This window comes from Micromonospora sp. MW-13, from assembly GCF_003434305.1.
In the GTDB taxonomy this organism is placed as follows: Bacteria; Actinomycetota; Actinomycetes; order Mycobacteriales; family Micromonosporaceae; genus Micromonospora.
Map to the genome: position 1 here is coordinate 1 of NZ_QKKX01000022.1, position 83,222 is coordinate 83,222.

At 72.6% G+C, this 83,222-nt stretch carries 77 protein-coding genes and 1 pseudogene; 49 read left to right on the forward strand and 29 right to left on the reverse strand.

Annotation, left to right across the window (positions count from 1 at the left end):
* Window positions 1-93: 93 nt before the first annotated feature.
* The 4 genes from C5N14_RS13275 to C5N14_RS13290 form a co-directional block, all read right to left on the reverse strand.
* Complete coding sequence (locus C5N14_RS13275; protein ID WP_117668399.1) at window positions 94-858, reverse strand: VOC family protein; 765 nt, start codon at window positions 856-858, stop codon at window positions 94-96.
* 135 nt (window positions 859-993) lie between these two features.
* Window positions 994-1,731, reverse strand: coding sequence for an ABC transporter permease (locus C5N14_RS13280; RefSeq protein WP_117668400.1), 738 nt, complete (start codon window positions 1,729-1,731; stop codon window positions 994-996).
* 16 nt (window positions 1,732-1,747) lie between these two features.
* On the reverse strand, window positions 1,748-2,689 hold the full coding sequence (locus C5N14_RS13285; protein WP_117668401.1) for an ABC transporter ATP-binding protein: 942 nt from the start codon (window positions 2,687-2,689) through the stop codon (window positions 1,748-1,750).
* 133 nt (window positions 2,690-2,822) lie between these two features.
* Entirely contained in the window at window positions 2,823-4,835 is a 2,013-nt protein-coding gene (locus tag C5N14_RS13290) for an AAA family ATPase (RefSeq protein WP_117668402.1), read from the reverse strand.
* Window positions 4,836-5,200: 365 nt separating this feature from the next.
* Here C5N14_RS13290 and C5N14_RS13295 point away from each other — a divergent pair, with 365 nt between their 5' ends.
* The 3 genes from C5N14_RS13295 to C5N14_RS13305 are packed head-to-tail and all read left to right on the forward strand — an operon-like array spanning window position 5,201 to window position 8,047.
* On the forward strand, window positions 5,201-5,782 hold the full coding sequence (locus C5N14_RS13295) for a helix-turn-helix transcriptional regulator (RefSeq protein ID WP_117668460.1): 582 nt from the start codon (window positions 5,201-5,203) through the stop codon (window positions 5,780-5,782).
* A gap of 60 nt (window positions 5,783-5,842) precedes the next feature.
* Entirely contained in the window at window positions 5,843-7,162 is a 1,320-nt protein-coding gene (locus tag C5N14_RS13300; RefSeq protein WP_117668403.1) for an MFS transporter, read from the forward strand.
* Between the two features lie 33 nt (window positions 7,163-7,195).
* Window positions 7,196-8,047: a menaquinone biosynthetic enzyme MqnA/MqnD family protein gene (locus C5N14_RS13305; protein ID WP_117668404.1), complete on the forward strand. Its 852-nt coding sequence runs from the start codon at window positions 7,196-7,198 to the stop codon at window positions 8,045-8,047.
* Between the two features lie 90 nt (window positions 8,048-8,137).
* Here C5N14_RS13305 and C5N14_RS13310 read toward each other — a convergent pair whose 3' ends face one another.
* Entirely contained in the window at window positions 8,138-9,094 is a 957-nt protein-coding gene (locus C5N14_RS13310; protein ID WP_117668405.1) for a hypothetical protein, read from the reverse strand.
* Complete coding sequence (locus C5N14_RS13315; RefSeq protein WP_117668406.1) at window positions 9,094-10,044, reverse strand: hypothetical protein; 951 nt, start codon at window positions 10,042-10,044, stop codon at window positions 9,094-9,096. Before C5N14_RS13315 ends, C5N14_RS13310 begins: the two co-directional genes overlap by 1 nt.
* 372 nt (window positions 10,045-10,416) lie before the next feature.
* Between C5N14_RS13315 and paaA the strand changes: the two genes are divergently transcribed.
* From paaA to C5N14_RS34170, 8 genes are all read left to right on the forward strand, one after another.
* Window positions 10,417-11,505 (forward strand): 1,2-phenylacetyl-CoA epoxidase subunit PaaA, encoded by a 1,089-nt coding sequence (gene paaA / locus C5N14_RS13320; protein ID WP_117668407.1) that lies wholly within the window; start codon window positions 10,417-10,419, stop codon window positions 11,503-11,505.
* On the forward strand, window positions 11,502-11,825 hold the full coding sequence (gene paaB, locus C5N14_RS13325; RefSeq protein WP_117668408.1) for a 1,2-phenylacetyl-CoA epoxidase subunit PaaB: 324 nt from the start codon (window positions 11,502-11,504) through the stop codon (window positions 11,823-11,825). Before paaA ends, paaB begins: the two co-directional genes overlap by 4 nt.
* Window positions 11,822-12,547, forward strand: coding sequence for a 1,2-phenylacetyl-CoA epoxidase subunit PaaC (gene paaC / locus C5N14_RS13330; protein WP_117668409.1), 726 nt, complete (start codon window positions 11,822-11,824; stop codon window positions 12,545-12,547). The genes paaB and paaC overlap by 4 nt, the downstream gene beginning before the upstream one ends.
* A 164-nt stretch (window positions 12,548-12,711) precedes the next feature.
* Window positions 12,712-13,197 carry a 1,2-phenylacetyl-CoA epoxidase subunit PaaD gene (gene paaD, locus C5N14_RS13335; protein WP_371685839.1) on the forward strand — a complete coding sequence of 162 codons (486 nt, stop codon included), beginning with the start codon at window positions 12,712-12,714 and terminating at the stop codon, window positions 13,195-13,197.
* Window positions 13,194-14,303, forward strand: coding sequence for a 1,2-phenylacetyl-CoA epoxidase subunit PaaE (paaE, locus tag C5N14_RS13340; RefSeq protein WP_117668411.1), 1,110 nt, complete (start codon window positions 13,194-13,196; stop codon window positions 14,301-14,303). Before paaD ends, paaE begins: the two co-directional genes overlap by 4 nt.
* Before the next feature lie 88 nt (window positions 14,304-14,391).
* Complete coding sequence (locus C5N14_RS13345) at window positions 14,392-16,155, forward strand: ATP-binding protein (RefSeq protein WP_117668412.1); 1,764 nt, start codon at window positions 14,392-14,394, stop codon at window positions 16,153-16,155.
* A gap of 51 nt (window positions 16,156-16,206) precedes the next feature.
* Window positions 16,207-16,419 (forward strand): hypothetical protein, encoded by a 213-nt coding sequence (locus C5N14_RS13350; protein ID WP_117668413.1) that lies wholly within the window; start codon window positions 16,207-16,209, stop codon window positions 16,417-16,419.
* A gap of 170 nt (window positions 16,420-16,589) precedes the next feature.
* Window positions 16,590-16,688, forward strand: a complete 99-nt coding sequence (locus C5N14_RS34170) for a hypothetical protein (protein WP_371685840.1) — start codon at window positions 16,590-16,592, stop codon at window positions 16,686-16,688.
* A gap of 50 nt (window positions 16,689-16,738) precedes the next feature.
* Here the strand turns inward: C5N14_RS34170 and C5N14_RS13360 are convergent, their stop codons facing one another.
* Window positions 16,739-17,866, reverse strand: a complete 1,128-nt coding sequence (locus C5N14_RS13360; RefSeq protein WP_243639550.1) for a Fic family protein — start codon at window positions 17,864-17,866, stop codon at window positions 16,739-16,741.
* A 49-nt stretch (window positions 17,867-17,915) separates the two neighbouring features.
* On the reverse strand, window positions 17,916-18,311 hold the full coding sequence (locus C5N14_RS13365; protein ID WP_117668414.1) for a hypothetical protein: 396 nt from the start codon (window positions 18,309-18,311) through the stop codon (window positions 17,916-17,918).
* 137 nt (window positions 18,312-18,448) lie between these two features.
* On the opposite strand from C5N14_RS13365, the gene C5N14_RS13370 reads away from it, so the two are divergent.
* Window positions 18,449-19,297 carry a helix-turn-helix transcriptional regulator gene (locus C5N14_RS13370; protein WP_117668415.1) on the forward strand — a complete coding sequence of 283 codons (849 nt, stop codon included), beginning with the start codon at window positions 18,449-18,451 and terminating at the stop codon, window positions 19,295-19,297.
* A gap of 7 nt (window positions 19,298-19,304) precedes the next feature.
* A complete protein-coding gene (locus C5N14_RS13375; RefSeq protein WP_117668416.1) occupies window positions 19,305-19,568 on the forward strand; it encodes a DUF397 domain-containing protein in 264 nt (87 codons plus the stop codon).
* Window positions 19,569-19,654: 86 nt separating this feature from the next.
* On the opposite strand, the gene C5N14_RS13380 is transcribed toward C5N14_RS13375, so the two are convergent.
* From C5N14_RS13380 to C5N14_RS32130, 5 genes are read right to left on the reverse strand one after another with little or no spacing between them, the layout of a single operon-like run.
* Entirely contained in the window at window positions 19,655-20,494 is an 840-nt protein-coding gene (locus C5N14_RS13380; protein WP_117668417.1) for an ATP-grasp domain-containing protein, read from the reverse strand.
* Between the two features lie 38 nt (window positions 20,495-20,532).
* The gene (locus C5N14_RS33965; protein ID WP_207892728.1) at window positions 20,533-21,261 is read right to left on the reverse strand and encodes a hypothetical protein; all 729 of its coding nucleotides are present in this window, start codon (window positions 21,259-21,261) and stop codon (window positions 20,533-20,535) included.
* Between the two features lie 8 nt (window positions 21,262-21,269).
* Window positions 21,270-21,788 (reverse strand): N-acetylmuramoyl-L-alanine amidase, encoded by a 519-nt coding sequence (locus C5N14_RS13390; RefSeq protein WP_371685841.1) that lies wholly within the window; start codon window positions 21,786-21,788, stop codon window positions 21,270-21,272.
* Entirely contained in the window at window positions 21,710-21,943 is a 234-nt protein-coding gene (locus C5N14_RS33080) for a hypothetical protein (RefSeq protein ID WP_243639552.1), read from the reverse strand. Before C5N14_RS33080 ends, C5N14_RS13390 begins: the two co-directional genes overlap by 79 nt.
* Entirely contained in the window at window positions 21,943-22,110 is a 168-nt protein-coding gene (locus C5N14_RS32130; protein WP_165878101.1) for a hypothetical protein, read from the reverse strand. Before C5N14_RS32130 ends, C5N14_RS33080 begins: the two co-directional genes overlap by 1 nt.
* Window positions 22,111-22,241: 131 nt before the next feature.
* On the opposite strand from C5N14_RS32130, the gene mqnC reads away from it, so the two are divergent.
* From mqnC to C5N14_RS13490, 20 genes are all read left to right on the forward strand, one after another.
* A complete protein-coding gene (gene mqnC, locus C5N14_RS13395; protein WP_117668418.1) occupies window positions 22,242-23,432 on the forward strand; it encodes a cyclic dehypoxanthinyl futalosine synthase in 1,191 nt (396 codons plus the stop codon).
* Between the two features lie 381 nt (window positions 23,433-23,813).
* A complete protein-coding gene (locus C5N14_RS13400; RefSeq protein WP_117668419.1) occupies window positions 23,814-25,052 on the forward strand; it encodes an LPXTG cell wall anchor domain-containing protein in 1,239 nt (412 codons plus the stop codon).
* A 109-nt stretch (window positions 25,053-25,161) separates the two neighbouring features.
* Window positions 25,162-25,872, forward strand: a complete 711-nt coding sequence (locus C5N14_RS13405; RefSeq protein ID WP_117668420.1) for a demethylmenaquinone methyltransferase — start codon at window positions 25,162-25,164, stop codon at window positions 25,870-25,872.
* Between the two features lie 68 nt (window positions 25,873-25,940).
* Window positions 25,941-26,165, forward strand: coding sequence for a hypothetical protein (locus C5N14_RS13410; protein ID WP_117668421.1), 225 nt, complete (start codon window positions 25,941-25,943; stop codon window positions 26,163-26,165).
* A gap of 133 nt (window positions 26,166-26,298) precedes the next feature.
* Window positions 26,299-27,576, forward strand: coding sequence for a geranylgeranyl reductase family protein (locus C5N14_RS13415; protein ID WP_117668422.1), 1,278 nt, complete (start codon window positions 26,299-26,301; stop codon window positions 27,574-27,576).
* A 180-nt stretch (window positions 27,577-27,756) separates the two neighbouring features.
* Complete coding sequence (locus C5N14_RS13420) at window positions 27,757-28,122, forward strand: NADH-quinone oxidoreductase subunit A (RefSeq protein ID WP_117668423.1); 366 nt, start codon at window positions 27,757-27,759, stop codon at window positions 28,120-28,122.
* Window positions 28,123-28,135: 13 nt separating this feature from the next.
* On the forward strand, window positions 28,136-28,813 hold the full coding sequence (locus C5N14_RS13425) for an NADH-quinone oxidoreductase subunit B family protein (RefSeq protein WP_117668424.1): 678 nt from the start codon (window positions 28,136-28,138) through the stop codon (window positions 28,811-28,813).
* 5 nt (window positions 28,814-28,818) lie between these two features.
* Window positions 28,819-29,556: an NADH-quinone oxidoreductase subunit C gene (locus tag C5N14_RS13430; protein WP_117668425.1), complete on the forward strand. Its 738-nt coding sequence runs from the start codon at window positions 28,819-28,821 to the stop codon at window positions 29,554-29,556.
* Window positions 29,557-29,665: 109 nt separating this feature from the next.
* Window positions 29,666-30,991: an NADH-quinone oxidoreductase subunit D gene (locus tag C5N14_RS13435; protein WP_117668426.1), complete on the forward strand. Its 1,326-nt coding sequence runs from the start codon at window positions 29,666-29,668 to the stop codon at window positions 30,989-30,991.
* Window positions 30,988-32,064, forward strand: a complete 1,077-nt coding sequence (gene nuoE / locus C5N14_RS13440; protein WP_243639555.1) for an NADH-quinone oxidoreductase subunit NuoE — start codon at window positions 30,988-30,990, stop codon at window positions 32,062-32,064. The genes C5N14_RS13435 and nuoE overlap by 4 nt, the downstream gene beginning before the upstream one ends.
* Entirely contained in the window at window positions 32,061-33,377 is a 1,317-nt protein-coding gene (gene nuoF / locus C5N14_RS13445) for an NADH-quinone oxidoreductase subunit NuoF (RefSeq protein WP_117668427.1), read from the forward strand. The genes nuoE and nuoF overlap by 4 nt, the downstream gene beginning before the upstream one ends.
* Window positions 33,378-33,435: 58 nt before the next feature.
* Window positions 33,436-35,949 carry an NADH-quinone oxidoreductase subunit G gene (locus C5N14_RS13450; protein WP_117668428.1) on the forward strand — a complete coding sequence of 838 codons (2,514 nt, stop codon included), beginning with the start codon at window positions 33,436-33,438 and terminating at the stop codon, window positions 35,947-35,949.
* Window positions 35,946-37,298 carry an NADH-quinone oxidoreductase subunit NuoH gene (gene nuoH, locus C5N14_RS13455; protein ID WP_117668429.1) on the forward strand — a complete coding sequence of 451 codons (1,353 nt, stop codon included), beginning with the start codon at window positions 35,946-35,948 and terminating at the stop codon, window positions 37,296-37,298. Before C5N14_RS13450 ends, nuoH begins: the two co-directional genes overlap by 4 nt.
* 1 nt (window position 37,299) lies before the next feature.
* Entirely contained in the window at window positions 37,300-37,941 is a 642-nt protein-coding gene (nuoI, locus tag C5N14_RS13460; RefSeq protein ID WP_117668430.1) for an NADH-quinone oxidoreductase subunit NuoI, read from the forward strand.
* On the forward strand, window positions 37,938-38,708 hold the full coding sequence (locus C5N14_RS13465) for an NADH-quinone oxidoreductase subunit J (protein WP_117668431.1): 771 nt from the start codon (window positions 37,938-37,940) through the stop codon (window positions 38,706-38,708). The genes nuoI and C5N14_RS13465 overlap by 4 nt, the downstream gene beginning before the upstream one ends.
* A 178-nt stretch (window positions 38,709-38,886) precedes the next feature.
* Complete coding sequence (gene nuoK / locus C5N14_RS13470; protein WP_117668432.1) at window positions 38,887-39,186, forward strand: NADH-quinone oxidoreductase subunit NuoK; 300 nt, start codon at window positions 38,887-38,889, stop codon at window positions 39,184-39,186.
* A gap of 26 nt (window positions 39,187-39,212) precedes the next feature.
* Window positions 39,213-41,159, forward strand: a complete 1,947-nt coding sequence (nuoL, locus tag C5N14_RS13475) for an NADH-quinone oxidoreductase subunit L (protein WP_117668462.1) — start codon at window positions 39,213-39,215, stop codon at window positions 41,157-41,159.
* A 64-nt stretch (window positions 41,160-41,223) separates the two neighbouring features.
* Window positions 41,224-42,756: an NADH-quinone oxidoreductase subunit M gene (locus C5N14_RS13480; RefSeq protein WP_117668433.1), complete on the forward strand. Its 1,533-nt coding sequence runs from the start codon at window positions 41,224-41,226 to the stop codon at window positions 42,754-42,756.
* Window positions 42,753-44,306 carry an NADH-quinone oxidoreductase subunit NuoN gene (gene nuoN / locus C5N14_RS13485; protein WP_117668434.1) on the forward strand — a complete coding sequence of 518 codons (1,554 nt, stop codon included), beginning with the start codon at window positions 42,753-42,755 and terminating at the stop codon, window positions 44,304-44,306. The genes C5N14_RS13480 and nuoN overlap by 4 nt, the downstream gene beginning before the upstream one ends.
* Before the next feature lie 90 nt (window positions 44,307-44,396).
* Window positions 44,397-45,479: a polyprenyl synthetase family protein gene (locus C5N14_RS13490; RefSeq protein ID WP_117668435.1), complete on the forward strand. Its 1,083-nt coding sequence runs from the start codon at window positions 44,397-44,399 to the stop codon at window positions 45,477-45,479.
* Between the two features lie 7 nt (window positions 45,480-45,486).
* On the opposite strand, the gene C5N14_RS13495 is transcribed toward C5N14_RS13490, so the two are convergent.
* The gene (locus C5N14_RS13495; RefSeq protein WP_117668436.1) at window positions 45,487-46,668 is read right to left on the reverse strand and encodes an MFS transporter; all 1,182 of its coding nucleotides are present in this window, start codon (window positions 46,666-46,668) and stop codon (window positions 45,487-45,489) included.
* Window positions 46,669-46,822: 154 nt separating this feature from the next.
* Between C5N14_RS13495 and C5N14_RS13500 the strand changes: the two genes are divergently transcribed.
* On the forward strand, window positions 46,823-47,602 hold the full coding sequence (locus C5N14_RS13500) for an IclR family transcriptional regulator (protein WP_117668437.1): 780 nt from the start codon (window positions 46,823-46,825) through the stop codon (window positions 47,600-47,602).
* Window positions 47,603-47,657: 55 nt separating this feature from the next.
* On the opposite strand, the gene C5N14_RS13505 is transcribed toward C5N14_RS13500, so the two are convergent.
* Window positions 47,658-49,784, reverse strand: a complete 2,127-nt coding sequence (locus C5N14_RS13505; protein ID WP_117668438.1) for a PhoX family phosphatase — start codon at window positions 49,782-49,784, stop codon at window positions 47,658-47,660.
* A 279-nt stretch (window positions 49,785-50,063) separates the two neighbouring features.
* Between C5N14_RS13505 and C5N14_RS13510 the strand changes: the two genes are divergently transcribed.
* Window positions 50,064-50,558, forward strand: a complete 495-nt coding sequence (locus C5N14_RS13510; protein WP_243639564.1) for a sigma-70 family RNA polymerase sigma factor — start codon at window positions 50,064-50,066, stop codon at window positions 50,556-50,558.
* The gene (locus C5N14_RS13515; RefSeq protein WP_117668440.1) at window positions 50,555-51,265 is read left to right on the forward strand and encodes an anti-sigma factor; all 711 of its coding nucleotides are present in this window, start codon (window positions 50,555-50,557) and stop codon (window positions 51,263-51,265) included. The genes C5N14_RS13510 and C5N14_RS13515 overlap by 4 nt, the downstream gene beginning before the upstream one ends.
* A gap of 47 nt (window positions 51,266-51,312) precedes the next feature.
* Here C5N14_RS13515 and rarD read toward each other — a convergent pair whose 3' ends face one another.
* The 4 genes from rarD to eccE form a co-directional block, all read right to left on the reverse strand.
* Window positions 51,313-52,245 carry an EamA family transporter RarD gene (gene rarD / locus C5N14_RS13520; RefSeq protein ID WP_117668441.1) on the reverse strand — a complete coding sequence of 311 codons (933 nt, stop codon included), beginning with the start codon at window positions 52,243-52,245 and terminating at the stop codon, window positions 51,313-51,315.
* On the reverse strand, window positions 52,242-52,730 hold the full coding sequence (locus tag C5N14_RS13525; protein ID WP_117668442.1) for a GNAT family N-acetyltransferase: 489 nt from the start codon (window positions 52,728-52,730) through the stop codon (window positions 52,242-52,244). The genes rarD and C5N14_RS13525 overlap by 4 nt, the downstream gene beginning before the upstream one ends.
* A 71-nt stretch (window positions 52,731-52,801) precedes the next feature.
* Window positions 52,802-53,188: a phage holin family protein gene (locus C5N14_RS13530; protein ID WP_117668443.1), complete on the reverse strand. Its 387-nt coding sequence runs from the start codon at window positions 53,186-53,188 to the stop codon at window positions 52,802-52,804.
* A gap of 89 nt (window positions 53,189-53,277) precedes the next feature.
* Window positions 53,278-55,116 carry a type VII secretion protein EccE gene (gene eccE, locus C5N14_RS13535; RefSeq protein ID WP_207892729.1) on the reverse strand — a complete coding sequence of 613 codons (1,839 nt, stop codon included), beginning with the start codon at window positions 55,114-55,116 and terminating at the stop codon, window positions 53,278-53,280.
* A 285-nt stretch (window positions 55,117-55,401) separates the two neighbouring features.
* Between eccE and C5N14_RS13540 the strand changes: the two genes are divergently transcribed.
* Window positions 55,402-55,719 carry a WXG100 family type VII secretion target gene (locus C5N14_RS13540; protein WP_117668464.1) on the forward strand — a complete coding sequence of 106 codons (318 nt, stop codon included), beginning with the start codon at window positions 55,402-55,404 and terminating at the stop codon, window positions 55,717-55,719.
* A gap of 26 nt (window positions 55,720-55,745) precedes the next feature.
* Window positions 55,746-56,039: a WXG100 family type VII secretion target gene (locus C5N14_RS13545; protein WP_117668444.1), complete on the forward strand. Its 294-nt coding sequence runs from the start codon at window positions 55,746-55,748 to the stop codon at window positions 56,037-56,039.
* 201 nt (window positions 56,040-56,240) lie between these two features.
* Here C5N14_RS13545 and mycP read toward each other — a convergent pair whose 3' ends face one another.
* Window positions 56,241-57,593, reverse strand: a complete 1,353-nt coding sequence (mycP, locus tag C5N14_RS13550) for a type VII secretion-associated serine protease mycosin (protein WP_243639557.1) — start codon at window positions 57,591-57,593, stop codon at window positions 56,241-56,243.
* 152 nt (window positions 57,594-57,745) lie between these two features.
* Here mycP and C5N14_RS13555 point away from each other — a divergent pair, with 152 nt between their 5' ends.
* The gene (locus tag C5N14_RS13555) at window positions 57,746-61,255 is read left to right on the forward strand and encodes an SseB family protein (RefSeq protein WP_117668466.1); all 3,510 of its coding nucleotides are present in this window, start codon (window positions 57,746-57,748) and stop codon (window positions 61,253-61,255) included.
* A complete protein-coding gene (locus C5N14_RS13560; protein WP_117668445.1) occupies window positions 61,252-61,617 on the forward strand; it encodes a hypothetical protein in 366 nt (121 codons plus the stop codon). The genes C5N14_RS13555 and C5N14_RS13560 overlap by 4 nt, the downstream gene beginning before the upstream one ends.
* 58 nt (window positions 61,618-61,675) lie before the next feature.
* Here the strand turns inward: C5N14_RS13560 and C5N14_RS13565 are convergent, their stop codons facing one another.
* Both C5N14_RS13565 and C5N14_RS13570 read right to left on the reverse strand, forming a co-directional pair.
* Window positions 61,676-62,608, reverse strand: coding sequence for an alpha/beta fold hydrolase (locus C5N14_RS13565; protein WP_117668446.1), 933 nt, complete (start codon window positions 62,606-62,608; stop codon window positions 61,676-61,678).
* A 140-nt stretch (window positions 62,609-62,748) separates the two neighbouring features.
* Window positions 62,749-65,169 carry an immune inhibitor A domain-containing protein gene (locus C5N14_RS13570; protein ID WP_117668447.1) on the reverse strand — a complete coding sequence of 807 codons (2,421 nt, stop codon included), beginning with the start codon at window positions 65,167-65,169 and terminating at the stop codon, window positions 62,749-62,751.
* A 277-nt stretch (window positions 65,170-65,446) separates the two neighbouring features.
* Between C5N14_RS13570 and C5N14_RS13575 the strand changes: the two genes are divergently transcribed.
* On the forward strand, window positions 65,447-65,659 hold the full coding sequence (locus C5N14_RS13575; protein ID WP_117668448.1) for a hypothetical protein: 213 nt from the start codon (window positions 65,447-65,449) through the stop codon (window positions 65,657-65,659).
* 11 nt (window positions 65,660-65,670) lie between these two features.
* On the opposite strand, the gene C5N14_RS13580 is transcribed toward C5N14_RS13575, so the two are convergent.
* Window positions 65,671-68,463: an immune inhibitor A domain-containing protein gene (locus tag C5N14_RS13580; RefSeq protein WP_117668449.1), complete on the reverse strand. Its 2,793-nt coding sequence runs from the start codon at window positions 68,461-68,463 to the stop codon at window positions 65,671-65,673.
* A 417-nt stretch (window positions 68,464-68,880) separates the two neighbouring features.
* A complete protein-coding gene (gene acs, locus C5N14_RS13585; protein WP_117668450.1) occupies window positions 68,881-70,845 on the reverse strand; it encodes an acetate--CoA ligase in 1,965 nt (654 codons plus the stop codon).
* A gap of 267 nt (window positions 70,846-71,112) precedes the next feature.
* Between acs and C5N14_RS13590 the strand changes: the two genes are divergently transcribed.
* A complete protein-coding gene (locus tag C5N14_RS13590; protein ID WP_117668451.1) occupies window positions 71,113-71,859 on the forward strand; it encodes an oxidoreductase in 747 nt (248 codons plus the stop codon).
* Between the two features lie 110 nt (window positions 71,860-71,969).
* Here the strand turns inward: C5N14_RS13590 and C5N14_RS13595 are convergent, their stop codons facing one another.
* The 4 genes from C5N14_RS13595 to C5N14_RS13610 all read right to left on the reverse strand — a co-directional run bounded on the left by C5N14_RS13595 (window position 71,970) and on the right by C5N14_RS13610 (window position 76,099).
* Window positions 71,970-72,602 (reverse strand): TetR/AcrR family transcriptional regulator, encoded by a 633-nt coding sequence (locus C5N14_RS13595; RefSeq protein ID WP_117668452.1) that lies wholly within the window; start codon window positions 72,600-72,602, stop codon window positions 71,970-71,972.
* Complete coding sequence (locus C5N14_RS13600) at window positions 72,497-73,930, reverse strand: methyltransferase (protein WP_117668453.1); 1,434 nt, start codon at window positions 73,928-73,930, stop codon at window positions 72,497-72,499. The genes C5N14_RS13595 and C5N14_RS13600 overlap by 106 nt, the downstream gene beginning before the upstream one ends.
* Window positions 73,927-74,823 carry a hypothetical protein gene (locus C5N14_RS13605; protein WP_117668454.1) on the reverse strand — a complete coding sequence of 299 codons (897 nt, stop codon included), beginning with the start codon at window positions 74,821-74,823 and terminating at the stop codon, window positions 73,927-73,929. Before C5N14_RS13605 ends, C5N14_RS13600 begins: the two co-directional genes overlap by 4 nt.
* A 472-nt stretch (window positions 74,824-75,295) precedes the next feature.
* Window positions 75,296-76,099 carry an HAD family phosphatase gene (locus C5N14_RS13610; RefSeq protein ID WP_117668455.1) on the reverse strand — a complete coding sequence of 268 codons (804 nt, stop codon included), beginning with the start codon at window positions 76,097-76,099 and terminating at the stop codon, window positions 75,296-75,298.
* A gap of 711 nt (window positions 76,100-76,810) precedes the next feature.
* Here C5N14_RS13610 and C5N14_RS31750 point away from each other — a divergent pair.
* From C5N14_RS31750 to C5N14_RS32135, 5 genes are all read left to right on the forward strand, one after another.
* Window positions 76,811-77,113, forward strand: coding sequence for a hypothetical protein (locus tag C5N14_RS31750; RefSeq protein WP_128763571.1), 303 nt, complete (start codon window positions 76,811-76,813; stop codon window positions 77,111-77,113).
* Between the two features lie 372 nt (window positions 77,114-77,485).
* Window positions 77,486-78,163, forward strand: a complete 678-nt coding sequence (locus C5N14_RS13625; RefSeq protein WP_128763572.1) for an NBR1-Ig-like domain-containing protein — start codon at window positions 77,486-77,488, stop codon at window positions 78,161-78,163.
* 262 nt (window positions 78,164-78,425) lie between these two features.
* Window positions 78,426-79,289: a peptidoglycan-binding protein gene (locus tag C5N14_RS13630; RefSeq protein WP_117668457.1), complete on the forward strand. Its 864-nt coding sequence runs from the start codon at window positions 78,426-78,428 to the stop codon at window positions 79,287-79,289.
* 52 nt (window positions 79,290-79,341) lie between these two features.
* Window positions 79,342-80,124: a peptidase inhibitor family I36 protein gene (locus C5N14_RS33090; protein WP_243639559.1), complete on the forward strand. Its 783-nt coding sequence runs from the start codon at window positions 79,342-79,344 to the stop codon at window positions 80,122-80,124.
* An 82-nt stretch (window positions 80,125-80,206) separates the two neighbouring features.
* Window positions 80,207-81,139: a SpoIID/LytB domain-containing protein gene (locus tag C5N14_RS32135; protein ID WP_165878102.1), complete on the forward strand. Its 933-nt coding sequence runs from the start codon at window positions 80,207-80,209 to the stop codon at window positions 81,137-81,139.
* 175 nt (window positions 81,140-81,314) lie between these two features.
* Here the strand turns inward: C5N14_RS32135 and C5N14_RS13645 are convergent, their stop codons facing one another.
* Entirely contained in the window at window positions 81,315-81,623 is a 309-nt protein-coding gene (locus tag C5N14_RS13645) for a hypothetical protein (protein ID WP_117668458.1), read from the reverse strand.
* Between the two features lie 262 nt (window positions 81,624-81,885).
* Between C5N14_RS13645 and ssd the strand changes: the two genes are divergently transcribed.
* Window positions 81,886-82,989, forward strand: a complete 1,104-nt coding sequence (gene ssd, locus C5N14_RS13650; RefSeq protein WP_117668459.1) for a septum site-determining protein Ssd — start codon at window positions 81,886-81,888, stop codon at window positions 82,987-82,989.
* A pseudogene (locus C5N14_RS13655) lies at window positions 82,986-83,222 on the forward strand (pilus assembly protein CpaF); the annotation flags it as partial. The gene ssd and the pseudogene C5N14_RS13655, both read left to right, overlap by 4 nt.

Consider the following 83,222-nt stretch of genomic DNA (forward strand, 5'->3'; position numbering starts at 1 on the left):
ACCACCTCCTGGCGACCCACTACCGGGCCTCCGTCCGCGTCCTGCCCGGCGAGCACGGCCCGCTGGTGGTCCCCGTCCGCCCCCGTGCCGGACTCAGCCGGCGAGGGCGATGACGGAGAAGAGGGCGCCCTGCGGGTCGCGGAGGGCGGCGAGCCGACCCTGGGGGATGTCGCGGGGCGGGACCAGGATCGTGCCGCCCAGCTCGGCGGCCCGGGCGGCGGTGGCGTCGGCGTCCGCCACGGCGAAGTAGACGGTCCAGTACGCCGGCAGATCGGCGGGGAAGCCGTCGCCCAGCGGCGGGATCATCCCGGCCACGACCCGTCCGCCCAACCGCCACCCGGTGTACGTGACGGGCTCCGTCGGCTGCTCCTCCGGGTGCCAGCCGAAGACCAGCTCGTAGAAGACCTTCGCACCCTCCGGATCCGGGGTGACCAGCTCGTTCCAGCTCATCGCCCCGGGGGCGTTGAACAGCTCCGCCCCCGGGTGGGCCATCGGTTGCCAGACGCTGAACACCGCGCCGGCCGGGTCGGCGAAGACCGCCATCCGACCCTGGTCGAACACGTCGAACGGGGTGACCAGCACCTGCCCGCCGGCCGCCTCCACCCGGGTGGTGACCAGGTCCGCGTCGTCCGTCGCCACGTACGTCGACCAGATCGGCACCTGGTCCCGGGTGGCCGGTGGCCCGGCGCCCGCCACCGACCGGCCGTCCTTGAGGAAGGTGGTGTAGCCGGCCGCCTCCGGCTGCGGGGCGACCCGGCCGGTCCAGCCGAACAGCTCCGGGTAGAAGCGCCGCGCGTCCGCCAGGTCCGGGGTGGCCAGGTCGGCCCAGCACGGCGTGCCGGGCGGGACGGTGCTCACGCTGACCCCTCTCCGCAGGGGGCGGCCCCGGCGGGACGCCCTGCCCGCATCCTGGCATCGCCGCCGGGCCGGGCGGGCGGAATTGGGGCGAACTGCCCCGGGTGGGCGTCGACCGCCGGGCCTCCGCGCGGCGCGTCAGTGGAAGCGGCGTCCCTCGTCGCGCCGGTACGCCCACCCGGCGAGGGCCGCCAGCACCACGATCCAGACGCCGAGCATGGCCACCGACAGCGGCGCGGGACGCCAGGGGCCGACCGCCGCCCACATCAGCTCGACCGCCCCCCGGGTCGGCAGGTACGGCGCGATCGTCTCGACGAACGCGGGCGCGTCGCCCGGGGCGGAGAGCAGCCCGCCGCCGAACGCCAGCGGGAAGAAGACGACCTGGGCCACCACGATCGCCGCCTTGCTCGGCAGCGCGTACCCGATGGCCAGGCCCAGCAGGGTGAACGGCACCGAGATCAGCCCGACCGCGGCGACGGCGAGGCCGAACGCCCCGGGGCTGATCCGGGCGTCGGTGAGCAGCGCCGCGATCACCACCACCGGCAGCAGGGAGAGGAGGGTCAGCGCCAGCCCCGCGAGCACCCGGCCCGCGAAGCGCGGCGCCGGCCCGGCCGGCAGCGTGCGGGTGTACGGGTTCCAGGGCTGGGCGCGGTCCTCGGCCACCCCGACGCCGTACTGGAAGATGTTGGCGCTCATCACGGCGAAGGTGACCATGGCGGCGGTGGCGTAGGTCGCGCCGGTCGGGTCGTCCCCGGCGAACGGGACCACGAAGAAGAGCATCGACACGGCGGGGAAGAAGGCGCTGCCGAAGACCGCCACCGGGATGCGGATCGTCTCCAGCAACTGGTAGCGGGCGTGCACGAGGGCGAGTCTCACGGGAACCGGTGTCTCCTCAGGAGGCGGCGGGCTGGCCGGCGTGGTCGGTGGCGGTCGGTGGGGCGTCCGCCCCGGCGGGGACGGCGTCCTGCCCGCCGGGCGCGGTGATCGCGAGGAACGCCTCCTCCAGCGAGGTCGGGCGCACCTCCAGGTCGTGGAACGGCGCTCCGCTGGCCACCAGTTCCCGCACCAGCCGGTCGGCGTCGGTGGTGAGCAGGTGGGTACGGTCCTCGACGCGCTCGACCCGGACCACCCCGGGCAGCGCCGGCAGGTCGTCCGCGACCAGGCTGACCCGACGTACGCCGACCACCCCGCGGATCGCCTCGGTGGTGTCGTCGGCCAGCACCCGGCCCTGTCCGATCACCACCACCCGGTGCGCCAGCGCCTCCACCTCCTCCAGGTAGTGGCTGCTCAGCAGCACGGTGCCGCCGTCGGCGTGGAAGCCGCGGATCGCCTCCCAGAGGGTGCGCCGGGCCTCGACGTCCAGCCCGGTGGTCGGCTCGTCGAGGACCACCAGCCGGGGCCGGCCGATGAAGGCGAGCGCGACGGCCAGCCGGCGGCGCTGGCCGCCGGAGAGCCCGCCGGTCTGCCGCCGGGCCTGGTCGGTGAGGCCGAACCGGTCCAGCAGCTCGCCCCGGGGGACCGGGTCCGGATAGTGGGCGGCGACGAAGTCGACCACCTCCCCGACCCGCAGTGTGCCGGGCAGGCCGGTCTCCTGCGGGGTGACCCCGATCTGCCGGCGGTGGGCGGGGTCACGCGGGTCGCCGCCGAACAGCTCGACCCGGCCGGCGGTGGGCCGGCGCAGCCCGACCAGCAGGTTCAGCAGGGTGCTCTTGCCTGCGCCGTTCGGGCCGAGCAGGCCGACCAGCTCGCCCGCGCGTACGTCGAGGCTGACCCGGTCGAGGGCGAGCACGTCGCCGTACCGGCGGGTGGCCTGGTCGGCGCGGGCGAGGATCATGACGGCTCCTTCGGATCGGCGGGCGGACGGCTGCCGCCGCCCTATGGTGTACCCCCCGCGCGCCACCGGGGACAGAGGCATTCGGCCGGTCCCGCGATCGCCTAGAGCCGGTGCGGTGCGGCTGACCCGTCGCTCAGCCCAGCGGGGCGGGCAGCGGGGCGGTGTGCAGCACCGTCAGGCGGGAGACCGCCCGGGTGAGCGCCACGTACAGCCGGTGCAGCCCGCGCGGCTCGGCGGCCACGATCGCGGCCGGCTCGACGACCACGACGTGGTCGTACTCCAGGCCCTTGACCAGGGTCGCGGGCACCACGGTGACCCGCGCGGCGGCCTCCACCTCGTCGGCGGTGGCGGTGTCGATCCCGGCGGCGGCCAGCGCCGCGCGCAGCCCGGCGACCGCGTCATCGGCGGCGATCACACCCACCGAGCCGTCGTGGCCCAGCGCCGCGCGCACCTCGACCACCGTCGCCGCCGCCGGGTCGGCCACGGTACGCACGTCCAGCGTCCCGTCGCGGCGCAGCGACTCGGCCGGGGGCACGTCGACCTCAAGCGCCGGAAGCAGCCGGTTGGCGAACGCCACCACGGCGGCGGGTACCCGGAAGCCGACGCTCAGCGGCACCACCGCCGCGTCCGGCTTGCCCAGGTGGGCCAGGGACTCCCGCCAGTTGCGGGCGGCCCACGGGGCGGTGCCCTGGGCCAGGTCGCCGAGCAGGGTGATCGACCCGTGCTCGCTGCGCCGGGCGATGGCCCGGCACTGCATGGGGGACAGGTCCTGCGCCTCGTCGACCACCACGTGCCCGAAGCCGGCGGGGCGCTCCAGCAGCCCGGCGGCCTCGTCGACGAGCACCGCGTCGGCCGCCGTCCACTTCGTCGCCTTCGGGGTGCGCGCCGGCTTCGCCCAGGTCAGCAGCGCCTGCTCGGCGTCGGTGAGCACCCCGTCGGCCGCCGCCGCGAGCGCCGCCGGGTCGGCGAGCAGGCTGTGCACCAGGCCCTCCGGGGTGAGCGCCGGCCAGGCCGCGTCCAGGAAGTCGGCGACCGGGCGGCACTTGCCCATCCGGCGCAGCCAGGCATCGCTCGGCGACTCCGCCCGGCGGGCCTCGGACTGGCGTTGCAGCAGGCCGACCACCCGGGCCCGGACCCGCTCCCGCCCGGTGGTGTACGGCAGCCCCTCCCGGCGGGTCTCCTCGACCACCCGGTGCAGCGGGTCGAGGCCGATCCGCCAGCGGAACGACCCGTCGGACACCATGATCGGCTCGGCCGGCACGGCGACCCGCGACTCGACCGCCCGGCGCAGCACCTCGGCCATCCGCGGGTCGTGCTTGAGGGTCGCCACCGCCGGGTCCTCGACCGCCCGCACCGGCACCCGGGTGATCAGATCCTCCACGGTCGCCTGCGCGACCTCGACCTCGCCGAGCGCCGGCAGCACCGCCGCGATGTACGACAGGAACGCCCGGTTCGGCCCCACGATCAGCACCCCGGAGCGGCGCAGCCGTTCCCGGTGCAGGTAGAGCAGGTACGCCGCCCGGTGCAGGCCGACCGCCGTCTTCCCGGTGCCCGGCGCGCCCTGCACGCAGATCGAGTCGGCCAGGTCGGCGCGGACCAGTTCGTCCTGCTCCGGCTGGATGGTGGCGACGATGTCCCGCATCGGCCCGACGCGGGGGCGCTCGATCTCGGCGGTGAGGATGCGGCTGGCCGTGCCCAGTTCCTCGCCCCGGTCCAACCGCTCGTCCTCGAAGCTGGTCAGCGCGCCACGGTCGAAGCCGAAGCGGCGGCGCACGGTGACGTCCTGCGGGTCGCGGGCGCTGGCCCGGTAGAACGCCCGGGACACCGGCGCCCGCCAGTCCAGCACCATGGGCTCGCCGAGGTCGTCGGTGACGTGGCGGCGGCCGATGTGGTGCTTCTCGTCGCCGAACGTGAGCCGGCCGAAGAACAGCGGGGTGTCGGGCTGGTCGGCCAGCTCGGCGACGCGACGGGACAGGGTGCGCCCCAGCGTCTCGGCCGTGAACGCGTCGCCGGCGACGTTGTGGCCGGTGGCGAAGAGGGCCTCGGTCCGTTCGCGCATGCGGGCCAGCGCGGCGCGGGACGCGTCCAGGTGGGCCCGTTCGGCGGCCAGTTCGGTGTCGAGTGAAACGGGGGCGTGCAGGGTCATCCGACGTACTCCTCGGCGAGGGAAACAAACGCTGCCGCTCGCGTTTCCGACATCGGGGGCCGGCGCGGGACGTCCGCTGCGGTGCTCGACACCGCGGCCGTCGGCGGGGGCGAACAGTCTACGCCCCGTCCGGCCGCCCCGTCGCGGACGTACTCGGCCACGTCGGAGCGCATCCAAGGTCGGTGCGGATCTGACGTCGAGCAACGCCGCTATTCGTGCTGTTCCCGTGCTCCCAGCACAAACGTGCCTTTTCCCTGGCGACCCTCGATCAGGCCCTCGGCACAGCGACGACGATCAGCGGTTGAACGACGCCCTCCTCGACGGGTCGATGGCACCGGCGACCCGTGGGCGGGATCATGGGGGCCATGACCGAGGCACGGCCCGAGCGGCAGCGGGTGACGATCAGCGATCCGCAGGTGATGCGGGCGTTGGCCCACCCGGCCCGGCTCGCGATCATGGAGCATCTCAGCTCGCTTCCGGGCGGGGCCACCGCCACAGAGTGCGCGGAGCTGGTCGGGCTTTCGCCGAGCGCGACCAGCTACCACCTGCGGGCGCTGGCGGGGTTCGGCCTGGTCGAGCAGGCGCCGAGCCGGGGGGACGCCAGGGAACGGGTGTGGCGGGCGTTCAGCCCGTCCTACCACGTGGACGCGGGTCAGGCGGCCGACTCCGAGGCGCGGGCCGCCGAGCTGGCCCTCGTGGAGGCGCACATCGCGCGGGACACGCAGCGGACCCGGGACTGGCTCCGCCGGGCGCCTGAGGAGTCCCCGGAGTGGTACGCCGTCGGCTCGTTCAGCGACAGCGTGCTGCTGCTCACCGCCGAGGAGTTGGCCGCACTCAACGAGGCCGTCCATGGCCTGCTGGAACCGTACCGCCGCCGGCTGCGGCAGGACCCGCCGGCCGATGCGCGCACCGTCGCGGTGCAGTGGCGGTCGGTACCCATCGACTGAGCGGCCCTGCCGGGCTGGAGGGGATTGCCAGCGGCAAGTGTGAAGGATTATTTTCGAAGCATGTCCTTCGCATCTGTTCGGTCGCGCTGGTCCGACGTCTGGCTCGCCACCGTCGCCCGGGGCGTCTCCAGTTGCGGGGACTTCCTCGCGGCGAGCGCCCTCACCCTGGCCCTGCAGTCCGCGGGGGCCGGCGGGACGGCCGTGTCGGGGCTGCTGATCGCGGCGACCCTGCCGCTGGTCGCGCTCGCCCCGCTGACCGGGCGGCTCGCCGATCGGGTGGACTCCCGCACCCTGCTGGTCGGGGCTGGCCTGGCCCAGGCCGCGATCTGTCTGGCCCTCGCGTACGCCCGGCACCCGGCCCTGGTGATCGGCCTGGTGGCGTTGCTCGCGGCCGGCCTCGCGGTCACCCAGCCGGTGCTCTCCGCGCTGGTGCCGGCGATGGTGCGGCCGGCCGACCTGCCCCGGGCCAGCGCCCTCAACCAGACCGCCGGCACCCTCGGCGCACTCGCCGGCCCCGCGCTGGCCGGTCTGCTGGTCGGCGGGTTTGGCACCCGCCTGCCGCTGCTCGTGGACGCCGCCAGCTACCTCGTCCTGGTCGCCGCCGGTCTGCTGATCCGGACGCGCCGGGGCGGTGCCCGGTCCGCCGCCCTGACGCCCGGGGCAGGGCCGACGCCCGGGGCGGAGCCGGCGACGCGCGGGGCCGGGCCGACCGCAGCGGGCTGGCGGCTGCGCCGGGACCGGCTGCTCGTCGCGATGGTGGCCTCGCTCGCCGGGGTGATCGGCGCGGTGGGGGCGATCAACGTGATCGAGGTGTTCTTCATCCGGGAGACGCTGGGCAGTTCCACCACGGTCTACGGGCTGGTCACCGGGTCCTGGACGCTCGGCGTCGTGCTGGGTGCGTGGGCGCTCGCCCCGCTGGCCCGCCGGCTCACCGACGACGGCCGGCTGCTCGGCACGGGCCTGCTCCTGCTCGGCGGCTGCTGCGTCGCGGTGCTGGTCTCCGCCGCGGTGCCGTCCGCCTGGCTGCTGGTGCCGGTCTGGCTGCTCGGCGGGGTGGCCAACGGCGGGGACAACGTCCTGAACAACGTGCTGATGGCACGCCGGGTGCCGCAGGTGGCGCTGGGCCGGGCGTACGCCGTGTTCGGCGCGGCCACCCAGGGCGCCTCGATGGTCGGGTTCGCGGCGGGCGGCCTGCTGCTGGAGCTGGCTGAGCCCCGACCGCTGGTGGCGGCGTGCGGCCTCGCGGGGACGCTGGCGGTCGGGGCGTTCGCCGTCCCGGTCGCCCGGGCAGCTCGCGCGGAGCGCGTCGCCGCCGCCCGGCGGGGCGGGGCGGTCCTGCGGCCGGATGCGGAATTGGCCACTTCGAGAGCCGCCCGCTGAGCCCCGGACGGGCCCCGGGGATACGGTCACAGCATGGCTGACCGCATCGCCCGCCCCCGGGTCGGACACATCCAGTTCCTGAACTGCCTGCCGATCTACTGGGGTCTGATGCGCTCCGGTGCCCTGATCGACGTCGACCTGCACAAGGACTCGCCGGATCGGCTGAGCGCCGCGCTCGTCGCCGGTGACCTGGACATCGGGCCGATCTCGCACGTCGAGTACCTGCGCCACGCCGACGAGCTGCTGCTCCTGCCCGACCTCGCGGTGGGCAGCGACGGCCCGGTGCTCTCGGTCAACGTGGTGTCGACCCGGCCGCTCGCCGAGCTGGACGGGGGCCGGGTGGCCCTCGGCTCGACGTCCCGCACGGGCGTGCTGCTGGCCCGACTGCTGCTGGGCGAGCGGTACGGCGTGCACCCCGAGTACTTCCGCTGCCCGCCCGACCTGACCCAGATGCTGCTGGAGGCGGACGCCGGGGTGCTGATCGGCGACGTGGCGCTGCGGGCGCTCTACGAGGCGCCCGGGCGCGGCCTGGAGGTCACCGACCTCGGCCAGGCCTGGCGGGACTGGACCGGGCTGCCGATGGTCTTCGCCGTCTGGGCGGTACGCCGGGACTTCGCCGCCGCCCACCCCGGCCTGGTGAAGGAGGTGCACGAGGCGTTCCTGCGCTCGCGTGACCTCTGTCTCGTCGAGCTGGACCAGGTGGCCGAGGCGGGCGCCCGGTGGGAGCCGTTCGACGCGGACACCCTGGCCACGTACTTCCGGGCGCTGGACTTCTCGCTCGGCGCGCGGCAGGTGGCCGGGCTGCGCGAGTTCGCCCGTCGGGCCGCCGAGATCGGCGAGGCCCCCGCCCTGCCCGAGGGCGGCCCGCGGTTCTTCGCCGGCTGACGGCGTGGACCGGGTGGGGTGCGGGGACGCCCACACCGGGCCCCCCGGACCGGCCACCCCGCCGTTGCGGGGCGGGGACACGCCCGCCCGTCAGGTGGTCGAGCGCAGCACCGCCTCGGTGATCTTCTGGCAGTTCTTCATGCCGTACTCGTAGCCCATGCCGATCGGGTAGCGGACCATCACGCCCATCGTCCAGTCGTCGCCGATGGCCAGACAGTTGATGTGCATCTCCTGCTCCCTGGTCCGGTCGATCCAGCCGTTCTTGATGGCGATCTTCTTCCGCTCCGACTCCGGGAACGCCTTGCGGATGCCGAAGTCACCGGCGCCTCGGACGAGCCGCATCTCGTTGATCAGCCACTTGGTCCACTCGGGTCCCGCCGCGCGACCGTCCTTGATGCACGCGCCGAGTCGCGCGGTGTCCCGGGGGGAGAGGTTCGTCCGGCTCCAGCCCCCGTCGGCGGCGACGCTGCTGTCGGTGGTCTTGCAGATGGAGATGAGCCGCTTGATCGACGCGGACCGGCCGACGGAGTTGTAGAACTGCTCGGCCCGGGTGTTGTCGCTGTCCCGGATGATCCGGGTGGCGTCGGCGAGCTTCGCGTCGCTCGGCGTCTGCCCGGCCTCGTCGGCCCGGCGCAGGTAGTCGGCGACGATCCAGGCCTTGATCAGCGACGCGGTGGTGCTGGTCTCGTCCATGTTCTTCGAACCGATGATCTTCCCGGTCCGGGTGTCCAGCACGCTCCAGGCGTACCAGCCCTCGATGTCGAGGTCGATCTGCCTGTCGGCGAACGGCAGCGGCTCCGGCGACGGCGACGGGCTGGCGGTGGGGCTGGGGCTGGGGCTGGGGCGCGAGCTGCGGTCCGGCGGGGCGTCGGCCGCCCGGTCGACCGGGGCGGACGGGTCACCCCACCTGGCGGCGGCGGCCGAGGCCAGCGGGGAGCCGGGCATCAGCCGTAACGACACCAGCACGAGCCCGATCAGGACGACGGCGATCACGATCAGCCGCAGCGGAGATGCCTCCCCGCCGCGGGCCCGGCGGCTGCCCGCCATCAGAGCTTCCCGACCGGCTGCTGCGGCACCTTGAGCGCGGCGCCCGGCTGCGGGGTGACCAGTTGGGTCGCCACGCTGGCGCAGACCTTCGCGCCGTAGGACAGACCGCTCTTCTGCGGGTAACGCAGCATGACGGCGAGGCTCCACTTCTCGGTGACCGCAAGGCAGTTGACGTGCCAGTTCCCGTCGTAGTTCAACGGGGTCCAGCCGTTCTTGATACTGACCGGGCCCTGCGTCCTTATCTCGGCGGGCAGCCCGTCGACGATTCCCCACTTGCCGCCGCCGGAGCGGGTCTGCTGCTCCTTGACGCTGCCGCGAACCTTGCTCATCTCGTCCAGCAGGTACGACGTCCACTTGGGGCCGGCGGCCGTGCCGTCGGCGACGCAGTCGCCGAGCCGGACCGCGTCCCGGGGTGACATCCGGGTGAAGCTCCACCAGCCGACGTAGCCGGGCACGTTGCCGGACTTGGTGTCGGTCAGCTCACAGGTGCTGATCATCCGCTTGATCGTCGCGGCCTTGCCGACTGCCGAGTACAGCGCGTTGGCCGAGTCGTCGTTGCTGTCCCGGATCGCCGTGCTGATCTGCTTGCGCCGTTCGGCGGACAGCGGCTTGTCGCCGAGCTGCCGCAGGTAGTCGGCGGCGAACCAAGCCTTGATCATCGACTCGGTGGAGTTGGTCGAGGCCAGGTTCTTCGAGCCGGAGATGGTGCCGGTGGCCCGGTCCATCAGGGCCCAGGAGAAGAACTCGCCGGAGAAGCTCACCGAGACCGGGCCGGCGGCCAGGGTCGGTGGCGGTGGGGCGGTCGGCTCGGGGACCGGCACGCTCTGCGCGCCCCCGCCGGATCCGCCGGTGTCGTCGTCGGAGAGCCGGGCGTACGCGGCGGGAACCAGCATGGCGCTGCCGAGGAGGACCGCCACGACGGCGAGCACCATGGCCACGCGAGGTCGCATGAGTGGATGAGCTCCAGATGTCAGGGCCGGGGGACCGGTCGTTTTCCGAAAGGGTCGGCGTGATCGCCGAGGCCGGGGGAAGTGGCCTCCGTCTGGCGCTGGCAATCGTCGGCAGCCGATCGGTGTGACCGGCAAAGTCTACGTCCGGACGGCCCTGACGCCAGGATCCGACGCCTGTCAGGTTGCTATGAAGGCGGGATAATGGACCGCTTTGCCATTCTTGGGGGCTTTCACCTTTGTTCAGTGACCCATGTCATATCCGCCATCCAGCCTGCGTCGGCACCCTGAGTGGCCGATTCGTGGCGGAAGGTGTCTTCGGAAACCTGTGACACCCTCTGGTGTCAGGCGTCGCGAGCTGTAACACTTGTTGTCATGTATGGCAACGACTTCCCCGCCCCGCAGGACGCGCCCGGCGGTGGCCTGCTCGGCGAGGTGGAGGCGGCGGAGACGGCGCTGCGGGAGGCGGCGGCCCGGCAGCGCGTCGGCGCCCCCGGTCCGGACGCCGACCTGGAGACGTACTTCGTCGACGTGATCGACGCCGACCAGAAGATCGAGCCCCGCGACTGGATGCCCGAGGCGTACCGGAAGACGCTGATCCGGCAGATCGCCCAGCACGCGCACTCCGAGATCATCGGGATGCAGCCGGAGGGGAACTGGATCAGCCGGGCGCCCTCGCTCAAACGCAAGGCGATCCTGTTGGCCAAGGTGCAGGACGAGGCCGGGCACGGCCTCTATCTCTACGCCGCCGCGGAGACCCTCGGCGTCAGCCGGGACGAACTGGTGCAACTCCTCCTCGACGGGCGGCAGAAGTACAGCTCGATCTTCAACTACCCCACGCTGACCTGGGCGGACGTGGGCGTGATCGGCTGGCTCGTGGACGGCGCGGCGATCGTCAACCAGGTCCCGCTCTGCCGCTGTTCCTACGGGCCGTACGCGCGCGCGATGATCCGGGTCTGCAAGGAGGAGTCGTTCCACCAGCGGCAGGGCTACGAGATCCTGCACATCCTGGCCCACGGCACCCCCGCCCAGCGGGCGATGGCGCAGGACGCGGTCGACCGCTGGTGGTACCCGTCGCTGGCCATGTTCGGCCCGCCGGACGGCGACTCCACCCACTCCGCGCAGTCGATGGCGTGGAAGATCAAGCGGTTCTCCAACGACGAGCTGCGGCAGCGCTTCGTCGACATGTGCGTGCAGCAGGCCGAGATCCTCGGCCTCACCCTGCCCGACCCCGCCCTGCGCTGGAACGACGAGCGGCAGGCGTACGACTACACCCAGCCCGACTACGACGAGCTGATGCGGGTGATCAAGGGCCAGGGGCCGTGTAACCGGCAGCGGATGGAGCACCGCCGCCACGCCCACGCCGACGGCGCCTGGGTGCGGGAGGCGGCCACGGCGTACGCCGCCAGGCAGGCGGAGCGGGCTGCCCAGCGGGCGGCGGAGCAGGAGAGGGTGGCAGCGTGAGCGAGCGCGGCGAGCGAGCGGGACAGCAACCGGCGGGACCGGAGCCGTCGCCGCTCTGGGAGGTGTTCGTGCGGGCCCGGCGCGGGCTGGCGCACACCCACGTCGGCAGCCTGCACGCCCCCGACGCCGAGTTGGCCCTGCGCAACGCCCGGGACCTGTACACCCGCCGCCAGGAGGGGGTGTCGATCTGGGTGGTGCCGGCGGGCGCGATCACCGCGTCCAGCCCGGACGAGAAGGACGCCTTCTTCGACCCGGCGGCCGACAAGGTCTACCGCCACCCCACCTTCTACGAGGTCCCGGACGGGGTGGCCCACCTGTGAACGGCCCCTTCGACCTCGCCCTCGCCCTCGGCGACGACGCGCTGATCGCCGCGCAGCGGCTCGCCGAGTGGACCACCCGCGCCCCGGAGATGGAGGAGGACGTCGCGCTGGCCAACATCGCCCTCGACCAGCTCGGCGCGGCCCGGCTGTTGCTCACGTACGCGGGCGAGCTGGAGGGCGCCGGCCGGGACGAGGACGCGCTGGCGTACCTGCGCGACGACCGGGAGTTCCGCAACTGCCTGCTGGTCGAGCTGCCCAACGGCGACTTCGCGGTGACCATGGCGAAGCTGCTCTTCCTGTCGGCGTACCAGCTCCCGCTGTACACCGCGCTGGCCGGCTGCGCCGACGAGCGGCTCGCCGCGATCGGGGCCAAGGCGCGCAAGGAGTCCGCGTACCACCTCGACCACGCCTCGCTCTGGGCGCGGCGGCTCGGCGACGGCACCGCCGAGTCGCACCGCCGGATGCAGGCCGCCGTCGACCAGGTCTGGCCGTACGTCCACGAACTGTTCGCGCCGTTCCCGGGCGCGCCGGTCGACCCGACCACCCTGCGCGCGGCGTTCGACGCCACCGTCGACCCGGTGCTCGCCGAGGCCACGCTGGCCCGGCCGGCGGACGGCTGGGCACCGGCCGGCGGGCGGGACGGCCGGCACACCGAGCACCTGTCGTACCTGCTCGCCGAGATGCAGGTGCTGCACCGCGCCCACCCGGGGGCGATCTGGTGAGCGCGAGGAGTGCAGCGAAGCGGAGCCCCGCAGTCGCGAACGACGGGCGGCCATGGTGAGCGCGAGGAGTGCAGCGAAGCGGAGCCCCGCAGTCGCGAACGAAGGATGGTACTGGTGAGCGCGAGGAGTGCAGCGAAGCGGAGCCCCGCAGTCGCGAGCGAAGGATGGTACTGGTGAGTGACCCCAGGGCGGCCGTGGCGGCGGTGGTGGACCCGGAGATCCGGGTGGTCACCATCGGCGAACTCGGCATCCTGCGGGCGGTCGACGAGGACCCGACCACCGGCCGGGTGACCGTGACCATCACGCCCACCTACACCGGCTGCCCGGCGATGGACGTGATCCGCGCCGACATCCGCCGCGCGCTCGCCGCCGCCGGCCACCCGGACGCGGCGGTCCGCACCGTCTACAGCCCGGCCTGGAGCACCGACTGGATCTCCGCGACCGGTCGGGCGAAGCTCGCCGACGCCGGCATCGCCCCGCCCGGCCCGGCCCGGTCCGGTCCGGTCGTGCCGCTGACCCTCGCCGTCCGCTGCCCACGCTGCGGCTCCCCGGAGACCGAGCAGGTCAGCCGGTTCGGCTCCACCGCGTGCAAGGCGCTCTGGCGCTGCCGTTCCTGCTCCGAACCCTTCGACCACCTGAAGGCGCTGTGACTGTCACGATCACCCGCCCGGTCCGTCGCCGGCCGGCCTTCCATCCGCTGCCCGTCGCCGCCGTCGACCGGCTCGCCGCCGACGCCGTGGCGATCACCTTCGCCGTGCCGGAGGAACTGCGGGACACCTTCGCGTTCCGCGCCGGTCAGCACCTCACCGTGCGGCGCGTCGGGGAGGACGGCCAGGACGTGCGGCGGTCGTACTCGATCTGCTCGACGCCGGATGACCTGGCCCGGCACGGCCGGCTGCGGGTCGGGGTGCGGGAGATCCCCGGCGGCGCGTTCTCCGGGTACGCCTGCGGGAGCCTGCGCGGCGGCGACACCGTCGAGGTGCTGCCCCCGCTCGGGAACTTCACCACGGCGTTCGCGCCGGACCGGGCCCGCCGCTACGGCGCGGTGGTCGCCGGCTCCGGCGTCACCCCCGTGCTCGCGCTGGTCGCCACCGCCCTGGCCGTCGAGCCGGCCAGCACCTTCACCGTGGTGTACGGCAACCGCACGGCGAACTCGGTGATGTTCGCCGAGGAACTGGCGGACCTGAAGGACCGGTACCCGGCCCGGCTGCACCTGGTGCACGTGCTCTCCCGCGAGCGGGGCGAGTCGCCGCTGCTGTCGGGGCGGATCGACGCCGGGCGGCTGGGCCGGCTGCTGGACACCATCGTGCCGGGCGACGCGATCGAGGAGTGGTTCCTCTGCGGCCCGTACGGGATGGTGGTCGACGCGAAGGCGGTGCTGGCGGAGCGCGGCCTGCCGGAGTCGGCGGTGCACACGGAGCTGTTCCACGTCGCCGAGGCCCCCGCGCCGCCGCGCCGCCCGGCCGACCGGGCGGACGCCGGCACCGAGGTCACGATCGTGCTGGACGGCCGGTCGTCATCCGTCACGATGGGCCGCGAGGAGCGCGTGCTGGACGCGGCGCTGCGGGTGCGCGCCGAGCTGCCGTACGCCTGCAAGGGCGGGGTCTGCTCGACCTGCAAGGCGAAGGTGGTCGACGGCGCGGTCACGATGGCCCGCAACTATGCCCTGGAGCCGGACGAGGTGGCCGCCGGATACGTCCTGACCTGCCAGTCCAGCCCGCTCACCGACACGCTCACCGTCGACTACGACGCCTGACCGCACGACGGTCGCGCCTCCGAGTTTTCTCAGAGTTTTGCGTTACCCTGCACTCTGCAGGTCGTGTCTAAACTGATGGGAAACCGAGATGACCGGGCGCGAGTACGAGAGTGCGCTGCCTCGTATCCTGGCCGGCGAAACCGCCGCTGCCTTGGAGTCCAGGACCCTTGATTTCAAGCGTCAAGGCAGATCTCGGGAGGACACGCTCCGTGATCTGGCCGCAGCCGCCGCCTGCTTCGCCAACGGCATCGGCGGAACCCTGGTCGTCGGCGTGCACGACAAGGTTCCCGGCGCGGATGCCTTTGCGGGCACCGATCTGGATCCAATCCGCGTAGTCGAGCGGATCTATGAGCTGACCCAGCCGGCGCTGACCGTGCTCAGCGAGGAGATCGAGTTCTCGAACCGGCGACTGCTTGTCATCGCCGTTCCCCGTAGCCCCGATATCCATCAGGTCGATCAACGAGCCACGCACCGGGTTGGCACGTCCTGCGTTCCGATGACCGCCGTGCAGATCGCGTCGGCGTTGGCGGACCGGCGCAACGATGACTGGTCCGCTCAAGATGCCGAGTTGACCCGCGCGGACGTCTCACCGGTCGCGCTGGACATGGCGCGCACTCTCCTGCGACGTAGCCCCGACCCGGCGCGACGCCGTTATGCGACCGAGACCGATGGCGACCTGTTGAGGATCTTAGGTGTGGTGAGTGATGCTGGCCGGCTCACCCGAGCCGGTGCGCTACTACTCGCCGAACCAACGGGCGCGCAGGGCAACGGGCTGGACCGGGTGGTCTACCAGTTCCGCAAGACACCGGCCGGCGAGCCGACTGTCGTGCAGCGCATACCGGGGCCGCTGCTGCCGGCGCTGGTACGAGTCCTCGAACTCATCGATGCGCGGGTGGACAAGACTCCGGTCAACCTGCCCGGAGGGCAACAGGTGCAGTTGGCGGATCTGCCAGAGGCTGCAGTGCGCGAGGCGGTGGTGAACGCGCTGGTGCATCGTGACTATCGCCTGGGTGGACCGGTGCGCATCGAGCATGCTCCCACGCGGCTGGTGGTGGCCTCGCCAGGTCCGCTGGTTTTCGGCGTGACCGTGGAGAACATCCTGACCACCACCTCCAGGCCTCGGAATCCGCTGCTTGCTGGATCTGTCCGGGTGCTGGGGCTCGCAGAGGAAGCAGGCGTCGGAGTGGACCGGATGTACCGGGAAATGGTCCGGGTCGGCCACCAGCCACCGCGCTACCTGGAGGAGCCGGACCAGGTCACCGTGACATTGCTGGGTGGGGCACCGAACCGGCATGTCGCTCGTTACGTCGCAGCCCTGCCTGAGGTGGAGCAGGACGACGCGGACACCCTACTGATCCTCTACCACCTGCTGACTCATCGCTACCTTTCCGCTGCCGATGCCGTCCCTCTGTTGCAGAAGGACGTCATCGAGGCCGAAGAGGTGCTGCTTCGGCTGAGCACGGAGCCGGTGGCGATGCTGGAACCCACCCGTGAGACGGCGCGGCGCCGGCACCCCAACTACCGGTTGCGAAGCTCGGCATTGAGTGGGTTGGGCCCGGCAGTTCGTTATCGGCGGGGGCAGCGAGACGACGCCGGGCGCAAGGTCATCGAGTTGTTGCAGGCTGCTGGCCAGGTCAATGCCCGTATGGTGCGCGTCGCACTCGACCTGGACGCGCAGGCGACATCGCGTTTGCTCGGCGGCCTGGTGGACGACGGGCTGTTGGTGAGGATCTCCGAGTCACGGCGAGGACCTTCGGTCACCTACGGGGCAGGCCCGCGGTTGTCGAGCAGAAGTGCGCGTCATCGGCATCCCGGAAAGGAATCGCCCAGCGGTGAGAATCCGCTGTTCTGAGCCGTCGTCACATCCCAGCCGTGCGGAGCTGGGTGGTCGTGCTCCGCCCGCTTGACCCTCGACATGGTCGAGCCCTCAGCTCAGGATCGTCGCGTCAGCCAGTGGCCGGCCGATGTACGGGCGTTGTTCGAACAGGCATGGGTGGGGCGTACCGACGACTACGACGCTTGCGTCGCGGCGCACTATCTAGCCCGGCAGCAGGATGACCCCGAGGAGATCCTGCGGTGGAACCAGGAGGCGCTGCGGCATGCCTTCGCAGGCTGAGCTGACTTCTTGGCCTTCCTCCAAGTTCGGGCATTCCCGGTAGGGGCGATCAGTCGCCGTGGTGGACGTGGGTGTAGCGGGACGCCTCCCGCTCCGCCTCGGTGAGTGACGGCCGCTCCGCGCCCGAGCTACGCGAGTTGCGAGAGGCGCGCAAGCCGCCGCTGCGGCGGGTGGCGACCCGGCTCGACTGGCAGCCCTCCAAGTTGTCGCGGATGGAGACCGGCATCCAAGGCATCCACGCGCGGCCGACGTCGCCTCCCTGCTGGTGATCTACGGCGGCCTGACGGCACGACGGTCGCGCCTCCAGGTTCTTCAGCGGTCAGCACCGGTACGGATCGATGATTTCTCTGGGGCGGCGTGCGGGAGCGGCGAGTTCGCGTAGCGTCCCTGACGCGACGTAGTACCTACCACGGGTCTGACCGTGTTGTTGGAGGAATCCCGCCCGCACCAGGGCGCGAAGGTCACGAACGGCCTGGTCGTCCGTGAGGGCCTCGTCGCGCTGGTAGACGGTCCGGCGAACCCTGCCGCCGGTCGCCGCGAGTTGCAAAGCGCTGACCACGCGCTCGGGAAGCCCGCCCTGGCGCACCCGGTCGTCGAGCAGTTCCCACAGGCGGGCGGCCTGGTCGAGGCGCTGCCGGACCAATTGCGCCTGTTGGTGGTGGGCGCTCAGGCAGAACCGGATCCACGGGCCGGTGTCGTTCGCCGGTCGCCAGCTCGTGCCGCCCACTTCGGCCAGCACGTCGTAGTAGGCGTAGGTGTTCCGACCGGCACCCAGCCACTCCTCGATCGAAGAGAACTCGGGTGCGAGGACGCCGTCGCGGGCGAGGACCAGAGTGTGCAGGCACCGCGACATACGCCCGTTCCCGTCGCGCCATGGATGGATCTTGACCAGGTTCAGATGCGCCATCGACGCCCGAACGAGGAGTGGGCTGTCGGACTCCCCGCCGGTGAGCCAGTCGACCAGCTCGGAGACCAGGGACGGCACTTCGTCAGCATCCGGCCCCGTGTAGACGCGCCGGCCGGTGTGGGATTCGTCGACGTAGATGTCGCCGGGTCGGTACCGCCCCGGCCACTTGGCCAGCTCATGCCGCATCATCATGAAGTGCAGGGAGTTGAGGAGCATGTGGTACCAGGCGAACTCGCGGGAATGGCCCAGTTGCTGCACGTAGGTGAGAACATCCCGGTATCCGGTGATGACGCCCCAGATGCCTGGACTGGTTTCCATCGGATCTTCCCCGGTCACCGCAGCGACGGCGTCGTCCAGCCCGATCTGGTAACCCTCGATTGAGTTCGACCCCTGGATCGCGTGGGCGATCAGGGACCTGCGCAGATGCCCGCTCCACCGGCGTGGCTCGGCGACCCGGTATCGAAGGGCCTCCCGCATCGTCTCCAGCTCGGCGAGGACGCGCTCGTCCTCGCTCGTCAGCCTGGGCGCCGAGTGCAGCATGCCTGAATCATGCAATGATTCAGGCGTTTTGCCGGAACTGTTTAGCAATTCAGGCCGACGGCGGTCGGTCGCCGTGGCGGACGTGGGCGGTCCAGTAGGTCAGGTCGGACTGGTGCTCCGCGAGGACGACCGGCTCGCCGCAGGCCTCCTCGATCAGCCTGACCGCCTCGTCCAGGTGTGCCGGGTTGTGATCCCAGTCGCCGTCGCGGAACATCTGGAGCCCGACCTCGCCCCGGTCGTCGCCGAGCGCCTCCGCGGCCTCTGGCGGCACCAGCACGACGATGTGCCGCGCCGCCTCCCGCTCCGCCTCGGACGGCTGCGGCTGTTCGGTGCGCCCTCGCCGCCGGAAGCGTTCGATGACCGACGTTATCGGCCCCGGAGAATCCGCCGGGTCGTACGGCTGGAGCCAGGCGGGCTGGTGAGGCTTGCGGATCTCCGCCGTCACGGCGACCTCCGATCGATTGCAACCAGTTGTAGCAACGTTGCTGGTGATGGTTGTGCAACGACGAGATCAAGTCAATACTCAGCGTGGCGACATCGTCACCGTGTCGGCGATGGTCCTGCGTTGAGTGGAGGTAACGGATGCCCGTGGCGAACCAGCCGACCGTCGTCGGTCGGGGTCTCGGTGGTGAGTTGCGGGAGCTGCGGCAGGCCCGCAAGCTGGCCCAACGCCGGGTGGCGATGCGGCTCGGCTGGCAGCCGTCGAAGCTGTCCCGGATGGAGACGGGCATCCAGGGCATCCGCGTCGAGGACGTCGCCTCGCTGCTGGTCGTCTACGGCGTGACCGGCGACGAGCGCAAGCGGCTGCTCGGGATGGCGGAGCGGTCCGCCGAGTCGGGCTGGTGGGAGCAGATCGGCGGGCTCTCCGAGGAGTCCCGGACGCTGATCCGGCTGGAGGCGGAGGCGAGCGGAATCGTCAACTGGGAGCCGCTGCTGATCCCGGGCCTGTTGCAGACCCCGGACTACGCCAAGGCGGTGATGCGTGGCGGCGGGGTGCCGGAGGACGAGGCACAGGCCCGGGTGGCCGCCCGGCTCGGCCGGCAGGCCGTCCTCAGCCGCGCCGAGCCGCCCCGGCTGCACGCCCTGCTCGACGAGGCGGTGTTGCGCCGGGTTGTCGGCGACCGGCAGGTGATGGCCCGGCAACTGCGGCACTTGGCGGAGGCGGCCGATCGGCCGCACGTCGCGCTGCGGGTGGTGCCGCTGGCGGTCGGCGCGCACACCGGGCTCGACGGCTCCTTCGCGCTGCTCGACTTCCCCCGCAACCGATCCGTGGTCTACCTCGACCACAAGCTCTCCGGGTTGTTCCTGGAGGAGGCGCCGCAGGTCTCGTACTTCCGGGGCGAGGCGGATAGGCTGGCGCGAATGGCGCTGAGCCCTGCCGAGTCGGCGCGGCTCGTTGCGCGGGTGGCAACGGAGCACGAGCGGGAGTGAGCCGTCGATGATCATTGCCGAGCTGTCGGGCGCGGTCTGGCGCAAGTCGAGCCGCAGCGGCACGAACGCCAACTGCGTCGAGGTCGCCGAGGTCCCCGCCGCGGCGTGGCGCAAGTCCAGCCGCAGCGGGTCCAACGCCAACTGCGTGGAGGTCGTGGAACTGACCCGCGCGGTCGCCGTGCGCGATTCGAAGGACCCGGCCGGGCCGGTGCTCGGCTTCGACCTCTCGGCCTGGGCCGCCTTCGTCGTCGGCGTACCGAATCGGGCCTGACTGTCCGGCGGCAGGTGACTGCCCGTCGGGGTAGTCACTCCTGGTGGCGTGACCGGCCGGTGGCGTCGGCCCGGTGCCGGCTGCCCTCAGGCCAGCAACGGGGTGAGCAGGCGTGCTGGGTCGACGGTGGTGGGCCGGTCGCTCACCTGGCCGTCCCCCAGCTCGATCACCCGCCACTCACCGTCGTCGCGCAGTGCCAGGTCGACCGTGACGAAGGGCAGTCCCAGGCCGGCCACCAGCGGCGCGACGGCGGTCAGGTCGGGGTCGACGGCGGGGGGTCGGTCCGGGGTGTCCGGGTGCGGGCCGACCAGCACACACCGGCCGTCCCGCCACCAGGTCCGCACCTCGGCCGAGGTGAACAGCTCGAAGCGGCGCAGCACGAAACCGCCCACGAAGTCGTCCTCGCGGAGCTGCAGGAACCGGCGGGCCACCGCCCAGGCGGCCTCAGGGTCGGCCAGATCGGGCATGAAGGCCGCCTCGTCCCAGTGGTGCTTCATCGACTTGCAGTAGTCGCGGAGCACTGCCGGGCCGTCGCCCAGCCTGGCTCGGGCCCGGTCGAACGCGTCCCGCCCGGCCCCCACGGTCCACGTCGTGGCCGGCGTCACGGGCCTCAGCTTCGGGTACCAGCCGGGCAGTTCGTGTGCCCGCCGGTACTGCTCGGCACCGGTACGCAGCGTGACGCCTCGCGTGGCCAGCGCGTCCGCGAAGGCGGTGTACCGCTCGGAGCGGAGCATCCAGCCGCGGTAGACCGCCTCGGTCTCCTCGGGCAGTTGTCGAAGGGCGGCGTCGGCGTCACCCCGGGCGAGCGCGTCGTGGTCGACGACCGCGACCGGCACGCCGGCCTCCCGGGCAGTCGTCGCCTCCGGCGCGAAGTGCGGGTCCGGGTGGCGGGGCCGGAGCGGGTCGGCGGGTACCAGCAGCAGCATCCCGCCATCCTCCCCGGGCCCCGCCACCCGCGTGGGCGTCAGCTCGGGGCCTTGACCTGGCCGTCGAAGGCGATGCTGCGCCACAGGTCGAACTGGCGGTCGTTGCCGATCAGGGGGTTGCCGACCAGCGCGACGGCGGCCGTCACCTCCTCGTTGTTGCTGAGCTGGCGGAAGTAGCCGGCACCGACCAGGGCGATGCCCCGGCCGGGTGACTGGATCAGCCTCATGTCGTCCTTCCAGAGGTCGAGCGGGGGTGGGGCGGTCAGCCCGCGGGCCCGGGCGATGAGCGCCTGTGCGGTGGCCTGCGCGGCGTCGTAGCGGTCCGGGAAGGCGGAGCGTTGCACGCCCTGCGCCACCCGCCCGGCCGTCCAACCCGGGTTGGCGGCGGCCAGCGGGATGGCCCGGACGAAGAACGAGTTGGCCGCGTACGACACGTTCATGATCTGCTCGGGCGTGCCCCAGCCCTGGGAGGGACGCTGCTGGAACACGCCCAACGAGTCGGAGTCGCCACAGGGCAGGTTGTTCATCCGCGACTCCACCCAGCCCGCCTCGAAGCCGGCGAGCAGCACCCGTTCGCTGGCCGACAGCCCGGTGGCGACCTGGTAGACGGCGGTCAGGACGGCGTCGTCGGCGTTCGGCGGGATCGACGAGCAGGCGGCCTGGGCCGGCTCGCCGGAGGCCGCCTGGGACAGCCCGACGCCCGTGGCGACCAGGGCGGCTCCGGTGGACGCCAGGGCGAGCGCCTGGCGGCGGGAGTACGTGTTCATCGTCTGTGTCAGGCCGACGGGGCCTTGACCTGGCCGTCGTAGGCGATGCTGCGCCACAGGTCGAACTGGCGGTCGTTGCCGATCAAGGGGTTGCCGACCAGCGCGACGGCGGCCGTCACCTCCTCGTTGTTGCTGAGCTGGCGGAAGTAGCCGGGGCCGACCAGGGCGATGCCCCGGTTGGTGGACTGGATCAGCTTCATGTCGTTCTCCGTGAGGTCGAGGGGTGGGCTGCCGGCGAGCTGGCGGGCCACGTCGGCGCGCATCGAGTCGAGGTCGATGAAGGAGGGGTCGGTCTTGCCGCTGGTGCTGGTCTCCCGGTGTCCCCGGGCGTAGCTGGCATCCCGGCCGAGCTGCCGCAGCACGGCCGCGGTCGCGATCACCGAGGCGGAGTACTGGGCGTTCGTCATGGCCTGGTTGACCCCGTTGTGGTCGATCTCCCAACCGACCATCAGGGTGTTGCCGTCGCCGGCCGGGATGGGACCGCTGCCCCGGCTGACGCCGGCGTGGTTGGCCCGCCCACCCGAGATGACGTGGAAGACGCCGAGGCGGCCGCGGTGTGGTGCCAGAGCACGCCGATCGGGGCGAACGAGCTGCCGGCCACCCGGCCCAGCCAGTTGCCGTGCTCGACCACCGAGACGCCGGCGCTGCGGAGCACGTCGGCGAGCCAGGGGATGGTGGCCATCAGGCCGCGATCAGGTCGGCGAGGCACTCCAGGGCCGGGGGCGTCGCCGCCCGCGCCGGCCGGCCCGGTGTCGCCAGGGCCAGCGCGGTGGCCGCGACGGGTACGAGGCCGAGCAGCGCCCGGCGGGGTAGTGGTCGAGGGTCGGGGGGAGGTAGCTCCGTGATCATCTACGCATGTTAATTGATCGATTGATCTCGGGTAAGTCCTCGCGTCTCCGACTGTCCCGGGACGGGCTGTGTCGTGGTCGACAGGAGTCCGGTCCGGCCGGCCGGGGGCGGGGCGACGTAGGCTCGGGGGCGTGAGTGTGAGCCGGGAGATCGACGACATCCTGCAGCGCGGCGCGGACGGCGGGCGGATCACGCCCGAAGAGGCCCTGCTGATCTACACCGAGGCGCCCTTCCACGCCCTCGGCGAGGCGGCCGACGCGGTGCGCCGGCGGCGCTATCCCGACGACATCGTCACGTACCTGATCGACCGCAACATCAACTACACGAACGTCTGCGTGACGGCCTGCAAGTTCTGCGCCTTCTACCGCGCTCCGAAGCACCGGGAGGGGTGGACCCACCCGACCGAGGAGATCCTGCGCCGCTGCGGCGAGGCGGTCGAGCTGGGCGCCACCCAGGTCATGCTCCAGGGCGGCCACCACCCCGACTACGGGGTGGAGTACTACGAGGAGCTGTTCTCCTCGGTGAAGAAGGCGTACCCGCAGCTCGCCATCCACTCGATCGGGCCGAGCGAGATCCTGCACATGGCCAAGGTCTCCGGCGTCGGCCTCGACGAGGCCATCGCCCGGATCAAGGCGGCCGGGCTGGACTCGATCGCCGGCGCCGGCGCCGAGATGCTGCCGGACCGGCCGCGCAAGGCCATCGCGCCGCTCAAGGAGTCCGGCGCGCGCTGGCTGGAGGTCATGGAACTGGCCCACCGGCAGGGCCTGGAGTCGACCGCGACGATGATGATGGGCACCGGCGAGACCAACGCCGAACGGATCGAGCACCTGCGGATGATCCGCGACGTACAGGACCGCACCGGGGGGTTCCGGGCGTTCATCCCGTGGACGTACCAGCCGGAGAACAACCACCTCAAGGGCCGCACGCAGGCCACCACGCTGGAGTACCTGCGGCTGGTCGCGGTGGCCCGGCTGTTCTTCGAGACGGTCCCGCACCTCCAGGCGTCCTGGCTGACCACCGGCAAGGACGTCGGGCAGCTCGCCCTGCACATGGGGGTGGACGACCTCGGCTCGATCATGCTGGAGGAGAACGTCATCTCCTCGGCCGGCGCCCGGCACCGCTCCAACCTGCACGAGCTGATCGGCATGATCCGCTCGGCCGACCGCATCCCGGCCCAGCGGGACACCCTCTACCGCCGGCTCGCGGTGCACCGCACCCCGGCCGACGACCCGACCGACGACCGGGTGGTCTCGCACTTCTCGTCGATCGCCATGCCCGGCGGCGGTGCGGGCCGGCCGCTGCCGTTGGTCGAGGTCAACTGACCCACCGCGCACCGGCGGGCACGCTGGGCGAGCGCTCACCGGCCGGTCGGCCGGTGAGCCGATCGGCGGTCCGGACAGTTCTGCTCGGCCTGTCGGACCTGGTGTGCGTCCTGTCGCCCGGAAGGGTCGCGCAGGCCAGCGCGGGTCGCTAACGTCCCTCGCGACGTGGTTCGAGGCCCAGTCCTCCATCGGCCCGTGGGGGCCGTTCACATAGAGCACGGCGGTGGGGGCGGGATGGGTGACCATCCCGCCCCCACCGTCGTAACGGGTGGGGGCCGGACGGATGAATTGCCGAGTCCACTCCTGGCGCATTCGATCTACCTCGGATAACGTCCGCTCGGTTCCGCAAAACCTCCCTCCTTCCCTAACCCCGGGGGATCAATGACCTCGTTCCACCGTTCGGCCCTGGCCCGGGTGGGCGCCGTGGCGCTGCTGGCCGCCGGTGGCCTGGCCACCGCAGCGGCCCCGGCCCAGGCAGCCGACCAGGCCGACCTGGCGCTCGTCCCGATCAGCGAGAACCTGGCCCTGGGCGTCAAGGCGGCCAAGGCCAAGCCGTTCAAGTTCATCGTCAACAACACCCGCAGCTCGGTGGCGGCCCGGGACGTCCGGGTCACCGTGGAGACGAAGGGCCTGACCAAGCGGGTCGGTGTCGTGGTCCCCGACGGCTGCGACGTCTCCGGCACCGCCTTCACCTGCCTGCTCGGCGACCTCGCCGGCGGCACCAGTGAGGACTTCGGGATCCCGCTGTTCAGCACCGGCGCCCGGGGCAAGGGCGGCGCGCTGACGGTGACGATCACCTCGGCGACCGCCGACCCGAACACGGACGACAACAGCGAGACCGTCGACGTCACCGTCACCCGACCCGGCTACGACCTCACCTCCTGGGTCCAGGACGGGTACGCCAACGTCGTGGTCGACGGCGCGCAGAGCAACGAGCCGGACCTCAAGCCGATCCCGCGCGGCGCGACCGCCCCGCTGGACTGGGCGATCTACAACGACGGCAGCCGCCGGGCGACCGGCGTCTTCTACACCATCACCCTGCCGGCCAAGGTCAGCTTCGCGAAGCTGCCCGAGAACTGCGTCGAGCAGGAGATCCGCGGCCTGGCCCAGGCGTTCTGCGAGGACTCCGGCGCGGTGCTCCGGCCGGGCGAGTACTACACCGACGACGTCCGGGTGAAGGTCGCCGCGGACGCCGACCAGCCGGTGCTGCGCATCGGCGAACTCTTCGCGTCCGGGCTGGACGAGGCGCAGGGTGCTCCCGAGGCGGAGCCGCAGGTCGCCTCGGCGGCCCAGCGGCGCGCCTTCACCGAGACGGACGAGCTCGACAACCAGGCCGTCTTCGACGTCTTCGTGGACCTGTCCGCGCAGCCCACCCCCACCCCCACCCCCACCCCGACGTCGACCGGCACCCCGACCCCGGGCCCGTCGGGTGGGCCGAGCGCGACCAACTCGCCGGGCACCGGCGGTGGTGGTGGCGGGCTCCCGGTGACCGGCGCGCAGGCCGGGCTGATCGGTGGCGTCGGCGGCGCCGTGCTGCTGGCCGGTGGGGCGCTGCTGGTGCTCTCCCGCCGCCGCCGGGTGCTGCTGGTGACCCCGGGGGACGAGAAGTCGAACGACTGACGCGTCCGGTGCGCCGGCACGGGCGGGGTGGGCGACCACCCCGCCCGTCCGCGTTTTCCCGCACCGCCCCGGCGCCGGTCGGTGGGACGCCGGCTGGCAGAGTGGAGGGGTGAGCCGTACCCCGCAGGGCCAGCGCGCCAACCTGGACAAGCAGCCGCACGAGGTCGCCGCGATGTTCGACGGCGTGGCGGCCCGTTACGACCTGACCAACACCGTCCTCTCCTTCGGGCAGGACCGGTTCTGGCGGCGGGCCACCCGGGCCGCGCTCGGGCTCGGCCCCGGCGACCGGGTGCTGGACGTCGGCGCGGGCACCGGCGTCTCGACCGAGGAACTGGCCCAGTCCGGCGCGTACGCGATCGGCGCGGACCTCTCCCTCGGCATGCTGCACGCGGGCAAGCGGTCCCGCCCCTCGGTGCCGCTGCTGGCCGGGGACGCGCTGCGGCTGCCCTTCGCCGACGCGAGCTTCGACGCGGTGACCATCTCCTTCGCGCTGCGCAACGTGTCGGACACCGACGCCGCCCTGCGTGAGCTGGCCCGGGTCACCCGGCCCGGTGGCCGGCTGGTGGTCTGCGAGTTCAGCACCCCGGTGAACCCGGCGTTCCGCACGGTCTACCTGTCGTACCTGATGGGTTCCCTGCCGGCGGTGGCCCGCACCGTGTCCAGTAACCCGGACGCCTACGTCTACCTCGCCGAGTCGATCCGGGCCTGGCCCGACCAGCCGGCCCTGGCGGCGCGGATCGGCGCGGCCGGCTGGGGCCGGGTGGCCTGGCGCAACCTCACCGGCGGCGTGGTCGCCCTGCACCGGGCGGTTCGCGACTGACCCGGTCCGACTGTGGCGCGTTTCGTGGATATGCCGAATTAGTCCACTTTGCCCCGTAAGCTCGCTCCATGACGGGAGCAGAGCCGGCGCGCGCGACGCCGAGTGACGATGCCGTGGAACTCGTCGCTCAGCTCAGGGAGTTGGCGGGGGTCGACCCGGCCGACGTCCGTCAAGTGGTGGCGGAGGTGCTGGCGGCCCTGGACCGTGCGGCCGGCGGCGCCCTGCGGGACCACCTGCCGGAGGCCATCCGGGTCGACGCGGGTCTGGACGAGCCCACCTCCGCGCCGCATTGACCCCTTTGTGGAGCCCGGCGGCTCCCACCTCGGCAAGTTAGGGCCACCTAACCCGGCGGGGACGTAACGCCGGTCCTAGACTCCACCCGACTGGCTTGTGAAGGATTTCACGAGCGCGCGGGAGGAGGCGCAGATGACCGCGGTGGAGAACGACGCCGACGTGATCGTCGTGGGCGCCGGTCCCGGTGGCTCGGCGACGGCCTACCACCTGGCGCGGCACGGCGTGCGGGTGCTGCTGCTGGAGAAGACCGAGTTCCCCCGGGAGAAGGTCTGCGGCGACGGGCTGACCCCGCGCGCGGTCCGGCAGCTCATCCGGATGGGCGTGGACACCTCGACCGAGGCGGGCTGGCTGCACAACCGGGGCCTGCGGGTGATCGGCGGCGGCGTCCGCCTGGAACTGGACTGGCCGGACCTGGCCAGCTTCCCCAACTACGGCCTGGTCCGCACCCGGCTCGACTTCGACGACCTGCTCGCCCAACGCGCCGTCTCGGCCGGGGCGAAGCTGCGCACCAGCGTCAACGTGATCGGCCCGGTGCTCGACGCCGACGACCGGGTGGTCGGGGTGGAGGCCGAGGTCGGCCCGGACAAGGAGCCGGCCACCTACCGCGCCCCGCTGGTGGTCGCCGCGGACGGCGTCTCCGGCCGGTTCCCGCTCGCCCTCGGGCTGGCCAAGCGGGAGGACCGGCCGATCGGGGTGGCCGTCCGGCGGTACTACCGCTCACCCGCCAAACACGACGACAACTACCTGGAGTCGTGGCTGGAGCTGCGCAGCAAGGACAGCGGCGACAACCTGCTCCCCGGGTACGGCTGGATCTTCGGCCTCGGTGACGGGCGGGTCAACGTCGGCCTCGGCGTGCTCAACTCCTCCACCGCCTTCGGCAAGACCAACTACCGGCGGCTGCTCACCGACTGGCTGGCCAACACCCCCGAGGACTGGGGGATGACCGACGAGGCGAACGCCGAGGGGCCGATCCTCGGCGCGGCGCTGCCGATGGGCTTCAACCGGGTGCCGCACTACACCCGCGGCGTCATGCTGGTCGGCGACTCCGGCGGCATGGTCAACCCGTTCAACGGCGAGGGCATCGCGTACGCGATGGAGTCCGGCGAGCTGGCCGCGGAGATCGCGGTGCAGGCCCTCGCCCGGCCGGCCGGCGCCGAGCGGGAGCGGGCGCTGATGGCGTACCCGCAGGAGCTGAAGGCCCGGTTCGGCGGCTACTACCGGCTCGGCGGGATCTTCGTGAAGCTGATCGGCCGTCCGGAGATCATGCGGGTGGCCACCAAGCACGGCATGCCGCACCCCGCCCTGATGCGCTTCGTGCTCAAGCTGCTGGCCAACCTGACCGACCCGCGCGGCGGGGACGCGATGGACCGGGTCATCAACGCGATGACGAAGGCGGCGCCAGCCGTGTAGCGCGAGGAGTTCGCGTGAGCCCGCAGGCCGCCGACGAGTGCGGGACTGCGGCCGGGACGGTCGACGAGGACCGCAGGCCGGACCGGGATCGACCCCGCCGACAGCTGTCGTGAGGGACGTGAATAGTGTGATTTTGGCCAACCACCGCCGAGGGCAGGGAAGGACGAGCAGGAGACCACAATGACGCTCTCGCCTTACGCACCCATCATCGGGCTGTTCGCCCTCGCCGCGGCGTTCGCGCTGTTCTCCGTGGCCGCCGCCCGCTTCGCCGGCCCGCTCCGGTACAACAAGGCCAAGCTCGAGGCGTACGAGTGCGGCATCGAACCCAGCCCGCAGCCCGTCGGGGGCGGCCGGTTCCCGATCAAGTTCTACCTGACGGCGATGCTCTTCATCGTCTTCGACATCGAGATCATCTTCCTCTACCCCTGGGCGGTCTCGTTCGACGCCCTGCCGATCTTCGGCTTCGTGGAGATGGTCCTGTTCATCGTCGCGGTCTTCGTCGCGTACGCCTACGTGTGGCGGCGCGGCGGCCTGGACTGGGACTGAGAGAGGCACGCAGATGGGTATCGAGGAGAAGCTTCCCGCCGGCGTCCTGCTCACCTCCGTGGAGAAGCTGGTCAACTGGTCGCGGAAGACGTCCTTCTGGGGCGCCACCTTCGGCCTGGCCTGCTGCGCCATCGAGATGATGGCCGCCGGTGGCCCGCACTACGACCTGGGCCGCTGGGGCATGGAGGTGTTCCGCGCCTCGCCCCGGCAGGCCGACCTGATGATCGTGGCCGGCCGGGTGAGCCAGAAGATGGCCCCGGTCCTGCGCCAGATCTACGACCAGATGGCCGAGCCTCGCTGGGTGCTCTCGATGGGCGTCTGCGCCAGCAGCGGCGGCATGTTCAACAACTACGCCATCGTGCAGGGCGTCGACCACATCGTGCCCGTCGACATGTACCTCCCGGGCTGCCCGCCCCGGCCGGAGATGCTCATCGACGCGATCCTCAAGCTCCGCGAGAAGGTCATGCACGAGCCGCTGGGCCCGAACGGCCGCAAGATGCTGGAGGCCCGCCGGGAGCGCGGCGACCTGCCGGTCGTCCCGTACGGCTCGATGCCGTCGTCGTACCGCAGTGACAAGGCCCGCCGCGCCGAGTGGACCAAGGCGGTCCGCGAGGGGCGCGAGGAGCAGCTGCGGATCGAGAACTGGATGAAGGCCCAGAACCACCTCCACCCGCACGGGGGCATCAAGTGAGCGCGATGGGCGCACCTTCCGACAAGCCGAACACCGGTGGCCTGCCGGTGCCGGTGACGCCGGCCGGGGCCAGCAGCGGCGCGCCGGCCGAGCACCCGCCGGCCAGCCCGGCCGGGCGCGGCATGTTCGGCATCCACGGCACGGGCGACGTCTCCGGCTTCGGGGGACTGGTCCGCCAGCGCCAGCCGGTCGAGGAGACCCCCCGGCCGTACGGGGGCTACTTCGACGAGGTCCGCGACGCGCTGGAGGAGGCGTACCCGGCGTTCGGCGACGCGATCGAGAAGGTCGTGGTCGACCGGGGCGAACTGACCCTGCACGTCCGCCCGGAGCGGATCGCCGAGGTCTGCCAGGTGCTGCGGGACGACCTGGCCCTGCGCTTCGAGCTGTGCTCCTCGGTCTCCGGGGTGGACTACCTCGGTGCGGACGAGCGCCGGCTGCACGTGGTCTACCAGCTCACCTCGATGACGTACCGCCGCCGGGTGCGGCTGGAGGCCGCGGTGTCCGCCGAGGCCCCGCACCTGCCGAGCGTCACCGGCGTCTACCCGACCGCCGACTGGCAGGAGCGGGAGGCGTACGACATGTTCGGGGTCGTCTTCGACGGGCACCCCAACCTGACCCGGATCCTCATGCCGGACGACTGGGAGGGGCACCCCCAGCGCAAGGACTACCCGCTGGGTGGCGTGCCGGTCGAGTACAAGGGCGCCGAGATTCCGCCGCCGGACCGCAGGAGGTCGTACCAGTGATCGGTGCGAGGAGTGAGCCTGCGAGCCCCAGTCGCTCGCGCGAGGAGCGAGCGCAGCGAGCCCCGCAGTCGCGGGCCGAGGTCTGCGTAGTCCCGATCGGAGGGCTGAAATGACCACGTCCAACTACGCCACCGAGCGCGAGACCACCGAGGGCAGGGTCTTCACCGTCACCGGTGGGGACTGGGACCAGATCGTCTCCGGCACGGACCCGATCAACGACGAGCGGATCGTCGTGAACATGGGTCCGCAGCACCCGTCCACCCACGGCGTGCTCCGGCTGGTCCTGGAGCTGGAGGGCGAGACCGTCCGGGAGGCGCGGTCGGTCATCGGGTACCTGCACACCGGCATCGAGAAGAACCTGGAATACCGCAACTGGGTCCAGGGCTCGACCTTCGTGACCCGGATGGACTACCTCGCTCCGCTGTTCAACGAGACGGCGTACAGCCTCGCGGTGGAGAAGCTGCTCGGCATCACCGACGACATCACCGAGCGGGCCACCACGATCCGGGTCCTGATGATGGAGCTGAACCGGATCTCCTCGCACCTGGTCTGGGTGGCCACCACGGCCATGGAGCTGGGCGCGATCAACATGATGCTGTACGGCTTCCGCGAGCGGGAGTACATCCTCGACATCTTCGAGAGCATCACCGGCCTGCGGATGAACCACGCGTACGTCCGGCCGGGCGGCGTGGCGCAGGACGTGCCGGACGAGGCGATCGTCAAGATCCACAAGTTCCTCAAGATGCTGCCGAAGAGGCTCAAGGAGTACGAGGACCTCCTCTCCGGCCAGCCGATCTGGACCGAGCGCACCAAGAACGTCGCGGTGCTCGACGCGACCGGCTGCCTCGCGCTGGGCGTCACCGGCCCGGTACTGCGCTCCGCCGGTCTCGCCTGGGACCTGCGCAAGACCATGCCGTACTGCGGCTACGAGACGTACGAGTTCGACGTGCCGACCCACCCGGACGGCGACGTCTGGGGCCGCTACCTGGTCCGGCTCGCCGAGATCCGGGAGTCGCTCAAGCTCGTCGAGCAGGCGCTGGACCGGTTGAAGCCAGGCCCGGTGATGGTGGCCGACAAGAAGATCGCCTGGCCGGCGCAGCTCGCCATCGGCGTCGACGGCATGGGCAACTCGCTGGAGCACGTGGCGAAGATCATGGGCCAGTCGATGGAGTCGCTGATCCACCACTTCAAGCTCGTCACCGAGGGCTTCCGGGTCCCGCCGGGCCAGGTGTACGTCGGCATCGAGTCGCCCCGCGGCGAGCTGGGCGTGCACGCCGTCTCCGACGGCGGCACCCGCCCGTACCGGGTGCACTACCGGGAGCCGAGCTTCGTCAACCTCCAGGCTCTCCCGGCGATGGCCGAGGGCGGCCTGATCGCCGACGTGATCGCCGGCGGCGCCTCGCTGGACCCCGTGATGGGTGGATGTGACCGATGACGACTTTCACTGAACAGACGCGGGAGCGGGCGCGGGAGATCGTCGCCCGGTACCCGGCCGACCGGTCCCGCTCGGCGCTGCTGCCGCTGCTGCACCTGGTGCAGTCGGAGGAGGGGTACGTCTCCCCGGCCGGCGTCGAGTTCTGCGCCGAGGTGCTCGGCCTGAACAAGGCCCAGGTCGGCGCGGTGGCCACCTTCTACACGATGTACAAGCGCAGGCCGACCGGCGACTACCTGGTGAGCGTCTGCACGAACACCATGTGCAACGTGCTCGGCGGGCAGGAGGTCTACGACACCCTGGCCGAGCACCTTGGCGTCGGCCACGACGAGACCACCGCCGACGGCAAGGTCACCCTGGAACACGCCGAGTGCCTGGCGGCCTGCGACTACGGCCCGGTGATGACCGTCAACTACGACTTCTTCGACGGCGTCGACCCGCAGACCGCCCTCGGGGTGGTCGAGGAGCTGCGCTCCGGCGGCCGGCCGATGCCGACCCGGGGCGCGCGGCTCTGCACGCTGAAGGAGATGGCGGTGCAACTCGCCGGCTTCGCCGACGAGCGCGAGGGCGCGGTGGCCGACGGTGGCCCGGGCGAGCCGAGCCTGCGCGGCCTGCGGCTGGCCGAGCAGCACGGCATCTCGGTGCCGGGCTACGACCCGAACACGCCGATCCGCAGCAAGGCCGAGGCGGACGCTGCCGCCGCGAGGGCGAAGGCCGCGGAACAGGCGAAGCCGGCCCCAGCCGTGAAGCCGGAGCCAGCCGTGAAGCCGGAGCCGGCCGCGGGCGCCGAGGCCCCCGGCACCAGGATCCCGGCCGACCCGACGCCCCCGGCGCCGCGCGACGCGCAGGAGGCCGAGGCCGCCGGCGTCGCCGCGAACGCGCCGGCCGGTGACCGCAAGCCCGCCGGCGACGAGGCCGGTGCGCAGGAGCGCTCGCTCAAGGAAGCGGAGGCATCCGCGGGAGCGAGGAGTGCGCTTGCGGGCCCCAGTCGCCCCCGCGAGGAGCGAGCGGAGCGAGCCCCGCAGTCGCGGGCTGAGAACCGCGCAGTCGCGAGCGAAGGGGGAACCCAGAAGTGACCACTCCTCGGCCGGAGACCCTGGCCAAGCTCACCCCCGTGCTGACCAAGCGCTGGCTGTCGCCGGACGCCTGGCGGATCGGCACGTACGAGAAGCTGGACGGCTACGCCGCCCTGCGCAAGGCGCTCAAGGCACACCCGGACGACCTGATCCAGCTCGTCAAGGACTCCGGGCTGCGCGGTCGCGGCGGCGCGGGCTTCCCGACCGGCCTGAAGTGGGGGTTCATCCCGCAGGGCGACGGCAAGCCGCACTACCTGGTGGTGAACGCCGACGAGGGTGAGCCGGGCACCTGCAAGGACCTGCCGCTGATGACCCACGACCCGCACTCGCTGGTCGAGGGCGTGATCATCGGGTCGTACGCGATCCGGGCCAGCCGGGCGTACATCTACATCCGCGGCGAGGCGGTGCACGCCGCCCGCCGGCTGCGCAACGCCGTGCAGGAGGCGTACGCCAAGGGCTACCTCGGGAAGAACATCCTCGGCTCCGGGTTCGACCTGGATCTGGTGGTGCACTCGGGCGCCGGGGCGTACATCTGCGGCGAGGAGACGGCGCTGCTGGACTCGCTGGAGGGCTTCCGGGGTCAGCCCCGGCTGCGCCCGCCGTTCCCGGCGACCCACGGCCTGTACGCCAGCCCCACGGTGGTCAACAACGTCGGCACCATCGCCAGCGTGCCGTACATCGTGCTCGGCGGGGCCGACTGGTGGAAGACCATGGGCACGGAGAAGTCCTCCGGGCCGATGATCTACTCGCTCTCCGGCCGGATCGCCAACCCGGGCCAGTACGAGTGCACGATGGGCGTCACGCTGCGCGAGCTGCTGGAGCTGGCCGGCGGCATGCAGCCGGGGCACAACCTGCGGTTCTGGACCCCGGGTGGCTCGTCCACCCCGCTGCTCGCCGCCGAGCACCTGGACGTGCCGCTGGACTTCGAGGGGGTGGCGGCGGCCGGCTCGATCCTGGGCACCACGGCCACCCAGATCTTCTCCGACCAGGACTGCCCGGTGTACGCGACGTACCGGTGGCTGGAGTTCTACCACCACGAGTCGTGCGGCAAGTGCACCCCGTGCCGCGAGGGCAACTACTGGATGGTCCGGGTCTACCGGCGGATCCTCGCCGGCCAGGGCACCCACGAGGACCTGGACACCCTGCTCGACACCTGCGACAACATCCTCGGCCGCTCGTTCTGCGGTCTGGGTGACGGTGCGACCAGCTCGGTGACCTCGTCGCTGAAGTACTTCAAGCAGGACTACCTCGACTACATCGAGGGACGTACCGCGCCGAAGCTGTCGGACAAGCAGCTGGTGGGAGCGCACTGATGCGAGCGCGAGGAGTGAGCGGAGCGAGCCCCGCAGTCGCGAGCGAAAGGCAAGCACTGTGACCGACGTAGCCAAGCAGACCGAGACCGTCACGCTCACCATCGACGGGGTCGAGGTCACCGCGCCCAAGGGCGCGCTGCTGATCCGGGTCGCCGAGCAGTTGGGCACCGAGATCCCGCGCTTCTGCGACCACCCGCTGCTGGCCCCGGCCGGCGCGTGCCGGCAGTGCCTGGTCGAGGTGGAGGGCCAGCGCAAGCCGGTGGCCTCCTGCACCCAGACCGTCGCCGACGGCATGGTGGTCCGCACCCAGCTCACCTCCGGCGTCGCCAAGAAGGCGCAGGAGGGGGTCATGGAGCTGCTGCTGCTCAACCACCCGCTCGACTGCCCGATGTGCGACAAGGGCGGCGAGTGCCCGCTGCAGAACCAGGCGATGTCCACCGGCCGGTCGGACTCCCGGTTCCACGAGCACAAGCGGGAGTACGAGAAGCCGATGCCGATCAGCACCCAGGTGCTGCTCGACCGCGAGCGTTGCGTGCTCTGCCAGCGGTGCACCCGGTTCTCCGAGGAGATCGCCGGTGACAAGTTCATCGACCTGATGGGCCGGTCGTCCGCCGAGGAGATCAACATCTACCGGGACGAGGCGTACGGCGAGGAGGGCGATGCGGGGGACGTCCCGTTCAACTCGTACTTCTCCGGCAACACCGTGCAGATCTGCCCGGTGGGCGCGCTGACCGGCGCGCAGTACCGGTTCCGGGCCCGCCCGTTCGACCTGGTCTCCAGCCCGAGCGTGTGCGAGCACTGCTCGGCCGGCTGCGCCCAGCGCACCGACTGGCGGCGCGGCAAGGTGACCCGCCGGTTGGCCGGCGACGACCCGCAGGTCAACGAGGAGTGGAACTGCGACAAGGGGCGTTGGGGCTTCCAGTACGCCCGCGCCTTCGACCGGCTCACCAATCCGCTGGTCCGCGACTCCGAGACCGGTGAGCTGCGCGAGGCGTCGTGGAGCGAGGCGCTGACCGTCGCCGCCGAGGGGCTGCGGGCAGCCCGGGACGGCGGGCGGGGCACGGCGGTGCTGACCGGCGGCCGGCTGACCGTCGAGGACGCGTACGCGTACGCGAAGTTCGCCCGGGTCGCGCTCAACACCAACGACATCGACTTCCGGGCCCGGCCGGTCTCCCGCGAGGAGTCCGACTTCCTGGCCAGCACGGTCGCCGGGCGCACCGACGTGACCTACGCCGACGTGGAGAACGCTCCGGCGGTGGTGCTGGTCGGGCTGGAGCCGGAGGAGGAGTGCCCGATCCTCTTCCTGCGGCTGCGCAAGGCGTACCTGAAGAAGAAGCTGACGGTGTACGCGATCGCGCCGTTCGCCACCCGCGGCCTGGAGAAGCTCGGGGCCAAGCTGGCCCGGGTGGTGCCGGGCGAGGAGGCGAGCGTGCTCGCCGAGCACGCGACGGTGGCCGAGGCGCTGAGCACCCCGGGCGCGATCCTGGTCGTCGGCGAGCGGCTGGGCGAGGTGCCCGGCGGCCTGTCGGCGGCGGCGGACGTCGCCCGGCGTACCGGCGCGAAGTTGGCCTGGGTGCCGCGGCGCGCGGGCGACCGCGGGGCCGTCGACGCCGGTTGCCTGCCCAACCTGCTTCCCGGCGGCCGGCCGGTCACCGAGCCGGCGGCCCGGGCCGAGCTGGGCGAGGCGTGGGACATCGCGGCCGGGGTGATCCCGAGCCAGGCCGGGCGGGACACCGACGGCATCCTCACCGCCGCCGCGAACGGCCAGCTCGGCGCGCTGGTGGTGGCCGGGGTCGACCCGGCCGACCTGGCCGACCCGCGGCTGGCCGAGCAGGCCCTCGACGCGGTGCCGTTCCTGGTCAGCCTGGAGCTGCGCAACAGCGCGGTGGCCCGCCGGGCCGACGTGGTCCTCCCGGTGGCCCCGGTGGTCGAGAAGGCCGGCAGCTTCCTGGACTGGGAGGGCCGGCTGCGCCCCTTCGAGGCGGTGCTGCACACGGCCGCGATGACCGACGGCCGGGTGCTGGACGCGCTCGCCGCGCTGCTCGACGTGCAGCTCGGCACGGGCGACGTGCTCAGCGTCCGCCGCGAGCTGGGCAGCCTGCCGCCGACCCGGGCCGACCGGCCGTCCGCGCCATCGGTGGAGCCGGCCACGGTGCCGCAGCCCGGTGCCGGCGAGGCCGTCCTGGCCACCTGGCACCAGCTCATCGACCTGGGCAGCCTCACCGACGGTGACGAGCACCTGGGCGGCACCGCCCGCCCGCCGGTGGTGCGGGTGGGCAAGGGCACCGCCGAGTCGCTCGGCGTCGCCGACGGTGACCCGGTGACGGTGGGCACCGACCGCGGGGCGATCACCCTGCCGGCCGCGATCACCGAGATGCCGGACGGCGTCGTCTGGCTGCCGACCAACTCACCCGGCTCCACCGTGCGGCGCGGCCTCGGCGCGACGTCCGGCGCGGTGGTACGGATCTCCGCAGCGGCGGTCGCCGCGACGGAGCAGGCCACTGCGGCGGTCGCCGCAGACGAGGCCGGCCGACCGGGTCCGCTCCTCAACACCGGGGGTGTTTCCCAGTGAACGCGGTCTACCTGGCCCAGGACCCGACGCTGGCCGACTTCGGCAAGGACCCGTGGTGGCTGGTCCTGATCAAGGTCGTCTTCGCCTTCGTCGTCGCCGTGCTGGCCACGCTGCTCGGCGTCTGGTTCGAACGGCGGGTCGTCGGCCGCATGGCGGTGCGGCCCGGCCCCAACCAGGCCGGCCCGTTCGGCCTGCTCCAGACCCTGGCCGACGGCCTGAAGATGGCCTTCAAGGAGGACATCCTCCCGAAGGCGGCGGACAAGGTCGTCTTCTTCTTCGCGCCGACCATCTCGGTGATCTGCGCGGTCACCGCCCTGTCGGTGGTGCCGTTCGGTCCGATGGTGAGCATCTTCGGCCACCACACGCCGCTCCAGGTCACCGACGTGCCGGTGGCGGTGCTGGTGCTGCTGGCCTGCTCGTCGATGGGCATCTACGGCATCGTGCTCGGCGGGTGGGCCTCCGGCTCGACGTACCCGCTGCTCGGCGGCCTGCGCTCCAGCGCCCAGATGATCTCCTACGAGGTCGCGATGGGGCTGAGCATCGTGGCGGTGTTCATGACCGCCGGCACGATGTCCACCAGCGGGATCGTCGCCGCCCAGGGGGACGCCACCCGGCTGACCATCCTCGGCACCGAGGTCCCGGCCCCCGGCTGGTACGCGATCCTGCTGCTGCCGAGCTTCATCATCTTCTTCATCTCGACCGTCGGTGAGACCAACCGGGCGCCGTTCGACCTCCCCGAGGCCGAGTCGGAGCTGGTCGCCGGCTACATGACCGAGTACAGCTCGCTGAAGTTCGCGCTCTTCATGCTCAGCGAGTACGTCGCGATGGTGACCATGTCCGCGGTCACCACGACGTTGTTCCTCGGCGGCTGGCGGGCCCCGTGGCCGATCACCCTGTGGGAGGGCGCCAACTCCGGTTGGTGGCCGATGCTGTGGTTCTTCGGCAAGGTGATCGCTCTGGTCTTCGTGTTCGTCTGGCTCCGCGGCACCCTGCCCCGGCTCCGGTACGACCAGTTCATGCGCTTCGGCTGGAAGGTGCTGCTGCCGATCAACCTGGTCTGGATCCTGGTCCTGGCCGGCCTGCGGTCGATCGAGGGCTGGCAGACCAGGGACCGGCTGCTCGCCACCGCGGTCGGCGCGGGCGTGCTGCTGCTGGCCACGCTGCTCTGGCCGAGCCGCAAGCCGAAGCCGAAGCCGTCGCTCCAGGAGCAGGCCAACAGCCGCCCGCACGGCAGCTTCCCGCTGCCACCGATGGACCTGCAAGTGCCACCGAGCCCGCGCACCAAGCGTGTGGTCGCCGAGCGGGAGCCGGCCAACGTCGCCGCCGGCTCGGACTCCAGGGAGGTGTGACGTGGGCGCGATCACCGGAACGTTCAAGGGCTTCGGGGTCACCTTCTCGCACATGTTCAAGAAGGTCGTCACGACCGACTACCCGTTCAAGCCGCCGGTCTCGGCGCCGCGCTACCACGGGCGGCACATCCTCAACCGGCACCCGGACGGCCTGGAGAAGTGCATCGGCTGCGAGCTGTGCGCCTGGGCCTGCCCGGCCGACGCGATCTACGTCGAGGGCGGGGACAACACCGAGGAGAACCGCCTCTCGCCGGGTGAGCGGCACGCGTCGGTCTACCAGATCAACTACGCCCGCTGCATCTTCTGCGGGCTGTGCATCGAGGCCTGCCCGACCCGGTCGCTGACCATGAGCAACGAGTACGAGCTGGCCCGGGACAACCGGCAGGATCTGATCTTCACGAAGGAGCAGTTGCTCGCGCCGCTGCTGCCCGGCATGGAGCAGCCGCCGCACCCGATGCGGCTCGGGGACAGCGAGAAGGACTACTACGTCGGCGCGCTGACCAACCCGGGCACGTCGGCCGGGGCCGAGCACGCGACCAACAGCCCGGGCCGGTACCAGGTCCAGGAGCACCCCGGGGTGACCTTCCCCGGCGCCGAGCAGCACGCCCAGCGGGCGGCGGCGGGCAAGGGGGACGGGGCATGACCACGCAGACGGTGCTCGCCGCGGCGGGCGGGGTGTCCGGCGGCGAGGAGGTCACCTTCTGGATCCTCGCCCCGCTGGCGCTGCTCGGCGCGATCGGCATGGTCGCCGCGCGCAACGCCGTGCACTCGGCGCTCTGGCTGGTGCTGACCATGCTCTGCCTCGGCGTGTTCTACGTCCTGCAGGCCGGGCCGTTCATCGGCATGGTGCAGATCATCGTCTACACCGGCGCGATCATGATGCTCTTCCTGTTCGTGCTGATGCTGGTCGGCCGGGACGCCTCGGACTCGCTGATCGAGACGCTGCGCGGCCAGCGGGTCGCCGCGGTGCTGCTCGGGCTCGGCTTCGCCGGCCTGGTCGGCGGCGGCCTCTACCGGGCGCTGGACGGCGTCCAGGCGGTGGGCCTGGAGCAGGCCAACGCCGAGGGGAACGTCCAGGGCATCGCCCGGCTGCTGTTCACGAAGTACGTCTTCGCCTTCGAGCTGACCTCGGCGCTGCTGATCACCGCCGCGGTCGGCGCGATGGTGCTGGCGCACGTCGAGCGGCGCAAGGAAGACAAGATGGACCAGGTCGCCACGATGAAGGCCCGCTTCGCCCCGGGCAACTACCCCGGCCCGAAGCCCGGCCCGGGCGTCTTCGCCACCTCCTCCTCGGTGGCCACCCCGGCCCGCCTGCCCGACGGCCGGCTGACCGAGCGTGGCATCTCGACGATCCTGCCGGTGCGGGAGCTGACCGCCGAGGACACCTCATTGAAGGGGACAGACCGGTGAGCGCGAGGAGTGCAGCGAAGCGGAGCCCCGCAGTCGCGAACGAAAGGCAGGCTTCGGTGAGCGCGAGGAGTGCAGCGAAGCGGAGCCCCGCAGTCGCGAACGAAAGGCAGGCTTCGGTGAGCGCGAGGAGTGCAGCGAAGCGGAGCCCCGCAGTCGTGAACGAAAGGCAGGATCGGGCATGACCCCGGACTACTACCTGGTGCTCGCCGCGGTGCTGTTCACCATCGGTGCGGCGGGGGTGCTCATCCGGCGCAACGCGATCGTGCTGTTCATGTGCGTCGAGCTGATGTTGAACGCGGCCAACCTGACCCTCGTCACCTTCAGTCGGATCAACGGTGACCTGAACGGCCAGATCATGTCGTTCTTCGTCATGGTGGTGGCCGCGGCCGAGGTCGTGGTCGGCCTCGCGATCATCATGTCCATCTTCCGGACCCGGCGCTCCGCGAGCGTCGACGACGCCAACCTGCTCAAGTACTAGAGGGGCCAGCAGTGGGAGAGATTCTGATGAACGCCCCGGCCGAGCCGGCAGGTGCCGTCACCTACGCCTCGGCGAGCGGGCTGCTCGGCAGCGTCTGGCTGCTGGTGGCGATCCCGCTGGCCAGCGCGGCGATCCTGCTGCTGCTGGGTCGGCGGTCCGACCGCTGGGGGCACTGGCTCGGGGTGGCCTCGATCGGCGCCTCCTTCGTGCTCGGTCTGACCTACTTCTTCCAGCTGCGCGGCCTGGAGAACAAGTCGGTCGAGCTGAGCCTGTGGGACTTCATCGCCGTCGGTGACTTCAAGGTGGACTTCGGCCTGCTGTTCGACCCGCTGGCTGCGGTCTTCGTCCTGCTGATCACCGGGGTGGGCTTCCTGATCCACCTGTACGCGGTCGAGTACATGGCGCACGACGAGGGCCGGCGGCGGTTCTTCGCCTACTTCAACCTGTTCGTCGCCGCGATGCTCCTGCTGGTGCTCGGCAACAACTACGTGATGCTGTACTTCGGCTGGGAGGGCGTCGGCCTGGCGTCGTACCTGCTGATCTCCTTCTGGTACGGCCGGCCGAGCGCGGCCACCGCCGGCAAGAAGGCGTTCCTGATGAACCGGGTCGGCGACGCCGGCCTGGCGATCGGCATCTTCATCATGTTCGCCACCCTCGGCACCACCCAGTACGACGAGGTGTTCAACGGGGTCGGCTCGCTGACCGCGACCACGGTGCTGGTGCTCGGCCTGCTGCTGCTGCTCGGGGCGACCGGCAAGTCCGGCCAGTTCCCGCTCCAGGCGTGGCTGCCGGACGCGATGGAGGGCCCGACCCCGGTGTCGGCGCTCATCCACGCCGCCACCATGGTCACCGCGGGCGTCTACCTGATCGCCCGGTCCAACCCGATCTTCTCGGCCAACTCGACGCTCCAGCTCGTGGTGGTCAGCGTCGGCGCGCTGACCCTGCTGATCGGCTGCATCATCGGCGCGGCCAAGGACGACATCAAGCGGGTGCTGGCCTGGTCGACGGTGAGCCAGATCGGCTACATGTTCGTCGGCGTCGGCCTCGGCGGCGGCGCGTACGCGCTGGCCATCGTGCACCTGCTGGCGCACGGCTTCTTCAAGGCCAACATGTTCCTCGGCGCCGGCTCGGTCATGCACGGCATGCACGACCAGGTGGACATCCGCCGCTTCGGCGGGCTCGCGAAGCACATGAGGATCACCTGGATCACGTTCATGATGGGCTGGCTGGCCATCATCGGCATCCCCCCGCTGTCCGGCTACTTCTCCAAGGAGCCGATCATCGTCGCCGCCTTCACGCGGGACGACTGGACGGCCTGGCTCTTCGGCGGGGCGGCGCTGCTCGGCGCCGGGCTCACCGCGTTCTACATGACCCGGCTGTTCGTGCTCACCTTCCACGGCCCGAAGCGGTGGACCGAGGACATCGAGCACCCGCACGAGTCGCCGAAGCTCATGACGATCCCGCTGGTCCTGCTCGCGGTCGGCTCGGTGCTCGCCGGTGGCCTGATGGCGTGGAACGACGGCCTGGCCTCCTGGCTGACGCCGGTGCTCGGCAGCGAGGCCGGCGAGGCGCACCATCCGGTGCTGTCGCACACGGTGATCACGATCCTCTCGCTGCTGGTCACCGTGGGCGGGGCCGGGCTGGCCTGGTTCCTGTTCCGCACCGGCACGGCCACCGAGCCGCAGCCGGCGGGTGTGCTGGTCACCGCCGCCCGGCGCAACCTCTACACGGACGCCGTCAACGAGGCGGTCTTCGAGAAGCCGGGGATCTTCCTCACCCGGGCGCTGGTCTTCCTCGACAACCGGGGCGTCGACGGGCTGGTCAACGGCCTGGCCGCCGCAGTGGGCGGGGGCTCGGGCCGACTCCGGCGGCTGCAGACCGGCTTCGTCCGGTCGTACGCGACGTCCATCCTGGCCGGCGCGTTGCTGGTGGTGGCGGCGTTCCTGGCCGTGCAGGCGGGGTGGCTGGCGTGATCGACCTCTCTACGGCCGCCCCCGCCGGCGGACCACGCAGTGACGACGGAGGTAAGGCCGCATAATGTCCAACTTCCCGTTCCTCTCGGTGCTGACCGTGGCGCCGCTGGTCGGCGCGCTGGTGGTGGCCCTCCTGCCGCGTCGCCGGCCGGACCTGGCCAAGCAGGTGGCCCTCGGGTGGTCGCTGCTGGTGCTGGTGCTGTCGGTGGTCATGTGGGTCGCCTTCAAGACCGACGGTGACCGGCTCCAGTTCCGCGAGTCGTACACCTGGATCCCGCAGTGGGACGCCCGGTTCACCTTCGCCGCCGACGGCATCGCGCTGGTGATGCTGATGCTGATCGCGGTGCTGGTGCCGCTCGTCATCCTGGCGTCGTGGCACGACGCCGAGTCGTCGAAGCGTTCGGTGCCGGTCTACTTCGCCCTGCTGCTCATCCTCGAAAGCACGATGATCGGCGTCTTCGCCGCCGCCGACGTGTTCCTGTTCTACGTGTTCTTCGAGGTCATGCTGGTGCCGATGTACTTCCTCATCGGCAGCTACGGCGGTCACCAGCGGCAGTACGCGGCCGTGAAGTTCTTCCTCTACTCGCTGGTCGGCGGCCTGTTCATGCTCGCCGCGGTGATCGGCCTCTGGGTCGTCGGCGGGAAGACCTTCGACTGGCAGGCGCTGACCCAGGTGGACATCTCCACCGGCACGGAGCGCTGGCTGTTCCTCGGCTTCTTCCTCGCCTTCGCGATCAAGGCGCCGTTCTTCCCGTTCCACACCTGGCTGCCGGACGCCGGTGGCGCGGCCCCGGCCGGGGCCGCCGCGTTGCTGGTCGGCGTGCTGGACAAGGTCGGCACCTTCGGCATCCTGCGGTACTGCCTGCCGCTGTTCCCGGAGGCGTCGAAGTGGTTCGCCCCCTGGGCGCTGGCGCTCGGGGTGATCGGCATCATCTACGCGGCGCTGCTCGCGGTCGGCCAGAACGACCTGAAGCGGCTGGTGTCGTACACCTCGATCGCGCACTTCGGGTTCATCGGGGTCGGCATCTTCGCCTTCACCACCCAGGCCGGCACGGGCGCGGTGCTCTACATGCTCAACCACGGCCTCGCCACCGGCCTGCTCTTCCTGGTGGTGGGGATGCTGGTGGCCCGGCGCGGCTCGGCCCTGATCAGCGACTTCGGCGGCGCGGGCAAGCTGGTGCCGCTGCTGGCCGGGGTGCTCTTCTTCGCCGGTCTGGCCTCGCTGGCGCTGCCCGGCACCGCGCCGTTCGTCTCCGAGTTCCTGGTGCTGATCGGCACCTTCACGGTGAACAAGCCGGTCGCGGTGATCGCGACGCTCGGCATCATCCTGGCTGCCGCGTACGTGCTGTGGATGGTGCAGCGCACCACCCAGGGCACGCTCAACCCGGCCCTGGCCGAGATCGAGCCGATGCGCCGCGATCTCAACCTGCGCGAGAAGGTCGTGGTCGCGCCGCTGATCGCGCTGATCGTGCTGCTCGGCTTCTACCCCAAGCCGGTCACCGATGTCATCAACCCCGCCGTCCGGGCCACCATGGAGGACGTCGGCAGGACCGATCCCGCCCCCGAGGTCGGCAGCATCCAGGAGGCCGCCAAATGACCGAGCTGAAGTTGCCGTCGATCGACTACGCGGCGCTCGCTCCGATTTTGATCATGCTCGGGGCCGCCCTGCTGGGCGTGCTGATCGAGGCATTCGTGCCCCGGAAGCAGCGGCGCCTGGCGCAGCTGTCGCTGGGGCTGCTGGCGGTGCTCGCCGCCCTGGTGATGGTGATCGTGAACTCCGGCGACCGGCTGATCACCGCCGGCGGGGCGATCGCCGTGGACGGGCCGACGCTGTTCCTCCAGGGCGCGATCCTGGTCCTCGCCGCGATGGCGCTGCTGCTGATCGGTGAGCGCTCGGTGGAGCGGGGCGGGGCGTTCGTCGCCCAGGCCGCCGTCACCGCCGAGTCGGCCGACGACCGGCGGCAGGCCGAGGGCAGCAACGGGGCGACCGAGGTCTACCCGCTGACCAGCTTCGCGATCGGCGGCATGCTGATCTTCGTGGCGGCGAACGACCTGCTCACCATGTTCATCGCCTTGGAGGTCTTCTCGCTGCCGCTCTACCTGCTCTGCGCGCTGGCCCGTCGCCGGCGGCTGCTGAGCCAGGAGGCGGCGATGAAGTACTTCCTGCTCGGCGCGTACGCCTCGGCGTTCTTCCTCTTCGGCGTGGCCCTGGTGTACGGGTTCACCTCCGGCATCCCGGGCCGGTCGGCGGGCGTCGACTTCGCCACCATCCACGCCGCGGTGACCGAGTCCCCGGCCAGCGAGGTGCTGCTCTTCGGCGGCGTGGCGCTGCTGGCGATCGGCCTGCTGTTCAAGGCCGCCGCCGCGCCGTTCCACGTCTGGACGCCGGACGTGTACCAGGGCGCCCCGACGCCGGTCACCGGCTTCATGGCGGCCTGCACCAAGGTCGCCGCGTTCGGCGCGCTGCTGCGGGTGTTCCACGTGGCGTTCTCCGGGGCGGCGTGGGACTTCACCCCCGTCCTCGGCGCGGTGGCGGTGCTGACCATGCTGGTCGGCGCGGTGCTGGCGGTGACCCAGACCGACATCAAGCGGCTGCTGGCGTACTCGTCGATCGCGAACGCCGGGTACCTGCTCGTCGGGGTGCTCGCGCCGAGCAAGGACGGGCTTTCCGGCACGATGTTCTACCTGGTCGCGTACGGGTTCTCGGTGCTCGCCGCGTTCGCGGTGGTGACCCTGGTCCGGGACGCCGACGGGGAGGCCACCCACCTGTCCCGCTGGGCCGGGCTGGGCCGGCGCTCGCCGTTCTTCGCGGCGATCTTCACCTTCATCCTGCTCGCCTTCGCCGGCATCCCGCTCACCAGCGGGTTCATGAGCAAGTTCGCCATCTTCGCCCCGGCGCTGGACGCCGGTCAGGCGTGGCTGGTGGTGGCGGGCGTGCTGACCAGCATGGTGCTGGCGTTCCCGTACCTGCGGGTCGTGGTGATGATGTGGCTGTCCGAGCCGGGCGAGTCCACCCCGACGGTCACCGTGCCGGGCGGGCTCACCTCGGCGGCCCTCACGATCGGCGTGCTGGCCACGCTGGTGCTGGGCGTCGTCCCGGGCCCGCTGCTCGATCTCGCCAACGGTGCCGCCGAATTCGTCCGATGACCGACCTTTCCCCGCGACGGGGCCGGCACGCGAGCGCGTGCCGGCCCCGTCGCCGTATCCCCCGTCCCGAGCAGGTCGAACGGGTGTGGCATGGTGGATAGCGTGGTGATTCCGGCTGGCGAGCGTTCAGGTGCCACCGGCTCCGTTCGGCGGAGTCGGGAGAGCACTGGTCAGTTCGGCGCGCTCGGCCTGCATCTGGCCGATTCCCGCGTCGAGGCGTCCGTGCTGGGCCTGCTGGAGTCCGTCGAGGCGGAACTGCGGGCCGGGGTGGCCAGCGCCGACCCGCTGGTGACCGAGGCAGCCCGGCACCTGGTGGACGCCGGCGGGAAGCGGTTCCGCCCGCTGCTGGTCGCGCTGGGCGCCCAGTTCGGCGATCCGACCCGCCCGCAGATCGTCCCCGCCGCCGTGGTGATGGAACTCACCCACCTGGCGACGCTCTACCACGACGACGTGATGGACGAGGCCGCCGTGCGCCGGGGCGCGCCGAGCGCCAACTCGCGCTGGACGAACTCGGTGGCAATCCTGGTCGGCGACTACCTGTTCGCCCGCGCCGCGGACGTCGCGGCCGAACTGGGCACCGAGGCGGTGCGCCTCCAGGCGCGCACCTTCGCCCGGCTGGTGCACGGGCAGATCGCCGAGACGGTGGGTCCCCGGGACGGGCAGGACCCGGTCGACCACTACCTGGGCGTGATCGCGGAGAAGACCGGCTCGCTGATCGCCACCTCGGCCCAGTTCGGCGGTCTGTTCGGCGGGGCGTCCGTCGAGCACACCGAGGCGCTGACCAGGTACGGCGAGACCGTCGGCGTGGCCTTCCAGCTATCCGACGACCTGCTGGACATCGCCAGCGAGTCGACGCAGTCGGGCAAGACCCCCGGCACGGACCTGCGCGAGGGGGTGCCGACGCTGCCGGTGCTCTACGCGCTCGCCACGGACGACTCCGACGCCGCCTCGGTGCGGCTGCGGGAGATTCTGGCCACCGGCCCGCTCGTCGACGACGACCTGCACGCCGAGGCCCTCGGCCTGCTCCGCGAGTCCCCGGCCCTGAAGCGGGCCCGGGAGACGGTCCGCAGCTACGCCGAGGACGCGCGGGCGCAGCTCGCCCCGCTGCCGGACGGGCCGTCCCGGCGGGCGCTGGAATCCCTCTGCGACTACATCGCCGACCGCACGAGCTGACCCCGCCTCAGCGGGCGCGCAGCAGGCGGGCCGCCGTGAGCATCAGGGTGGCCGACAGGATCATGGCCGCCGCCGCCGCGAGCCACATCGCCGGGTAGCCGAAGGCGGTGGCGGTCGCGCCGAGGGCCAGCGGGCCGAGGCAGCCGCCGGCGTACACCCCGGTCTGGGTGATCGAGGTGGCGGCGGCCGGGGCCTGCGGGTGCAGCCGGGCCACCGCGAAGGTCATCAGCCCGGGCCAGGCCCAGCCCAGGCCGAAGCCGAGCAGCACGCCGGCCACCAGCGGCACCGGCCCGGCCAGCGCGAGCAGGGCCAGCCCCAGGGCACCGACGACGAGCATGCCGGCGATGACCGCGACATGGCCGCCGTCGCGGCGGTCGGCCAGCCAGCCGGAGCCGATCCGGGCGGCCACGCAGACCACGCTGCCGAGGGTGAGGGTCAGCCCGGCCAAGCTCGGCGACAGCCCCCGGCCGGCGGACGAGTCGACCAGGAAGGTGCCGAGCGCGTTCGCGGCGGCAGCCGCCAGCGTCGCGGCCACGCCGACCGTCACCAGGCCCCAGCTCGCCCCGCCGGCTCGCCGGGTGCCGGCGGGCCGTTCCGGGTGGGCCTCCCGCGCCGGTACGAGCGCCAGCGCGGCCAGCGCGGCGACCGCGCCCGCCACGAAGGCCCACCGCCAGCCGGCCGTCACCGCGACGGTCGGCACGGCAAGGCCGGCCAGCAGGGTGGAGAGCGGGACCGCCGCCTGCTTCACCCCGAACGACAGCCCCTGCCGGCGGGGCGGCACGTGCCGGACCAGCGCCACGTTGCTGGCGAGCTGCCCCAGGGCGTTTGCGGCGGCGCCGAGCGCCAGCAGCACGACCAGCACCGGGTACGACCGCGCCAGCGCCGCCACGGCCAGCATCGACCCGGCGGAGAGCAGGATGCCGGCGCGGGCCACCACGGCCGGGCCGAGCCGTTCCACGAGGACGCCGGAGGGCACCGAGGCGACCGCGCTGACGCCGAAGTACACGGCCACCACGAGCCCCAGCCCGGCCGGGGAGAAGCCCAGGTCGGCACCCATCTGCACGGCGAGGCCGCCGACCAGGAAGACGGGCAGGACGCAGGCGACGGTGGTGGCGACGGCCCCCGCGCCGGCCCGGAGGGGGTGGCGGGCGACGGGCGGGGACGCGGGGTGCGGCGCGGTACGGGTCATGGTCCCGCAAACCTACGCGAGCCCACCTCAGACAACTCACCGTGTCGCTCGGCGCACTGACCGTTTAGGATGATCTGGCGTCGTCGATCCGAACAGGCATTTCGCCGAACGCCTGGATTTCATATGGTGTAAGTCCCCGGCGGCGGAGGTGGTTGTGCGCGACCCCTTGGCGGAACCTTCGGATCTCATCCGGAGCGTGTCCCGCGCGCTACGCGTGCTCGAATCGGTCGGTCGTGCCCCGAAGGGGCTGACCGTCAAGCAGATCGCGCGGCGCTGCGAGCTGACCGTGGCCACCACCTACCACCTGGTCCGCACCCTGGCGTACGAGGGCTACGTGATCCGCCGGGAGGACGGCACGTACATCGTCGGGCTGGAGATCGCCGACCGGTACCGCGAGCTGGTCACCGCGTTCCGGGGGCCGGCGCCGGTCGGCGAGTGCCTGCGGCGGGCCGCCCTGGACACCGGGTACAGCCACTACCTGGGCCGGTTCGTCGGCGGCCAGGTGGCGATCACCGCCGTCGCGGAGGGGCCCCGGTCGCCGTACCTGGAGGACATGGTCCCGGGCTTCGACGAGGGGGCGCACGCCACCGCGCTCGGCAAGGCCCTGCTGGCCACCCTCACCGCCGAGCAGCGCTTCCGCTACCTGCGGGAGTACGGCATGCGCCCGTTCACCAACGCCACCCTGACCAGCCCCGAGGCGTTCGAGGCGGACCTGGCGGCCGGCGACCGGCGCGGGATGCAGCTCGAACTGGGCCAGTTCCGGCAGGGCGTGGCGTGCGCCGCGGTGCTGGTCACCCCGGACAAGGACCTGGAGCGCCGGATGGTGCTGGCCTGCGCGCTGCCGGCCAGCGAGATGATGACCTCCGCCCGGGTGGTCCGGGCCAAGCTGCTCACCGTCGCCCGCGCCGTCGCCGACGCCGCCGTCGAGGGCTGAGACGACAGGGCCCCCTCCCGGATCGGGAGGGGGCCGCCGGGCATGCCGTCGCGGGTCAGCTTCCGATCGGGCCGCCGTCCAGGCGCCAGGTGACCACCACGCCGGGCTTGGCGTAGTCGCCGTCCGGCCAGGTGGAGGCCGGGTTCTCCACCGAGGCTCCGGTGATCTCGCCCGGGTGCTGCACCGCCACGAACACCGACCGGTTGTCGCCGGTGATGAACGGCCCACAGGTCTCCGCGCCGAGTGGCACGGTCAGGAACTGCTTGAGGTGCCCCCGCTCCGGACCCTCGACGGCGGTGGCGAAGAGGCCGTCGTTGCTGCCCAGCGCGTTGCCGTCGGTGGAGATCCAGAGGTTGCCGGTGGCGTCGAAGGCGACGTTGTCCGGGCAGGAGATCGGGGAGACCTTCGTCTTGTCGTACCCGGCGAAGTGGGTGGACGGGTCGGTCGGGTCGCCGCAGACGATCGGCAGCGACCAGGCGAACGTCTCCGCCGCGTTGTTGTTGCCGTCCTCGACCAGCTCCAGCACCTGCCCGTGCTTGTTGAGGTTGCGCGGGTTGGCCTCGTCGGCCGGCGCCTTGCCCGGCTTGCCCCGGTCGGTGTTGTTGGTCAGCGCCACGTACACCTTGCCGGTGAGCAGGCTCGGCTCGACGTCCTCCGGGCGGTCCATCTTGGTCGCCCCCACCTTGTCGCCGGCCAGCCGGGTGAAGGTGAGCACGTCCGCGGCGGTCATCCCGTCGACGTACGACCGGTTGCCGCTGACCAGCCTGATCCAGCGGCCCCGGCCGTTGAACGCCCCGTCGGCGGGCAGCGCGCCCGACCCGTCGATCTCGGCGGCCGAGGTGCCGTCGAGCTGGGCCACGTACAGGGTGCCGGACTCCAGCAGGGTCAGGTTGTGCTTGCGGGCCACCCACGAGTCGCCGGCCATGAACTTCTTGTCCGAGACGAACTTGTACAGGTAGTCGAACCGCTCGTCGTCGCCCATGTACGCGACCACGTGGCCGCTGCGCGCCACGATGACGTTCGCGCCCTCGTGCTTGAACCGGCCCAGCGCGGTGTGCTTGCGCGGCCGGCTCTCCGGGTCGAACGGGTCGATCTCGACGACCCAGCCGAAGCGGTGCGCCTCGTTGGGGTGCTTCGCCAGGTCGAAGCGCTCGTCGGCGCGGTCCCACCTGCGGTTCCCGCTCGGGTACCGGTCGGTGGTGCTGATGCCGTACCGGGCCAGCTTCGGCTTCAGCTCCTCCGGTGCGCCGTCGCCGCCGACGAGGTACTGGTTGAAGTTCTCCTCGCCGGAGAGCACGGTGCCCCACGGGGTCACGCCGCCCGCGCAGTTGTTCAGCGTGCCGACGACCGTGCGGCCCTTCGGGTCGGCGGCGGTCCTCAGCCACGCCGAGCCGGCGGCCGGGCCGGTCAGTTCGAACTTGGTGGCCAGCGCGGTGACCCGCCGGTTGTACGCCCGCCGGCCGCCTTCGACCGGCCGCCACTGCCCGGTGCCGTCGACCCGCTCCAGCTCGACCACGCTCATCCCGTGCGCCGCCATGGCGACCTTCACCTGCTCGACGGTGAGCGCGTCCAGGCCGGTGAAGCCGGGGAACATCAGGTCCTCGTTGGTGTACTCGTGGTTGACCACGAGCAGCGCCCGCCGGCCCCGCTTGTCCAGCGGCAGCACGCCGACGAAGTCGTTGTTGTAGCCGAACTGCTTCGCCTGCTTCGCGGCGGTCTGCCCGTGCAGGTCGAACTCCGGCGCGCCCGGCACCACCGGGTCGCCCCAGCGGATCACCACTGCGTGGTCGTACCCGTTGGGGACCACCAGCGTGTCGAGCTTGTTCGGCGGGATCGGCTTGAAGGTCAGCGCACCGCTGCCCACGCCGCCCGGCGGGCGGCCGAACCCGGCGGCCTCCGGCACGACCGGGGTGGCCGGCGCGGCGGACGCGGCGCCCGCGTTGGCCAACGCACCGGCGGCGGCACCGCCGAAGCCGAGGACGAGCGCCCCCACCGCGCCGGCCCGGACCACGCCGCGCCGGGACACCTCGGCGTCGACCATGTCGCCGAAGTACGGGTTTTCGGAGGAGTTGGGCACCGGGTGGTCACAGGCGTTGCCGCACCGGTACAGACAGGTCATGGCGTCACGGCTGCCGTGGCGGGTGGCGCCCAGCAGAGGGAGCAGCCGGGGACGGTCGCTCATCGGGAGGTGCCTCCTGGAGGGAAGTTTCGGGGCACGCCGGGATCAGCCGTCCGACGTGCGTACCCGGCGGACGCTAGGAGGACGCGGTGAGCGCGGGTCGGCCCGAACGTGAACCGGACGTGAACACCTGCGCCGGGTACGCCCCGTCGACCTGCGGATGAACCGATCGGGGCCGCCGGACGTACTTTTGGCCGAAGGCGCCGCCGGACCACCCGACGGCGCGACCCGCTGGACTCCCCGACGCCCGAGGAGGCCGCCATCAGCGACCACGACGCCCAACTGCTGCGTGCCCTGCACGACGAGCACGCCGACGCGCTCCACGCGCACGCCCTGCGGCTGGTCAACGGCGACCGGACCCGGGCCGAGGACCTGGTGCAGGAGACGCTGCTGCGGGCCTGGCGGCACCCGGAGTCGCTCGACCCGACGCGCGGCTCGGTGCGGGCCTGGCTGTTCACCACCGCCCGGAACCTGGCCATCGACGCCTGGCGGCGGCGCTCCACCCGGGTCGGCGAGGTCTACACCGACGAACTGCCGGAGCCACCGGAGGCGGTCGACGAGGCGGAGCGGGCGGTGGAGGCGTGGACGGTCGCCGAGGCGCTGAACCGACTCAGCCCGCCCCACCGGGAGGTGCTGATCGAGTGCTTCTACCAGGGGCGCTCGGTGGCCGAGGCGGCGGCGCGGCTGGGCGTGCCGCCCGGGACGGTCAAGTCCCGCACCCACTACGCGCTGCGCTCACTACGGTTGGCCCTGGTCGAGATGGGGGTGACCCGATGACCCGCTGCGAGTTCGCACACGACGACGGCGCGTACGTGCTGGGTGCGCTCGCCCCCGCCGAGCGGGCCGCGTACGAGCGGCACCTGGCCGGCTGCGCCTCGTGCCGGGAGGCGGTGGCCGAGATCGCCGTGCTGCCCGGGCTGCTCGGCCGGCTCGACCCGGCGGGGCTGGAGCAGTTCCTGGAGCCGGCGGCCGAGACCTCCCGGGTGGACGAACTGCTCGCCGCCGCGCGGGACCGCCGCCGCCGCGAGCACCGGGCCGCCCGCGGGGCCGCCCGCCGCCGGTACGGCGTGACCGCGCTGGCCGCCGCCGGGCTGGCGCTGTTCGCCGGGCTCGGCGTGGCCATCCTCCGGCCGGCTGTCGAGGTCGCCCCGGCGCCGGCCCCGCGGGTGCCGATGGCCACCATGCGGCCGGTCGACGGCGCGGTGCCGGTGCACGCCGAGATCGGGCTGACCGGCACCCGGTGGGGCACCGAGGTCACCATGCGCTGCGGGTACGACCGGCGGGACGGCCACCGCGAGGCGTACACCTTCCGGCTGGTGGCGCACGGCCCGGACGGCGCGACGGAACAGATCGGTTCCTGGCTGGCCGCCCCCGGCGACGAACTGCGGTTCACCGGTGCCACCCACTTCACCGCCGGCGAACTGGTCCGACTGGAGCTGCTGCGCGGCGACGGCACCCCGATCCTCGCCTACGACACCCGATAACGCTCACCCTCGCCGCGATCTTGCAGTTGCGGCCCCGGCGGAGCCGACTAATGCGGCGAACCGGGGGCCGCGAGTGCAAGATCGGCGGGGACGGCGGCGCGGCGGGCGCGGTGGGCGTGGCGCAGGGCGTCGGTGGTGAAGACCACCAGGGCCAGCCAGACCAGGGCGAAGCCGGCCAGGCGGGCCGGGGGCATCGGCTCGTGGAAGATCAGCACCCCGCAGCCGAGCTGGAGGATCGGGGCGACGTACTGGAGCATGCCCAGCGCGGTCAGCGGCAGCCGGTTGGCCGCGCCGGCGAAGAACAGCAGCGGGATCGCGGTCGCCGCCCCGGCCAGCACCAGCAGCGCGGTGTGCCCGGCGGAGACGTGGCCGAACGCGGCGCCCCCGGTGGCGGTGAGCCAGCCGAGGTACCCGAGGGCGGGCAGGGCCAGCACCGCCGACTCCACGAAGAGCCCCTCCGCCGCCGGCAGCCCGAGCCGCTTCTTGACCAGCCCGTAGGCGGCGAAGGTGACTGCCAGGGTGAGCGCCAGCCAGGGCAGCTGGCCGTAGTCGACGGTGAGCACACCCACCGCCGCCGCGCCGATGCCCAGCGCCAGCCACTGGGTGGGGCGCAGCCGCTCGCGCAGCACGGTCACCCCGAGCAGCACCGACACCAGCGGGTTGATGAAGTAGCCGAGCGCGGTCTCCACCACCCGCTCGGAGTTCACCAGGTAGATGTAGGTGCCCCAGTTGAGGGCGATCAGCGCGGCGGCGGCGGCGATCCCGGCCAGCGCCCGCGGGCGGCGCGCCAGCGCGCGCAGGAAGCCGACGTTGCGCAGCGCGGCGAGCAGCAGCGCCACGAACACCACCGACCAGACGATCCGGTGCGCCAGGATCTCCACCGGCCCGGCCGGTTCGAGCAGCTTGAAGTAGAGCGGGAAGAAGCCCCAGAGCAGGTACGCGCCGAGGCCGTAGAGGTATCCGAGGCGGATCGGGGTCACGGCTCCACCGTAAGGGGTGAAGTGGGCTCTGGTTCCTTTCCGGTGAGCTGGCTCACCCGCTGGTCGTACTCCATCCAGCGGTCCGGGGCGACTGGGGTGAAGCCGACCTTCGCGTACACCCCGTGCGCGTCGGCGGTGGCCAGCACGATCCGCCGTACGCCGAGCCCGGCCAGGTGGTCGCGGACCGCGCCGGCCAGCCAGGTGCCCAGCCCGTGCCCCCGGGCGGACCGGTCCACGTAGACATCGCAGAGCCAGGCGAAGGTCACCCCGTCGGTGACCACCCGGGCCACCGCGACCTGGCGACCGTCTCCGGGCCGGTACACGCCGAACGGCAGCGAGCCGGCGAACGCCCGCTCCACGGTCTCCCGGTCCCGCCCGAGCGCCCAGTACGCGTCGGTGGAGAGCCAGCGGTGCACCAGGTCGAGGTCGAGCCGGGCCGGGTCGGTGCTGAGCAGGTGGCCGTCGTCGCGGGTCAGGGTGATCACGCCCCGACGCTAACCCCGTGGCTGCGGCTCCTCGCCAGCCAATTCCCGCCCACTGGCCCCCACGGGGACGCTCAGTCGCGGTCGAGCAGGGCGCCCAGGAGCCAGGTGACGACGCCGACGAAGAGCGCGCCGAGCACCGCCTCCGGCCAGAAGCCGTCCACGTGGAACGGCAGCCCGGCCTCGCCGGCGATCCAGCTCGTCAACAGGAAGAGCAGGCCGTTCACCACCAGCGCGATCAGACCCAGGGTCAGCAGGTAGAAGCCGCAGCCGACGGTCTTGATGATCGGCTGGAGCACGGCGTTCACCACGCCGAAGATCACGGCGACGAGGACCAGCGTGACGACCGCATCGGTGGCCGAGCCCGTGTCGAGCGTGATGCCCGGGATGAGCAGGGTGGCCAGCCAGAAGGCCAGCGCCGTGCCGCCCAGCCGGATCAGTAGACCCTTCAGGAAACCCATGGTCACGGATGGTGCCACGGACCCGCCACCGGCGGAACCCTTGACCGGCCGCGTGGGCTGCCGAGCGCCCGCCCGGTCAGCCCGCCCGGTCAGCCCGCCCGGTCAGCCCGCCCGGGCCGGCCGATCAGCTGCGACTCGATCGGGGTCGGCGAGAGCAGCGCCCAGCGCAGCGTGCGCCCGTTCACCACCGCCACCATGTCCTCCCGGATCCGGGTCAGCCAGTCCGCCGACCCGCCGAGGCCGAGCGCGGCCCCGGCGAGCGTGGCCTCGGCGGGGCTCAGCGGTTGCAGCACGGCCAGGTCGGCCCGGCCCAACGGGTCGACGTCGGCCGGGGTGAGGTCGTCCCGAACCACCAGGGTGGAGCGCCAGGCCCGACCCGGCCCGGCGGCCGGGGGCATCGGACCGGCGTCCACCACGAGCAGCAACGGCCGCAGTGCCGAGGCGGGGGCGCCGCCCACCGGCCGGCCGGGCGGCAGCACCGGGATCGGCCCGCCGGGCGCGCCGACGCCCCGGACGAACCGCTCCCACGCCCTCGGCCGGGTCGTCTGCACCGCCACCCGGGCACCCAGCGCCATCGCCCGCAACGCCACCAACTGCGCGGCGCGGACCCCGCCGACCAGCATCAACCGGGTGCCCTCCGGCCGGAACAGGCGGATCGTCACGGCCCCGCCCCGGCGGTTGGTGCCCACCATCAGCCCGGCCTCGCCGACCGGCAACTCCAGCGCGTCCAGGGCGGCGGCGTCGACGGCCGGGCCCGGGACCGCCGACGCGAGCGGCAACGTGCCGGCCAGCGCCGGGAGCTGCTGGCCGTCGAGCCGGTCCACCTCGCCGCCGGCCGAGTCCACCAGCCCCCGCAGGGTCTGCGCCGCCACCGACAGCTCGCCGGGCGTCCAGGCGGCCAGCCGTACGGTCAGCTCGGCCGGCGGGTCCGCGCCGCCGACGCCGGTGCGGGGCCCGACGCAGAGCGAGACCGTGGTCGCCGCCGCCGGCAGGACGAGCAGCCGGGGCACCAGCCGGCGCCCGCCGTCGGTGCGCACGTCCGGCCCGCGGCGCACCCGGAACGTGGTCTGCAACAGCGCCCCGGTCCGCACCGTCGGCCAGGACTCCAGCACCGGGTCGCCGTCGTCGTGGTGGGCCAGGTCCGCCAGTACGCGCAGCGCGGCGTGCGTGCCGAGTGGGCGGGCGGTCACCGGCCCGAGCCGGCGGACGATCCGCCGGAGCACGCCGGAGAGGGCGATCCGCAGGTCCTCGTCGGTCCACCCGACGACACGCAGCACCCGGATGGCGAGCAGCGCCCGGTCCCGCCCGGCCAGCCGTCCCTCGGTGAGCTGCCGGTACGAGGTCGCCACCGTGCTGCCCCCGGCCGTGGTGGCCGGCGCGGGTGAGCCGCTGAACAGCAGTTGGAGCCGGACCGGGGGCAGTTCCGGGGAGACCGGCGGCAGCAGCGTCGACGGCGCGGGCAGGCCACGGGGGCCGTCGCCGAGCAGGTCGCCCGGGTCGCCGATCTCCAGCACGGCGGTCAGCCCGCCGGCGTCGTCGACCACCGCGGCCGGGCCGCCGGCCAGCTCCGCCGCGCGTACCGTCGCGCCGGGCGAGAGCAGCTCCAGCAGGGGGCCCGGGCCGGCGGCGGGCGTCGGGGCGCGCCGTCGCCAGAGATGGCCGACGGCGACGCCGAACCAGGTGAACAGCCAGCGGCCCCGAACCCGCACCCACGCGCCCGCCAGCAGTGCCGCGGCCAGCAGCACGGCCGCCCCGGTCGCCACCGCGCCCCGGCCGACCGCCGCGGCGACCGCCGCCACCGCCACCTGAGCGGCGACCACCTGGCCGACCCGCGGCCCGGCCGGCGGTCGCGGGCCGGCGGCGGGGATCCACTGTGGTGGCAGCGGCTGCCGGTGCGCCGGCTGGGCCGGGGCCGTGCTGACCGTCACCGCGCCTCCCCAGCGCTCACCCGGCGACGCCGGACGGAGCCACGGCGTCGGTGCGGCCGGTGCCGCAGCGTCATCGTATGACTCCGGCCCGACGTGGCGGGGCCCGTAGTTGTCCACAGGGGAGCGCACGGGGTAGCAGAACCGCCACCGGACGGCTACCGTCAGCGACGAGTTCGCTGAGCCCTTCACCCGCACCGGCGCCGCCCGCCGGCGAGGCGAGCGGCGCGTCCGCGCGGGCGCGGCCGACGGCCAGCCACCAATCGAGGAGACGAGGTGACGTCCGGGGTGTCCCAGACCCAGGCAGAAGCCGCGGTGATGCAGCAGACCGCCGCGAAGTTCGAGCAGGTGGACCAGTCCCTGCAGGCCATGCTGACCGGCCTGCTGGCCGAGTTGGAGGTGTTGCAGCAGGCCTGGCGGGGCGCCGGTGGGCGTTCGTTCGAGCAGGTGAAGCAGCAATGGTCGCAGGACCAGGCGGCGTTGCAGCGGGCGCTGCGGGAGACCGCCTCCGCCATCCGCACCGCCGGCCAGCAGTACGACGCCTCCGACAGCGAGGCCGCCAGCCGGGTCGCCGGCACCAACCGCGGCATCCAGTTGCCGCTGTAGCACCTTCCCGGAAAGGGGATCATCCGATGGAGCACGGTGTGCTGGTCGTCAACTTCGCCGCCTTGCAGCAGGCCGGCGCGGACATCCAGCGGGCGCTGAACACGCTGGACAACCAACTCGGGCAGCTCGAACGGGACGCCGCGCCGCTGGTGGCGGGCTGGGACGGCGAGGCCCGGCAGGCGTACGAGCAGCGCCAGGCCCGGTGGCGGTCCGCCTCGCAGGACCTCCAGGCGATGCTGCGCGACATCAAGCTCGCCGTCGACGACTCCGCGTCCGACTACCTCGACACCGAGAAGCGGAACGTCAACCTGTTCCAGTGAGCCGTCCCCGGCGGCGTCCGACGGTAGTTCCGGGCACCGCCGGGACGGCCCCCGCGCGTCCGACGGTGCCCCGGTCCGTCCGGCGCGGTCCGACGGCACCCGGGTCCGGCGGTGCTCCGGCTCGGCGGCACCCGGGTCCGGCTCGGCGGCACTCGGGTCCGGCTCGGCGACACCTCGTCCGGCGGGGTGCCGGGTGGGGTCTCAGGGCGCCGGCCGCCACCGTCGACGCGCGGCCCGGGGGAGCACCACGGCCAGCAGCACCACACCTGCCATGGCGGTGCCGGTGCCGGCGGCGACGGCCAGCGCCCGGTCCCGGGCCGCCGCGCGTCGGGCCTGCCGGGCGAGCAGGGCGGGATCGGGCCGGTCCGCCGGCAGCGCCCCGGCGCCCCGCTTCCGGCCAGCCGGGCCCGCGCCGGTCTCGGTCACCGCCCGGTACGGGTTGAGCACCCCGGCGCCGTACCCGTCGCCCGAGCCGTCACCCGGGGCCGGATCGGCCGTCGCCACGATCCGCTGCGACACCTCGGCGGCGGTCAACTCCGGCCGGTACTGCCGGACGAGCGCCGCCGTGGCCGCCACGAACGGGGCGGCGTAGCTGGTGCCCTCGACCCGGTGGTGCCCCTGCCCGGGCGCGGCCGTCAGCACCTCCCCGCCGGGGGCGACCAGGTCGACGTACGGGCCGACCTGTGAGAAGCCGGCCCGCCGGCCGTCGGGGCCGATCGCGCCCACCCCGAGCACCCCGTCGTAGGCGGCCGGGTACGGGCGCGGGTTCCCGCCATCGTGCAGGTTGCCGGCGGCGGCCACCACGACCACGTCCCGGGCCACCGCGTAGCGGACCGCCGCCCGGACGTCGGGATGGTCGGCGTACAGCACGAGGGAGAGATTGAGCACGTCGGCGTGGTGGTCGACGGCCCAGCGGATCGCCCGGGCGAAGTCCGCCGCGCCCACCGTCCGCCCCGCCTCGCGCCCCTCGACGACCTGCTGCTCGCTGACCCGCACCGGCAGGATCCGGGCGCGGGGGGCGAGCCCCTGGAACGCGACGCCGGCCCGCGGCATGGCGGCGATGACGCTCGCCACGCCGGTGCCGTGCCCGGCGCAGTCCCGACCACCGTCGCCGCCCGGGTCGAGGAAGTCGGCCCCGTCGAGGACCCGGCCGGCCAGTTGCGCGTGCCGCCGGTCGACCCCGGAGTCGATCACCGCGACGGTGATCCCGGCCCCGGTGGCCAGGGCGGCGAGCCGCTCGGGGGCGTACCGGAGCTGGGGCCAGGGGGTGGCCGCGACCGGCCGGACGGGCGCGAGCGGGGTGGCGCACCCCGGCGTCGCCGCGCGGGCCGCGGCCACCGGGCCGACCGGGCCCGGAGAGCCCGCCGGGTCAGGTCTGTTCGCCGCGCCGACCGGCCCGGCCGCGCGGGGGCTGCCCGCACCCCCCGGGTCGACGGTGCCGGGCCGGTCCGGCGTGGGCCACGGGTCGGCCGCGCGCGTCGGGGCGGCGGGCAGCACGGTCAGCATGGCCACCGCCGCGGCGGCGAGGATCGGGCGCGCGGTGGGCCGGGGCATCGATCGCCTCCGTATCGTGTCGGCTCCGGAACAGGATGTTAGTCCTGTCGGGATCGGTCGGCGGGGCGTCGCCGGCCAGCCATTGTGATCTTGTTACCACCTTGTAGGTTGTACGCGATGCCTATGGCCTGTTCGCGGGAGGAGAGGTGGCCGTGACCGACTGGGAGCCGGCTACCGAGGCCGAAGCGGCGATGCGGGACGCGCTCCGCGCCAACGACCAGGAGCTCTACTTCCGCGTCCTGGCCCGCACCGAGCTGCTGCTGCCGGTCTCCGCGCAGGCGCTGTCCGGGCAGGCCCCGATGGGCTGGGGGACCTGGACCACGGGTGGCCGCACGCACGTGCTGGCGTTCACCTCGTCCGCCGCGTTGCAGGCCTGCCTGGGCGGGGCCCCGGCGGCCAGCCGCCGCAGCGCGTACGCCGACCTCGCCGTCGACTGGCCCAACCACGAGTGGTGGCTGGCGGTCAACCCGGGCCTGCCCATCGAGGGGTATCTTCCCGCCTGGTTCGTCTCCCAACTGTCCCGGGGCGACGTGCGGCTGCCCGGCCGCACCATGGGCGCCCGGGCCCGCCTGGAGCGCGCGGAGAACGTCGCCAGGACCAGGGCCACCGCAGTGGTCCCGGGCCGGGACGCCCCGATGTCGCCGGTGCCAAACCCGTCGGAGCCTGCGGTGGCGGGACCGCCGCCGGGCCGCCCCACGACCGAGCCGTACGTCGCCGAGGCGCCCACCGCGCCGCTGGCCGCCGCGCCCCCGGCCATCGTTCCGCTGACCACCGTGCCGCCGGAGCCGGTCTCACCCGGGCCGTCGTTCCGGTCGTCCGGCGGGGCGGGCGAGCCCGCAGCCGGTGCGCCGTACCGGCCGGGAGACGTGGACGGCCGACCTGGCCCCGCCGCGGCCGACGGGCCGAACGGCGTCGACCCGGCGCCGGCCGGGTCGGCGTGGCTGAACGTCTCCCGGCGGCGGACGCCCGAGGCGCCCCCCGCGGGTGAGGTGGAGGGCGGGGGCGGCAACGGCCGGCCCAGCGAGCCGGCGGCCCCGCCCATCCCTCCCGCCTCCTTCTTCGAGCCGGCGTCCGGCCGCAGCCGGGCCGCCCGGCCGCTCGGCGAGTCCCGTCGTCCCGCTGAGCGGGCCGCCCCGCCGTCCCGGTTCACCGGAGGAAGCCAGCCCTTCCCCCGGCGGCGTCCGGCCTCGGATCCGGTCACCGAGCAACCGCCGCACGCCTTCCACCCCGCCGCCGCGGAGCCGTCGACGGTGGCGTTCCCGCCCGCCGGTGCGGTCCCGTCCGCGCCGCAGCCCGAGCCGTTCCGCCCGGGTGGTGGCGGCCCGGAGGAGGTGACTCGGGCGTTCCGCCCGGGTGGTGGCGGCCCGGAGGAGGTGACTCGGGCGTTCCGCCCCGGTGGTGCCGGCCCGGAGGAGGTGACCCGGGCGCTCCGACCCGCTGACGTCGGGCCCGAGGAGCGGACGCAGGCCCTGCGTACCGGGGCAGTCGACCCCGGGGAGGCCACCCGCGCGTTCCGGCCCGGGGAGGCGACCTCACCCCGTCCCGGCCCCGCCGGTGCCGACGACCGCACCCAGGCCCTGCGTCCCGGCGGCGCGCCGCCGGAGCCGACCCGGACGTCGCCGCAGGCGGAGCCGACTCAGGCGTTCCGGCCCGTCGCGCCGGGCGACGAGCCGACCCGTCCCTTCGGCGTGCCCGGTGGCGCGCTGGCGGCCGAGCCGACCCGTCCCCTCGGCCTGGCCGGTGGGGAGGAGCCGACCCGTCCCCTCGGCCCGGCCGGTGGGGAGGAGCCGACCCGTCCCATCGGGGCCGACGGCGGCGGCCTGCCACGTCGTCGACCCGGGGCCGGCGCGGCCCAGGCGTTCCCGCGTCCCCGCCCTGGTGCGGACGGCGAGGAGCCCGCCCGGTCCCCTGCGGAGCAACCCGCCGCCGCACCCGTCGAGCAGGAGGCGGAGGAGCTGCCGACGTCGGCGGTGGAGCCGGTCTCCGGGCCGCCCGCCTCCCGCCGTTCCTTCTCGCCCATCGTCATCGAGGGCACCATCATCGAGGCGCGGGACCTGCCGGCGACCGAGCCGGCCACCGGGTCGGGCGTCGCCCCCGGCCCGTCCCCCCTCGGCGGCATTCCGACGTCGACGCCCGACCTCGGCGGGCTCGATCCGGTGCCCGAACTCGACCGGATCGACCCGGTCTCCGATCTCGGTTGGCCCGCACCGCCGTCCGTTCCCGACCACGGCCCCCCGGATCCGAGCCAGGGTGGCCACGGCCCGACCCGGGGCGACCTTGACCCGGGGCAGGGCGTACCGGTACCGCCCGGTGCCCCGGTGGAGGCCGGCGCGGTCTCCGGACCGCCCGCCCCGGACGAGCCGGGCCCGACGGCCCTGCTGTTCACCCCGTCGACGCCGTCCGCGCCGGACCCGTCGGTCGGGTCGCTGTTCCGCCCGGCCGCCTCCGGTCACGTCGACCCCGGGCCGGCCGTGGATCCCGCGCCGGCCGTGGACCCCGTGCCGGCCGTGGACCCCGTGCCGGCCGTGGATCCCGGGCCGGGCGTGGACCCCGTGCCCGACGTCGACGCCGTGTCGGCCGAGCCGGTGCCCGCCCCGTCGGCCACCGGGGAGCCGGGCCCGGCGGGAGCCGGGGAGCCGGTGGCGGCGCGGGAGCCGGAGCCGGCGGCGACCGCCCCGGCGGCCGACTTCCAGCCGGCGAACGAGGTGGAGGAGGACCTGCTCACCGCCGCCGGTACCGGCAGCACCGACAGCTTCCTCTCCACGCTGTTGCTGGCCCGGGTGCTGCTGCCGGTGGCACCCGACTCGGCGCCCGACAGCCGGCCGGGGGACCCGGGCTTCGTCTGGCGAACCGAGCGGCTGGACGGCGAGACGTACGTCGTGGTGCACACCTCCCCGGAGCGGCTGGCCGACCACGTCGCCGAGCCGGTGGAGACGGTACGGGTCAAGTTCGTCCAGCTCATCCGCCGCTGGCCCGACGAGGCCTGGTCGTTCGCGGTGAACCCGAACACGCCGGTCGGCGCGAAGCTGCCCGGTGGGGAGATCGTGGCGCTGGCCAACTGGGCCGCCGAGGTGGGGCTCGGCGACGACGCCGGGAGCGAGCCGGAGCCCGGGCCGCAGCCGGCCGCCGAGCCGTCCACGGGTGCCGCCCGGCACGTCCCACCGCCCGTGGACCCGAACCTGCCGGTGGTGATGCAGAAGGCGGTCGCCCCGAGCCAGCTCACCTACTACCTGGAGCGCGGCTACGACCGGGTCTCCGGCTTCGTGCACCGGGCCAACGAACTGGCTCACCTGAACACCCCCGCCCAACTGCACGACGCGCTGGGTCTCGGGTACCCGGAATCGCCGTTCTCCCGGGACGCCGCGCAGATCTACGTGCTGCGCTGGCCGGCGCACCGGCCGAGCCTCTACCGGATCCCGTACGGCGGGCAGAACGAGGGCGCCATGCGGGCCATGGAGGGCTGGGTCATCGAGCGCCCACCGTTCCGGGGCAACGGCTTCGCCCCGGGCGACAGCAGCGACGTGGTGGCGGAGTTCAAGGTGGACAGCGCCCGGCTGCCGCACGGCGCGGAGCTGTGGCGGATCGGCGCGGACGGCACCGAGCGGATGGTCGCGATCCTGGACACCGACGCCCTGCTCTGGCGACAGGTCGGTGAGTCCTGATGCGCGACGGCTACGTGGCCCGCTGGGGCGGGCGGGAGTACCAGGCCAGCCCGGACGGTGACGACGTCCGGCTGTACCAGCCGGAGCCCGGCGACGGGTTCGAGGAGATCCGCCCGGGCCGGTACGTCCGGGTGCTCCCGGCGGCCGAGATCGACGAGCTGGCGTACGTCCGGACCACCTGCACCTGGCAGGGGCAGCCGTTCATCGTGCTGGCCGAGCACGACGGCTGGCTGCGGGTGGAGTACACCGGCGGGCGCTGGCCGGTGGCCCGGGCGATGGGGCTGGAGGTCTTCGACTTCGGGGTGTACCAGGGCTGGGCCCCGGCCCGTGAGGTCGCCGACCTGCGCGAGCAGCGCCTCTGACAGCGCGGACGGGGAAGCGGGTCGCCCGCTGACTCAGCCGCTGCCTGACTTCCGCCGGTCAGGACTTGGCCCAGCGCAGGATCTCGCCGAGCACCACGTCCCGGGCCTCGACGTGCGGGAAGTGCCCGACGTCGTCCAGCAGTCGCCACTCGTAGGGGGCCACCACGTACCGGCCGGAGCCCTGGGCGGTACGCGGCAGGGAGGCGGTGTCCAGCGCGCCGTGAAGCTGGAGCGTCGGGGTGATCAGGGGCTTCTGCATCAGCCGGACGAACCGGTAGCCGTGCAGTCGCAGCACCGACCGGAACGCCCACCGGTAGCCCTCCAGGGCGCAGAAGGCGGCCTGCGGGATCCGCATCGCCTCCCGGCAGCGCTCGGCGTACGCGGCGAAGTCCGGACCGTCCACCCAGCGCGGCCCGCCCCAGCGGCGCAGCACCTCCTCGACGGCCGCCGCTTCGTCGCGGGTCAGCACGTGCTCGTAGCGGGGGAGTTGGAACCGCAGGGTCGGCGTCGAGGCGGCGAACTGGCCGCGCGGGTCGGCGAAGATCGCCGCCCGCAGCCGGAGCGGGTGCGGGGCACCGAGCACCACCAGCCGGCGGACCAGCGACGGGTGGAACGAGGCGACGGTCCAGGCGATCAGGCCGCCGGCCCCGGTGCCCACCACGGTGGCGGAACGCTCGCCGAGGCCGCGGATCAGGCCGGCGACGTCGGCGGCGAGGGTGTAGCCGTCGTACCCGCGCGGGGGCTTGTCGCTGGCGCCGTAGCCGCGCAGGTCGACCGCGACCGCCCGGAAACCCGCGTCGGCCACCGCGGGGAGGATGTCGTGCCATGCCCACCAGTGCTCGGGAAAGCCGTGCAGGAAGAGGACCATCGGGCCGGTGCCGGCCTCGACCACGTGGAAGCGGCTGCCGTTCGCGCCGACGAACCGGTGCGTCCACGGCCCCTCGGTGAGGACACAGGTCTCGTCGACGGCCCCGCCACGCTGCTCGGTCATGACCACAGCCTATGACGCTGGCGCTCCCACCCGTCCCGGCGTTCGGGGCGGCCGGCGGGGGCCGGGGTGAAAAGGGCGATGCCCGGGTAGCTGAGCTGCCCGGGCATCGCGGTGGTGCGGTCGATCAGTGGATCAGTGGATCAGGAGAAGCGGACCTTGACCGAGGTGCCGTTCTCCTCGACCACCCTGATCTTGGTGCCGGTGGCCGGGAGCTTGACGCCGTGGTTCGGCAGCTCCGAGTACCAGTACTGCTTGGTGTCGTCGAACAGCGGCTGCGCGGCCTGGCCCCGGACGTACTGGGCCTGACCGTTGATGTGCAGCGTGAACGAGTCGGCCTTGCGCAGGCCGAACGTCGCGTCGTAGACCTGGACGCGGGCCCGCCACGGGTTGCCGGTCAGGTTGTAGAGCGGCGCCGGGTGGGCGTCGATGATCATGTTCCGACCCTCACCCGGGTGCTCGAACGTGTCGTTGTCTGCGAACCGCAGGTTCCAGTACGAGATCAGCAGGCCCTCCTGGTACGCGTAGTGGTCCACGTAGTCCGGGCGGGTGTTGTTGTAGCCGAAGTAGTACGGGCCGGTCTTCAGGTACTTGTCGTACGAGACGTACTTCCGGTGGCCGGCGATGTAGTAGTTGTCGAAGAGCCGGGTGTAGGACCCCGCGACGATGCTCCAGCCCTTGGCAGCCCAGTCGCCGGTGCCGGTCTCGGCGCCGTCGTTGGAGACGGTCTGACCGTCGGCGGTCACCGTGATGTTGTCACCGAAGAAGCCGCCCGCGGACAGGCCGCCGTCGGTGAGGTAGTGGAAGCGGAACTGCACGACCTGGCCGGCCAGCGAGTTCAGCGGGATGTTGATGTCGGTCCACTTGCCCGCGCTGCTGCCGCTGAGGCCCGGGGTCGGGTCGGTGTTCGACACCGGCGGGATCGGCCTGCCGTCCACGGTGCCGGGCAGCGCGCCCCAGGTGGCCCCGCCGTCGGTCGACGCCTCGAAGAAGAGGTAGTCGTAGCCCGACTCGATGTTGAACCGGCCCTTGAGCGACAGCGCCGCCGAGGTCTTCCCGGTGAGGTCGATCGTCCTGGTCAGCGTGTTGTCCAGGTCGTCGTCGTTGCCGGAGAAGAACTGCTTGGCACCCTCGAACGGCTGTCCGTAGTCGAAGGTGTACTCCCGCTGCGGGAGCACCACCACGGCGGCCTGCGGCTTGGCGGAGTTGTACTCCTGCGGGCCCAGCTCCAGGGTCTTCTTCTGGCCGGCCTTGACCACCTCGTAGTCGAGCCAGCCGAGCTGGAGCTTGTTCCAGGCGCCGAGGTCGCCGCCGCGGTCGCCGATGCCGGCGTCCTCCTTGGCGGCCAGCCGGCTCTGGGCCATCAGGGTCCAGTGCTCGTTGTTGTTGTCGCCGCCGTTGAGGTTGTTGTAGTCGTCCGGCAGGCCCAGGTCGTGCGCGTACTCGTGGTAGAAGACGCTCCGGCCGCCGTTCTCCGGCTGGACCGTGTAGTCGCGGATCCAGACGCCGGTGTTGCCGATCTGGGTGCCGCCGATCGGGAAGTTCGGCGGGCCGGTGCGCGAGGTGTTGTACGCCGACCAGCGGTGGCTCCAGATCGCGTCCTCACCCTGGTGCGGGTCTGCGTCGGCCTGGTCGCCGCCGGAGTGGACGATCTGGAAGTGGTCGATGTAGCCGTCCGGCTCGTTGAAGTCGCCGTCGCCGTCGTAGTCGAACCGGTCCCACTGGTCGTAGGACTGCATGTCGGCCTTGATCTGGGCGTCGGTGCGGCCCTTGGCCTTCTGGTCGGCGACCCACTGGTTGGCGGCGTCGCGGACCAGGTCCCAGGTGTTCTGGCAGTTGTCGTCGGAGCAGACCGCCGGGTCGCCCGTCGGGTCGTTGTCGGCCTTCGGGTCGTTTGAACGGCCGTAGCGGGCGGCGTTGTACTTGACCTTGACCCAGTCGCTGACCTGGCCTTCCACGGTGTAGCGCCCGGACGACTGGGCCTCGAAGTACTGCTTGACCGACTCGTCGCCCTGCCCGGTGCCGAAGTACAGCTTGCGGAAGTAGTCCGCGCTGTAGTTCGCCTGCCACACGGTCGAGTTGTCCACCGCGCGGTTGGGCTGGGGAATCTGGTTGTGCAGCGGCCCGTCGAAGACGGTCGGACCGGCGATGTCCGGGTTGATGTCCTTGTCCGGGTACGCCGGGTCCCGCTCGTCGCCGAACTCGGCCAGGATCACGAAGATCTTGTCGGTCCGCTCCCGGGCCAGCTCGACGTACTGGTCCTGCTGGCCCGCCTTGGCGTTCCGGGCGCCGACGCTCGCCGCCGCGCTGCCGGCGGTCTCGCCGACCTTGACGACGGTGCTGCCGTTGATCTTCTGCGCCTTGGCCCGGCCGGAGAGGACCTCGCTGAGTCCCTCCTGACGAAGCGCGCGGCGCTTGTCCTCGAACTTGTCCGGCAGATCGTGATCCGCCGTGGCCTCGGTGGCCGACGGGGCGGTCGCCGGGAGCTTCGGAGTCGGCGCGGCGCTGGCGGACGTGCCGACCACCAGTCCCGTCGCCGTCAACGAAAGCCCGAGCAGACCCACTGCGACTTTCCGCACGTGGTACCTCCGGTGTGAAGGAACCGGCCCAACGGGGGTAGGGGCCGGTGAGACGTCCCACTAGTGGGACCAATGGTGAACATAGAGTCTCCTGGGGCAGGTGGGAAGATGCGTACGTCGATTTGTTGCAAACTCTTGTCGGGAATGCGCTTCACCGTCACACCTCCGCCGTTCCCTGACTGGCTGAGCAGCCCGGACGCCGGGTCAGAAATTGCAGTGACGAAGCTCGATCAGTAGGCGTCCCCGCAGACGGGAGGGGCCGGTGGCGGCGCCGCCACCGGCCCCTTGGTTGGTCGAGGATCAGTTTCTGACCACGACGACCATGTTGTCGGTCGGCTTCTTGCCCTGCGTCATGATCGTGATCGTGGTGCCGGTGCCGGCCACCTTCACCGAGTTCTGCGGGTTGCCGGCCGACGACGCAGGCGGGGCCCGCCCGGAGCAGTGTGCTCCGGACGGGCCCCGCCCGATGTCCTGACGCCGAAGGGGTCAGGGCCGCGCCGCGGTCACCCGCACCGAGGCGACGGCGTTGTCCGACGACGTCCGCTTGACCGTCAGCGTGACGCCGTAGTGCACGTTCTGGCTGGCGGGGTTGCCGTTGCCCAGCACGATCGCCCCGCCGCCCAGCGTGACGCCGTAGAACGAACGGGCCGGCGTACCGTCCGGGTTGACCACCCGGGTGGTGTACGGCGCGTTGCCCCGCGACGGCAGCACCACGGAGGCGTCGTTGTCCCGGGCGTACGGCGACCCGTTGCGCATCTCGATGCCCGGGTACCAGGTCTTGGCATCGGTGAAGCCCGGCACCGCCGGCTGCGCGGGGAAGCTCGTGCAGTACTCGCTGTACGGCTCGTCCGTGGCCTCAAGGCACTCGGTGAACGGCTTCGTCTTGTTCAGGCCGAACGCCGCGTTCGACGACTGGGGCCGGCTGGGCAGGTTGTCCAGCACCGACGGGTCCTTCTCGGCCGCCGCGCCCTGCCGCCGGTACGGGTCGAAGTGCGAGTCGACGATCAGCAGGCCGCCCTTCGCGCCGTAGCTCGGCAGGGCGGTCATCTGCCCGGTCACGTGGTTGACGTCGCCGAGCGCGGTGTCCCGGTACCAGACCAGCATGCCCGGGGCGTTGTAGGAGATCCGGTCGACCTTCCACGCCTCGTGCGAGTACACCGTGTCGTACGTGTACTTCAGGCCCTTGTCGAAGCCGTCGAAGTTGCGCCACTCGGCCAGGTAGAAGTGCGCCCGGACCTCGGTGCCCGTGTTGACGTTCCAGCCCGCGCCGGTGGTGTCGGTGAACGTGCCGCCGGTGGCGGTCCAGCCGTTCGTGCCGCCCTCGACGTCGTCGCTCCAGGTGGTGGCCCCGCCGCCGGTGACCGAGAAGTCGTCGGCGAACCAGCCGCGCTCCACGAACGCCTCGTCGGTGGCCTGGCGCAGCCGGAGCTGCACGGTCTGGCCCGCGTACGCCGACAGGTCGACGTAGTCGTGCCGCCAGCCGCCGGTGGAGCCGTGCAGGCCGTACCGCTTGCCGCCGAAGTCGGCCATCCGGCCGTTCGGGTCGGCGTAGTTGTCATCGGTGGTGACCAGCGCGCCGGCGGCGTCGTAGACCTTCTGCTCCGACCAGGTCGCCCCGCCGTCGGTGGACAGCTCGACGAAGCCGAAGTCCCAGTCCTCCTCGATGACGTAGTTGTTCCACATCCAGAACTTCGCGTCGGCCGCCGAGGGCACGCTCACGGTGCGGGACAGCTTGACGTCGGCCCAGTTCTGGTCGGCCCCGCCGTGCCACATCTTCGTGCCGCTGTGCGGCGTGGCGAGGGTGATCACCTTGTCCGGCAGGTCGACCTTGATGCCGTCCGCCGTGCCGACCGGGGTGCGCGAGGTCTGCCCGACCCGGATGACGCGCGGGTCGGAGCCGGGGGAGACGGTCTCCGGCTCGGCCCAGCCGAGCACCCACTTGTCCCAGATGCCCATGTGGGTGGGCAGCGCCTGGAAGATCTCGCCGCTGTGCGACCCGGAGGCCATCAGGTCCCAGAAGTCCACGTCGGAGTCGGCGTTGCCGGAGGTGTCGTAGAGGTCCGGCAGGCCCAGATCGTGGCCGAACTCGTGGGCGAACACGCCGACCCCGGCGTCCTCCGGCTGCACGATGTAGTTCGCGGCCTTGAGGTTCGTGCCGGGAATCGTGTAGCCACCGGGGACGGTGGAGGAGTGCGCCCAGACCGCGTAGGTGCCCTCGGCACCGCCGCCACGGGACTTGCCCTGGCCGGCGTGCACCAGCACCAGGTGGTCGATCACGCCGTCCGGCTCGAACAGGTTGCCGTCGCCGTCCCGGTCGGCCTGGTCCTCGATGTCGTAGTCGGCCCAGGGGAAGCTCGGGTCCATCGCGGCGAGGGCGTCGATGGCGTCCGTGGCGAGCCGGCCCGCCCCGGCCGGGTTGTTCGGGTGGCCGTTCATCGCCTGCTCGCGGCCGGCGACCCAGTCGCCGTTCTCGTCCTGGAAGCAGCGCGACGCGGCGTACCAGCCCTCCGAGTGCGGCACAGTGATCCACGGGCTGGCCTGCCCGTCCACCGTGTACGCGCCCTTGGACATCTCCAGGTACATGTTGTGCATGGTCCGGCCGGCGAGGCTAACGCCCGGCTTACCGTCCGGCCCGGTCAGGTCCGTGCGGACCCGCTCGGTGATGCCCTTCTTCGTGTAGAGCATCTTGTCGTAGTGGGCCGGGGAGAAGTCCGGCACCCACATCGAGTTGTTGTCCTCGTGCGGCAGGGCCGCCGGGTTCGCGATGTTGTTGTGCTTCGGCCCGTTCTGCACGGTGCCGGGAACGCAGGTCCGGTCCTCGAACACCGTCTTCGGGACCATCACGCCGGTGAAGTCGTCGTTGGCCTGGTCGTTGAACTCCACCAGCAGGGTGAGCAGCTTGGCGGTCTGGGTGCTCGGGGCCTGCTTGATCTTCCGGGGACTCTTGCCGGTCTGGACCGACTTGGCCTCCAGCTTCGCCAGCTGCTTCGCGGTCACCGGGTTGCCAGCGGCGAACTTGCGGTCGTACGCCCGGGACTCGTCCGCCGCGGCGGTGTACACCCCGTCGGTGCCCTTGACCTCCTTGCCGCCGCTGTCCGGCTGCACCTCGGGCTCGGCGTAGTTGATGTAGTACTCGTCCGCCCCGATCATGGCTGGGGCAGGGCGGGACGTCTCGGCCGACGCGGTTCCGGTCACGGTCAGTGCCGTGGCCGCGAGGGCGATGGCGGGCAGCGCGACGAGTAGTCGTCGGCGTGACCCGGTGCGCGGATTAGTGTGCATGCCGCTCCGTTCTCGGGGCGTGGGAGAGGAATCCGGTCGGTTCGACGCACAGTGACATCCGTCGAACCGACCGATGCGGCTGAACCTAAGGGAGAGCGGGCCCCGTCCGACAGGGGTGGATGGTGCCTCTGGCCGTTCAGCCCGTTACGCCTCCTCCGACCGTCCGATCACGGGGCCCGCGTCCGGCACCGCCGCGTCCGGCCAGGACCGGTGGGCCGCAACACCATGACCCCGACGGCAATCACCTTGACAGACCTGCCAGTAAACGACAGATGTCGATCGCATCATCGTCGCCGTGGAGGGCGAAGCAGCCGATGGCGGCCCGGGCCGACCAGCGGCGGGACGTTCAGACCGTCCACGAGGGACGCAAGACGGGAGGGCGGGGCCGGCCGGCCCCGCCCTCCCGTCGCGTTCGGGTCAGTCCTCGTCGGACCTTCCACCGCCCATCCCGGAGGAGATCAGCTCCATCACCGAGGAGTCCTGGAGGGTGGTCACGTCGCCCAGCGACCGGTTCTCCGCCACGTCCCGCAGCAGCCGGCGCATGATCTTGCCGGACCGGGTCTTCGGCAGCTCCGGCACCAGCAGGATCTGCCGCGGCTTGGCGATCGGGCCGAGGGTCTTCGCCACGTGGTTGCGCAGCTCGGTGATGAGCTTCTCGCCCGCCTCGCCGGAGGTGTCGGCGGTGCCACGCGGGATGGCGAACGCCACGATCGCCTGGCCGGTGGTCGGGTCGGTCGCGCCCACCACGGCCGCCTCCGCCACCGACGGGTGCGACACCAGCGCCGACTCGACCTCGGTGGTGGAGATGTTGTGGCCGGACACCAACATCACGTCGTCCACCCGGCCCAGCAGCCAGATGTGCCCGTCGTCGTCCTTCTTCGCCCCGTCCCCGGCGAAGTACATGCCCTCGAACCGGGACCAGTACGTCTCGATGAACCGGTTGTCGTCGCCCCAGATGGTGCGCAGCATCGACGGCCACGGCTCGCGCAGCACCAGGTAGCCGCCGCCCCCGTTGGGCACCGACTGGCCCTGGTCGTCGACCACGTCGGCGACGATGCCGGGCAGCGGGGTCATCGCCGAGCCCGGCTTGGCCTCGGTGACGCCGGGCAGCGGCGAGATCATGATCGCGCCCGTCTCGGTCTGCCACCAGGTGTCCACGATCGGCAGCTCGCCCCGGCCGACGTGCTGCCGGTACCACATCCACGCCTCGGGGTTGATCGGCTCGCCGACGCTGCCCAGCAGCCGCAGCGAGGACAGGTCGAAGCCGGCGGGGATGTCCTCGCCCCACTTCATCATCGTCCGGATCAGCGTCGGGGCGGTGTACAGGATGCTGACCCGGTACTTGTCGACGATCTCCCAGAACCGGCCCTTGTGCGGGGTGTCCGGGGTGCCCTCGTACATGACCTGGGTGGCGCCGTTGGCCAGCGGGCCGTACACGATGTAGGAGTGGCCGGTCACCCAGCCGATGTCGGCGGTGCACCAGTAGACGTCCGTCTCCGGCTTCAGGTCGAACACCGCGTGCGCCGTGTACGCCGTCTGGGTCAGGTACCCGCCGGTGGTGTGCAGGATGCCCTTCGGCCGGGCCGTGGTGCCGCTGGTGTAGAGGATGAACAGCGGGTGCTCGGCGTCGAACGGCTCTGCGGCGTGCTCGGTCGACGCCTGCTCCACCGTCTCGTGCCACCACCGGTCCTTGGCCGTCCAGGCGACCTCCTCGCCGGTGCGGCGGACCACCAGCACGTGCTCCACCGACGGGCAGTTCGCCACCGCGTCGTCCACCGTCGGCTTCAGCGCCGACGGCTTGCCCCGGCGGTAGCCACCGTCGGCGGTGATCACCACCTTGGCGGAGGCGTCCTGGATCCGGTTGGTCAGCGCGTCGGCGGAGAAGCCGCCGAAGACCACGCTGTGGGTGGCGCCGATCCGGGCGCAGGCCAGCATGGCCACCGCCGCCTCCGGCACCATCGGCAGGTAGATCGCCACCCGGTCGCCGGCGGTCACCCCCAGCTCGGTCAGCGCGTTCGCCGCCTGGCAGGTCAGCCGGTGCAGGTCGGCGTACGTGATGGTCCGGGTGTCGCCCGGCTCGCCCTCCCAGTGGATGGCCACCTTGTCGCCCCGGCCCGCCTCCACGTGCCGGTCCAGGCAGTTGTACGCCACGTTGAGCCGCCCGCCGACGAACCACTTCGCGAACGGCGGGTTCGACCAGTCGAGCACCTGGTCCCACTGCTTCGCCCAGGCCAGCCGCCCGGCCTGCGCCGCCCAGAAGGCAAGCCGGTCCCCGGCGGCCTCGGCGTACGAGTCAGCGGTGACGTTGGCGTTCGCGGCGAGTTCGGCCGGGGGCGGGAACTGCCGGGTCTCGTTCAGCAGATTGGCCAGTGCCTCGCTCATGCGGTGACTCCCTCGTCGCATCCGTGACCTGCGTCTCCTACCCCCGCAGAGGTTAGTCGGGGCGGTCGACGCCCGCGACAGCTCCCGGAGCACACGCGCGCCGAGCGGCCCCCGCCACGCGCCGAACTGTCGCCTGTAGCCCCTCCGGCCGGCCCTGGCGCCCGGGCACGCCGGTCGGGCCGCCGGCACCGAGACCCGGTCGAGCGCCTCCGGCCGGGAGGGGTGCCCTTCGCACCCGGCGGGCCGGCGGGTCGCTAGCGTGACGGGGTGACCACCGACCCGCTCGCCCCGCTGCTCGCGCTCGCCGACATCGCCCCCGCCGTCGACCGGGCCCGCGAGCGGGTCGACCAGGCGCTGCGGCACCGCGCGCTGCGCCGGCACGGCGGCCAGGTCGCGGCCGAGGTGAGCCTCCGCTGTGCCGTGGCCAGCGCCGCCCTGGAGGGGGCGGCCCACGACCGCGAGGCGGTCCGCGCCGGTACGGTCACCGACCCGGTGCTCCAGGGCGCGCTGCGGGTGGCCGGGGCGCTGCCCGGGCTGACCGAGCGCTGGCCGAAGGCGCCCCGACAGGTCCTCGCCCGGCTGCACGTGCTCGCCGCCCGGGACGTCGTACCCGCCGACGAGCTGGGGCGGCCGGTGGCCGACCCGGTGGTCGGCGCCCGGCTGGACGGCCTGGCCGGGCTGGTCGCCGGCGGCACCACCGTGCCCCCGCTGGTGCTGGCCGCCGTGGTGCACGGCGAGCTGCTCAACCTGCGTCCGTTCGCCGGGCCGTCCGGGGTCGTGGCCCGGGGCGCCGCCCGGCTGGTGCTGATGTCCACCGGCTTCGACCCGCGCGGGCTGGTCGGCGCCGATGTCGGCCACCGCGAGCGCGAGCCGGAGTACGTCGGCGCGGCCGGTGCCTTCGCCACCGGCACCCCGGACGGGTTGCGCTCCTGGCTGCGGCACTACCTGACGGCGGTCGAGGTCGGCGCCGACCAGCTCGCCGCCGTCGGCGACGAGATCCTCGCCGCCGCCTGACCCGTGCGCCCTGATCCGCTGCCCGACCCAATGCCTGAACCGTCACCTGGGCCGCGCGCCCTGTCGAGGCCCGGCCCGGCCGTGCCGGGCCCGGGCTCCCGGGCCGTCCCTCAGTCCCGCCGGATCGCCCGGTTGACCTTGGCCTGGAGTGCCCGCCGGGCGATCGGCCCCAGGTCGTCCACGATCTCGATGAGCACCGCGAGCTGGTCGAGCGCGGACATCGCCTGCTCGGCCGCCGCCCGGTCCACCCCGTCGTAGAGCTCCAGCCCGATGAACGCGGCCGACACGGCCCGGGCCAGGCCGGGCACGTCCGCGATCTCCGCGAACGGGGACCCGGCGAGCAGGCGACCCAGGACGGCCTCGATCTCGTCCACCCAGAGCTGGAGCGCGTCGGCCGTCGGCGCGGCCAGCCGCGCGTCGGTCTGCGCCCCGGCGAGCATCTGGGCGAGGAACGAGACGTTGCCCAGTTCCCGCTCCTGCTCGTGCAGGGCGCGGCCGACGGCGAGCAGCTCACGCAGCGAGCCGGCCCGGGCCAGCCGCGCCGACCAGTGCCCGATCCGCTCGACCGTGCTGGCCCGGCAGGCAGCGGCGAGCAGGTCGTCCACGCTGCCGTAGTGGTAGAACACCAGCGCCTGGTTCACCCCGGCGGCGGCGGCGATGGTACGGGCCGAGACCCCGGCGATGCCGTGCTCCCGGATCGCGGCGACGGCGCCGTCCAGGAGGCGCTGCTTGGTGTCGGACATCCCTCTCCTCGCGTGCCGGCTTCTCGCGTGCCGGCTTCTCCGGCTCCGGCTACTTGCGTGCCGGCCTCTCCGGCTCGTCGGGCGTTGGCCGGATGCGGCGGTGCGATCATCGCATCGGTCACCAACTGCGCGAGCCAGGCGACCCCGGGCAGCCGCAGCGTCCAGCCGGCCAGCGCCCAGCCGAGGTGGACGTGTTCGAGCGCGCGGGCGACGGCGGACACCCCGCGTTCCCGGTGGCCGTCGGCGCCCACGTACTCCGCCCGCCGCAGCACCCCGTCGTGCGTCGCTGCGGGCCGGAGGGCGAGGCCCACCGGGTGCCGGCGGGCCAGGAAACGCCACACCGCCGCGCACGGCCCGCAGCCGTCGTCGAGCCAGAGGACCGCGTCCGGCCCCGACGAGTACGGCCGCCAGCGCGGCCACCAGTTCCGGATCCGCCCCCGGTACGCCCGCCAGCCCTCCGGGTACCGGCCGGCGAGGTCGTGCTCCTCGTGCGGCCCGGCGACCGCCGCCGCGAAGGCGACCGCCACCGCGCCCGCGCCGGCCAGCGCCAGGCTCCCGGTCACCGCGGCGGTCAGCAGCACCAGGGCCACCGCGCCGAGCTGCATCGGGTTGGCCAGGTAGGCGTACGGCCCGGTGGTGACCAGCCGCCGGGGCGGATCCCACGGGTACGGGGTGCCGCCGCCCCGGACCGCGAACTCCCGCACGGCGGCGAGCGCCGGCGTCGCCACCAGCAGGGCGACCTGCGCGACGAGCAGCAGCCGGGACGCGGGCAGCCCGGTGAGCCCGGCCCAGGAACCGTCTCCCAGCTCGAAGGCCAGCGTTGGCACGAACCACAGCAGCAGGGCGGCGAAGAGGCCGACCTGGAGCAGCGCCCGGGCGGCCAGGTGCCGGCGGTCCGCGCACCACCGGCCGAGCAGTTGGGCGGGCAGGGCCACGGCGAGCAGCCCGACGGCCTCCCCGACGAGCCAGTGCGGACCGAGGCGGACCAGCGGGTGCAGGGCGGGCATCGCCACGGCGTCGAACCACAGCAGCAGGCCCAGCGCCAGCGGCAGTGGGAGGACCCGTCGCAGCAGCATCGGCAGCGGGCCCCACAGGGCGGCCCAGCCGATCCACAGGTCCACCGGCAGCCCCCGGTACGCGCCCCGCACGGGTGCGAAGGCGTACCAGCCGGTGCGCCGGGCCGCCTCGTCGAGCGCCGCGATGCCGACGGCGCCGGCGACGAAGGCCAGCAGCGCCGCCGCCCGGACGTTCCGGTCCCGCTCCAGCCGGGCGGCGGCGAGCACGGCCAGCAGGGGCACCGCCAGGCTCAGGTGGCGGGCGACAATCATCGCGGGACCGTCATGTCCAGCAGGTGCCCGACCCCCTCGCCGAGCAGAACGTGCTGCACCGGGCCGAAGTACCAGGACGGGTCGAGGCCGCGCCGGTAGTCCACGCTGATCCGGACCTCGGTGTGCCCGGCGTCGACCGCCCGCCAGCGCAGGTCCGCGTGCCGCCAGGTGAACCAGCGGGCGGTGATCGAGGTGTCCTCGACGAAGCGGAAGGTGACCTGCTGCGGCTGGGCGGTCTCGACCTCGGCGAGCAGGTGCCCGCCCGGCCCGTGCGCGCTGCCGTGGTAGCCGAACATCCAGCGGTCACCCACGGCCAGGCCGTCGCCGCTGACCTCGGTGGGGGTGGGCGCGCCCAGCAGCCGCAACGGCACGGACCGGACCGGGACGGGCCGGGGGCCGGCCGCGAGCCGCTCGGTGACCCGGTCGACGGGCAGCGCCACCACCCGGACCACCTCGACCGACTGCTCCGGATCCAGCCGGGGCCCGACCCCGCTGCCCTCCAGACCGGGCAGGAGCAGCAGTGGCACGGCGAGGGCCGGGTACACCCGGGAGGCGTCCCGTAGCGCGCGGATCAGCGCGGTCGTGCCGTGCGCCACCGCGTACACCAGCGGGGCGGCCAGGATGACGCAGACCGCCCCCTCGTGCAGCGCCACCGCCGCCAGCAGCAGCGCGATCGTGGTGACCACGAAGACCCGGCCGTGCGTCGTCCGGCCGGGGGAGAGGGCCAGGGCCGCCGCGAGGATCACCGGGAGGGCCACGAACAGCAGGGCGCTGTCGGCCCGCCCCGCGCGGACCGTGATGGTGAAGACCACCAGCCCGAAGGCCGCGATCAGCCCGGCCAGCACCCAGTTGGCGGCGGTCCGCCGCGGTGGCCGTACGCCCTGCTCCGACATGACACCCTCCCTGTTTTGAGCGGTCGCTCAAACGGAGCATAGGCGGATTTGAGCAATCGCTCAATACGGGCTTCGCCCGACGGCTGCGGCCCGACGGCCATGAGGTGTCGGGAACCGCCCGGACCAGGGAGGCGGGCAGTGGCGGTGGGCGGCGGGCGGGGGCCGCCGGGAGGGGCGGCGGGAGGGACGGCGGCCGGGCGCGCCGGGTCGAGGCCGTCACCGGAGGGAGAACGTGCTCGGCCGCGTGTGGGCGGGACCCTCGCTCGGGCGGGGCGCTGGGGCGCAGCCGCGCTCGGGCGGGCCGCCCCCAGGGTGGCCCGCGCCCGGGTCGGGCCGTTCTGGACGAGGTCCACCCCTGGTGGGGCCGCTCCGGGCGGGGCTCCGCGTCCGGGCCCGGTCAGGCGGCGGGGGGCGCTCGGGGAGGTGGTCGGGCGCGGTGGACGCCGGTCGGCGGGGTGACCCCGGGCGTCGGTCAGGCGACCGGGGCGGTGCGGGTGCGGCGGTGCCGGCCGTACCAGGCGATGCCGATGGCTACCCCGACGCCGACGCCGAGGGCCGCCGCGGCGACCGGGACGGCGGGGCGTTCCCGCAGCCGACGGCCCAGCGGGATCGGGTGCCGGAACTCCAGCACCGGCCAGGCGTTCTCGCTGGCCAGCTTGCGCAGCGCGCGGTCCGGGTTGACCACGCTCGGGTGGCCCACGCACTCCAGCAGCGGACGGTCGCTCATCGAGTCGGAGTACGCGTACGAGTCGGCAAGATCGTAGTCGCGCAGCCTGGCCAACTCGCTGACCGCCTCGACCTTGCTCGGCCCGGCGGCGTAGAACTCCACCTCACCGCTGTAGCGGCCGTCCGCCACCGTCATCCTGGTGGCGATCACGTCGGTCACCCCGAGCAACTCGCCTATCGGCCGGACCATCTCCTCGCCGGAGGCGGAGACCAGCACGACGTCCCGGCCGGCGGCCTGGTGCTCCTCGATGAGGGCCGCCGCCTCGGCGTACACGTAGGGGTTGATCAGCTCGTGCAGTGTCTCCGCGACGATCTGGCGGACCTGTTCCACCTGCCAGCCCTTGCAGAGCGCGGCGAGGTAGTCCCGGGTCTTGGCCATGGTCTGCTCGTCGGTGCCACCCAGCCGGAACATCAGCTGCGCGTACGCCGACTTGACCACGTCCCGCCGGGTGATCAACCCATCCCGGTAGAACGGCCGACCGAACGCCAAGGCGCTCGACTTGGCGATGACGGTCTTGTCCAGATCGAAAAAAGCGGCACTTCGGCCCACGGCGCGAAAGTCTAGCCCGATGGACTATCGTCGGCGGGTGCCTGGGGTACGGTCTCCGGCCCGACCCTGGGGGCGACCCCTATGACCCCTGCCGCTCAGTGACGGTGGTCACACTCTCCGAACATAATTTCGCACTGAGTGGAGGCGACACCACTCGACGTATACCGGTCTGCTCAGGCATGCTTGTGGTTGCGACGAGGATTCACGTGTCGTACGAAGCAGGCCCTCGGCGGTTGCACCCCCCGTGACCGCTGAGCCGGTTCGGCTCAACCCCCCCGGAGCCGAACCGCCCGACGACCCCCGTCTCCCCCCGACGGGGGTCGTCCCTTTTCCGGTCCGCTTCCGTCCCAGGTGACGACCCACTGACCGGGTCGGCCGGGTGGTTGTCCGCCCGCCCCCTTCCCAGGCGCCCCTGCGCCGCTGCGCTTCCGGCCGGAGACCGGCCAGCCGTTGATCGAGCTGGCCGAGGTGCTGCTGCACGGACCGCACCCGCCACCCCCTGGGAACGGGAACTGACTACCGCGTACGTCTGCGGTCGCAACGAGTGCCGGTTCTGCCAGCGCGCGCACTCGGCGTTCGCCGCCGCCCTGCTCGACGAGGGCACGACCCTGGTTGACCAGGTACGCGCCGACCTGGACAACGCCCCGGTCGGCCCGGTGCCGCTGCCACACGTACGTGTATGCGTAGTTCTTGCCGCATCCCTTGTACTGCTTGACCGATGCGGCGGTCTGCCCGCCGACGGTGATGTACGCCGTCGCGCCGATCTGCACCGAACTCCCGCAGTGTGGGTTGGTCTCGGCGTGGGCGGGTCCGGCGAACGCCAGCGCCGCGGGCACAGCCAGCCCGGCGACCGCGAGGATGCGCACACTACGTCGCAAGAAGCTCTTCATCGGTGACCTCCATCAATGTACCGGGACCGTCGTGCCCGGTATCGTCATCTATCACGATGATGGCCGCCGGGGCCCGTTCGGTACCTCTTACACCGCTCTGACAACACCTGCCGACGGCGTCTGACATGGGGGATGAATGGAAGACCAGCGTGCCGCCGCCGAGTCGATTCAGGACGCCATGGCCGCCGAGAGGTTCGCCGATCAGTTGCGAACACTGCGGACCGGGGTGGGCAACCCGTCATTCCGGAAGATGGCTGGGCGGTCGGGCCGCATCTCGCACACGACGCTGCACGAGGCCGCCGCCGGGACCAGGTTTCCCTCGTGGGAGACCACGCGCGAGTTCGTCCGGGCTTGCGAGGCGGACGAGGTCCAGTGGCGACGCCGATGGGAGGACGCTCAGAGCCCGGGGACGGGACACTCCGTCCCGGACGGCGACCTGACGCCGGTCAGCACCGATTCCTCGGCCACGGTCGAAACTCGGGGCACCCTAGACACGATGACGTCCGGTGTCGTGGCCGCCGAGACGTCCCGCGCCGTGGACACTCTGCCGGCCGGTAGGCCCGCCGTGCCCGGCGTCGCCGCGTCTTCGGACCTCGTGCCGGTGGGCCAACGCGCGCTGCGGGCCGCGGAGCACCCGCAGGCGGCGGCGGAGGACGAGGTCACGGGTGCGCGACGGCACCGGTTGCGGTGGCTCGCCGTCGCGGTGGCGGTGGCGGTGGTCGCCGTCCTGGGCGTCACCGTCCGCGGCCGGTCGTCCCCGGACGGCTCCGGCGCCGTGGCGGCGTCGCCGTCATCGGCAGGGTTCTCGGACGCGTTGATTCCCGGCGACTCGAGCCAGTTCGTCGCCGACGTCACCATCCCCGACGGTACGCGGGTGAAGGTGAACGCCCACTTCGTGAAGGTGTGGGCGCTCGCGAACGTGGGAACGGTCGACTGGCACAACCGCTTCCTCGCGCGGATGAACCCCACCGGTGACGATGACGGTTGCCGGGCGCCGGATCGGGTGGCGATCGGCGACACGCCGCCCGGCGAGCAGGTGATGATCAGTGTTCCGGTCATCGCGCCGAGCCGCCCCGGGAAGTGCTGGGTCAGCTGGAAGATCGTCGACGAGCACGGGCGGGCCTACTTTCCCAGTCGCCGGCCAATATTTTTCATGGTCACCGTCATCGCCTGAGTGCGTCTGGCGGCAGCCGCGGTCAAGCCCGCCACGCCGCCGCCCCGGTCGATTTCCCGGGTCCCGGCCGTCCGACCGGTGTCAGGGTGCGCATGCTCGATGTCAATCCCGGGTGCCACCCAAGCTGACAACACCAAATTCACCGAGGTCAGTGACGGCCTGACGGATCTGACAGGACAGCCGGGGTACCGAACAGCAGACCCCTTCTCGCAGAGTGATGTTCGTTCCGAACGCGACTCACTACCTACGAGGAGGATCGAGTATGCACCGTCCCTGGATAGCCGTCGGGCTCGCCGCGCTCTGCGTGGCAGTCGGCGTCCCGGCCCATGCATGGGCCGGGACGCCGACTGCCGCAGCGCAGCGGACCGTCACCATGGCCGCGGGGCCTGTCGTGGACATGGAGGCCACCGTCCTGGCCGCCCAGATCGACCCCCGCCGTGCCGACCACACACTGACCCCGGGCGCGAAGAGTTCCGTGCTCGCCGTCGAGCAGGCGCTCCAGGCCCAGAAGCTGCTGAACACGCAGTGGGTCGACGGCTACTTCGGCACCGAGACCGTCTCGGCGTACGCGGCCTACCAGCGCTCGCTCGGCTACACCGGCCTGGCCGCGAACGGGCTGCCCGGCACGACGTCGCTGACGAAGCTCGGGCGGAATCGGTACACCGTCGGCAACACGATCGGCCCGGGCGCGAAGGTCCAGCGTGACGGGTACGTCGTCGACGCCCGTACTCAGGCGATGCTGGCCGAGGCCCAGCGTCTGCTCGGTTACACCCTGGTGCTCGAGCAGGGCTCGTACAACCCCGGGGGCGACCCGACGTCGGCCGGTACGCACGACGGCGGGGGCGTGGTGGACATCGCGGTCACCGGCATGACCGCGGCCACGCGTACCGCCGTCGTCCGGGCTCTACGCCAGGTCGGCTTCGCAGCCTGGGTCCGTAACCCGAGTCAGGGTGACTGGCCGTGGCACATCCACGCCGTGGCGATCAACGACACGGACCTGTCCAGCCAGGCGCAGCACCAGGCCGGCGACTACTACCTCGGCATGAACGGCCTGGCCAACCGTGGCCCGGACGACGGCCCCCGGATTCCGATCAAAACCTGGGAGCAGTACCAGCGCGGGCAGTGACCCGCATCCGACCCGATCCACCAACCATCGCCCACTGTTCAGAGAGGACATCATGAACATCCGCAAGAGTCTCGCCGTCGTCGGCGCCGCGCTCGCCATGACCACCTCCATCCTGAGCGTCGCCTCGCCGGCGTCGGCGGCGTCCCGGGACGGGGTCTGCGACAGCGGTGAGTTCTGCTACTACTACAACAGCGACGAGGCCGGCTCGGTCTCGGACTTCACTGGGTCGCTCGGCGACTACGGCACGACCCAGCCGTCGTGCTACGAGTTCAAGGGTGCGGGCAACGGCCAGGGCGTGTGCGTGAAGAACAACGCCGCGTCGGTGTGGAACCGCACCAGCACGACCGTACGGGTCTACTTCAACAGCAACTTCGCCGGTGCGAGCCAGGACTTCGCGGCCGGGACGAAGGGCAACCTCAACGCCACGCTCAAGAACAACAACGCCTCGCACGACATCGTCGGCTCCGGCGGCGGCACCTACCCGGCCGACCCGCGCGCGTCCGAGGCTGTCGCGTTCGCGAGGGCGCGGCTCGGGCACACCGACTGGAACAACCAGTGCGAGCTGTTCGTCGAGCGGGCGTTCGGCACCAGCGGCCGGTTCGCCACGGCGCTCACGCACTACAACTGGCAGAAGAACAACGGGCGCATTCACACCGGCTCGGTGCCGCCTGCCGGAACGGCGGTGTTCTTCACGTCCACCACGTCGGCCGGGCACGTCATGCTCTCGATCGGCGGCAACAGCGCCATCAGCACCGGACCGAGCGTCTACCAGACCAACTCGTTCCGGGATCGGTCCGACTACCTGGGCTGGGCCTACGTCCCGAGCAGCTGGTGACCCGGCATGCGCTCGCACGCGCACCGGAGCAGCGCCCAGGCCAACCTCCAACACCTGCTCCACTTCTGAGAGGCGGCTGCGGATGACCATCCTGAAAAGAGCTTCGGGCATTCTGGCCGTCCTGGTGGCAGCGCTCGTCGGCGTCGCGGTGGCGCCGGGCGCCGCATCCGCCGCCGGCCGGGACGGGGTCTGCGACAGCGGTGAGTTCTGCTACTACTACAACAGCGACGAGGCCGGCTCCATCTCGGACTTTACTGAGTCGCTCGGCGACTACGGCACGACCCAGCCGTCGTGCTACGAGTTCAAGGGTGCGGGCAACGGCCAGGGCGTGTGCGTGAAGAACAATGCAGCGTCGGTGTGGAACCGCACCAGCAAGACCGTGCGGGTCTACTTCAACAGCAACTTCGCCGGTGCGAGCCAGGACTTCGCGGCCGGGGCGAAGGGCAACCTCAACGCCACGCTGAAGAACAACAACGCCTCGCACGAGCTGCTGAGCACAGGCGGGCCGACGGGCTGCAGTACCGACGGCACCAACAGCACGCTGCCGAGCACTATCCTGGTCTACCGGGTCGGTCTCGGGCGAGTCGACCGGGTCGACTTCAAGACGTACGTCAAGAACGTCCTCCCGAACGAGTGGGTGACGAGCTGGCCGGACGCCTCGCTGGAGGCCGGTGCCGTAGCCGTCAAGAGCTACGGCTGGTACTGGGCGCTGCACTCGACCCGGAAAACTCCCGGCGGACAGTGCTACGACGTCCGTGACGACACCGCCGACCAGGTCTACCGGCCGTCGTCGGCGCAGGCGTCGACGTCCTCTGCGGTGGACAGCACCTGGTCGGCCCGGATGACCCGGAGCGGCAACATCCTGCAGGCGCACTACTGCGCGACCACGACCGCGTGCGGTGGCTGGGTGACCGGGGACTGGCTGTCGCAGTACGGCTCGCGTGATCTCGCGAACTCGGGCAAGAACTACCAGGCGATTCTGCACTACTACTACAGCAACGTGGCCCTTTCCTGACGTCACGCGCCAACCGCGCCGCCCGTCGCAGATCCGCGACGGGCGGCGCGCTCGTGCCTGCGGTACGTTACGGCGCCACCCGTCGGCCGGAGGCGACGCGGCTAGACGCGGATGCGACCGTGGGCATCGCCGATCTCGAAGCCGCCCTGACCACGCCCTGCCGAACCGGCGACGGTCAGGGTGCCCGGGGCGAAGAAGCGGCGGCTGCGGCGATCGCCGCAGCGACGCACTCATTGTCCTTGACCAGGGCGCCGACCAAGCGCGGATCGGGCTCGACTGCCTCGACCAACCCACGCACCAGGTCGCGGATCCTGGCCTCGGGCGACGACTGACGGATGCCGGGGTGCCGCCGATGGAAGCTGTGCCAACGGCGGAGTCCGACGTCGACCAGGCGCTCGCGGTCGCTGGGTGAGGCGATGGGGCATCCCCGATCCCACCGGTCGGCCAATGCCGCCAGTGCCACTGCGCGAGCCGATTCGGCCATCCTCGCCTCCCTGCCGTCTCCACTGCCCCGGTGCCGACCGACACATGCCCAGGGCCAGTGATTTCGCCGGGTGCAACCTGTCGCCACCCTCCGCGCCCGCCACCTGCTCCGGGCTGCGGTGCCGTAGCAGATCGACCTGGCCTTCGGGCGTTATCCACAGGGACCCCGGTTGTCCACAGGTGAGCGCGCGCCATCGGCAGGGTCTGCTGATTCCCGGCACGCTCTCCGGCAGCACCCCCGAGCCCGACTGCTGGAGGCCGCGATGCCACCCCGTACCTCGTTTCCGCCGCCCCGGCGGCTGCCCCTGCTGGTGACCTCGGACGACGACCTGCTCGACGACCTGCTCCGGCTCGCCGCCGCCGGCGGCACCGAGGCCGAGGTGGCCGCGGACCCGGCGGCGGCCCGATCCCGCTGGACACCGGCGCCGCTGGTGCTGGTCGGCAACGACCAGGCCCAGGCGTGCCTGCGGGCGCGGCTGCCGCGCCGGCCACGGATGGTCCTGGTGGGCCGGTCCGGGCAGCTCGACCCCGGTTGGGAGATCGCCGAGCTGATCGGGGCCGAGCACGTCGCCATCCTCCCGGCCGCCGAGCCGTGGCTGGTGGACCGGTTCGCCGAGTGCGCGCCGGACCGCGCCGGCAACGGCGCGGCCCGGGTGGTCGCGGTGCTCGGCGGGCGGGGCGGCGCCGGGGCGAGCGTCCTCGCGGGCGGACTGGCCGTCACCGCCGCCCGGGCCCGACTGCGCACCCTCCTCGTCGACGTCGACCCGCTCGGCGGCGGGCTGGACCTGGTGCTCGGCTGGGAGCAACTGGAAGGGCTGCGCTGGCCGGCGCTCACCGACGCCGACGGGCGGGTCGACCCGCCGGCGCTGGTCCGGGCCCTGCCCAGTCGGGGTGACCTGGTGGTGCTCTCCTGGGATCGGGGGGACCTGCTGGCCCTGCCCGCCCCGGCGATGGCGGCCACCCTGGAGGCGGCGCGCCGGGGCCGGGACTTCGTCGTGGCCGACGTGCCCCGACACCTCGACGACCCGGCCGTGCTCGCGTTGCAGGCCGCCGACCAGGCATTCCTGGTCGTGCCGGCCGAGCTGCGGGCCACTGCGGCGGCGGCCCGGGTGGTCGCCGCCGCCGCGCCGCACTGCGCCCAGCTCTCCGTCGTCGTACGCGGCCCGGCCCCGGGGCGGTTGAAGGCCGTCGAGGTGGCCCGCGCCCTGGGGCTGCCGCTGGCCGGCACGCTGCGACCGGAGCCGGGACTCTGCCGGGGGCTGGAGCGGGGTGAGGCACCCGGCGCAGACGGGCGAGGCCCGCTCGCGGCGCTCTGCCAGCGGATCGTCGGCGAGCTGACCGGCCTGCCCGTGTCAGGCGCGGCATGACCGCGCCCGTCGGCGGCGAGGAGCTTTCCAGCCGGGTACGCCAGCGCTTCGCCGCCGCGGCCACCCCGGTCACCCCGGCCGCCGTCGTCTCCGCCGTACGCGCCGAGCCGGCTGCGGCGGTTCTCGGCGACACCGCCGTGCTCCGGATCGCCGGCCGGGTGCACGACGACCTCGTCGGCGCAGGTCCGCTGGCACCCCTGCTTGCCGATCCGGAGGTGACCGACGTGCTGGTT

Bases quoted from the DNA above. Each gene is read 5' to 3' on its own strand.
- C5N14_RS13310 (WP_117668405.1), bottom strand. From the start codon at position 9,094: ATGGCGGGCAGCCGCCGGGCCCGCGGCGGGGAGGCATCTCCGCTGCGG.
- C5N14_RS13630 (WP_117668457.1), top strand. From the start codon at position 78,426: ATGCACCGTCCCTGGATAGCCGTCGGGCTCGCCGCGCTCTGCGTGGCA.
- nuoK (WP_117668432.1), top strand. From the start codon at position 38,887: ATGACCCCGGACTACTACCTGGTGCTCGCCGCGGTGCTGTTCACCATC.
- C5N14_RS13285 (WP_117668401.1), bottom strand. From the start codon at position 2,689: ATGATCCTCGCCCGCGCCGACCAGGCCACCCGCCGGTACGGCGACGTG.
- C5N14_RS33080 (WP_243639552.1), bottom strand. From the start codon at position 21,943: ATGGCCACCATCCCCTGGCTCGCCGACGTGCTCCGCAGCGCCGGCGTC.
- C5N14_RS13645 (WP_117668458.1), bottom strand. From the start codon at position 81,623: ATGGCCGAATCGGCTCGCGCAGTGGCACTGGCGGCATTGGCCGACCGG.
- C5N14_RS13315 (WP_117668406.1), bottom strand. From the start codon at position 10,044: ATGCGACCTCGCGTGGCCATGGTGCTCGCCGTCGTGGCGGTCCTCCTC.
- C5N14_RS13495 (WP_117668436.1), bottom strand. From the start codon at position 46,668: ATGACCCGTACCGCGCCGCACCCCGCGTCCCCGCCCGTCGCCCGCCAC.
- C5N14_RS13600 (WP_117668453.1), bottom strand. From the start codon at position 73,930: ATGATTGTCGCCCGCCACCTGAGCCTGGCGGTGCCCCTGCTGGCCGTG.
- C5N14_RS13345 (WP_117668412.1), top strand. From the start codon at position 14,392: ATGACCGGGCGCGAGTACGAGAGTGCGCTGCCTCGTATCCTGGCCGGC.
- C5N14_RS13300 (WP_117668403.1), top strand. From the start codon at position 5,843: ATGTCCTTCGCATCTGTTCGGTCGCGCTGGTCCGACGTCTGGCTCGCC.
- paaA (WP_117668407.1), top strand. From the start codon at position 10,417: ATGTATGGCAACGACTTCCCCGCCCCGCAGGACGCGCCCGGCGGTGGC.
- paaD (WP_371685839.1), top strand. From the start codon at position 12,712: ATGGTACTGGTGAGTGACCCCAGGGCGGCCGTGGCGGCGGTGGTGGAC.
- C5N14_RS33090 (WP_243639559.1), top strand. From the start codon at position 79,342: ATGAACATCCGCAAGAGTCTCGCCGTCGTCGGCGCCGCGCTCGCCATG.
- C5N14_RS32130 (WP_165878101.1), bottom strand. From the start codon at position 22,110: ATGATCACGGAGCTACCTCCCCCCGACCCTCGACCACTACCCCGCCGG.
- C5N14_RS13425 (WP_117668424.1), top strand. From the start codon at position 28,136: ATGGGTATCGAGGAGAAGCTTCCCGCCGGCGTCCTGCTCACCTCCGTG.
- C5N14_RS13380 (WP_117668417.1), bottom strand. From the start codon at position 20,494: ATGCTGCTGCTGGTACCCGCCGACCCGCTCCGGCCCCGCCACCCGGAC.
- C5N14_RS32135 (WP_165878102.1), top strand. From the start codon at position 80,207: ATGACCATCCTGAAAAGAGCTTCGGGCATTCTGGCCGTCCTGGTGGCA.
- C5N14_RS33965 (WP_207892728.1), bottom strand. From the start codon at position 21,261: ATGAACACGTACTCCCGCCGCCAGGCGCTCGCCCTGGCGTCCACCGGA.
- mycP (WP_243639557.1), bottom strand. From the start codon at position 57,593: ATGCCCCGGCCCACCGCGCGCCCGATCCTCGCCGCCGCGGCGGTGGCC.
- C5N14_RS13435 (WP_117668426.1), top strand. From the start codon at position 29,666: ATGACCACGTCCAACTACGCCACCGAGCGCGAGACCACCGAGGGCAGG.
- C5N14_RS13305 (WP_117668404.1), top strand. From the start codon at position 7,196: ATGGCTGACCGCATCGCCCGCCCCCGGGTCGGACACATCCAGTTCCTG.
- C5N14_RS13565 (WP_117668446.1), bottom strand. From the start codon at position 62,608: ATGACCGAGCAGCGTGGCGGGGCCGTCGACGAGACCTGTGTCCTCACC.
- C5N14_RS13580 (WP_117668449.1), bottom strand. From the start codon at position 68,463: ATGCACACTAATCCGCGCACCGGGTCACGCCGACGACTACTCGTCGCG.
- C5N14_RS13420 (WP_117668423.1), top strand. From the start codon at position 27,757: ATGACGCTCTCGCCTTACGCACCCATCATCGGGCTGTTCGCCCTCGCC.
- C5N14_RS13505 (WP_117668438.1), bottom strand. From the start codon at position 49,784: ATGAGCGACCGTCCCCGGCTGCTCCCTCTGCTGGGCGCCACCCGCCAC.
- nuoE (WP_243639555.1), top strand. From the start codon at position 30,988: ATGACGACTTTCACTGAACAGACGCGGGAGCGGGCGCGGGAGATCGTC.
- C5N14_RS13360 (WP_243639550.1), bottom strand. From the start codon at position 17,866: ATGCTGCACTCGGCGCCCAGGCTGACGAGCGAGGACGAGCGCGTCCTC.
- C5N14_RS13605 (WP_117668454.1), bottom strand. From the start codon at position 74,823: ATGTCGGAGCAGGGCGTACGGCCACCGCGGCGGACCGCCGCCAACTGG.
- C5N14_RS13370 (WP_117668415.1), top strand. From the start codon at position 18,449: ATGCCCGTGGCGAACCAGCCGACCGTCGTCGGTCGGGGTCTCGGTGGT.
- C5N14_RS13415 (WP_117668422.1), top strand. From the start codon at position 26,299: ATGACCGCGGTGGAGAACGACGCCGACGTGATCGTCGTGGGCGCCGGT.
- acs (WP_117668450.1), bottom strand. From the start codon at position 70,845: ATGAGCGAGGCACTGGCCAATCTGCTGAACGAGACCCGGCAGTTCCCG.
- C5N14_RS13490 (WP_117668435.1), top strand. From the start codon at position 44,397: ATGGTGGATAGCGTGGTGATTCCGGCTGGCGAGCGTTCAGGTGCCACC.
- C5N14_RS13465 (WP_117668431.1), top strand. From the start codon at position 37,938: ATGACCACGCAGACGGTGCTCGCCGCGGCGGGCGGGGTGTCCGGCGGC.
- nuoN (WP_117668434.1), top strand. From the start codon at position 42,753: ATGACCGAGCTGAAGTTGCCGTCGATCGACTACGCGGCGCTCGCTCCG.
- C5N14_RS13480 (WP_117668433.1), top strand. From the start codon at position 41,224: ATGTCCAACTTCCCGTTCCTCTCGGTGCTGACCGTGGCGCCGCTGGTC.
- C5N14_RS13625 (WP_128763572.1), top strand. From the start codon at position 77,486: ATGACGTCCGGTGTCGTGGCCGCCGAGACGTCCCGCGCCGTGGACACT.
- C5N14_RS13400 (WP_117668419.1), top strand. From the start codon at position 23,814: ATGACCTCGTTCCACCGTTCGGCCCTGGCCCGGGTGGGCGCCGTGGCG.
- nuoL (WP_117668462.1), top strand. From the start codon at position 39,213: ATGAACGCCCCGGCCGAGCCGGCAGGTGCCGTCACCTACGCCTCGGCG.
- C5N14_RS13290 (WP_117668402.1), bottom strand. From the start codon at position 4,835: ATGACCCTGCACGCCCCCGTTTCACTCGACACCGAACTGGCCGCCGAA.
- C5N14_RS13545 (WP_117668444.1), top strand. From the start codon at position 55,746: ATGGAGCACGGTGTGCTGGTCGTCAACTTCGCCGCCTTGCAGCAGGCC.
- C5N14_RS13430 (WP_117668425.1), top strand. From the start codon at position 28,819: ATGGGCGCACCTTCCGACAAGCCGAACACCGGTGGCCTGCCGGTGCCG.
- C5N14_RS13375 (WP_117668416.1), top strand. From the start codon at position 19,305: ATGATCATTGCCGAGCTGTCGGGCGCGGTCTGGCGCAAGTCGAGCCGC.
- C5N14_RS13410 (WP_117668421.1), top strand. From the start codon at position 25,941: ATGACGGGAGCAGAGCCGGCGCGCGCGACGCCGAGTGACGATGCCGTG.
- C5N14_RS13595 (WP_117668452.1), bottom strand. From the start codon at position 72,602: ATGTCCGACACCAAGCAGCGCCTCCTGGACGGCGCCGTCGCCGCGATC.
- C5N14_RS13295 (WP_117668460.1), top strand. From the start codon at position 5,201: ATGACCGAGGCACGGCCCGAGCGGCAGCGGGTGACGATCAGCGATCCG.
- C5N14_RS13530 (WP_117668443.1), bottom strand. From the start codon at position 53,188: ATGGGTTTCCTGAAGGGTCTACTGATCCGGCTGGGCGGCACGGCGCTG.
- ssd (WP_117668459.1), top strand. From the start codon at position 81,886: ATGCCACCCCGTACCTCGTTTCCGCCGCCCCGGCGGCTGCCCCTGCTG.
- C5N14_RS13515 (WP_117668440.1), top strand. From the start codon at position 50,555: ATGACCCGCTGCGAGTTCGCACACGACGACGGCGCGTACGTGCTGGGT.